Below are 81,307 nucleotides of genomic sequence, written 5' to 3' on the forward strand. Positions count from 1 at the left end.
CTCTGCAATCGCGCTCGCCGCACTCGTTATCTTTTGGCTATGAGTCCTGAGCCTAGAAGCAGTGATGCTAGCTTTGCTGAGCAACTGCTTGGAAATGAAGGTCGAATTCTGCGCAACCTTTGTCTAAGGTAAACCCTGCTGCGAACAACAAGAATTTATAAAGTAGGGACTTACCATCTGATCGACTGATCCAAGTGTGTTCTGAGTTCCACACTATACGCTATCTGCTGTAGCAAAGAGCATTTGTAAAAGATGATCACTACCGCCTTGCCGGTCAGTGGCTACGTCGATGCTCGGGTTTAGCTCGGCGGCCGAAAAACCTTGGATTGGTTTCTCTACGATTGCGAGTATGACGTCGGCTGATTTCGAGACGCGCATCTCCGGTCGAAAATAACGCAAGACGCCGGACAAATATGGTGAGCTTAAATGCAGGTGGCGACCTTCTTTGGCCGCAGTTTCACGATCCGTCTCGCAACCATCATCTACTGGTGGTGATTTCTTTGCTCAATCATCTTGCGTGTTTATTGCAGAGCATTCTGATTTCCGTGATTATTGCTTTCTATCGCCCAATCGAAACTAACTATTGGACTAATTCGACTTAAAGCAGTCAATTGGTTTGGCGACGATTGGTCTTGGTGTTCGACTTTACTCCGAACTGTCTTAAGTGATCGCCGGCATTCGGTGCAATTCATTGTTTTTATTATATAATAAATCTTTTCCGAGATTCTTGCAGCAGCGGCACTCAGGCCAACTGGACGTGTTTTCGTGACACGTTTCATCTAAAAACTTGGAGGTGCAAACCATGTCCAGATTTCCGTCTTCATATGCGCAACGTTCGACGATGTCCGGCGTGGAACGGCCTGAAATGTATATACCCGGCTGGGATGCCTGGCCGTCTTATCTGCGATTTGTGCGGGACGGTTCGGGCCTATTTTTCCAAAGGTCAATCCAACCGGTTGAAGCGGAGCCCGAAGTTGTGCAGAGCAACCTGTCGCAAGAGTTTGCGATGATCTCGACGCAATCATCTGAAATTGACCCTGAAATCGGGCCAGTACCCGGCGAAGCCCCGACGGCATCCGGACATCTCTATATGCATGCCACCAAGAGTGGCGGACTTTTCAACGCCTTTGACAATGAGTTTTACGTTTATTCGTCAGGCAGCCACCAGATGTCTGAAGGTAGGCTTGAGTTCACCAATTCTGACATCAGTAGCAAAGACACAAACCTGGGGATGACCGAAGAAGTCACTATCCGTGTCGCCTCACAGATTATTGGCAATGACTTGGGGAACACCATTCATGGTTTCGGTACCGCCTCGTTCAACGGCAATGTCTACGATCATAATGATCAGATATTTGGTATGGGCGGCGATGACGTCATCTATGGGCATGCTGGCGATGATATGCTGGTAGGGGGATCAGGTGATGATCGCTTGTACGGGGGCCACGACAACGATGAACTCTGGGGCGGCATTGGGAATGACCTACTAGACGGAGGCGAGGGTTCGGATACACTGTATGGCGGTGTCGGAGATGACTGGCTAATTGGTGGTGGATCAGCAGGCACGGACGGCGACGTGTTCTATGGAGGAAGCGGGTCGGATTATTTTGTGCTCAATGATCCAGACGTCCCTTCACAGCATTTCCAAGAACCCGAGAATTCGTGGCCCATCTCGATGATCAACGAGACACTTTGGAGTGTTGGTCTTTATAGCGTTGGGGGGGTTGTTAAGTATTTCAAAGTCGGCGTGAATATTCTCAACCACTTTATTTCAAATGTAAATAACGGGGGTGAGGATCAGGGCAACGTTGATCCGGCGCGGGTCAGCAAAATTATGGATTTCAACCCGTTTGAAGACACCATTATTGTCGAGGCAAATGCCAACAAGGACCTGCAGCCAATAATCGAATGGGTCGGCCAAAATGACATCATGTTCCGCATAAAGGACGGGACGAACAAATACCTTGCAGAAGTGCGCTACAGCGACGTTCCGCAATTCAGCGACCCAAAGATGCGCTTGGGTTACAGTGAATTCGAGAACGATTTGGAGCAGTACGTCAAAAACACCATGCTGGTTGTCACCATCAAGGATGGCGTAGTGACGCTGGTTGATGGTTTTGGCAGGGTTATCGACCCCGGCACACAAGACTTAAACAACTTTGAACAGCTCGGGAACGGACGTTTCATTATCCTGGGGGGATACCAAGGGGTCCACAATGTCGGAGGGATAGCCAACGACTTTGTATTCGGGACCAACCATAATGATATTTTGCTGGGCCATACCGGCGAAAACGAGGCGGCGGGATCTGGTAATGATGTTCTCTGGGGTTTCGGGGGCGACGACTTTTTTGATGCGGGTGCCGGTCACAATAAAGTTTACGGTGGTACAGGCAGCGATACCTACAGCTTTTACAGTGCCGTCGGCGGTGTGGAGAGTGATATCTCTGGCGTTCGTATTGATATGGCTGAGACATATTCAGATGAATCGCCCGACGACGATCGCAGCTATTTTCTGGGTAAGGCGCGCTACAAAGACAACCTGGTAGAGGGCGAGTCTCATTCCGAACTCTATAGTATAGAAAACATCATTGGTACCAAGCTTGACGACATCATCTTTGGCGACGAGTTCAACAATCACTTTCAGGGCGCTGAAGGCAGTGATCGGCTGTATGGTCGAGGCGGGAACGATGTCCTAGTCGGAGGCGCAGGAAACGATTTCCTTGATGGGGGTAGCGGAAACGATGTGCTCGAAGGAGGCGCGGGGAACGACACGCTAAAAGGCGGTGCCGGCAACGATATTTTGGCCGGAGGATTGGGAAAGGACACTCTTGAGGGTGGGAGTGGTGGGGATCAATTTATTCTGGACGGCGGTTGCGATGTAATACTGGATCTCAACATCGGAGACGGAGATACTATCAATATCCTGAGCAATGCTCACGCGTTCAACACCCATGAAGATTTGGTGATCGAGCAGCACAGCGGCCATCATTTCAGCTTGCGCTTGCCAAATGGCAACTTGGTGGCCGATATCCACATTGATGGGCCGGAAATCAGTATTCTTCAGCTGAGAGACCATATTGCGGTAGACGGTGAATTTTACCCGTCGGCCTGGACAGACTATTTCATCTTCGAAGACACGATCGCAGGCTATGATGATAGTCAGAAACCGGGTTCAGCTGCAGCGATGGAAAACTGGCTCAACAACTTTGTGTCCGAACTTATGGGGTCAAACAAGAATGAGCTCTTCAAACCTGGATACGGAGACGTCTTAGTTGACGGCAACGGCGGCATAGACACTGTTTCATACGAAGACGCCTCTTGCGGGGTCTTCATTTACAATGGTGCGAGCACAAACTTCCTGAATGGCTCTTCAAATGAACATGATCTGATCGACATCGAAAATTTTATCGGTAGTAACTTCGATGATTATATAGTGGGCAACTCAGCAGACAACGTGATCGTTTCGGGCGGTGGAAATGACACTTTGAGGGGAGGCGCTGGCGATGATGTGTTCATCCTAAACGGAGGTAGAAATTCTATCAGCGACTTCTGTATCGTTGACGGAGAGAAGATTTACATCTCTAGGGAAGAGTACGGCGTTTCGAGTTATGACGATCTCGCCATCGTCGATAAAGGTGGTTATTTCCACATTGTTATTGAGGAAAGTTCCTTCGTGATCGCTGAGGTGACCGAGGTAGGCTCGGGAAACTGGTACCTACCTGACTTCGTTGATTTTATCTAGGCGGCGTTTACAAAAAATGTTTCACATAAGTGAGGTATGATTCAGGCTATTTTTCATAATGAGACCAGCATCCCACGAGGCTGTATTTTGGATTGGGAATGCCTGATCTTAGGACGTTTTTTATTTGTCGCACGCGCTGCATAGTAGGTGCAAATCCGTCAACCACCATCTTGTTCAGGATGGGTTTCTGGATCGCCCAAACCAAGGCCTTCTGGTGCGATCTGCCGGAAGCGCTTGTGTTGTGGTCGATAATCTATTGCCAGTTCAGGCGCTGGACACCGGCCGGGGCTTTGGGAACAGCCTCGCGGATGATCTGAAGCAGAGCGGGGCAGGGCCACGTACTCTTCAAAAAGATCGACGACACAGTGACACCATTTGCCCTGATACCTTCTGGTTCCATTCTCTAATCTGCTCTGCGATTTCGGTCGAGATGTCTTGGCGCATCATTTCGACATGCGGAACGGCCACACTGGTCGCCTCGATATCATGACAGAACGGTTGCCGGTTCTGTCGCAGACTTTGTTCCCTCCTGTCAGGTAGAGCGTAGTTTTCGTCGCGCACGCTCGAATTTCATCGGAGCAGATCCCAAACTAAATCGTGATTGATAAGAACAGTGCAAATGCAGCCAGCATTCGAGAAGTGAACAAGATTCCGAGGCGGTTCGATTGCCCCGCGAAAGTACAAACGACCAGGTCCAAATATCTCAATAACCTGATCCAGCAAGATCACAGATTCATTGACCGACGCGTGGGATACATATGTGGGTTCAAGTCATTCAGATCGGCTTGCGCCGCACTGGATGGCATTGAGGTGGCGAACATGATCCGCAAAAAGCAATTCTCTAGCGATACGACTTTCGGCTGTCGGCTGTCGGATGTCGGATGTCGGATGTCGGATGTCGGATGTTTGTCAAGATCGCGGGATAGCTGCAACTGGCAAAACGCTGACTTTGGTTGTTCAAAAAGTTTACGACACAACCCAGTTTTAAACTTGTTTCCTGTGACCCAAATATCTCTACGATCATAATGAGTGCTTTTTGCACATTACATATGCCACCGTCAGAATTCACTGTTAAACATGATAAGTATCCCTTATCATGACTGATTGATTTCGCCAGAAAATGCGCGCAGAATGTGCCTCATGAAGCCTCTTGCGCCTTATCTCCCCAGCCCCTCCCCTGCCCTCTCGGACACAGATCAGGAGGCGCTCACCGATCTCTATGTGCGCGGCACGCCGGCCAATACGCTGCGGGCCTATGAGCGCGACCTGCTTTATGTCACCGCCTGGAAGTCCGCGCGGTTCGCAGCGACGCTGGACTGGCCGGAATCTGAGGCCACCGCCCTCGCCTTCATTCTCGATCACGCCCGCGATCTGAATGACGCACCAGAAACGGATGTGGCGCGCGAAACCGCAGAAGCGCTGATTGCCCAGGGGCTGCGCAAGTCCCTCGCCTGCCCTGCCCCTTCGACGCTGGACCGGCGCATCGCCTCCTGGCTTGCCTTTCATCGAATGAAGAACCTGACCAGCCCTTTCGGTGCGCCGCAGGTGAAGCAGGCCCGCGCCAAGGCGCGCCGAGCTGCAGCCCGGCCCCCTGCCCCAAAATCGCAGCATCCGATCACCCGCGATGTGCTCGAGCAGCTGTTGGCCACCTGTCGGGGGTCCCGGCGGGATTGCCGCGACCGCGCCATCTTGATGCTGGGTTGGGCTTCTGGTGGTCGACGGCGCTCGGAGATCACCGGGTTGATGTTTGAAGACGTCTCGCTGAAGGAATTCGACGAGAAAAGCCTAGTTTGGATTTCACTGCTGGAGACCAAGACGACAATCAAAGGTGAAACGCCGCGGCTGGTGCTGAAAGGCCGCGCAGCCCAGGCGCTGGTCCATTGGATCGAGGTTGGACAGATTAAGAACGGGCCACTGTTCAGACCAGTCTCAAAATCGGATCGTGTGCTGAAACGTCGGCTTTCGCCGGACGCTATCTATCAGATCGTCAAACATCGCCTCCAGTTGGCCGGGTTGCCGGAGGACTTCGCCTCGCCGCACGGTCTGCGTTCTGGGTTCCTAACCCAAGCCGCACTGGACGGCGCCCCGATCCAGGCTGCGATGCGCCTGTCTTTGCACCGCTCCATGGCCCAGGCGCAGAAGTACTATGACGACGTCGATATCGCCGAAAACCCGGCGACGGACTTATTGGGGTAACCGTTCGCCAAAAACCAACTCGCACCATAAGGACGCCCTACTCCCAGCCAACAGCTCCGAACCCGAATATTCGCTGGCAAGAATTCGATTGCGCATTAGTTGGATTCGTTTCTGAAGCGTGATCGCTCATCTGGATTCCATTCAAGTTACGCAGATCAAATTCCAATCTTCAGCTATTGGACTTGTCGCGGATGAAAGCCTCTTCAATGGCTGAAGTAAATGTTTCGGTTGCGCCGGCAGATATGCAGCCAGTTCGGGTGGTTAAAACGACCTCTGAGTGAGGGGATTACCAAAATTGCCAATTGGCAATTTTTTCGAAAGACCGACATTGCAGGGAAATTGCCAATTGGCAATTTCCAGCTTCGCTTCAGTAGATCAGTCTCGATCTGTGTCGAAATGCCTGTCCAAGAAGATCGAAAAGACCTCTTGCAGTTCATCTTTGCGTACGTCGGTCGGAAACTCCAACACGATCTTTTTGCCTTTGCGCTTGTATGTCATCGCAGGCTTTTCGGGTGACGATTGAAGAGTCACTGGATCTGCTTTTATCGAAGCAGGAGGTTTCAACGCTGCCTTGAAGACATTCATGACCTGCACGCCGTCACGGCTGACCCCATCCGTTGCCATCTGCCTCGCAGTTTCTAACAGTTTCTCACGATCCTCGGGCCGACCCAGAAACGGCTTTAGCGTACGGGCGTGCAGTTCTTTGATCTCTCGGATCGAAGGGAATGCCTCAACGATCTCGTTCGGCAACTTGGCGAGTTGCAGGTAACGTGAAAGCCAAGCCTCACTGACCTCTAGCCGTACGGCCATCGCCTTTTGCTTACCACCGTAGTAACGAGTCACAGCGTCTGCATAGTCACGAGCACGCTCATAGTCGGAGATATCTTCTCTGTCGCGGTTCTCGATATCGCCCAATCGAAAAGCTTCTTCATCGGTCAACTCTCGAACATCCACCAAGTAGCGAAACTGTGGATAGTTATTTGCGCGTAGCCAGTTGATTGCAAAATGCCGCCGTGCACCGCAAATCACTTCATACGGCTGCTTTGGATCGCTTGTCTTGCGCACGATAGCTGGAAACTCTTGCCGACCCTGACTGCGGATTCCGTCAATCAAATCTCGACAGTTGTCCTCCGATAGTAGGTCATACGCCCGGTTATGTCGCTCCCACATACGGCATTCTCCGGGATCAACCCACCTCAGGGACTTCTCCTCGATATCCCCCGACATCCGTTCCGCAACTCTGTTAGAGCGGTTTAGAAAGCGAGCGCCAGCGCGTTCGGCTTTGGGGGCAGGGCCGCTATCGAGACCGCTTAGTACGTCATCGAAAATTGCGTCGTGTTTCTTGCTCATAACACTCCCTCCTTGCGCAATGCAGTATGGTGACTGGGCCAGGTTTTGCGCATCAAAACTTCAACCTCGCGTCCCACCGCGTCCAGATATGCCCGACAGCGTTTGTGGGTTTCTGTACGAGCTGCTGGTCCCGTAATCTCGTACACCGTGCCCAAGTTCGCTGTGGCGTTATCAATCTCGGCGCTGTCTTTCAGAACACTGGCCAACATGTCTTGGGGAAAAACCGCGTCCATCATTCGTTTGATGGCTGCATGCGCAGATTTGTTGTCGTTCATCTTGGTGGCCAGAATCTTGACGAATGAATAATCACGAGCTCCGCCATGTTGAGCTAGTTCATTCAACGTTGCGCCCATCATCTTCAAAAAATGGGCAGTAGATCCAAAGTCGATATTATTCGGCGGGGCAGGGATCACCATCGCGTTTGCTGCTCGAAGCACTGAAAGAGAAATCATTCCCAGCGCAGGCGGCGGGTCTAGAAGGATTACGTCGAATTGATCGGCTATGGTGCTGATCCCATCCCGCAAACGGTCCAACACAAAAACTTGATCCCTGGCCATCCGAGCTGCGAATTCATACTCAGCGTCATAGAGACCGAGGTTTGCAGGGATGAGCGCAATGCCAGGCCAATACGTAGCGCGTAAAGCATAATGAAGCGTCTGCGGCCCACCATGCTGAAAGAATGGGTAAAGCGTATCTTCAGTCTCATCCACATCAATGTCAGGATTCAGGCCAAAGATCGAAGTCGTTGAAGCTTGGCTGTCGCAATCGATAACGCAAACTCTATAGCCTTTAAGCGCGAGGAACTGGGCAAGATGGGTCGTTACTGTCGACTTTCCAACGCCACCTTTGAATGACTGAACTGACAAAACCAGTGTTGGATCATCTGTTGCACGATGAGGTAGTGTACCGAACACTTCCCGCATCCGGTTTATGTCAGACAGTGAGTACCCGGTCCTTCTTCCAGTGACTGGGTCTTTTTCCGGCTCAGGCAAGCGGCCGTCCGCTTCAGCATCACGGATTAACTTCTCTGATCGACCTACCATCTCGGCAGCGGAGCGAACATTAAAATTTAGGTTTAGCGTTTTCTCAGTGTCGGGGGAGAATACTCGATCGCGCAATCGCTCCATCACGGTACTTGCACGATCAGATAGTTGCTCAATCTCATCCAGCCCAACAGGAGGCAAGGGGGAGGTGGTCATAGGTTTTGTCCTGTAGAAATCTGCCTTTCGTGAATCATGCCCGGAATGGTGAATCGGCTCAAGTGTGGTTTTTGAGGCAGATCACGTAAAAAATGGGAAATTCGAAGGCAAAGGCCACAGGAGCGGAAATTGGGGGTAACCGGAGGTCATTAGTAACAACATTCTAACTCAGAATATCTAATACGGGTGAAGTTGATGTCTGACGATGTTGCCTGGTACCAATCACCAAAAAACAAAATATAAAAAACAATCTTGTTCAAGATTCTTGGATTCAAATGTTCATACGATTGTTATTGCTTTAAAATCAATGCTTTGTCGTATGTTTCCCTTACATATCGGGCGCAAATCCTTACAGATTGGGGTGCTTTGCCTTACGTTTCGGATGGTTAAAGCTTACATTTCGGGACGGGCGTAAATCCTACTTTTGGGGACGGATCAGGTGATTCGAAAAACCCTTGTTTTATTGGGTTTTGTGAGCCTTCCTTCGAATCACACGAGCCTCGATGTTGATTCGAAAAATTACAGATTGGGTGCTGGACCGAGACAACGGTGATGGCTATGCTTACATCATACGCCATACAAAAGTAATAATTAGGTGTTGGGCAGTACATGTCAAAAAAACCATACCGCACTTTGGACGCACGGCCAAATTCTGAAAGCTTGGTCAAGCCTGGTGAGCTTGTAGACGTGATTGAGGTCACACCGCTGACGCTTAATGATCGGCGGATCTACAATCAGCTTTTGGAAAACGCTTGGGATGCCATCGACAAGCCTGTCAGCCATGTTATCCAAAAATCCATGCTGCGTGGGTCGCATAACTCGAACGACAGGGTAGGGGAGTCTATTGAGCGATTGATGTCCGCCATTGTGAAAGTGGAAGTTGTATGGGATGGCGAACCTGCGGTCGAACGGGTCCAGTTGTTGGGTGGTAACGTGGAAACAGTGCGAAGCGATGGGCTAATTGAATACGAGATCCCGGCGCGGTTGCGCAAAATTATTTCCAATTCGACAGTTTTTGCCCGATTGCAGCGCGAGATCATGTTCGCACTGAGTTCGAAATATGCGCTGACGTTGTATGAGATCGTACAGAAGCGCGGCAATCTGCGCTGGCGCTCATCCGAGAAGTTTTCCGTCGATGATCTGCGCGGCATTCTAGGTGTACCAAAGGGGAAGCTAACCAACTGGAGCAACTTGAAACTACGCGCGATCGAACCTGCAATTGCTGAAGTCAATGCGCTGTCGGATTACATGGTGGCGATCGATCCAATAAAGACCGGGCGCCGTGTGACTCACGTCGAATTGCGCTGGTGGAAAAAGGACGGAGAAGGGCAGGGGGCTGCGGAGCGCGCGCTTAAGTTTTCGTCCGTTGGACGTAAGGCAAAAGCTCAAGAACAGGAAGAAAACGTTCAAATGCCCGTTGCTCCAAGCATCAAACCGCGTCCGGCCTGGCTAGAAAAAAGAGGTGACGCCTTAAAGACCGAAACCTACGAAACTGCTCGTCTGCGGCATCCAGGGTATGACATCTACTACATTGAGGGCCAATGGCGTGATTGGTCAGCAGGAATGGAACCACCCAAAGACCCTGACCGTGCATTTCTTGCGTACATTCGGAAATTCGCTGAAGCCAACCCAATCTGACTTCCTTACGGCTTACTTAACGATTGACGATTCTTGACATGATGGCAGGTGGCTCCCATGACGGAGAAAAATGCGCCCCTGAATCGTAAGCGGATGTACGATTTTCTCGGCACTGTACGCAGTGACAATAAGCGGCGCGGAAATGTGCCTGCACTTTCAATAGGTCGGACCCTGAATTTCAATCAGTCGAAGAGGTGACCTAGGAGTTTTTCGAGTTCTTCCCTCTGCTCGGCGTGCTTTTTCGGGTTGTCCCGGATTAGGCGCTCCAGATTGAGAAGCTTCCAACGCACGGCGGGAAGATTGGCGGCCTGCGGTCGATCTATTACGGCGAAATCCGGCGCGCCATCCTGCAGACTGAGCAAGAATTGTCTGGTGGGTTTGTCGAAGCGAGATTGGATATCCGCAATCAGTTGGTTGCGCGTCGTCAGTAGGTCATCCAGGCCGACGACTGACTTAGTCATGCCCTCGAACTCACGCACATAAGGTTGATCTAGGGCAATCAGGTTGGGATTCAGCAATTCGTGTGCCGGACGTGCCGAACAGGCGATGTAGATCAGGAAAGTCCGGAACAGATCATCCGTCAGTCCTTCGTGTTCATAGAGAAGCTTTACATCATAGAGATCGCGTGGATGCTGGCGATCCACGGCTGCGTGGAGCTTACCGCCGAACAAATCTTCGAATGAGACGATCTGAATTTCTGCATAGCCAAACGCGTCTGCTACAGCGTCGGAGACCGCCCGGGTTTCGGGGTCGTGAACAACGCCGCGCGTGACTGGCGAGGTTTCGATTTTGACTTCTGCACCTTCCAGACGCGCAAGCACGCGGGTGGCGCCGCCCCCACCTCCTTTTATTCTTTGAGCCTTGGCCCCGTTGATGCCCCTTTCGATCGACTTAGCGATACGATCCATGGCTTCGTTGATCTCGGCGAGGCTCTGTTCGCGCTCTTTTATCGGCAGATATGTCAGGTCGATATCAACCGAGAGCCGCGGTAGATCGCGATAGAAGAGGTTGATTGCTGTCCCGCCCTTGAGCGCGAATATCTCTTCCTTCGCTACGTAAGGCAATACACGCACGAGAAGGGCGACCTGGGATTCATAGTTCCTACGCGCCATTTTCTGCCTCTGTCGTGGCGAACTCTTCCGGTACCATGATACGATATCGCGGATGTATCCGGCCACCTTTGACCAATGCTCGATCCCCCGTCCCGAGGTTGAAGGCGTCAGCATCAAGTCGTTTGCGCCAGGGGTGATTGTGGCGATCCGCAAAAACGAAGAAGAGGCGCCTGATTTTTATTTTCTTGCAGCTCAACAAGAGCGCCGAGAGCAACTTAGGTCGTAGCGTCGTCAAGCCCTCGAACACCATGTCGAGGTTGTGAAAACTCTCATGGTCCGGCAATTCGTCCATAGCTTCCATGACCGCCCGTTCGGGGGCCGACATGCGCAGTTGCCAGTCCCACGGGAGGGAGTTTTCAGATTTTAGGTCGTCATTTGTAACGCCAAGTGCCTGGTCAGTGAACAACGACGTATTGCGCGTTTCTATAGGTGCATTGAGTGGCAGCTTCGTGAGCCAGTTGGGTATTTTGTAGCCATAGATCCAGATAGGGGCGTTGTCTCCCAAATGCAGGTAGTGGTCGTAGCCCTGTTGAGAGAGAGCAGTTTTGCCGCCGACATGAATATCATAGCCCATGATATGGTGCATCGAGATCAGGCAGGCCTTCCAGTCAATGGTGTTTGATGCGGGCGGATTGGGAACAGGTCGGCGGAAAACGCCGCGGTGAACGCGTTCGAGCCAGCCCCGTTTTACATAGTCGCGAAAGGTTTCGTAGGCTATGCCATGGGCGGTGAGCCAGTTGGCATCGACGAGATACCCAGCGGGCACCGAGTCGAGAACTTTCTTCAGATTTTGCGATCTTCCAGCGTTCATGACGCCCTAAATCGTATAATTTCAAAGAAAAGGCAAGAGGATCTCTTTGAAAAGTACATTTTTAAAGCGTCTATAGCGCTGAAAATAGCACATTATTAAAAACACAGCGCCACGCGGAAACCCATCGGAATACCCGGGATAAATGGAAGATTCCGGTGCCAAGGGCGGGAAGCGGACTTTCTCCGCACATGCAAGAGAAACCGGCTAAGACTGTGAAAGCTGCCAGTCAGATTTCGTGTAGCCCGTGTAGAATGCTGCAATGCCGCATGACCGCTTGGAGCCCAATCTGTACCCTGGGTTTTATTGCTGCATGCGCTTGCAGCAGCAAAACGCTGCGATTGCCGAATATCTAGTGCCGCCAAGCAGCGGAAAAACCGGTCACTCATGCAAATTGCAGCGATGCTCGCGGCGGCAGCTCACAGTTCGCCCGACAAAGCCGTCCTTCACTTCATCCGCAACAGCTATCGCCTAGCTGAATTGGTGGACACGGGACCGTGGCATATGAACAGTAAACACAACAGTCGCCTTCCAACGGCTTCAAAATTGTTTTGCACGACTTGCATTCATAGAACCACTGGCAAGCATCCGTTGGCATTTGCTCGGTTTCGCTGTGGCCACACTTCGGGCAAGTCAGGGTGCTTTCTAGGACTACAGTTTGTTTTGTCATAGTCTCACATCTGCATGATCAGGTAATCGTTAATCCGTGCCTCGTTAAACACAACGACCCAAGCCACGCCGTTGATTAGAGTCGTTCCTGCAAGCCGCCATTTCAACGTCGGTAAGGAACCGCGCCGATAAGATACCAGCCACGATATCGCGACGAGCGCCGTTGAAATCGTCAGCACATAGTAACTCGCTGCCGCAACCTTCCCAAAGATTGCCAACCAACTGCCGCCCAGCCCCAGTAACATCATTGTCATGGGCAAAACGCAGCAAGTCGCGACGCCAAGCGCTGATAGCGATCCCAAATAGTTGAGGCTAAGGTATTTCTGCATTCTGTTTCCCTCATGAGCCATGACGCGCGGAGTTGTAGAGACAGCAACTTCTCGTATAACGTCTGTAGCCACTTCAGGATCAAGGCAGGAAATCTCACATGTTTGCGATTGGGGAAGCATCCCGGCGGAGCGGAGTCGGAATTGAAACTATCCGCTATTACGAACGCGAAGGGATCGTGCCGAAACCAGAAAGGGCATCGAATAATCGACGCATGTACTCCGCGCACGATGTTGGACGGCTTCGTTTTCTAAGGAAGTGCCGAGACTTGGGTTTTTCGCTTGCCGATGCAAAGGTGCTTCTCAACCTGTCCGAAGGCGATAGCGAGGATTGCCAATCCGTTAAGGAACTGGCCGAGCTTCATATCTCCAATGTGCGTATGAAGATAATCGAACTTAAGCGATTGGAGGCCGCCCTGAATGAACTTACGGCCAACTGTAACATCGGGAACGTTTTTTGCCCGATGCTTGCGCAGATACGGACCTACTAATGGCACTTTGAGGCTCGCAGTCGCCCTATGCCAACGCAGCATGACCCAAGATTCGGGCCGCGCAGAATCTACCGTTCGTTAGAGAAGTCAACTTGTTGATTTAGCAATGTTTCCATCAATCAATGAACATTTTTGCCTCGCCGCGGTGTTCTTGAAGCACACTGCGATTTCGGACAGTGAGCCCTACCTACCGTGCCTGAGCAATCAATTTGCTGCATACGCACTCGGCAGGTTTTTATCATGAAGCCGACCTCTGATTTCCGAATCGCAGAGCAATGGTTCTGCTTATCCTTGTCCTAAATTGGGCTAGGCAGACTCAGATCTTCTGTTGCTTTCTATTGTATCAAGGCTTGTATCGTGCGTACTCGAAGTCCATATACACAAGGCTAACGTTTTTCTTTTTCGACCTGCTGTCTCCCAAATTCGGCGCTCAGTCTTTCGATTCAGACCGACCACGCCGAGTCGCCGCAATAATGCGGGCGGCAAGTATTAGGAGACTTCGACCATGGCAAATGGCACAGTAAAATGGTTCAACTCGACCAAAGGTTTTGGCTTTATCGAACCTGAAGATGGCAAGCGCGACGTGTTCGTGCATATTTCAGCACTCGAACGTTCCGGCATTAGCGAATTGAAGGACGGCCAGAAGGTTACCTTCGACGTCGAGGCTGGCCGTGACGGACGCGACAGCGCCGCCAACCTGGCACTTGCATAGCCTGCTAGGGGCACCCTTCTGGGGTGCCCGTTTGCTCAGAGGGCTCCTAAGAGCCGTTGGAGAACAAGTCAGTTGCAACAGCAGGAATTGACCCGGGCGCTCGCGCAATACCGTGTGCCCGATACGAAGCGTAGCGTTTTTGAACTGACAATCACTGTCATCCCCTTTTTCGCGCTATGGGGCGCAGCGTGGTTTGCACTATCCCTTAGTATCTGGGTCGCTGTTCTACTGGCCATCCTGAACGCCGCATTTCTGGTGCGTATCTTCATCATCATGCATGATTGTGGTCACGGATCATTCTTTAGAAACCGTACCGTTTGCAATTGGACAGGCCGGGTCCTGGGTGTTCTCGCCCTCACACCTTATGACGTCTGGCGGCAAAGCCATGCGATTCACCACGCCTCAACCGGCAACCTTGATCGGCGCGGGATGGGCGATATCCCTACGTTGACTGTAGAGGAATACCTGAAGCGCAAGTGGGCCAGTCGTGCCGCTTACAGGTTAATCCGGAACCCCTTCTTCCTGTTCTGTATCGTACCGGTCTACACGTTCTTTCTTCAAAATCGCTTGCCTTTTGGGTTCATGCGGTCAGGCTGGCTGTATTGGGCAAGTGCAATGGGAACAAACGCCGCGATTGCGGTGGTCCTGGCTCTGATTTTTTGGATCGGAGGCCTGGATGTATTGGTTTATGTATTCCTGCCAACCATGATCGTCGCCGCGTCGATTGGTATTTGGCTTTTCTATATTCAGCACCAGTTTGAACACACGACCTGGGAACGGGAAGAGGGGTGGAATCTTCAGAACGCCGCTTTCTTTGGAAGTTCTCACTATGCCCTACCAGGCATCCTGCGTTGGTTCTCTGCCAATATTGGTGTGCACCATGTTCACCACCTTGCCAGCCGCATACCGTTTTATCGGTTAAACGAGGTTTTGCGTGACCATTCCGAGTTGGAAGATTGCCAGCGTATTACTTTATATGAGAGCTTTCATTGTGCGCGATTGCACCTTTGGGACGAAAAAAGTCAGCGCTTGCTGACATTTTCCGAGGCTTTGTCGAACACCAATAACAACTCAGTGTAGTCTGGCGCGCACCAGATATGCCTCGACAGTGTCACCGCCTAGGGCGCGAATGGCCTCCAGTCGGTGAAGGCCTTCGATCAGCACGAACCTCTTGTTGTCCGCGCGTATCTGGATCGGGGTCTTCTGGCCGTTCTTCAGGATATCTTCGGCCAGCGTCAGAACTTTTTGTTGATCAAGCGTTTTCGCCCGTTTCACAGGTACATAGATCAGGTCGAGCGGATATGGTCTTTTCTCCAACATAAGCTACGTGAGCAACCTTTCGTGCAATTGTTCCGGTTCAGAGTTCGTTGCAAAAGCTGGGGCTGGAACGTGCGTCATAGAACCGAACGAACAGCATCGCGCAGTTCCTGATGCATGATCCAAGTCGCTGGTTCATCGTCACTTTTGATGTGAGAAAATGCCAGAACCTGTGCGGCGCCATCATTCTGTGCCGATCCGGCTTCGGGAAGCTCGAGTTCCAGATATTCTGCGATCAATAGCCCGATTTTCTTGAAGACCTTGACGGACGCTTCGCGCGATTTGTAACCAGCCGCCTGAGACAAGTGACCAATGGTCAGACCCTCCTTGCCTGCGATTGTAAGTGTTTTGAGCATTGTAACCTGTGCAGGGGTCAGCCTGATCTGGCGCAATGCCTCGGCATATTCTCTTTCGCTGGGAACAAGGGTACCGGAGTTTCCCTCCAATCGGCGTTGACCGCTACGCTTCCTGTCTCGTGCTTTGAGAATTTCTTTTAAGGCTTCAATGGCCAATGCCGGTGTTTCGCCAACTGCATCGGCAATCATTGCCTGCGTTTGAGCTGGTGGCTTGGGGAATGCGCGCGCAACGCTGTTGCCGCTCAGAATACCAGCCTTAATCAAGTACTTTCCGAACTCTTCTTCAATCACGCCTGATACGTCGGCGTTCCGCGACTTACGAACACTGCGGTCCTGAAATGCTCTTTGTTCCAGACCACGAACTGATATCTTTGAACCGTGAAGGGTTACTTGAGGGGCATTTTTGCGCATCAGAGAAACACGACCACAATTATGGCCGCAACAAACACCGCTAACGCGATAAACATCTTCACTCTGTAGGACCAGCGATGCGCCCTTTCGGCTTTGAGCATTTTGCCCAGGTTTTCGTCAATCGAGTTATGGTTCACGGCTTGGTCCTTCCGGATATGTCAGGCGATATTGATTTCCCCAACCTATTTTCGCGGCATATTTTCGGTGCACTTATCGTTCTGTCTTGTGAACGGCCGATTACATTCCCAACCATCACCTCTCCGATTCAAATGAGCGTTTGAAGGGACAAGGATCGCAACGCACCTGTCCTGGTTTGCGCGAAAGCCACGTTCGCATTTCCATCCAGAGTAGGTTTCAGGCGCAAGGTATGCATGCAGTGGAACGGCCACAGGCTCACAGCCGCTCTCCGCTGCCCTGTAACCTCTGAGGCATACCCAACCATCCGCGCTGTTTTTGTCAGTCAGACGGCCGTTGCTTGGGACACTAATCGCAACACAATCCTGGCTTTCCTTACGAAATCCCCAGTTGCAAAGTATTTCCTGTGCGCCAAACCGGGTTTCAACGTACCCATTTTGCGGCGCAGTCATTTCTTCGCATTTTTCTCCGACTTGCCGGAAGAGCCGATTGCACACCCATCGATCTCCAGTCGATGCAAGGTAGGCATTCTCAGGAACATTGATTTCCTCGCAAAACTCCCCGACATGCTGGAAACCATGTTTGCATTCCCAGCCACTGCCATAGGAGCTACCCGTCAAATATGCGTTTTCTGGTAAGTCTGTTTTTTGGCAGGATCCGTTTTTGTTTTCGAAACCTTCCTCACAAACCATTCCGTCGGCATTGCCTGTGACTTGGGCAGGAAGCTGCGTCCCTGTGAGCAACAACAAGAGTGTCGGGATCAAACACAGAACGCGGTTCGAAAACACGATGAATGACAGATTGAGGCGAAGCCTGGGGCCTGATCTATCGGGCATCAAGCACGCTAATTATTAGCCATGTGTTGTTCATACGGCGCCTTCTTTCATGAGTCACGCGACGACTGGGACTTGTCAGGTGACAGTTGTGTATGCTTGCGAGGAACTAGCTCATCACGAAGACCCCAGCGAAACCCGTTCCTATGCTGGGGCACATGCTACAGTTATTCTGAAGGCCATTGGATCATCGAAGACGGCAGCATCGCGGCGACGAGTAATTTTCACCAATGCACTTTTGTGGTCCTTAGCCAGAATAGAGTCAAGGAAGTTTCCCTTGTCGCAATGCAAGTACCGCCAGGGCAGGTAGTTTTTGAAACTGCCGGTGACCAAGATCCTTAGTAAACTACCGAAAGAAATTGTCTGGCCTGAGTGCGGCGAAAGAGGAGTATGTGATCAAGGCTTCCCCGTGACTATGAATGACTGGCCTGATGACATTGGCTGCAACGCAGCGATTTTCGCGCCGCTTCTGCACAAGTACCCGCGGTGCGATCAAATGGCCGCTCCGTCCCGTACCCTGTAAATTGCGCCTGAGCCGAGAAAACTGTGCTGCGAGCGTACGCAACAAGATTTTGACACTTCCGCTCAGGGCACGCTACGTCCCCCCCTGCGTAAAAGAACTAGAACCACTATGGGTGTTGTCACGTTAACTTCCGACCCACCAAGGAATGCTGATGCCCGGACTTCAAGCAGCTCGAGTGGCGGCATTCCAGGCGTCAAATGCTTCGAGGCGGTGATATCGAATTGTTAAGGCTGAGCGACGGCGTGCGGGGGCACAGAAGCAATTCCGAACGGCTGAATGGGTTGTCACGAACCTCTGCAAACCTCCTGGGGACCGAAACCCCTGCATCGTTCGTTCCCGCTTACGGAATGGCAGGTGGCTGTTTTCGGCTCGATTGTTCAAACCCTTGTGTGACCAATGATCCAACCCCGGCGCGACTTCTCGCTTGGCGGCGCCATATGAGCGCAGTTTGTCCGTGATGATCCGCTTGGGAAGAATACCAAAACGCTTTACCAGGCGGCGTAACAGCCGTTTTGCAGCCCGTTTGTCCCGTTTCGGTTGGAGTATTTCGTCCAGCACGATGCCATGTTGATCGACCGCGCGCCAAAGCCAATACTTGCGACCTGAGATTCTCACGGCAACTTCATCCAGATGCCAGACATCACCTGGGCAGCCCTGTCTCTGCCGCAAGTTTTGAGCTATCGCCGGCCCGAATTTGAAGACCCAACGGCGGACGGTCTCGTAAGAAACATCGATCCCACGTTGTAGAAGCATCTCTTCAACTTCCCGTAGGCTCAAATTGAAGCGAACATAAAGCCACACCGCGTGAGCGATGATCTGAGGAGGAAATCGGTGGTGCTTGTAGCTGATCGACGATGAATTCATCGATGTCACCTATGTCCAAATCCAAGCATGAGCAACCGAACGACGGTTAACGTGACAACACCGTTTGACGTTCACAGAAGATGGAAAACAAAAGGAAGTTAAACATCCCGAAGGGATCGCTCTCGATGAGACCAGAGGGCTTCTCTACATCCTGACAGACGACGCCAAGAAATCGCGGCTCTATGTTTTTAATATCCCCAAATTTTGATCGCTAGGGAATGAAGCTCACATCGCCACAATAGCTTCCGCAAGTTGTTGCTGCTAGCTTACCACTCCTCTTCGTTGGTCCGCCCTAATCAGAACCGAACACTTAAGTTTGCACCGAGGCCGTGCTCTTGGCCGTTGGAGCGAACTGAATAACCATATCCTGCCGTCAGTCTGGCCAGATCAGAAATCTGATACCCTAGCCCCAGACCAAGAACGAAACCATTTGCACCTCGGTTTTGTCCGACTTGTGTGAACGTGCCAAATATCGGGCTCGTGACAGTGATTTCGTGCTCACTATCCTTGTTGGCAAAGAAGTCATACTCGTAACGAGCAAAGGCGATTGGGGTTAGCAAACCATTCTCTGTCAAGAAGTCCCGTTGGTAGTCAAACCCAATGGAAGCGACCAGAGACTCTGCATTCGCTTTTTCAATCGAGTAGTTGAAGTCACCACCGCCAGTCTCTGTGCCTGAACCTTGTTGAATACGCCCGTAGTTCAATCCAAAAACCGTAGAAACCCTTGCACCGCTGTCCAGGTTAAACAACTTCCGTGCCTGGATACCGGCGTGGATTCCCTCTTGGTCCAATTCCGATTTAGCCTCGCCTCCTGTAAAGCCATCAACAGAAGGGTTAGTCCGTTTGGCGTCAGTTTCACCGAACATGTAACCGATCAGCCCGGAAAACTCCCAGGTTCCTGTTGTTGTACGCCCATAGACGCCCACATGATAGCTGTCGGTCGAAAAGTCCTGATCGACTTGATCGTGTTCATCCATGGAGGATGTCCCAAAACCTGCGTACACGCCGACCACACCTCTATCGGTGCTTGCGACATCCGCTCCGACCAGAATGGTGCCCAGCGAATAGTCGAATGTCCCAAGGCCGTTGCTTCCATCAACGTCCCCGCTCACATAGGCCGTGTCGATCCACCAGCGCCGATCAGAGCAGTCTATTGCGCCACTAGGGCTCTGGGCCGAGTCGATGTCTCCCGATGCAATAGGTTGATCCTCATTGCTGAAGCCGACCGCTTGATACTTGCGGCAGTCAGCGTGGCTCAGCACGGTGTTGGTTATCAGGTCAAGTTGCTCCAGACCAACGGTCAAATTGGAGGAATATGGTTCTGCGTGCACACTATTAAACCCAGCCAAACCTGAATTGGTAAGCGTGTTAACGGCATTGCCCAAGGTTGTGCCGTTGGTCAGGTTGGTTCCTGGAGACGTGTTTGTGGTGTTGGCCACCGCACCAGCAAGGTTGCTTGCATTGGGAGATCCAACAACTGATGGATGTTGCGGTAAACTCGAAACGGGGAGGGTCGAAAACGCAATATCAATTCTACCGTCTGCGGTTGGCGTGTTTGAGATACTCAGACTGGATAGGGCGGGCAGAGATCCTCCGGCAACAAGAGTTGGGGAGTTTCCATCGAAACGCGAGGCTTGAAAAACCGTGTAGTCGTTGCCAGCAGCATAGTCCTGCGCAGTCAAGCCTGGACGAGCGGCTTCGACTTGTATGGTGGCGTTGTTGATACCAGTGACTGCGTCTGTTGACGAAACCAGATCCGCTTTTTGTGCCGCTGCGGGGTCGACTTCCGACAAAATCGTCGACCCCGCAGCGAAGGAAATTGCACTATTAATATTCAACGTCCCAATCGAGGAGCCCGGTGAAAGAACAGCGCCATTTCTCACGTTGAAATTGAATGCGTTCACGGTGCCGTTGCCGGCCAGAGTACCAAAGTTATCAAAATCGACCGTGGTTAAGCTGCTGGACGCGTCAAGCCGAAGTGTTGAACCAGCACCGATCACCATATTGCTGGTGGCCGACATTGAACTGTTGGTCAGTGTAAAATCAGACGCTTGAGCACTTCTTGTCTGAATGTTGATCACACCAAACGCGATTTCCGTCGCGTTTGTTACTGTCAAATTATCGTAAGTTAACGGCGTGTCTGATTGGAAAAATACCTCGGTTGGGTCAACATCACTCCCATTTGCGGGCGCAAATGTCATGGACCGTCCTGATCCTATCGAAGTCCCTACAATATTGACTCGTAGTCTGCCGTTGATTTGCGTCGTCAGGGCCTCCCGTGAAACAAAGTCGCCGCTCCCTGCCGCGACATCGACGTTCAACAAAGTCAGTACCGATGCTCTGTCTGGATTTTGACTCTGCCCCGGGACATACAGCTCAATTTCCCCAGAAGGCGTTATGGTGGAATTACCAATCAGAAGCGCCGTGATGGGCCCGTTTGGAATTGGCAGGCAGGTTTTAACAGTAGAAGATATCGTCTGCCCGCTAAGAATGGTCTCTGTTCCAGCAGTGTATTCTTGACGCGGAGCACCAACTTCAGCGCAAGATTGCGAACTTTGGGCCTGGGCAATGCCGGGCAGTAAGAAGTACGCCAAGGCTCCGAGTGTGAGCTTAGTGAAAAGTGCGCGATCAACGTACGGCGCTACGCTTGCCTGAACTCGATCCTTTGTTTCCATAAGCTCTCCCCACTAACTTCACAAACGCGGCCACAACCTTTTGCGATCATCCGGAGAATATTTGAGCACAAAAAAATATTCGAATGAAAGACCGCTATGGCAAATGGTTTTTGATGGGGGGCCGCGGTGCAACAGTGCCGCTTGAAGATTATTCGCCTCGCGATAGAATTTACTCACGAAACTGCAAGAACTCTGCCCGGAGTATTCGCGCATGCAGAAAGCACACCAGTTACGTCCGTCTGCTGCGACGAAGCGCTTAAAGCGGCCGTTCAAGCAAAGTGCAGCGAGTTGTCGAATGCCAGTGTTCGAATTATGGATTGCGCGGATGATGTTTGCTCCCAACTGTCACGCGTCGCGGCGAACTGCAGATGTACTCTTCTGCAGGGAAAGGAGCCCCAAGGTGGAAGTGCGGAAAGTTGGACTGGATATCGGTTTCGCCACGCTCAAAGGCTCGTCCACGGCGGTCAATTCCCAGCGCTTAGCCTGCAACTCCGGCGTGTCGAAATCTCGGATCATGGAAGCGTCTGAAGGCATAGTCTGCTGCGGAAATGGTGCCGCAGAGAAGGTCATCGACAACGCTTTCGTGAGAGAGCCAGACGACCCTTGGAGTGTAAGCGTTGCTTTTGATGGCGATACCATTCGCGCGATGACGTCGCACAGCTTTTTCGATCACAGCCGCCGACAGGGTTCCAGTTCGGGCTGTTTGGCGAAGAACGGTCGAAATTCCTTGTCTTCAGTGATGGTGACGAAACTAAATCGAATTCGGTGACAACACCGGCGAACCATGCAGCGGAACCTTAGGTACATGATGGAGAATCGAAAATGGAGACTAAGATAGCCAGAAAGAGCAACCGCGACGATGCCCGGAAATGGGCGTTCTTTCTCTGTGCAATCTTGACGGCATTCAACACTGGTCCAGCAATTGCACAAGATTGGTCTGCGCTGCCGGCGCGGTTGGCCGAAAAGGTCGAAGCCGCCCAAAGGGCTTGTTCTGAATTCGAGAACGGACAGTTCGCCCTGGAGTTCGGTGCGGTTCGCCGCGTGGATCTGGACGGAGACCTCCAGCGGGACTGGGGGCTGGACGAAAGTGGATTCTCGTGTTCGACCGCTGCATCACTCTATTGTGGTACAGGCGGTTGCATGTCCCATTTCCTGATCGAGGATCGTGCGTTTTCGCTTCTCAATCAGGGTTGGGAGATGGCTAACATCGGCCCGTTCCGGGTGCTTCTGGCGGATGTGCATGGCTCGCAGTGTGAAGGTATCAACCCAACGCCCTGCATCGTAGCCAGCGTATGGGATGCAGAAGAAAAGGTGTGGCGCAGCACGCGCGCAGAGTGGGAGTAGCGTATTTGAAACGACACCTCGAAATGATTATGCTCAATATCGGCACTATCGCATCGGTGCTGGCTGTTTCGGGGTGCATTGAAACTACTCCTGAGGTTGCCATAAGCGAACCTGATCCGGAATTGATCTTCGTCCGCGGCTACAGAAGCGCTGCTGATGATTGCCGCCTCGTTGGCGAAAGCGCTTTTACCCTCGATTTCCTAGACGACGCTGCCGATCTTGTAGCGTGTTCAACCGGTTCGACGGATATGGATGAACTCATGGCACAGACTGGTGTGCCAATCCTGACCCAGACGAACAGCTACACATTTTTCAGCGTACCGCGAAGGTAAGAAACATCCATGTCCGCGTCCCAATTCATTTTTTCTTGCGTCCCCACAACAATGGCAACCATTACAAGAATCACGGCCACTGCGAGGAGTGCAACGAAATCTTTCAGAGAAAAGTTGTCAACATCGTTTGCCATCTCACTATTGGCTGCAGCTGTGATCGGGAACAACGCTGCGGGGGATCCTATACCCGAGGGTCCACCTGGCGACATTGGCACCTTGACCGAGGAAGACTTCATTGTCGATGGATCTGCAGGTGGCGCAAAACGCTTTACCTTCACCAATGGCGAGCGAAGCCTGTATTTCATCCCCATGATCCATATCGCCGAGCAGCCTTTCTATGATCGTATTGCCGCTGAGGTCGAACGCCTCAAGCTAAATGGAGCGGACCTCTATTACGAGTTTATCGACTTCGACACGGCCAGCGTCGCCGACAAACTAAGGATACGCGCAATGCTGGGCATGCTTCCCTCGCCGGCCTTCTATGCCGAGAACGTGTCGGACGGTCTTGTTGCACAGGACAACGAGGCTTTCCTTGGCTTCCCCGGTGGTCAGGATGTGAACGTGGATCTGACACCAGCACAAATCGCAGACGCCTATGAAATGCTGATTGGACCACTCGAAATCAGCGAAGAGAACCTGTCGACGCCCATGAGAGACTTCGTTCTGCCGACTGCGGACCCCGCGCGGGTCACGCAGATCACAATTGACGCACGTAACAGGCACTTGGCAGCCGTGATCGATGCCGCTCCGGGTAACGTCGTTGTCCTCTATGGCGCAGCGCATGGCGCGGGGACCCTGCAAGAGTTGCGGGCTCTCGATCCCGAATGGCGGCGCGCGCCCACATTTTGACCGGCCGACCCCACCTGACAGTTTAGTATCGACGCCCGAGAAAGAGTGCGTGCGTCTTCGCGTCTGGTTTACCCCAGAAGCGTGCTTCACTCAAAAAGCATGATGAGGTGACACGGAGGCCACGATATGGGTCGGGATTACCAAGTGTATTTTGTACTACCGCAGCAGGGAAACCGAGCGCTGCTTCAGAGAAGATTCTAAGGTGGCGAATTTGGACACTCACCGGTTTTGAGGGAGCAGTGCCAAGGCGATTGACTAAGCCGTGGAGTAGGGTCCATGATTTCAGAGAGATCGGGCCGCCGCTCTAAGGAGTTCGGAAATATGGGATTTGTTCAAGCAACCAAAACGTGCTTTGGAAAGTACTTTGTTTTTTCCGGGCGTGCAGTGAGGTCTGAGTACTGGTGGTTTGTGCTGTTTGTTGTTCTCGTAAGCCTCGTCTTTGCAATCGTCGACGCATCAATCTTTGGGACGGATCCCGAAACCGGACAAGGCATCCAAGTCCTGACCCCAATTTTTCAGCTTGCCGTTCTAATACCCATGCTGGCTGCTGGATGGCGTCGACTGCACGACACAGGACGACCGGGCTGGTATTTGCTTTTGCCTGCAGCACTAAGCATCGCGACTGTGCTCATGCTGTTCAGTGGCATCGCAGTGTTCTCTGCGCTCGAGCAAGGCGCGAATGATCCTGAAACTCTGAGGGGCCCAGCGGCTTTCCTCGGTGTCACCGGGTTGATGGTTGTCGGTATTCTGCAACTCATACTCTCAGTGCTCATGATCTGGTGGCTGAGTCGACCGTCACAAGAAGGCGATAATGCATACGGTCCCGCTCCAGTTTGACGCTATGACGCAGACTTGGTCAGAGGTTTTGCGGGGACGTAGTAAAGTTGTTTGGGAGAATACTAAGGAAGAATCTACGGTTTGCCTGCACGGGTCTCGCTATTCCGACTGTCAACAACCAACAGAATCAAATTGGGGGGGAATAAGTGTCTAACTATTCAAAAATTGGCCTTGCAGTCTTCGTTGCAACGGCTGTCGCAGGCTGTGTCGAGACGACGCAACCCGGCTCTGGTGACGGTGAGGCCGTCGCGCGCGCCAATTGCGTCGCAGATGTCAACTCTACCGTCGGTGTCACCGGTTCGTCAGTGAACGACGTTACTCGCCTTGACGATGGCTTTAGCCTGCTCATGAACGTACCCGGCGCGCAAAATTTCTGGGTCTGCGAGACGACTCCGTCCGGCGCTGTCACGTCCGTGTTCTTCATGGGTGAGGGATAAGCTCTTTGAAGCGGGCGGTTTAAAGAGCCGCCTATTCCAAGAGGAAAAAAGATGTGAAGCGGGTGTGGCTTTGGGCACTAGGTTGATGAGTCAACCGGCTCTCACGAATTTGAACACCGGCAGCCGCCGGTTTCGCTCTCTACAATAATGAGGTCATAAATGAACTGGCTTTCCACATTATTTACGTCCTTTTTGCTCGCTGCTCCATTGTCGGCAATGGCAGATTGGCAGTTTAGTTCAGGCCCAAGCCCTAATGCATTCATTCAGGCGAACAATATCACTTTAGAACTGCAATGCGACCGCATACGGTTTGCTCCAGCAGGCTATGAAGACAGCCAAGACATCGTGAACAAGCAGGGGCTTTCGTTTCGATTCATGAGCAACGGCACAGCTGAAGTCGGTGCGTTTCAGGCCGGGCGGGCCAACAGTTCCTTCCGGGTTGTGGACAATTACCCCGTCGAAATTGAGTTCAATGACGCCAATGACTACGTGTTTGTTCTGGATCAGATTGCCGCTAACGCGACGCTCAATCTCTCTATGACCGATCAGGACATTTCGTATGCGATCCTCGAATTGAAGGGGTCTTCGGCGGCCATCCGTTCGTTGAAACGCAGTTGTAGTAACCTCGCCTCGTCGGGTTCAGGTTCCCGTCCGGAAGCACCTGAAGGCGTAGTCTACTGCGGCGGGGGCGGCACTCAGCGACAGATCGAATATGCCATTGTCGACACCGGCAGCGACTGGGACGCGCGTGTTACGGTCAACGGTGAAACGATGGACGCAATGACGTCCTACAGCTACTTCGGCAATGCAGAGCCGCCGCGTGGCTTTATCGTCGCTCTCTTGGGCCAGGACCGTTCCGAGTTTCTCGTTTTTGAAGATGGTTCAGAGCGTTGGATCGAATACGGAGACTATCGATATGATCAGTGCAACTAGGCGCGCCGCGAAAGTGACCCTGATCTCGGCGCTGTTCTCTTTGACCATTGGTGCGGTTTTATGGGTCCTCTATTGGGTGCAAGGTGTGCAGATTGACGAGGACGGAGTGCTGCGCGAAGCGTTTTTCCTTCTCGGCCTTGGATGGACATTCACCTTAGGTGCAGTGGCGATGCTTCTGACGTCGCTGTTTCTCTATTTTTGGAACCGTTAATGCGGCTCTTCGCCTTAGTCGCGGCGATGGTAGTGCTGGTGACTGCCGCGTTCTGGGCGGGCGCGCGTGTACAGCTGGCCGTACAGGAGGACAACTGCCTGGACCTCGGCGGTGGAAGACATCCAGGGGACTACCCGGTATGCGTGGTAGAGCGATTTCCTGACTGGATTTCCATCGGCCCGATTGCTCTAATGCCTGCTGCTGTCCGCGAAATGAGCACCGAAGAGACCGGCAATGAGCAAGTGATCCTTCGGCTCGAGCTAAACAAAGACGCTGCTTTCGCCGTGGCGGGCCTGACAAGAGCGAAGATCGGAAAGGACCTTGAGCTGCGAGTTGGGAACAGGATGGTTAGCGCCGTGACGGTCAGAGAGGAGATCGCGAACAGGCGATGGAACCTCATCCTTCCCAAGGAGGCCGCCGATCTCGCGGTGCGTGAATACCAATGACTCAGCTAGCGCAGCTTCCTGCATCGAAATAGAACAATTGTGCGGGTCTGCTAGAGGAAAATCTATGGTCGAAAAACTTAGATAGCACTCTCTGCCGCAGCCTTGATCTTCAGCTTTCTGCTTCTGGCGGGATGTGCAGATTCCGTCCGGCAAGGCGGCGCGTGACAAGACACCCTGTCGGTGGTTTTGGATCAGGGTCCGCCCAGCAATATCGAGCGGCTCAACGATGGTCGGCGAGCATACTAGTGGATTGTCGAATTCACAGGCACGCAACCGATTGTAACCAACGCAACGACGAATGTAGAAAACGACATTTTATGTTCTACCCTAGCGAATACGTCATCTACTACGTTCGAGCCCTATTAGTATCGTTGCCCTTATTCTTTGATTGCGACGCCGCAGGGATATAAGTGGGCCATAGAGGGGCTTTTCAACGGGCGACCCAGATGTAACTAACCTTGCACCGATTTAGGTTATGCAGAATACGGCCCGGAGATCATCTTAGCCATGGAAATAACGGGAATCTGCACTCATCATTGAGATTTATGGAATCATCAAATGACGGAAAACCTATGAACTATGATGTCGCGCACGCGCTTGCTTCTGGTGCCTTACTTTACGCCACCTATTGGTTAATGCAGCTTACCGGTGTCCTTGACGGAAAGAGCAAGGGAAGACAGCGGCTGACACTTGCGGTCGCCTTTGCAGTCGTTATTCTTTTGCTAAATCTAGTGTGGCCAACCGCCTGATGAGTTTCCTTTAAGACTAGTTCACGAAGTCGCCGGGAGAGCGCTACCGCATTCAGCTCTCAGGAACCCATCCGCATAAAGTGTAGATCTGGTAAGTGGAGGTTTCTTCGTCTGGTGAGTTTACAACCAGCAGCCTATTTTTCTCAAGCGGGGTTAAGAGCTGGCGGTAAGAATAGGTTGCACCGTCAAATGAGCAGGCCAGATCAACGATTTGCACCGCGGTTCCGCGAAGAGCCTGAACTTGAGCGTAAGCACAAGACCCGTCGTCCGATTTGCGCCCCTCGTCGTCATAGATGACGTATCCGGCACGAAGGTCCCCATATTCCTCCGAAATCCGCGCGCCTTCCGCGCACGAAAGACCTTCCGGGACATAGAGTCCAGAAAAATGAACCTTTTCGGCCACTACAATCGATGAACTCAAGCCATACAAGATAGCGGCAAGATGTACCGTAGATTTGGAAACCATGCGGTTATATCGCGCGCGAGGTCAGTGTGGGTCAAGGCGATTCCGTGTAACGCACAACTCAATCGCGCGCGTTGTTAGCACTTCCCTAAAGGCTATCGTTTGGGCCACGACCATGGTATGGGTTCCGCCGCTTCGACAAAGGTTTCCCCAGTGGCTTTGCCGAGGTGATGCGTGAGCGCATTACCCTTGCTCAAAGCTTTGGCTAACGCTCGGTTGTGAGAAACGACGATGATCTGACTTCGCGCGGAGGCTTCTTTGATCAACCGAGCTAGAGGTGGGATTAAGTCAGGATGCAGGCTTGTTTCGGGCTCATTTAGGACCATCAGGCTAGGAGGTCGTGGCGTCAGTAAGGCCGCCACGAGGAGCAGGTATCGCAGGGTCCCATCCGACAATTCCGCAGTGCTGAGCGGGCGCAGCAACCCGTGCTGTTTCATTGTGAGGCTGAATAACCCATCTTTCGCATAAACCTCAATTGAACTTCCCGGAAATGCGTCCATGATGGTCTTTTCAAGTGTTGCCACATCGCCGATTTCCCGAATTGTCTCAATAGCTGCCGCCAGGTCCGAGCCGTCACTCGCAAGAATTGGAGTTCGGGTGCCGACCTGTTGCCTTCTGGCCGGGGCCTCACGATCAGTCCGAAGTTGATCATAGAACCGCCAATTCCGCATACGGTCTCGTAAATGCAGCAGCTCTAATGCGTTATTCGGATCGGCTGCGTGGGTCATCATACTGTCAAACGGTGGAAGGGTAGTGGCCGCCTGGTTCCAAGAACCGTACTCCGACCGTACCCGTACACACGGGCCACGGCGCTCTGCAAGCGCGTTGTGTCGGCTCAATGTCTCGCCGATCCACAATGCTTCGGACTTGATCTCAGGATCATTAGAAAAGGCTGAGGTTTCTGCTGGCAATCCAAGCTCGACTGCGTACCCGTAGTCTTCGGACGCAAAGCCAAGCTTTAGGCCGACTGGTTTGCTCCGAGTCGTTCCGGTGATGGGTACTTCACCCGTTTTCATCCCTCGAGACAGCACTTCAGGCCCCGCCCACATTGTGGAGCCCAACCCTACTTCAGACGCGAGTGTAGAGATGACACTACCTTGTGACACCTCGCTCAACATTCGAAGCGCGCGATACAGCGACGACTTTCCGACCCCATTGCCACCGGTAATTACCGTCAGGGGAGCAAGTGGCAGAACCAGATTTCGGAGAGATCGATAACCGGCGACAGCAACTGTAACAAGCATTTCAGTCTTTCCGGCTCCGGCGATCACACATCAACAGACGATCTATCAGACTAAACACAGGATGTCCGCAACAGGTTTTGATTAAGGCTTTCATGTAGCCGCTGCGAATGAGAGCTTTGTCTGTGGCTGACACAGTTGCATGGAACAAACTTCCTTGCTGTTATTTCTGTCCAAATGAGCTAGACGCACTAGAAAAAGGGAAGTGGGTAGTAGTTGTAAAGCCGCTTTTTATGAGGTTGGTATCCCTGAGCGAACTCCATGTTTGGCGCTCGCTGCCTGATGATGAGTGTCTGAGCATTTCTAAACGCTTCCGGCTGAACGCGAAGTGACTCCGGTTTAGCCGACCCAGAATACCCCATCAAGGAGGCGGCGGTCGTTGGCGATTTTGCGCCCAATCCTTATTTGTTGATTGTCAGCTCTCGTGCTGAGTTGGTCTGCATCGAAGACAACAACTTGCCTCAAGCCAATTACCTGATACGCATCATCATCGTAACAAACTAGACCCCAGCCGGGTTCTCCACATCCCTTCCCAAGGCAGCGAGGTCTGAGTATCGGTCGCCGATCCGGTGGTGCGGGCGACCACGGGTTGATGCCCCCAGAGCCACAACAAGTTCATCCACATCCGGCGCGTCGTAGATTGAAAACTGGACGGTCAGGTAGTGCGACCGCCGCCCGGTATCATGTTTGTCCATCAGCGGGATCTGAATTTGGGTGTTCGCGGGCCCTCGCGTGTTTGTGAAACCGAGATAGCTTTTTGCACCCACTGCCTCACGATAATAATTTCCGTACTGCAGGGTGTGAATAAGCGCGGAGGCATGTTCAATCTCACAACTTGTCCCGGCGATACAGGCTTTTCCGTAGGCTTCTATCGCATCGCCTGACCCCGCCAGAGCGATCAGTCTGTTGGTGAGCATCTCTCCCAGAACTGGCGCCATGCGCTGAATCTCTGGTGAAAGATCATCGACAAAGCCACGTCCTGCCCAAGGGTTTCTGACCACCGCTGCCACGCCGATCATGCGCAACACGGGTTCCGAAGGTCGGCCTCCTTCTGTGTGAATATCCTCATCAAAGGTGACTACCTTGCGCAATTCGGGGATCATATTGCTTCTCCTGTCAAACGTGATAGCTGTGGTGCCCGGTCGGTGTGTGTACGACGCCTTCGACTTCAGTTCCGTGGTAGAAACCAAATGTACCGTGGCTGTTTTCCTTTGCGTACCGGCGCAACATCGAATTTTCAGCCCCGTCGCGTACGCGTTCCAGCGGCAAGTCGCCGAGATCAAAGTACTGCATGCCGTCAGGGGGCTGCCCATGAACGCTTCCGTGGTAGATGATCCGCTGCGTCCCGCTTTTGGATATTCGATAAACCGCATAAGGATGCGCCAGCTCTACAATCAAATCTCGGTTTGACAGATCAGTGATCAGCCCATCTGCAGAATTGTTATTTGCAGGAGCAACCGGCACTGAAATGTGCCCGCTTTTGTCAACGGAGAGTAGGACCCGATCTTCGTTGGCCAGTACCGCTCCGACGGTCACACCACCTGCAGTGGCGGCCTCTGTCAGGGCACTGTTGAGCCCCAAATCGAAATAGGCACCGCGAAAGTAGCCCAGCGGATGTCCCTCGCGCGTTTCGAAATCCTCCACGCGGCCGATCAGGATCAGATGGTCACCAGCATCGACCAAACGGTGTCGGGCACAGCTGAACCGGGCGAGCGCGCCGTCTATCGTGGGCATGTTCCGCGCGTCAGGTTGCCAGGCTGCAATGTCGAATTTTTTGGCTGATTGAGACGCGAAAAGGCCCGAGATTTCTTTTTGGTCGTCCGACAAGACGTTGACCGTGAAATAATCCGCCTGCAGGAAGGTTTCAAAGGACAAGGCCTGCTTACCGACACAAACCAAGAGTAGAGGTGGGTCGAGAGAAACGGAGGTAAATGAGTTCGCCGTGAACCCGCGCGGGGTCCCGTCCGGCTGCCGGGTAGTTACCACTGTCACACCGGTGGCAAAGCGCCCGAAGGCGTCGCGCAGCGCCTTCCCGGCTAAGGGTTCCGTCGACTCCGGTGGGGGCAATCCTTCCAGAATGCTATTGTGCTCACCTAGCGCAGGAGGGGTCGTCAGTGCACCTTGGCGGTGCCGACCGAACCGCAACGGGTTTGCTGCCACGATCCAAGGTTCATGTCCCGCATCCGGATGCGGGACCTTCGCCAGCATGCCGCGGCTGGCTACATGAGGGTCGGCCGCGATGTCCGAGATAGTGTTCATCGGGCCGAACGGGACCTGGCCACCCAGTGTTGCCGTCAATTGCTCCTTAGTCCGTTGTCGGGTCCAATCGCTTACAATTTGGTTGACTTCGGAAGCATGGTTGCCCCGGGCCGACCTTGTGGAGAAGCGGTCATCTTGTCCAAGTGACGGTTGCCCCATCAGCCGTGTCAAAAGCTGCCAAAACGCATCATCGACAATACCAAGCGCGATGTGGCCATCGGCTGCCGGGTAGAGGCCAAACGGGGAAAGGAATGGATGCCCGTTGCCTTCCGGTCCGGGCACCTCTCCTGTCACGTCATGCAAGTAAACCATTCTTTCGCAGAGCGAGATCATGGCATCATACATGGCCACATCCACAAACTGCCCTTTGCCCGTCGCTTCGGCCTCGCGCAGGGCCGCCATGATACCGAAAGCCATCATCATGCCGGTGAATATGTCACCCACCCCGGGTCCGGTCTTGGTGGGTGTGTCAGCATTCGGTCCGGTGACGGACATCAGACCGCCCATGGCCTGCGCAACCACATCGTACGAAGGCCAGTTGGCATAGGGGCTTTGGCCTGTGCGCGGGTCGCCAAAGCCACGGATCGCGGCATAGACGAGCCGGGGGTTGTCGGCAGCAAGGCTTTCATAAGACAGGCCAAGGCGATCCATTACGCCCGGGCGGAAATTCTCGACGATGACATCCGCCGTTGCCGCAAGTTCTCGAAAAGTCGCGCAGCCCTCCGGCGATTTCAGATCAAGCTGCACGCTTTTCTTGCCGCGGTTCAGACTTACAAAGTAGCCGGCCCAGGCATGATCCGGATCGTCTTGACGGAACGGTCCGTTGCCGCGGCTGGTGTCGCCATGCTTGCTTTCGATCTTGATCACCTCGGCCCCGTGATCCGCCAAATGCATTGTACAATAGGGACCTGAAAGCATCCGGCTCAAATCCAACACACGCAGGCCTTTGAGGATTTGGGTGCTCATGGCTTCAGATCCAGATTGTTGAGAAAGCTGCGGAGTGGCTTGTTCACAGCGTCCGGGTCTTCGGCAAGTGCCATATGCCGCAGTCCCGGGAGGATAAGTGCACTGCCCCCCGCAATCTCGCTTGCGATGGCATTCGCCATCTCTGGCCCGTTGCCGAAATCCTCATCACCCGTAATCACCAGCGCAGGGCAAGAAATTGGCGGGCTTGGCGCAACAATTTCGTCGATACCATCGGCCAGCACGCGATAGATGGTGTGGTAAGTTGCTTTGTCATTGGCCATGACCCAGTCACGAACCGTGTTCATCATACGAGGGTTGGACTGACGAAGCGCCTCGGTGAACCATCGGTCCAGCGCGGCTTCGACCGTTGCTTTTGGTCCGTCCAGCCGTGCCTGTTCTACCCGTTTCAAAATTGCCTCTTGTGCAGCATCGGTCCGTTTATGTGGGGAATGCAGGATCACCAGAGCTGAAACCCGTTGTGGCACATCCTGGGCAAATCGACGCGCGATCATGCCACCCAACGAGAACCCTGCGATAACCGCGCTTTGGATGGCGCAGTGGTCCAGCAAGCTCTCTAGCTGGCGTGAAAACATTGAAAGGCTGGGGCGTTCGGGTGGCGGGGCACTTTGCCCATGACCATATAGATCATAGGTGAGAACGCGAAAGCGATCAGACAGTGCAGGGATCGTCCATTGCCAGCAATCCTGGTTCAGGCCCAGCCCATGGATCATTACCACAACAGGCGCACCTTCTGGTCCTGTCATTTTTAAATGGGTTCCGTCTGGTGCTATGCCCATCAGGATTGGTCCTTGAGGGGGCGATAGGCTACGACTTCGACCTCAACGCGGGCATCCACCAGAAGATCGCTGACCACAGCCGACCGGGTTGGAGGCTCAACTGGAAAATAGTCGGCGTAGACGGCGTTAAATCCAGGGAAATCGTCGCGCTCCCGCAGCCAGACCATGGCCTTGATGACATCGTCGCGGGTGCAGCCTGCCTTGGCTAGTGTCTTGGTGATGTCGTCCAAAACTGCGCGGGTCTGCTCTTCGACGGTGCCATCGGTCATAGGCACGCCGTCTCGCATAGGAATTTGCCCTGTCAGAAAAACGAAATCACCTGCCCGAATGGCGCGGGACAGCGACAGAACCCGTCCGCCAATTTCCAGTGGACCTCCGATAACCTGCTTTTTGCTACCCATTTCCAAGCCTCCCTTTGGAACAGCCTGCACCCATGATCGGATGCGAGACCCGGATTTTTCGACAGACTGCGTCGTATTTTCATAACCCTGAGGCGCGAAAGCAGACATGAATAGGGAGGCAACAATCAGGGGGGAGGCACGCCATGGCTGATGTCAAAAACTATCAGATGCTGATTGATGGCGACTGGGTCGACGCTGCGGATGGCGGTACTTTTGACAGCGTCAACCCAGCCAATGGTGAGGTCTGGAGCCGTGTTCCAGAGGCAACTGAGGATGATATCAACCGCGCAGTCACCGCGGCGCACACTGCTTTTAGCAGCGGCCCCTGGGCGCGGATGACACCGACCGAGCGCGGCAAATGCCTGCGCAAGCTGGGCGATCTTCTGGCGGATCATTCCGAAGAGCTGGGACGAACTGAATCCATCGACACCGGCAAGATGCTCAAGGAAACGCGTTGGCAAGCCAAGTACATTGCCGAGTTTTTCCACTTTTTTGCTGGGTGTGCGGATAAGGTAAGCGGCGAGACACTGCCCATCGACAAACCTGACATGTTTGTCTTTACCAAGCGCGAACCTCTGGGCGTGGTTGCTGCCGTGGTGCCCTGGAATTCGCAATTGTTCCTTGTAGCGGTCAAGATCGGCCCGGCATTGGCTGCCGGGAATACGGTTGTTCTAAAAGCATCCGAACATGCCAGCGCGGCCATGCTGGAGTTTGGGCGACTTGTCGAAATGGCCGGTATCCCGCCTGGTGTGGTCAACATCGTAACGGGTCATGGTGAGCCCTGTGGACGGGCTTTGACCGGGCATCCACTGGTGGCGCGCGTCTCTTTTACCGGTGGCCCAAATGCCGCGCGCCATGTGCTGGAAAACGCAAAACGCAACTTTGCCGAGGTCTCATTGGAACTGGGCGGCAAGTCGCCCTTCATTGTTTTTGATGACGCCAATATCGAAAGTGCAGTCAATGCCTCGATTGCCGGTATCTTTGGCGCGACAGGGCAAAGCTGCGTCGCCGGATCGCGGCTCTACTTGCACGAGGACATCGCGGATGAGTTTCTCGACAGGATGGTGGCGCAGGCGCAGCAGATCCTCATTGGCGATCCACTGGCCGAGGAAACTCAGATGGGGCCGCTTTGCACCCCTGGACAGTTGGACCACATCCAACGCGAGGTTGCCTTCGCTCAGGAAGAGGGCGGCACAGTTCTGGTGGGGGGCAAGCAGCCGGAAGGCAAAGCAGGGCTATATTTCGAGCCAACCATCATCGACTGCCCACGGCAGGATCTGCGTATCGTCGATACAGAGCTTTTCGGCCCTGTACTTTGCGTCCAGCGTTTTAAGACCGAATCTGAGGTGCTGGAACTGGCCAACGATACCGAACATGGGCTGGCGGCGGGCATCTTTACCACCGACGGCGCGCGATCCTTGCGCATGGCAAATGCGGTGCGTGCCGGCATCGTCTGGGTGAACACCTACCGTGTTGTGTCGCCGATAGCGGAGTTTGGTGGCGTTAAAGGATCAGGCTATGGCCGCGAAAGCGGGTTCCAGGCGATCTACGATTACACCCGGCCCAAGACGGTCTGGATGAACACATCGGATGAGCCGATGGCGAACCCGTTTGTAATGCGCTGAGGGAGGTGAGCATGAAATTCCAACTTGCCGTAAACATGGAGCGGATCGACAACAGTCTTGATATGAAAGACGTCGCGCGCCACACATTGGAGATGGTGCAAATCGCCGAGGATGGCGGTTTCGATATCGTTTGGGCTGCTGAGCATCACGCGCTGGAAATGACGATTGCGCCCAACCCGTTCCAACTGCTGACTTGGTGGTCATCCGAGACCAGCCGGATCCGGCTTGGTACGGCGGTGGCGACCGCTGCGTACTGGCACCCGATTAACCTGGCCGGTGAAGCCGCGATGCTGGATCTTTTAAGCGGCGGTCGGTTGGAGTTTGGTATCGGGTCAGGTGCCTATCAGCGCGAGTTCGATCGCATGAAGCCGGGCCTCAAGCAATCTGATGCGTGGCGCTATATGCAAGAGATGCTGCCCACGGTGCGCGAGTTGTGGAAGGGCGATTATGCGCATGAAGGCGAATATTGGCAATTCCCGACATCAACCTCGGTGCCCAAACCATTGCAAGCCGAGGTTCCGGTTTGGGTCGCGGCGCGCTCGCCGATCACCTATGACTACGCCATGCGTGAACGCTGCCACGTGAATTGCTGGCCTTTCACCCGCCCGTTCGCTGAGGCCGAGCTGTACAAAAAGCAACTCGATGAGGCGATTGAAAAAGCGGATAATGGCTGGGTGCCACGTTTTGCGCTGATGCGCCATTCCTGCGTTTACGACAATGCGGCCGATGGCGAAAACGCGATGAAGGCGGTGCGACGATTGCTGAGCCAGTTCGAAAACCTCTATCGCAATTTGGGCGATGTCAAAGATGGTTTTCCTGCTTCCATTCCGCTGGATCAGTTGGAGGGCCGGGAACAGTATGATCCCTTGATGCTGGAAGAAAACCTAATGTTCGGTTCACCTGAGTGTGTGATTGGAAAGCTCAAGAAATATCAGGGGCTCGGTGTGAACGAGTTCATCTACTATGCCTCGATGGGGCTTGATCACGCGGCGCAGCAGCGATCCTTGCGCATGTTCTGCGACGAGGTCATGCCGGAATTCAAGGAGGACTGAAGCAATGGCAGAAGGGGTCAAAACACACCGCGACGGCCACGTTCTGGAAATCACACTAGAGCGGGGCAAAGTAAACGCCATCGACGTTCCCACCAGTCAGGCCTTGGCCGCGGCGTTTCAGGAGTTGCACGAGGACAAGGACTTGCGTTGCGCGATTCTGACCGGGGGCGGAGATCGAATTTTCTCGGCCGGTTGGGATTTGAAGGCCCTGAACGAGGGCGAAATGCAGCTCGACAACTGGTGGGAAAGTGATGACTACGGGTTCGGCGGGTTCACGGGTCTGACCGAGAATTGGGCGCTCAATAAGCCGGTTATCGCGGCCATAAACGGTCTGGCAATCGGTGGTGGGTTCGAAATGGCCATGGCCTGTGATCTTCTGATCGCGGCGGACCATGTGGAGTTTGGCCTACCTGAAATGCCTTTGGGCATCGTTCCAGATGCGGGGGCACTGCAACGCCTGCCTCGAAGAATACCGCACAACATCGCGATGGAGATGTTTCTGTTGGGCCGTCGGATGACCGCGACGGAGGCGGCGCATTACGGGTTGGTCAACAAGGTGGTTCCAAAGGATCAATTGATGGCGGCGGCCCGGGAATGGGCGGCCTCGATTGCCTGGTCGGCGCCTCTTGCAATGCAATCTGTCAAGGAAGTGCAGCGCGAGATCGAGTGCGTGCCGCTGGAACAGGCCTTTCACAAGATGCGCACCGATCCGATGCCGATCTACCGCAAGATGCTGAAATCTGATGACGCGGCCGAAGGTGTCGCGGCTTTTGTCGAAAAGCGTGAACCCAAATTCAAGGGTGAGTGATGTATCCTGACCCCTCATCGATCACCCGCATCACCAGCATTGGAGCCGGCCCCATCGGCGGCGGCTGGGCAGCGCATTTTCTTGCGCGTGGTTATGATGTGACCGCCTATTTGCATGACGCGAGCGAATCCGATGCCTTTCACGCAATCTTACGCACTGCTTGGAAGAGCTTGACGGACTTGGGGCTTGCCGCCGGCGCGTCGCTTGACCGCTTGCGCATCGTTACAGATTTGGAGGCTGCGCTGGACGGCGCCGAATTTGTGCAGGAAAGCGCGCCCGAGCGTCTTGAGATCAAGCAGGCACTTTATCAACGACTCGGGCTCATTTTGCCAACAGACGTCGTGATTGGCTCTTCCACGTCCGGCTTGATGATGACCGACATCCAAGCGACTTGCGCGACACCGGAACGCTGTGTGATCGGCCATCCCTTCAATCCACCATATTTGCTACCACTGGTCGAAATCGTGGGCGGCGAACAGACATCACCAGAGGCGGTGGCTTGGGCCGGGGAATTCTACGAAATAGCGGGCAAGGCCCCGTTGATGATGAAAAAAGAGATCCCCGGCTTTGTCGCGACCCGACTGCAAGAGGCGCTTTGGCGAGAGGCCCTGCATATGGTCGCCAATGGAGAGGCAACGCCGGAAGACATCGACATCGCACTCATGAACGGCCCGGCGCCTCGTATGGTCTCGCAGGGTCAGTGTATGGCTTTTCACGTGGCCTGTGGTACCGGAGGCATGGCCACCAACCTGGATCAGTTCGGCCCGGCGCTTAAACTGCCCTGGACCCGGTTGGAGGCACCTGAGCTGACGAAGGAATTGCGCGATCGCATGGTCGATGGCTGCAACGCTGTCGCCGGCGACCGAGATTTCGAGGACATGGCAGCCCAACGAGATCGCGAAATAGTTGCAGTGCTGAATGCTCTGCGTCAGTCCCGCGGGGGATAACCTTGAGCGGGCACGTTGTTCAGAATGGACAAGAAATCCGAGAGAGAGCCGGGCCAGCTGGGTGCCGGCTCGCTTTTCGGCCATGCCTCACGGTATTCGGATGGGCGCCGGCCGAAGAATTTACCGAATGAATAGGCAAAATGTGACAGTGTATTGAATCCTGATGCGGTGGCAATCTCGCGTACACTGAGGTCGGTCGAAATCAACAGTAGGCGAGCATTCTGCAATCGGCGCAATAAGCCGAATTGCACCACGGTACAGCCCACGTGTTTCTTGAATTGGCGTTCCAGTTGACGCTGAGAAACACCCAGAACATCAGCGATTTGGGGCACTTTGAGCGGCTCTTCTATGTTTTCTTCGATCAGGGTCATCGCTTCTCGGATCAACGGAAGCATGGTTTCCGTGCTCCGGCCCATGGTGCTGCGCTGGGGTGAGGCGGCGTCGCGAATGGGGTGATGCAGCATCTGGTCTGCGATCTCCCCCGAAAAGCCGCTGTCGCTGATGGATTCAATCAGCCTTAGCATCAGATCGACCCCAGCCAACCCGCCCGCGCACGTCATTACCTTGCCGTCAATAGTGAACAGACACTCATGGACATCGACCCGATCAAAGGATTCCCGGAACCCGCTCAACCACGACCAGTGAATAGTCGCAGGTTTGCCGTCCAACAGGCCTGCACGTGCGACGATGTAGCTGCCCAATTCAACGCCGCAAACAGTTTCGCCTGCGCGTGCGCGTTTTCGCAACCAGGTGAGTAAAGCGGTGTTTTCGTAGTGTTCAGTACCCCAACTGCCCAACACAAACACAAAACCTGCCGGAGTCAGGCTCCCGTAGTCGGTGTCAACTGCGGTCGTCATGCCATTGCTGGCAACAATCTCAGGACCGTCGAACGAGACGATGTCCCAGGAAAACATCGGTTCTGGCGCCAGGTAATTTGCGATCCGCATGGTTTCGATCATGGTGATCAGCGTGGTCAGGTTGAAACGCGGGACAACGACAAATACGGCATGCCGTTTAGCCCGAGCCATATGCGTTGTGATGTCGACATGCATTGGTTTTACCAAGAAGCTTTAGGTCAGATTTTTCGCCATTCTAACCTAATCTGTGGCGGATAATCGACATCTTTATCCGTCAATCGCGCGGCAATCTAGGTAAAAAGGGGGGCTCGGATATGACCTACGAAGTTGTGCTGACCTGCGCAGTTACCGGTGCGGGAGATACGACCGGCAAGAGCTCTCACGTGCCGGTGACCCCGAAAGAAATTGCTGATGCGGCAATCGAAGCCGCCAGGGCAGGGGCCTCTGCCGCGCATGTGCATGCGCGTGATCCTGAAACGGGGCAGGGCTCGCGCGATCCGGCGCTCTTCAAGGAAATCGTGGATCGAATACGCGAAAGCGATACGGATGTGGTCATCAATGTTACGGCAGGTATGGGGGGCGATTGGATTTCAGACCCGTCCAATCCCGCCATGCCCGGTCCGGGCACCGACATGATCGGACCAGAAGAACGGCTGGCCCATATCAAGGAATGCCTGCCTGAAATCTGCTCTCTCGATTGTGGCACGCTGAATTTTTCCGACACGGACATGATCTATATTTCCACGCCACCTACACTGCGTCGGATGGCGGCACTGGTTCAGGAATGGGGTGTGAAGCCCGAGCTTGAGGTCTTTGATCTCGGCCATATCCGATTTGCCAAGGCGATGGTGGAGGAGGGGCTGATTGATGCTCCGCCGATGTTCCAGTTGTGCCTTGGAATTCCATGGGGGGCCGATCAAACGGTGGAAACCATGGCGGCCATGAAGGCGCAACTGCCCGTAGGCGCCAGCTGGGCCAGTTTTGGGATTGGGCGGGGGCAGATGCCGATGGCAGCCGCAGCTGTCGCGCTTGGCGGGAATGTGCGTGTCGGTCTTGAGGACAACATCTACCTTGATCGCGGGGTTCTGGCGACAAACGGCCAGCTTGTCACCCGCGCCCGAGAGATTATCGAACGGATGGGTGGGCGGATCCTGACACCGCAAGAGTCGCGCAACAAGCTGAACCTGAGGGGGGCGGATGGCTGATCCAACCCAAACCGGTAGCTTGCAAATTCGCAATGTCTCCAAGTTTTTTGGTCAGTTCCGTGCTGTCAACGACATCTGCCTGGATATCCGAAATGGAGAGTTCCTGACGCTGTTGGGCCCGTCGGGATCGGGCAAAACCACCTTGTTGATGATGATCGCCGGGTTTCTCGACATATCGAAAGGAGAGATTGCGCTGGACGGTGCGTCCATCTCGAATGTGCCCGCCGAAAAGCGCAATTTCGGCATGGTGTTTCAAGGATATGCTTTGTTCCCCCATATGACTGTTCGCGACAACGTAGGTTATGCGCTAAGCGTGCGTAAACGCCCCGCCGACGAAATTCGGAACCGTGTCGACGAGATGCTGGAGCTGGTTCAGCTTCAGGAGTTTGCAGATCGCAAACCGGGGCAATTGTCTGGTGGTCAGCAACAGCGTGTGGCCCTTGCACGTGCCTTGTGTTTTGCGCCGCCTGTGCTGTTGCTGGACGAACCGCTGGGAGCGCTGGACAAAAAGCTGCGTGTCGAAGTGCAGGAGCAGCTCAAGGACATTCATCGCCGCGTTGGCACTACCTTCATCTATGTCACGCATGATCAGGAAGAGGCACTGTCGATGTCTGACCGCATCGTGATCATGCGCGACGGCGCGATCGAGCAGGTCGGAACGCCAAAAGAGCTGTACGAGCGCCCGATCAATCAGTTCACCGCCAGTTTCCTCGGGAAATCGAACTTTATTCATCAAAACGGAAAGGTCTTTGCCCTGCGCCCGGAAAAAATTGATCTGATGCCTGGCAACGAAAACACCGAGGCCCGGATGAGGGGCGCCATTCGCAGCATCACCTATTTCGGCTCGATGCAGCGGATCATCGTGGACACCGACGAAGGGGCCGAGATTGAGGTAGATATCGACGTCTGGCGCAACGCCTCTGATCTGACAGAGGGGGTGCGGGTGGATTTGCTTTGGAAGGACTCAGCAGCAGTGGAGCTACAAACGGGCTAGGCACCCCAACACAGAACGCCCAGAGGCGTCATGACCGAAAGCCGGGTCAAATCTCGGATCAAATGGGAGGAAGAAAATGCACGATAAACAATTCAAAAAGGAAATGCTTGCCGAAAGTGCCCAGGCGTTTAGGGCTGGCCGTATGGACCGGCGCACGTTTCTTGCGCTTTGCGGTGCCTCGGGTGTTGCAATGAATGCGGTACTGGCGGGCGACGCCGAAGCGGCGGCAGACCATGTCGTGATGTGGAACTGGGGCGGCCAATCCGAAGAATGCCATGGCTCGGCCATCGGTGAGGCCTTTACCGCCAAAACCGGCAAAGGTTTGAAGTTTGATACCTCTGGTCCGCTGGAAGGCAAGATCAAGGAAATGGTCGACAGTGGCAATGTGACTGCCGATGTGGCGGATGCGGACTTATTCAACGCCGTGTCACTTGGACCAACCGGGCATCTGGAGCCGATTGACTATTCCGTGGTGTCCAAGGATAAAACGCTGCCCGGCTATGCGCTGGAATATGGGGTGTCGATCATCCTCTACGGGTATGCCTTTGTGTATGACACTGAAGCCTATGGCGATAATCCACCGCAAAACTGGGCCGATTTCTTTGATACCGAGAAATTCCCCGGGACCCGTGCGCTTTACAAATGGGCAAATGGGTCGCTCGAGGCCGCATTGATGGCCGATGGCGTCGCTGGCAGCGATCTCTACCCGCTTGATATGGACCGCGCTTTGAACAAAATCCAGTCGATCAAAGATGACAGCCTTTACTGGGGCTCGGGATCGGAAGTTCACTCGATGGTGGTCAACAACGAGGTCTCGATGGCGATCATCTGGCAGAACCGAGGTCGCAACATCGAAAACGACACCGATGGCCAGTACAAGTTGGTGAACAATCAGGCGATGGCGATGCCGGGGGCGTATATCGTGCCCAAGGGCAACCCGGCGGGTGCCGCAGTCATGGATTTCATCGCCACGGCGCAGGACATACCAGCGCAGTTGGCGCTGTTGGATTGCCTTGGCATGACCCCGTCGAATCCCGAGGCCTTTGGCCAGATCCCCGAGGACCAACAGCCTTATGCGATAACCTCGGCCATGAACATCGACAAGATCGTCTACAACGATCCTGAATGGTGGGGTAAAAACGGCGGCGACGCGGTGAATGCCTTCCTCGAAGCGATCAGCTGATCGCTTTAGCTTATGGTCACCCGATCCTAAGGGTCGGGTTGCCAAACCCATGTCGAAAGCTCTGGATGCAAGCCTTAAACCGTCATATCCACCCAGGATGGCTGATTATCGCGCCTTTGCTGCTGATGGTGGTCGCGCTCTATCTGGGGCCGATCCTGAATATCCTTTGGCTGAGCGTGACAGACCCCGAGCCCGGGTTCGGCAACTATGCCAAGCTGACGGAAGGTGACGCCCTGATCCGCATTGTCTGGACCACGGTACGCATCTGCATCATCACGACGGTCTTCAGCGTCATTTTCGGCTATTCCATCGCCTACGCGATGGTGCACTGCCATCAACGCCAGAAGACTTACATGCTGACCCTGCTATTGGTGTCGTTCTGGATCTCCATCCTCGTACGCACCTTCGCCTGGCTCATGTTGCTGGGACGCAAGGGGCTGGTCAATGTCACATTGGAAGACATCGGCCTAGTTGCTGAACCCATCGCCTTCATGCGCAACGAGTTGGGCGTTCTGATTGGAATGGTGCATTACATGATCCCCTATGCGGTGTTGCCATTGCTGGTCTCGATGCAATCCATTGATCAGAGGGTGATGGACGCCTCGCGCAACCTGGGGGCCAGCGGAAGCCAGACCTTCTGGCGGGTCTACCTGCCCATGACCATGCCGGGGCTTGTGGCTTCGACCCTGTTGGTCTTTATCCTCAGCCTCGGGTTTTATGTCACCCCGGCCGTGTTGGGCGGCGGCAAGGTGCTGATGGTGGCAGAATACATCTCGGTTCAATTGCTGGTGACTTTGAAGTGGGGCACGGCGGCGATGCTGGCGGCCATCATGCTGTTTGGCGTTCTGGCGATGCTTTGGATCATGTCGCGGTTCATGAAGCTGAGCACGGTGTTCGGGGGGGCAGCGCGATGAAGCCGGGCCTGTTCTCATTTTTCAACCGCGTGGGGGCATGGGTGCTGCTGTTGTTTCTAGTGACACCGGCCCTGATCGCCATCCCTGTTTCGTTGACGCCGAAACGCTTTTTGTCCATGCCGCAGGGCGAGTATTCTCTGCGTCATTTCGAGAAGCTGTTCACCAGTGAGGAATGGCTGTCGAGTTTTTTCCAAAGTGGCGTGATTGCCCTGTCCTGCTCCGCATTAGCGACGCTTTTAGGCACGCTTTGTGCGATCGGTCTATGGCGGGTGTCATCGCGGTACAGCGAATTGGTTCGCGCCTTTCTGCTGCTGCCTTTGATCATACCGCAGATTATTTCCGCCATGGCGTTCTATCGGTTGTGGATCCCTCTGGGTCTATTGGACAGCTACGCCGGTTTGATCCTTGCGCATACAATCCTGGCAGCCCCAATGGTGCTGATCACGGTCAGCGCGTCTTTGGCAACGTTTGATCCCAAGCTTGAACAAGCCTCCAAGAATCTCGGGGCCTCCAACTGGACCACCATGCGCCGGGTGATCCTGCCTTCGATCAGGCCGGGGGTTTTTGCCGGGGCGCTCTTTGCCTTTATCCTCAGCTGGGATGAAATCGTGGTGACCTTGTTCATCTCGAAATACAGCGTCTACACGCTGCCGCGCCGCATGTGGAACGGCATCCGTGAAAACACCGATCCGACAGTGGCTGCCGCTGCCGTGATCCTGATTGCCATCACCCTGATTGCCTTTGCCGTTTCTGCCGTTCTGTCGCGGCGAAACGCGCGGGCTCAGGCAGAATGAATGAGGTTGCCATGAATCTGGAAACCAGTCACGAAACAGAGCTTCTGGTTAGCACTGTTCGCCGATTTGTCGAAACAGAGATGTATCCGCATGAAGAAGAGGTGGACCGCTTAGGCTATGTGCCCGAGGAGATCGGCCGCCAGATTGAGGCGAGGTCGCATGAATTGGGCCTCTTCGCCTGCAACCTGCCCGAAGAGGTCGGTGGCGGAGGGCTGGGATATGGGCCCATGTCCCTGATCGAGAGGGAATACGGCCGTACAAGCCATGCGCTGCAAAGCTGGGCGGCGCGCCCGACGGAATTGCTGATGGCCTGCGAAGGAGACCAGCGTGAGCGATATTTGCTTCCTGCCGTGCGCGGTGAAAAGCGTGAGCTCTTTGCCTTGACAGAGCCTGACGCAGGTTCGGATGTAATGGGGATGAAGACCAATGCGATACGCGACGGGGATGACTGGATCCTGAATGGATCCAAGCACTTTATCTCCGGTCCCTGCATGCCGGATTTCGCGATTGTATTTGCTGCAACTGGTACAGATGAAACACCACGCGGCCCACGCAAACGGGTGACGGCTTTTCTGGTCGATGTGGGCCTTCCGGGGTTCGACTGCCGCGAAGGGACGCATTGCGTGAGCTATCGCGGTTATAAGACTTTTGAATTGAGTTTCGAAAATGTGCGTCTTGGTCCGGACCAGATCCTGGGCGAAGAGGGTCACGGGCTTGAGCTGTCGGGAAAGTGGCTCGGCATGGGGCGTATCTGGGTCGGCGCGACCTGCTGCGGTAAGGCCGAACGCATCCTTGACCTGGCGACCGAGTGGGCCGCAACGCGCAAGCAATTCGGTAAACCGATCGGTACGTTTCAGGCCACCGGCTTCCGTTTGGCGGACGGTGCGATGACGTTGCGCGCGGCCGATCTGATGGTGCAAGACGCCGTTGCACGTGCCGAAGCGGGTGTCATGGGTGATGCAGATGCGGCAATGGTCAAGGTTTACTGCTCAGAGATGCTCAACAAGATCGCCGATGATGCCGTTCAGATTTTTGGTGGCATGGGATTGATGGAGGAAATGCCGATCCAACGGTTCTGGCGCGATAGCCGATTGGAGCGGATTTGGGACGGCACCAGCGAAATCCAACGCCACATCATCACCAGGTCCATCCTGAGGCCACTTGGCGCATGACGCCGGCGCGGCGCGAAAATCTTGAGCGTCTCTTAAAGCCGCGCCACATCGCGTTTATTGGTGGACGTGATGCGACCATTGCCGTGCGCGAAGCCCGTCGGCGTGGATTTCAAGGGCAAATGTGGGCCGTTAATCCCAAACGCGCCGATCTGGATGGCGTGGGCTGTGTTCCCAGCATCTCGGACCTGCCGGAGCCACCTGATGCCGTCTATCTCGCTATCCCTGCGGCCGGGGTGACTGATGCCCTGAGAGAATTGGAGCAGATGGGTGCAGGTGGCGTCGTTTGTTTTTCCGCGGGCTTCAAGGAAACTGGCGACATACAATCGGAACGAGATCTGATCGAAGTCGCCGGAGATATGGCTCTGATCGGCCCAAACTGCTATGGCATGATCAACTATATCGACAATGCCGCTCTTTGGTCATTTGAACATGGCGGCTGGTCGCCGGGATACGGTGCGGCGATCATTACCCAGTCCGGTATGTTCTCATCCGACATCACCATGAGCGCGCGTTCATTGCCAATGGCCTACATGGTTTCTGCAGGCAATCAGGCGGTCTTGGGGATTGAGGAATTCCTGGATGCCTTTGCTGAAGACCCGGCTGTGCGCGCCATTGGATTGCACATCGAAGGGTTGCGTGACATTGCTGCTTTTGAACGCGCCGCGCTGAAAGCCCTGGATCGGGGGGTTCCGGTTGTCGCACTGAAGACCGGCAATTCCGCCATTGGGGCGACTCTGACGGTCAGTCACACCGGCTCTCTGTCCGGTTCGAGCGAGCTTTATCAGGCACTGTTTGATCGCACCGGGGTGATCGACGTCACCAGCCCTTCGCAGTTTCTGGAAACGCTGAAGTACCTCTGCGTAGCAGGCGCGCCGCAAGGCAGGCGTGTCGCTGGCTTTACCTGTTCTGGGGGCGGGGCGACGATGCTCGCAGATCACTCGGAAAGGATTGGTGTGTGCTTTCCCAAAGTGGGCTCTGCAGGGCAGGAAAGCCTGACCAGTTTGCTGCCTGAGATCGCGACGGTTTCCAACCCGCTGGATTATACGACCCCGATCTGGGGACAGGGCGATAAGACTTACCCGGTTTTTGCCACGGCGCTATCGGCCCTCAACGCGGATCTGGCTGTTCTGGTGCAGGACTACCCGGCAGAAGGGTTGGACGCGTCCAAGATCTACTACCAGAACGATGCTGCAGCTTTTGCGCAGGCCGCTCAGGAACACTCCGTCCCGGCAGCGATCTGCGCGACCCTACCTGAAAATCTTGATCGTGGGACCCGCAGACATCTCATTGAACTGGGGGTTGCGCCTATGCAGGGTATTCACGAGACGTTGAATGCCATGCGTGATGCTATTTGGTGGTCCGAAGCAAGGGCGCGGACAAGGATTGACCGGCCTGCTGCCTTGCGACCCGGTGCAACTATACAGAACCCAATGGTATTGACCGAAGACAAAGGTAAATCCTGGCTCAGGCAAATGGCTGTTGCTGTGCCAAACGGACATGTCTGCAATGCGGCCGAGGCAGCTGGCGTTGCGCAGGATATCGGCTATCCGGTCGCACTGAAAATGATGTCACCAAGCTTGCCTCACAAGACCGAAGCGAGCGCGGTCGCTTTGGGGATCAAGGATGCAGAGGGGCTGTCTTCGGCGATCAAGGCAATGACGGCATCGGTTGCGGCGTATGACCGCGCGGCGGTGACGGATCGCTTCCTGATCGAAGCCATGTCGCCCAAGCCGCTTGCAGAGCTGATCGTCACGCTGCGTGCTGATCCGCAATTTGGTCCCAGTTTGGTCATCGGTAGCGGCGGTGTTTTGACCGAATTGGTCCGAGATGCGCGCACTGTGTTGTTGCCTGCCTCAAAAGACGAGATCGAGCGCGCATTGTGTTCGCTCCGTGTAGCTCGCTTGTTAGAGGGGTACCGGGGCAGTCGACAGGCGGACATTCCACGAATTGCGGATGCGCTACACCGGTTGTGCACTGAATTCCTAAAGGCGCGCGGCGAGGTCGCAGAAATCGAGATCAACCCTATGTTTGTCTACCCAGATCACATCGTCGCCGTTGATGCCCTGATTCAGGTGCCCCGGTCATGAGCAGGAATAGGATCATACCCAATCCCGATCTGGCTGTTGGAGACGACAACAAGCAGCGGTGGAACCAGCCGGAATTTCGCCGGCATGGGTTCCACAATGCATATCGGCTGTTCCGCCGATGTCTCATGGTGCGTTCCAGAGAGGTTTTGCAGCTGGAAGCCGCCGAGCAGAATCTGTGCGCCCGAGTGCCTGAACTGGCACAAATGCTTGCCCATCCGGCTTTCTCTGCGTTCTGCTGTTTAAAGAATGACCAGATCATTCTGGAAAAAGCCGCAGATGATTTTTCGACCTCAGCGCCGCATTCCATCCAGTCAGTGACAAAGCTACACATCCACTTAATCATAGGTCGTCTGCTTGCACAGGGGCTGTTGTCATTGGACGCGCAGGTCCGCGACTATCTGCCGGGTATCGGCAGCGGGTATGCCGAGGCCAGCATTCAATCTCTGCTCGATATGAACGTCGATAACGACTTCACCGAGGATTATGCTGACCCCGATGCCGACTGCTATACTGAAGAGGTCGCCTTGGGTTGGCGCTTGCCCGGCGTGGGTGAAAAGGAAATCACGCTTGCGGAATTTGCGGCCTCGATTACTGGTTTCAGGGCAAACTCGGGGGTGCGACAAGCCGATTATAAATCCGCGAACACGGATGTCCTGACCCTGATAGCGGCCAAGGTTTCGCCCATTCCAATGGCTGAGCAAATCGAAGAGATTGCTGATGCCGCAGGATACGAGGGCGCGTTTCACATCAGCCTCAGCAAGGACGGGCACCCAGCGTTTTCCGGTGGCGGTTGCCTAAGCGTGCGCGACCTCGCGCGGTTCGGGTTGCTACTGGCGCGGGAAGGCCGCGACCTGCACGGTCGACCTATGGCCAACACCGGTTTCCTGCAAAAAACTCTGATCCGCCGCGCGCCAGCGATGACACCACCCAAGAATTGGCTCAAGTACTCAAACCAGACCATGACCGACGGTCGATTAATCGGTCATGCTGGCTATGGAGGGCAGTTCCTCATGGTGGATATGGTCACCGGCACCAGCTGTGCATTCTTAAGTGTGCTGGAGAATGACTCGGGTTACGATGACACCTATATGGGAGAGCTGGCCACAACGCTTCGAGACGTCTGCCTTTCTGTCATTTGACGGGTTTGCAGTTGCCGAGCTAGGTGTCAGCGGGGAAGGCACGGATTGGCCGCTTTGCAGTCCTTGACCTGGGCCGAATCTTTTAGAGTGATCCGACCCACTCTTCGATCATCCAGTTTCGATCACCTAAACTGAACTTCTTCTCAGCGCGGCATTTACGTCTGTCGGGATATCCTGCCGAAGTTGTCAACAAGGCATGTCGCGGGTGTGACTCAACCCGCCTGAAGTCGCTTATCGCGGAGCAATTGTTCCAAACAACAGCGCAGGTTTGTGACCCGTCCGTCCCGACATATTGCACTGCACGCGGAGGCAAAATGATTTTTGGTTGGCCAAAGGGTAAATAGAACTTCGATGTTTAACTTCTGGTTCTGGGTTAAGAAGTTTTGAACAAACGGAGATTATCACGCATGGATATTGAAGGACTATCTGCGATCGTGACCGGGGCAGGATCAGGACTGGGGCTTGCTACTGCACAGGCGCTCAGCAAAGCCGGAGCACGAGTTACCTTGCTGGACCTCGATGAAGTTCGGGTAAAAAACGCGGCAGCGGAAATCGGCGCGCTTGGCATAGGTTGTGATGTTATCAACAGTTCTGCGGTCGAGGCCGCTTTGGATCTGGCCGAAGACCGGAGCGGACCAATTCGCATAGTTGTCAACTGTGCGGGCATCCCCGGCGGTATGCGACTTGTCGGACGGGACGGTCCAGTTGAAATGGAAGCTTTCGCGAGGGTGATCAACGTCAACCTGATGGGAACCGTCAGCGTCATGACGAAATGCGCAGCCCGGATGATGCAGCAGGAGCCGCTCAATCAAGATGGCGAGCGCGGGATTATCATCAACACAGGCTCGATTACTTCAATCGAGGGTCAAATTGGGCAGGGGGCTTATGTGGCTTCAAAGGGCGCGATTGCCAGTCTGACATTGCAGGCCGCCCGTGAATTCATGCCCCGCGGAGTGCGGGTCATGACAATTGCGCCCGGATTATTTCGCACTCCGATCGCTGATCATATTCCGCAGGAGGTAATCGACGGGATGCTAGATGGCCGGATGTTTCCAAACAGGTTTGGCGAGCCCGCGGAATTTGGGCGCCTTGCCGTTAACATCATCCAAACCCCAATGCTGAACGGCGAGACCATTCGTCTTGACGCAGGCGTGCGGCTTCAAGCCGGATAGGTCTCTCGAATGCGCTTGTTTTCGAGGTCGTTTTCTGACGTCTCGATCAGCCACTCGCGAAAATTTTGGGCATCAGGATGGTCGCGATCCGCTTCCGGTGCGATCAAGTAGAAAGCCTCCTGCAGGGGCGCTTCGAGCTCGAAGGGTTCAACAAGTCGTCCGCGCTCGATCTCGACGCCGCACATTGAGGACCGTGCTAAAGCTACACCGCCACCACGAGAGGCAAACTCGAAAGCAAGCAGCGAGGTGTCGAACTGTAACCCCTGTCCCGAGTTGACACCGCTTGCCTTTGCATAACGCAACCAGTCAGCCCAACCCTCCTCGTAACCGAGCACGTGTAGCAGGCGATGGTGGGCAAGATCATCTGGTTTGCGGATCGCTTTGGAACCCTCAAGCAAAATTGGAGAGCAAACCGGTTTGATCACCTCCCAAGTTAACCGGTCGGCTTTGTATCCTGGCCACTTCCCTGTGCCGTATTGGATATCGAGATCAAACCGCTCATTGTCGAACTGATCTCCCCATACACTTGAGACCAGACGCACTTCAGTGTCCGGGTGGCGGTCAAAGAATCCCTGAAGTCGCGGCGCGATCCAGTTAACTGAATACCCGACCGGCGCCCGCACGGTCAGGACTTCGGAGCGCCGCAGGCCAAACACTTCCTCGGTTCCCGCGGCCAGGCGTTCAAAGCCGTCTCTGACCTTCGGTAGATAGGCGGCGCCCACTTTGGTCAGGACCAGACTTCTGGGTTTGCGCTCAAAGAGCGGCTCGCGCAAGTAATGCTCCAGCAATTTCACTTGTTTGCTGATCGCTGCTTGTGTCAGGTTCAGTTCCTGCGCCGCATGGGTAAAGCTCAGATGCCTGGCCGACGCTTCGAATGCGCGCAGCCAGGTCAGGTGGGGAAGTCGCCGTGTGCTCATGGCCAACTCAAGCATAATTTCAGTTAGGTTATAGATAGATTATCCATCGCTTGAACGCCAAGAGAATCTCGGTGCAGATTGACGTTGAGACAATATGGAGCTGACGACTTGCAACCAGAAGATACCTTGGGATTAGACCCGATTAAGCTGTCGCGCATCACCAATTGGATGAACGCCCATGTGCATGACGGACGCCTTTCTGGTCTGGCTGTGCAAATATCTCGCCGGGGAAAGATATGTTTTTCGGAGCGTGCGGGATTTGCCGATGCAAAGTCGAAGCGGCCTGTATTACCTGATACTATTTGGCGCATTTATTCGATGACCAAACCTGTGACCTCGCTCGCCCTGCTTATGCTCTACGAAGAAGGGGCGTTTCAACTGGATCAGCCCGTTTGCGACTTTCTCCCAGGTTTCTCAAACCCGCAGGTCTGGAAGGGTCCTGGTCACGCTCTGAACGAGACCGAGCCAGCTGACCGGGGTATTACAATCCATGATCTTCTCACACACCAGGCGGGGATCGTCTATGGTGATCCGCAGGGAAACGAGCTGGAGCGTGCCCTTTCGGATAGCGGTCTCGATTTTGACAGAGGTCTTACGACGATGGCGGAAGCTGTTGAAGTGCTAGCCAGTTTTCCCTTGGCCTTTCAGCCGGGTGACCGTTGGTTTTATGGCCTTTCGACGGATGTTCTCGGCCATTTGATCGAGGTTATCAGTGGTCAGACTCTCGGCGAATTTCTTAAGACACGGATCTTTGATCCGCTCGGAATGGTGGACACAGGCTTCGCCGTATCGGCCGATAAGTCTGGCCGCTTGGCCACGCTCTATGACCGCGCGCCAGGCGGCTTTGTTGCTTCTGATGATCAGCAAGGTTTCATTGCGCCGGTTACCTTGGAAAGCGGGGGCGGTGGGCTGCTCTCCACAATGGACGACTACCAGCGTTTTGCAACGATGCTTCTTCGGCGCGGCAGATGTGACGGAGGCAGGTTATTGGGGCGCAAGGCTTTTGATCTAATGGTATGCAATCACATGGGCGGCGATTTGGCGAGCCGGGGACAGGCTCATTTCAGCGAAACTACCTTTGAGGGGGTTGGCTTCGGACTCGGTGTGTCGGTGATGTTAGACCCGGCGCGGGCCAAGATCATCGGCTCACCCGGTGAATTTGCCTGGGGCGGTATGGCCTCGACCGCCTTTTGGGTGGACCCGATCGAGGAGATGACTGTGATACTTATGACGCAGCTAATTCCTTCGAGCGCCTATACTCTGCGCCGTGAGCTGAGAGTTCTGAGTTACCAGGCGCTGGTGGACTGAGGCGACGTCAGCCTAGGGGCAGGTTCGTCTGGGTCAAATGGCAAGCGATGCTCAATCCACCGGGTAGGTCATGCAAAGGTGGAGTCCGAGTATCACATGTTCCCGCAATGATATGGGTGCAGCGGTTGGCGAAGGGGCAGCCCCGCGCACCGATTTCGACGCTGCCAGCACTAGCCGCCTTTGCCTCGCTTGTATCTGCCACGCCTTCCAGCCAGCCTTGGCGCATCTCGGGCACCGAAGATAGCAACAGCTTTGTGTAGGGGTGAAAAGGCGGGCGAAAAACCGCTTTTGATGGTCCCTTTTCGACGACACGTCCGGCATACAGTACAACCACCTCATCGGCGAAAGAAGCTACGGTGGAAAGATCGTGACTGATGAACATGTAGGCGACGCCCAGTTTGTCCTTCAGCGATTTCAGGAGTTCGATCACACCTGCGGCCACCACGGTGTCCAGCGCCGAAGTCACCTCGTCACAAAGGATCACCTTGGGCTCGGCGGCAAGCGCGCGAGCGAGATTAATGCGTTGCTTTTGCCCACCAGACAGCTCTCCGGGATATCGGAAGGCGAAATCGCGAGGAAGATCGACCAGTTCCAAGAGGTCGCCGACCTTCTGCGCGCGTGCGCGCCCCTTGAGGTTCAGATAGAATTCCAGCGGACGGCCCAGGATATCGCTGATCCGTTGCCGAGGATTTAGCGCCGTGTCAGCCATTTGAAAGACGATCTGGCAATCCTTGAGCGTTTCAATCGACCGATCCTTCACTGCTGGAGCGGCGGTATTGCCATCGAGTTGGACTTCTCCGCCCTTTAACGGTGTGAGGCCCGCAACAACTCGGGCAAGTGTGCTTTTTCCACAACCACTTTCGCCAATTACGCCCACGACCGAAGCGGCAGGTACATCGACGGATACATCAGAGAGAATGGTCAGAGCGCCATAACCCGCAGTCACGTTCCGTGCCGAAATCACCGGCCTCTGAGCCAGATCTGTCTCCACGTGATCCACCAAGTGTGGAGCAGGACGGACAGCCTCCATCAGTGTGCGAGTGTACTCGTGCTGTGGGTGATGCAAGATCTGATCCGTTGTGCCTTCCTCGACCATCTCGCCGTTTTTTAGCACTAGAATTCGGTCAGCCACCTGCGAGACTACGGCGAGATCATGTGTGACATAAATCGCGGCGGTACCCTGATTGCGGATAATGTCCTTAAAGGCTTTCAGCACCTCGATCTGGGTCGTTACGTCAAGCGCAGTGGTGGGTTCGTCGAGTATCAGAAGGTCGGGTCCACAGGACATGGCCATTGCAGCCATCAAGCGCTGCAACTGACCGCCCGAAACCTGATGTGGAAACTTGTCGCCGACGGTTTCCGCGGCGGGCAAGTCAAGTTTGCGGTAAAGCTCTATTGCATTCGCGGTCAGAGTTTCGGCATCTCCGGTGCCATGCCAAAGAGGTGCCTCGATAACTTGCTTGCCGATCCTAAGCGCAGGGTTGAAGCTGGCTGCCGCCGATTGTGCCACGTAAGACACTTCGTCCCCGCGCAAGCTGTGGCGGTCGCGTGGGGGCAATTTCATAATGTCCCGTCCGTTCAGCCAGACTTCACCCCCTGAGATGCGACATCCGGGGCGGGCAAAACCCATTGATGCCAGAGAGATTGTAGATTTGCCCGAGCCGCTTTCGCCAATGAGTGCCAACACTTCGCCCTCGGCGACGCTCATGGACACGCCCTTGACAATTGGCACATAGTTACCGCCTGGGGGGCGTCCCTCGACGCGCAGGTCCTTGATGGTCAGAATGTCGGTCATTGGTCGATCTTCTCCAGAACAGTTTCGCCTTGCTGGCGCTGTTGGAACCAGTCAACAAGCAGGTTCATGGAAACGGTCAAGGAGGCAATGCATGCAGCTGGTATAAGCGCTGCGGACGAACCGAGGAACAGCCCCCCCACGTTTTCCTGCACCATGAGCCCCCAGTCGGCCGCAGGTTCTTGCACTCCTAGGCCAAGAAACGACAGGCCCGAAAGGAACAGGATCGAAAAGGTGAATCGAAGGCCAAACTCGGCAATCAAGGGGGCCATGGAATTGGGTAAGATCTCACGTGTCAGAATCCACCAGGTGCCTTCGCCCCGCGCACGGGCAGCCTCGACAAAATCCATAACGCCGATGTCATAGCCAAGTGCTCGAGAGACACGGAATACGCTGGTCGAGAGGACCAACCCAACAGTCAGAACAAGCACTGTGATAGAAGTACCGAAGGCGCCTATGACAACCAAAGCCAATAGGGTGGAGGGGAAAGCCATGAATGCCTCGACAACGCGGCTTACTACGATATCGAACCAGCCTCTCAGAATCGCGGCGGCAAAACCGAGTGCGACGCCGAATAAAAAAGAGATCATGGTGGTGACAAGTGCCAGCAACAGCGTTGTACGTACTCCATAGATCAGGCGGGACAATACATCTCGTCCCAGCTTGTCAGTACCCAGCAAACCGCCTTCGCCTATCGGTGCAAAGGTCTGGCCTGAGATGATTTCGGCTTCACCATGGGGTGCGATCCATGGCCCAAAAAACGCAAGGATGAGCCAGAACAGCAGCACCGCGCCGGCAATACCTGCAGTCCAGGTCAGGCGCAGGCCCGCAAAGACGGAGGCCCGGGGAGTGGGGATATCGGTTGCTTCGCTCATTTTGGGTACCTTAAGCGCGGGTTCGCCATGATGGACAGGACGTCGGCCAGTAGGTTCAGAAGGATATAGACAGTGCCAAAAATCATTGCACAGGCCTGGATGAGTGGAATGTCCCTCAGAGTGACACCGTCGACCAGAAGCCGCGTTAAGCCGGGTACGCCAAACACGGTTTCAACGATAATGACACCGGACACCATGTAACTCAGATTAAGTGCAATAACCGTGAAGATCGGCGACAGCGCGTTAGGCAGCGCGTGGCGCAAAACCAGCCTACGCTTGGGCAAGCCCTTGAGTGCTGCCATCTCCAAGTATGGGGAGGTGAAGATGTTGATGACGGACGAACGTGTCATCCGCATCATGTGCGCCAGAACGGCAAAACTGAGGGTGGCTACGGGGAGAGCCAAGGCCCGGAAATTCTGCCAGAAATCAAAGTAGGGCCGCGTGTTGGCTGACGCGGAGAGCCACTTTAGTTCGACTGCAAAAACTTTCATCAGAATGAGACCAATGAAGAATTCAGGCACTGCAATCAACGCAAGTGTGGTCATGGCAAGAGTTTTGTCGATCCGGCCACCGGCGCGCATCGCGGACCAAAGGCCAAGAGCCAAAGACATCGGAACCGAGATTGCCGCTGCCAAAAGCGCAAGCCGCAGAGTGTTCCACATACGGCTTTCTATCATGTCAGCCACAGGTCGCTTGGTGGCCAATGATGTCCCCAGATCCCCTTGAATCATACCGCCCAGCCAATCGAGATAACGCACTACTGCAGGGCGGTTGAGTCCCATCTCTTCGCGAAGCGCGGTAAGCGATTCTTCGGTGCGGCTTTGTCCTAGAATGGCTTCAGCAACGTCGCCCGGAAGGATTTCCGTCGCGCCGAAGATAATGATGGAAGCAAGGAGCAAGGTTAGTAAACCCTGAGCCAGGCGGGTCAGAATAATTCGGTACACCTTGGTCCTCCCTTCAAGGCTTCCGGCATATTCGGCGCAAGCTTGAAGCGAGACAAACAACCATAGCGACCAGATTGGGGTCGTTTTGGTTATAGCAAAGGCATGTGTATTCTTTTGTTTGGGCAAAGACCGAGATTTTGTTGTTTGTTCCGCAGGGCTGGAGAACGCAAAGACTGGGGCGATCGGAGATGCCCATGACTGCCTATTCCTACCCATTGTTGATCAAGCAAATCCTCGCCACGCCGCTGGCAAACACGCCAGATCAGGAGATCGTACACGCCGATACGAAGCGGTATGACTACCGCACTTTTGCCAGGCGCGTCGGCCAGGCTGCAGGGGCGTTGCGCTCACTTGGCGTGGGTGTGGGTAGCGTTGTGGCCGTTCTGGATTGGGACAGCCATCGGTATCTCGAGTGTTTCTTTGCTATTCCGATGATCGGGGCCACGCTGCATACCGTGAACATCCGATTGTCGCCGGATCAGATCCTCTACACGATCAACCATGCAGAGGACGACGTAATCCTATGCCACGTCGACTTTTTGCCACTTCTACTCGAGATCTCTGAGCGGATCGAGCGGCCTTGGCGGTTGGTAATCCTCAGCGACGATGGGGTGTTCCCCGAGGTGGAGTCCTCGGAAGGCGAGTACGAGGCCCTGCTGCAGCAGTGCGAACCGGAGCAAGAATTCCCGGATTTTGACGAGAATATCCGAGCGACGCTTTTCTACACGACCGGTACCACAGGTGATCCCAAGGGGGTCAGCTACTCCCAGCGCCAACTGGTTTTGCACACAATGGCGGTCGCGGCCGGATTAGGCCCGGTACCAGGCGGCGGGCTGAACCGAAGCGATGTCTACATGCCGATAACCCCGCTGTTTCATGTGCATGGTTGGGGCATACCCTATGTCGCCACATTGATGGGCCTTAAACAAGTCTATCCTGGTCGTTACGATCCCGCCCGCCTGTTGGGGCTAATCGAAAAGCACGGTGTTACGTTCTCGCATTGTGTACCGACGATACTTGCGATGCTTCTGAATGCACCTGAAGTCGCGCAAACAGATCTCAGCAACTGGAAGGTCATCATAGGCGGTTCTGCTCTGTCCGAAGGTCTGGCAAGGCAGGCATTAGAGCACGGAGTTGACGTGCACGCTGCCTATGGCATGTCAGAGACCTGTCCGTTCCTGACAGTGGCGGACATGATGGCCACGCGGGACCCGCAAACACCGCTGAGTGCTCGGATTGCAACAGGAAAACCCGCGCCATTTGTGCAAATCCGTGTGGTTGATGGGGATATGAACGATGCCCCTCGCGATGGAAGGACGACGGGAGAAATTGTGGCGCGCGCGCCCTGGCTAACTCAAGGTTATCTGAAAAACGAGGCCGGGACGGGGGCACTTTGGCAAGGCGGCTGGCTGCATACTGGAGATGTCGGGTTCATCGACGAAACGGGCACGTTGCGGATCACCGACCGGGTTAAAGATGTGATCAAGACCGGAGGCGAATGGGTGTCTTCGCTTGAACTGGAAAACCTCGCGAGCACCGTTGAAGGTGTGAGTGAAGCGGCCGCCATTGGCGTTCCAGACACGAAATGGGGGGAACGCCCTATGCTGATTGTTACCTGCTGTGATGAAACCGAAAAAACCTACGACCGTCTTCGTATGGCGTTCGATGTGGCGGTAGACCAAGGGGCGATTTCGAAATGGGCGATCCCAGACCGGATTGAGTTTACCGACAGCTTGCCAAGAACGTCGGTTGGCAAGCTGGACAAGAAGGCCCTTAGGGCCCGGTTCATCTAATAGGAAGGTTCGTGATATGAAAGATGTCGTTGTCGTATCAACCGCTCGAACACCCATAGGGTCGGCATTCAAGGGTGCCTTCAATAACTCGAAGTCGCCGACACTCGCTGGATACGCCATACGAGCCGCCGTCAGTCGGGCCGGTATCGATCCAGCAGATGTAGAAGATGTGGTGCTGGGATCGGTCCTGACCGCTGGGACTGCCGGCCTGAACATCGCCCGCCTGGCAGCGCTTGCAGGTGGTCTCCCGGCAACGGCGGCAGCCCAGACTCTCGATCGTCAATGTGCCTCGGGCCTGATGGCCATTGCCACAGCGGCAAAACAGATTTCGGTCGACGGAATGGGCATTGTCGTGGCGGGAGGACAAGAGAATATTTCCGCGGTGCAGGCCAGGTATTTCGACTGGGTCATGGACGAAAAAGACCCAGCCGTAGTCCAAGCCTCAGAGCACGCGTATATGCCGATGCTTGTAACCGCCGAAAATGTAGCGCGACTGCACGGGGTAACTCGTGAGGCACAGGATGAATTCGCGGCACTGTCGCAAACGCGCACTGTCGCCGCCCAGGCTGCAGGGGCATTCGACGATGAAATCGTACCTGTAACAGCGACCAAGCTGGTCAAAAACCGCGAATCTGGCGAAATTACCGAAGAAACCGTTACGATTAGGCAAGACGAAGGCAACCGGCCGGGAACGACAATCGAAACGCTTGCGGGGCTGAAGCCGGTTGTTGAAGCCGGTGTCGTGACCGCAGGAAACGCGAGCCAATTGTCCGACGGGGCATCGGCCTGTGTGCTGATGTCGGCCCGTATGGCCGAACGGCGCGGCTTCGCTCCACTAGGCGTATACCGGGGCCTTGCTGTGGCAGGTTGCGCTCCGGAGGAGATGGGCATGGGACCAGTTTATGCTGTTCCGAAGCTACTGGAGCGTGCCGGATTGAAAGTGGATGACGTTGGTCTTTGGGAATTGAACGAGGCATTCGCAGCCCAGGCCATTCCCTGCCGGGATCAGCTGGGTATTGACCCCGAAAGGCTAAACGTGAATGGCGGCGCGATTTCCGTCGGTCACCCCTATGGAATGACTGGCTCCCGGTTGGTTGGCCACGCGTTGATTGAGGCGAAGCGGCGCGGGGTTCGGTATGTTGTCGTCACCATGTGCGTCGGCGGTGGTATGGGTGCAGCCGGGCTTTTCGAAGTCTGCTGACATTTCCATAACCTCAGTTATGGCAATGTCATGGAATCGGTTGTTTGTGTACCGGGTGCCGTCCGCTCAAACTTCGATGAACAGCGGGTGCAACCCGCATCGGTCATCTGGGAGGAAAAAATGTCCGACATCGATAGCTTGGTACGCCAATATAAGGCGGGATCGCTCAGTCGTCGCGGTTTTTTCAAACGCGCAGGCGCTTTTGGTTTATTGGTGCCCACAGCCAGCGGCATTCTTGCCCAGGCAGGTCCCGCATACGCTCAGTCGCCAACACGCGGTGGTTGGCTGCGGATCGCGCAGGGCAACACCGATGATACCCTAGAGCCCGTCAGGATGACGGATACTTCGGATGCAGTCTACGGCAATTGCGTCTACCAGCGATTGACTCGTTTGCTACCCTCGCTTGAGGTCGAAGGCGACGCTGCAGAGGAATGGAGTGTCAACGATGCAGCTACCGAATGGACATTCAAGTTGCGCGATGGCCTAGTTTTCCACAACGGTCAGAACGTCACCTCAGCCGATGTAGTCGAAAGCCTGTCGCGCCACATTGCCGAGGGTTCGGAATCGCCTGCCAAGGCTCTGCTTTCGACAGTCACTGCAATCGATGCACCCGATGCTATGACCGTAAAGATCACCTTGTCCTCGGGCAATGCAGACCTGCCGGTGATCATGTCAGACTACCATCTGTCCATCCATCCAGCCGGGCACAGCGATTTCACGAATGCAATTGGCTCCGGCCCGTTCAAGGTGATGGAATTCATTCCCGGCGAGCGAGTGGTTTTCGAACGTTTCGAAAACTACTATGAGGACGGTAAGCCTTACTTAGATGGCTTGGATTTCATCCCTGTTCCGGACGCAAACGCAATGTTGAGCGCGTTGTTAGCGGGGGATGTAGACTCCGTATACGACGTTCCGGCCTTCGCTGTTGATCAGCTCAACTCCAACGACGCTGTGACGCTTCACAATACACCGACTGGTTCGTTTACCAACATGGTGATGATGGTGGACCGCGCTCCGACAAATGACGCGAATTTCCGTAAAGGTGTCAAACACGCGTTGGACCGTGAACTTGTTTTGAACCAGGTGTTCAAGGGAATAGGTACTATTTCAGCAGACACACCGATTGGCCCGACCTACAAGTACTGGTGCCCGGACGTAAAGCCTGCCGAATACGATCCCGACAAGGCAAAGTTCTACTTCGACAAGGCAGGGGTTTCGGGCTTCGACCTCCATACGTCCGAGACTGCTGGGAATTCGGCAAACGACATTGCTTTGACTTTCCAGCAATCTGCAAAGGGAGCGGTAGATGTAAATGTGATAAAAACCCCATCGGACGGGTACTGGACCCACACCTGGATGCAGAAACCAATGACCATGTCGGGTTGGAACGCTCGACCTACTGTCGATGCCTTCCTGACCATCGCTCACATGAAAGGTGGCAGTTGGAACGAAACCATGTGGGGTTCTGACGAATTCGATTCCATGATCCTGGCGGCCCGCGCCGAATTGGATGAGGCAAAACGCGCGCAGATGTATTGCGACATGTTGCATATGATGAACGACGATGGCGGCTTTGTGAACGCCGTGTTCCAGAACCAACTTGAGGCAACAGCACAAAACGTCATGGGGTACACACCCCATCCGGTTGGAACTCTTGGTGGGTTTGGTCAGACTCTACGCAATATCTGGCTTACCTAAGGCTGCTTTCTCCCCGTCAGTGGCACCAGTCAACTGACCTTTGGTCGCCGGTTCCACCCGGACCGGCGGCCTTCTCTTGTCTCCCTTAAATCGCGATCAAGCCATGTTCTCTATTTCTCCGTCCACGCGTCTGCGCACATCACCCTTCTATGAGGCCACCTTGGCCGATGGTGTGTGTGCCATGACAACTTACAATCACATGTTGATGCCGACCTCCTATGGCAGCCCAGAGGAGGAGTACTGGCGCATCATCAACGATGTCTCGATGTGGGATGTTGCGGTAGAGCGGCAAGTGCAGCTAAAGGGCCCAGATGCCGGGCGTCTGGCGCAAATCCTTGCGCCGCGAGACCTTTCAAAATGCAAGATGGGCCAAGGCAAGTATGTTCCACTTTGCAACCACCATGGCGTGCTTATCAACGATCCAATCCTGCTGAAGCTGGACCAAGACCGCTACTGGCTGTCTATCGCGGACAGCAATATCTGGTTCTGGGCCGAAGCCGTCGCACGAGAGCGCGGATTGGATGTGGAAGTCAGTGAGCCTGATGTCTCACCTCTGGCCGTGCAGGGTCCCAAGGCGGAAACTGTGGTTGCCTCGATCTTTGGTGATTGGGTGCGAGACCTGAAATACTTCTGGTTCCGGGAAACCGAAATTGACGGTATTCCGGTCGCCGTCGCCCGGTCGGGCTGGTCCAAACAAGGTGGGTTCGAGATTTACCTGATGGATAGTGCCAAAGGCACTGCACTCTGGAACATCGTCAAAGAGGCCGGCCAGCCACACGGTATTGGTCCAGGGAACCCCAACTGGAGTGAGCGAGTCGAGAGCGGTCTCGTTTCCTATGGAGGCGACACCGATGGACAGACCAATCCCTACGAAGTCCGCATGGGCAAATATGTGGACTTGCATGTGCCTGACGACACGATTGGGATCGATGCGTTGCGCCGTATTGCGGATGAGGGGCCGAAACGGCATCAATTGGGCGTTGTGCTGGACGCTGGCAGTCCTGCAAATCCAGAATTCACTTGGAACGACATAGAGAAAGGGGGGGTAAAAATTGGTGATTTGACGACGTGCGCCTGGTCTTTCCGGATGAAAAAGAATATCGGCTTTGCTTTGGTCTCGGTCGATGCCGAACCCGGCGACAGGGTCACGGTAAAACGTGGCGCTGGACCGGTTGGCGGAACGCTTTGCGAGTTGCCTTTTCTCTGAGAGCACGACGGACCTGGTCACCAAAACGAAAGGGCAAATTCCGATTATTCAATGAACCGATGTGCTTTTCGTCGGGTCGCCCAACCCTTGTTGTCCCACACACTCATGTGGCCGAAGAACTCATCCAGATCTGCTCCATCGCCAGTGGTGCAGATCACCACGTCTAGGTAGAATTTTTCGACCACTAGCAAGTTCAATGGCGCGGAGCGAGAAGCCGACGGGTCGCTAACGGCGCTGACTGACCAGTTTTTAGCCCAGAGACAAAACCAACACCCAGACCGTACGTTACTGCGTCTTTCAGGATCGGGAAACCACCAACCATCGCATGACCAAAGCTCACCAATCGCGCAGATCCAGCTCTGAGTGGACCACTCTCCTCCATGACCCTGATGGCATCCAGACTGAAATCCTTGGCTAGGTCTTAGTTTTGAACCGCAGGAATGCACTCGAGATTCAGCACTGTTCGGCTATTAAAAGGTAGCCGACTTATGAGAACTGCCGGCCGATCGCTCGGCCAATGGATGCGTGGGGTCAGGACAATAGGCGCAGCAGAATGTGCGCATCGTGGTTTTGACCACTATAGAAGACAGCGAGTACGCGTACGATCAGTTTGTCATCGTCGACTTCAAAATAAATGATCGCTTTGATCTTGGTTACGTTCCGAATGTTATTGCCGAGATGTGGTCTTAGGGTGCCTTGATGTGGAACGTTCGCCAGGCTTTCGAGGCTCTCCTGAATCTCTATGACGCGCTTCTCAGCGCGCAGAAAAGCGGTTTCCAGATCTTCGCCAAAGTGCTCAGCGGTTTCAACAAGATAGTCAAAAATGAGATCGAGATCTGAGGTGACTTCTTCGGCGCGAACGACTTTATAGACCACGCGCAGCCCGCTTGCGTGCGATCATGTCTTTGGTACGCTCCTTGCCCTCTTCGAGAGTAGTGAAGGTTCCGTTTCGACGCTGATCCAGCAGCTCTCGCAGTGCGTCAGTGTTTTGCGATTGCTCACGCATCAGTTCAAGCCCATGCTGAAGCACGGCAGACAGGCTGGCGTAATGACCTTGGGCGACAAGATTCCGCGCGTAGGCGTCTTGTGACTCAGTCAGGGATATTGATGCTTTAACGCTCATATCAAGCCTCATGTATACTACTGAGTAGTATAAGCTGCTGCAAACAACAGTCAATATTGGGCGCGAACGAACGTGTTTTATTGCCATTACTATCCAGAAACAAACTTCCCTGCATATCCCGCTACATCGTATTGGCACGCCAACGCCGTTCAAAGGAATCTGATCCCCGCGCATTGATATCGGTTGAGCCCAATTTCTTCGGTTCGAGGATGAGCTTTTGTCCAGCACCCTATCGGAGCAATGCTATCTGACCCAGTCTCGCTTACGTTTGGGTGCGGGCACCCCGCTAGAGCCGTTTGAAAGATATTCCGTTGAAGGTGAACAACAAACGATTGTCCTGACCGTAGAAGTCGAGCCGCGTCTTGACAACAAAGTCGTCTTCCCGCGCAAGGGTAACAGCTTTTCTTACCCTTCGATGATCGCACACCGGCTTCACAATAAAATAAACAAAGAGGCCTCGATGGTCTGGGGATACTGCCGGTACGTATCACCTGGTAAGGCCAAGCGCATGTTCGCCATCTGGGGTACGGACAACTATGGTTATGAAGTCATACTAAAACGCAGAAGTGAAATTATGTAAAACTTGCGCCTGCGGTCTTTTCAAAGACGAAGCAGTGCGTGTTAGCCGAATTCAGAGATACCGGATCCGCAATCTTTGATCACGGTTACACGTAAGTTCCTCGACCACCTCGTTCGCACTCAAGTTAAACTCTCTCGCGAGATCCGTGATCTGGACCGGCTGAAAGCTATCAGCGTTCCGAACCAGCCTGCCGTCTTCAAATGCGATAAACTCGTGAGACCTGCCACTCCAACGGACGATCCCACCGCATAGTCTCTGACTTTCCATATTAACCAGTTCGGCCACAGGGTCGGCAAAGAAATCGCTCCACTTAAGAAATCCAGTACTGACTGCCCGCGCTACTGCCTGTTCAATCGTCCGGCTTTTGAGCTTGGTGGTGATCGAAGCAGTCAGTGCCTCTACCATTCGCGAAGAATGCCCCGTCTGCCGAGCAATGACAGACGGTATCAATCCCGACGCGAGCATCTTCAACACATCCAGCTCGTCGCCGGACAGGGAATCCGAGGGAAAGTTGAATACGGTTTCAATCACATCAAGGGCGAGTAGATGCAGAACCTGTGCTTCATGACGTAGGGCAGGGAGCATTCTCGCGATCAATGCGTCCCACTCGGGGCGAGGCGCATTGGATGTGACGGTGAATACGCCCCGCTCCCCGAAGGGGTTGATAACCGGAATGGAAAGACCGTTGCGTCCAACGCCAAATTCTCGGCCTGCCTCAAAAAGCGCTGCGTAGTCAGCCTGGTTGTCGAACACTGACCAGTCAATCGGTGCGATCATAGTGGCGCCAAACCGAATGAGGGGATCGACCAGAACCAGGTCGTTGTCAACGTAATGCCTGACCCACTCCTCCGGAAACGTTGTGCAGCCGTGGACAACGTTATAATGCTTGTCGATATGGGCGTAGGAGGCATTTTCCAACCCGAACCGGTTACAAATATCCTGGAGGCGCGTTTCGCCTGTTTGCCTGAAGTCCAGCTCAGAACTGCCAATATCCGCAATTTTCATAGTTCGTCTTTCTGTTCCGCGTTGCCGTTGAGGCCGATTAGCAACCTAAAGCTGAACAAACCACTCGGGAATTCCCGTAGCAATCACAGATCTGAATATGGTTCTGTTCTGTAGGCGGAAACAGAGCGAAAAACTGCCGATGAGACACATGAATTGGAAAAGCTGGCGGCGCATAACCCGACACGGCTAAATTCTGTCTTCCTCCTCCCGGGCTCTTCGCGCCAAAAGCCCCATGAAACTGGATATCAGGTTCAACTCCCCGCGCTCATCAGCCTGCACCATACCGCGCAGATATCCGCCCGGGTTGACAACGGGCGGCAGCCGCGGATCACTCAGCCTCGCATCCGTGATCACGCCAGCCAGGATCGCCCCCATGATGGTCAACCGTTCGATAGCCGCATGCCAGGCGCAGATATTGGTGCCGATCTCAGACAGCCGGGACCAAGTGCCGGTCTCGATTGCATAGAGGCTTGGCTTGGAATTCTGATCTCCGCCACCGGCGATATCGATATGCATACGCAGCTCGGGTGAGGCCAGTTCATATAGGATGCGGTTATTCACCTGCGGTAGTTTTTGGGCCTTGCTTGATGCCGTATCTGTCGGATGATTGCTTTCTAAGCAATGCGGAGGGCCGTAAGGCCCGGAGCCAGAACAATCTGGTTCCGAGGCTTCAGCCGAGGGCATTGTAACTTCGCCATCGGCGTTACAAGACAGAATTTCTTCTTCAATTTGGTCTTGTATATGGCACCCGAAACAGGCTTCGGGTTCACCCGAAAATTCACCGGGTTTTTTAACATATATTTCGATCCGCTTCCAAAGATCGTGAGCTGCCTGAACATGTGATCTGAGCCCATCCAGCGACATGTATTTCAGCTTGTCGGCACGCGGCCAGGATCGAAGTTCCCCCATCATGTCTTCCAGGCCTTCAGGACTGCAGGGGAGCGAGGCAAACACTGCCAAGCTGTGTTTCACATGTCGGTAAAGCCGTGATCGATCCCCGCGCAGCTCGTCATGTTCTTTCTTCTCGGCTTTGCTTTGCTCGTCTGCGTCGCGCATCTCTGAAATGAGGTTTAGGGCAGGGGTCAGAAAGAGGCCGAGCCCCTTGCGCTTACAACGCGCCCCATTTGCACCAAGCCTGCGTTCGAGCAGGCCAATCATTTCCAGTTCTCGTTCGTGATTGTGGATTGTCCGATCTGTCACGCCTCGACCGGCAATGAGGGTTTCCTGGCGCGCGTAGCAAAAGGGTTCCTGAGACGGGTCTCGAAAAGCACATGGCGTAATCATATCGATGATGATCTCTAAGGTGCGAATACACTGGGCTGATGCGCCTCTGATCTGCGCATATCCCACGCAGAGCTGCCGAAACCTGTCTCGATTCCAACCCTCGGGAAGGCCGTTGTGGAAGCGTATGTTTTCGTGGTGATGGGTGGATACGATCTGCCGAAAGCTCATTGTATTGGCTTCCCTTGGCAAAGGTCAGTATTGGCATCGCAGCTTCGGGGGCCAGAGTATTTGGATTGGTTCAACGGTTTCATGGTCTGCTTCTCATTGGGGAAGCAAAGCGGGTCGAACCTCAGCGAATTGACACAGAAAAACCGTTCGCACAGATGCGTTTGTCCTTGTCAGTAATCTTGGAGTTTCCTATACATCAGGTGATCAAACGTGAATTAGGAAGATCCCCGCTGAGGCCCCGCCTTGCGGGGGTTTTTTGTTTTGGGATTACGGTGTTCCTCTGGCCAAGAAGGCCTGGTTGCCAATGTGGCTGGCACGTTCACTGACTTCCGAAGGGCAACGCATTCAAGATCGAGCATCTGTTGCACGATGAACGCCTGAGCGAAATTTCTGTAAACCCTGACGGATCTGTCTGGGTCGAAGAAATGGGCACAACCCACATGAGCAAGACAGACATCACACTGAACAGAGACGATGTAGAGAATATCGGGCGTTGTGTGGCCGGTTTCAGCGACGTGACATTCGGAGAAAAGAAACCCATTGCGACGGCCAATGTGCCAACACAGCAGGGCAAAGCGCGGGTGCAGGTCGTGATTCCGCCAGCAACAACCGGCGTGGGGTCCGTGGCGATCCGCCTGCTCCGCGTGAAAACTGTCGATCTAGGCGCGTTCAGCTTCGCCAGCAAAGAGGCCGCATTGGCGGAAAGCAAAGATCACAGTGCGCTCGAAACTGCCCGTGCTGCCCTTGCAGCCGGCACGATGAGCTTTGACGAGCTGGCAGACCTCTCGATGCAAAGTAAGTGGAACGTGATTATTGCCGGGGGCACCTCGTCTGGCAAAACCACTGTTCTCAATGCCATGCTGAAGCGCGTCGATCCGGGCGAACGGATCGTGACGATTGAAGAAGTGGCCGAGTTGGACATCGAGCAACCAAACTCTGTTGATCTGCTTGCCGACCGTTCTGAAGAAGATGGCCCTCGATCACCAACAAAGCTGCTGGAATCGGCGCTGCGGTTACGGCCTGACCGCCTCGTATGCGGTGAAATTCGGGGCGACGACGCGAATATGTTCCTGGAACTGGTGAACACCGGCCACGATGGTTCTGTCTGCACCATGCACGCCAACTCGGCCCTCGATGCCATCGGGCGGATGAGCAAAATGGTGCGACGCGGATCTCCGACCGTCCAAAAGTCAGAGGTGGTCGACGACATCCGGGCCACCATTCACATGATCGTTCACATGAAGAAAATCGGGGACGAACGGAAGGTCAACGGCGTGATTTTCCCGCCCCTGATGACCGCTGAACAACTTATCTGAAGGAGTACAAAGATGAAGAAATTCGAGTACCGAGACGTGCCCTTTTCGGAACGCGACAATGCCAGCGAGAAATTCGCAAATCTGGGCAAGGAAGGTTGGGAAATGGTTGGTGTCGCACGTGCTGAATTTGGCATCGTTTGCTTCTTCAAACGCGAGCTGACCGATGGCTGAGTTTCAGGATCTACCGAAAGGCAAGAAGGTAGCGATAGCCGGTACTATGGGCTTTATCGCGACCTCGGCTTGCGCGGTGTTGGTGGTCGGGCTGGCTCTCGAATACATCAACACTAGGGGCTTTCGCGGGTTGGACATCTGGGCGATCCCAGAGAATTTCATGGCACAGCCTGCAGAAACGCAGCAGATAATGGGTCTGGTGGCGGTGGCCGCGGTGGGGGTTTTGACCTTTGCATTCGTGGCGGCTGCGCTGCGTGGTCCCTCAACGAAATACGGTGATGCGACCTTTGCAAAGGCCCCTCAGCTCGTCCAGGAGGGCTATGCGTCGGTTCTGAAGCTCAAAGACAAACTGGATAGTGAAATCGTGTTTGCCAAATTTGGTGAGCCAAAGGACAAAAACGCAATCTACTATAAGCCCGGCCCCGGCGTTCAGAAGCCACACGCGATGTTCATTGCCCCGTCTGGTTCGGGCAAAACCAGCGGCTTTGTGATCCCGAATGTCCTGCGTTTCAATGGGTCTTGCGTCGTCCTGGACATCAAAGGCGAGATTTTCCAGACCACGGGTGCGCGTCGGGCAGCAATGGGCGATGAGGTTTTTGTGTTCGATCCCGAAAACCCCGACAAAAGCCATAGCTATAACCCTCTGCGCCGCGCAGCTCGTGCCGACAATCTGGACCGGCGATGGGAAGAAGTGATTCAGGTTGCAACCCAGATGTTCGACACGCCCAGCTCATCCGCGCAAGGCTTTATGGGTGGCGTCGAAGGCATGTTCTGCGCAATGGCGATGTTGGCAATCAAACGAAAACGGCCATACATTTCCGAAGTCCTGCGCCTGGTCAAAACGACCAAGCAAAAGGACTATGAGAAAATGGCTGAAGAAGTTGGATATGCGCGCGCTGCAGATGAGTTCCTGAATCTTGCAGCCGAAGAATCCAAAATCTTGCGATCAACGATTTCGGTTATGAACAACTCCGGCCTGCAGCTCTGGCGCAACCCCTCTGTGGCAAGAGCCACGCAGGGCAATGACATCAACTTCGAAGATCTGCGTCGGCGCCCCAGCTCGATCTACTTTTCTGTGCCAGGGAAGAAGGTCAAAGAGTTCCGGACACTCATTCGCCTGTTCTTCCTCGATCTGGTGAACACCATCGAAACCGTTGAGCCGGGTGAAGATGAGCCGTTCAAGGTTTTGATGCTGCTCGATGAGTTTCAGCGCCTCGGCCATCTTGAGCGCGTCGTTGAAGCGTATGACACCATGCGATCGTTCGGTGGCCGGATCATCGTAATTTCGCAAACGCTGTCGCGCCTGCAGGACATCTATGGGCATGAAGGTGTGCGGGCGATGCTGGCAAACGCCGGGACGCAAATGTTCGCTGCGTCTGAGGATTCAGAGGTACGCGAGCACGTGTCCAGGTCCATCGGTGATAAAACAGCTATGAGCAAGTCGAAGTCTCGGGCGCTCGGCAAAATGGAAATGGGCAGCATATCGGAACGCGAGGAAGGCATTCGCCTGCTCCGGCCGGAACACGTTGGCCGATTGCCTGAAAATGAGGTTGTGCTGATCCGCGACGGCAAAATGCCGGTAATTGCAAACAAGATCCGATACTTCGAAGATCCTTATTTCATGCAGTTCCTTGGGGGTGAAGCTCCGAGGATCAAAGGGACATATCGGGATCTCGCTGACGAACAGGCAAAGGACACGGCAAAGGCGCTGGCTGAAGCGAAACCGGCCCCTGCCCCGGCGAGAGAGGTTTCAGAAAAAGACCAGGCAGTCAAAGCCGCGTTTGGTTCACATCGGGATGAGGCAAAATCCAAGGCGATGTCGGCGAAGCAGCTGGCGATGGGGAAACTGGCGCAATAAACTGACTACTTCCTTGTGTTTCGGAAGTAGAGAAAACTGGGCATGTCAGCTTCACGGCTTTGACCAGCCGTTTGCACGCGATGCGGCGAAATAGCGTTTCGAGCCCAAACTTGCCGTTGGAGGATAGGTTGCGAACGTCTGCTTTATCCTCTCTTTCACTGAGCTCGAGCTACGATTGTGGTTTTAAGCGCCGGGTTTCGAAAGGAAGCTACGCTACATCCGGCTTTCAACGCGAACCTGTCTGGCTAAAACTGTGACAAGCTTCTCGAAAACGAAGTTTTCAACTTTGCCAGAGAAGCCATCCAATCATCATTAGCCTGTAATTCTACATCGAATTGACGGGCCGGTTAATCAGCGGAGGCCGGCTCTCAGAATACTAAGTGCTAGACAGAAGTTTCGGTTTTTTTCTGTCTCATAAATTGAATCTCAACCTCAGCCCGAACACCAGAGGATCATCATCGGAGAAGCCGGGATTGTTCAAATATTGGACATCTGCCGTGAGCGCGAGGTTGTCGGAGATATCCAGCCGGTAAAACGCTTCGACGGTGGTTTGCGTGTCAAGGCTTTGATCGGTTGGGTCGGCGACCGTCACGCCAAACCCGAACAAGTCGTCATAGAACCCGGGGCGCCACATGACCCCGGCGTTGACCGCACGTCTGGCAATCGGGGCATCGCCGTCGGACCAGCCAAGGCGGCCGAACAGCATAACGCTTTCGTCAAGGGTCACATTGCCCGACAGCATCGCTCCGTGACTGCTGGGCACGCCGGCGTCTTCTCTGTCATCCACATGGAATACACCGAGGTGAACATTGGTGAGGTATCGTTGGTCTCTTGCAGGCGTCCAGCCGATCTCTCCGTAGGTGAAGAACTCCGAACCGCCGGGAAACCAGTCTATATCCGTCAATGATCCATTGGCATCGCTGACCACGCCAAGTGCGTAGATCTGATCTGTAAAGTAACCACCGCCAGCAATGCCAAAGCCGGGATCGGGAATGGGAAGGACTGGACTGAACAGAATTGAAAAATTCGAAAAGGTCGTGCGGGGATTCACATAGCCAAGGATATCGGAATAGTCGCCGGGGTCGATGCGACCTGCAACGAAGCCTCCGTCGATGCCGGACAGCGCCTGCGACCAATAAGCAACCGACAGCGTTGAATCTGTGTCGCTGAAGGTCGTTGCCGTGACACCGAGATATCCGATTTCGCCCGCGAGACCGCCCGGCGCGATATCCGTTCCTAGCCGATGACGGTTTTCGAGGATGAAGACAAAGCTACCCGCATTTTCACTGCCACGATTAAAGAGTGCCCAGTTGCCAATGATCCGCGCCTGCCCGGATGCCGCCTCGTCGGTGCCACTCAGGCTGTCTGAAGACTTCTGGTACAGCGCTTGGAAGTCGAAGGACAAATTCAACCCAGTGCGTTTGGCAAAAGCCTCGCGCGACTGTTCGAAGGGATCGAAAAACCGATCCAGCCCCGGCAATCTGGAATTCTCGAGACGCCGGAGCCTGTCCTGCTCCAATTGCGCCTGAGCCGACGCTGGCCCCCCGAGCGATGCGGTGGCTGCCGCCTCCAGTTGCCGTACCGTGCTGTTCTCTTGGGCTGCCGCCCCGGATGCGATGGCCGCCACTCCTGCGCAAACGCTCATGGTCTGTTTCAACCGCGCCATTGCAACTGTTACATTGAGGTTTGAGCGCATGGTTTTGTTCCTGATACGACTGACACTACTTCAAATCATCCTGCGCCTTGATCTCGGGCACGCGGGACAACGCTTCGGCCATGTCCGCGCTGCTCATCAATTCGATCATCTGGTAGTCGTCCAGCAGTCCATCCCCAAGACGGCTGACGTAAAACGCCTGAATGAAGGTGGGATCGTCAGGTAGCAAAACAGTGATATAGTTTTTCCCGTTTCCGAGCCCCCAATAGTAACTGAGAAGCTCCCCGCCAAGCGCCTCAATTCCACCTTTGACGCTAGCTGCACGATCGCCTGGATTTGCAATCTGCATTTCCCACGCGGCACTGTTGGACGTGCCAATGAACAAAAACGTGCGCATGTTTTGGGTATCTTCTGCAGTTGCCAATGTGGCGTATCCCGCCATAAGAGCCCCTAGGATAAGATGTTTCATCGTACGTCCTTTCGATGAAGAGCCTGACGAGGTTATTGGTTCTCTGTTTGAGATTGACGGTTTTGCTTGAGCTTTTCGGCGAGACCTTCCGCCCAAGCCTTGGTGGCGGCTGATGGATCGGTAGTGCCCACTGACTGGCGGACGTCATTTTTACTGAACGTTTGAACGTCAGTAACATCCATTTCGAAGGTGGCACGCATTGAAACGAAACCGTCGACTACCAACATCCGCTCATCCGACGGCTGGATTTGCAACTGTCCCGTCACAACAATTGGTTCATACATCTCGGTCGACTTCCAGCCATTGGTCAGACGCAAGCGAACCATCTGGTTTGGCGGTGGTGGTGGTACGTGGCTGCACATTCCCCGCTCTGGAACCAGATAGCCCACAGGCGTGCCGTCCTCGGCGGCGGGTGCCGGAATGACAAATCCACCCAGCTTGATGATTTCCCCGTCTTTCGCCGGATTTCCGGCTTCTCCTGCCAGCTTTCTCCGATCCGCAACAACCCACCTTTGCGAAATAAGCCAATTGGCATCAATCCCCTCGGCTTTCAGCTCCGCCTCGACGTCGGCGAGCTGAGCTTCCAGTTGCGATCGGTCATCTTCCGCAGTGTCTCCGGATGTCAGGCTCTCCTGAGCATTCACAAAGGTGCGCAGTGCGACAAGCTGATCGAAGGTCAGATCACGGAAGGGATCCTCGAAGTTCTGAGCCGCCTCATCAACGAGATCGGGCCAGTCAGTTACCAAAGGTTCGGCAACTGCGGCCTGCCAACAGGCTGAGAAGACAAAGGAGGCGAGGACCGACCGGAAAGCCCTCATTGCTCCGGGCTCCCGGGTATCGTGGTTTCGAGCGCTGCCGGCCGATCAGGGAACTCCGAGTGTTCATCCTCTGGCGTTTCGATATCCGCATGCCACGAGAATGCCTTGTCGCCCAGATCGAGCTCGATTTCACCGTCTGTGATGCGCGCGTACCGGATCGGCTTTCCGGGCCGCAGATCGGTGTTTGCAACGCCGCCGTCGATGATGATCTGACCGCTCACCAGAACGTAGGGAATCCCCTTGGTGAATGATCCGTTCATGCCCTTTTTCATCGATGATGTCTCAGTGATCGTCTCGGGGTTGAAAATTGTGATATCTGCGATCATGCCTTCCTGCATCCGGCCGCGCTCTTGCATCGCCTGAAGACCGACGCGGGAGAAGTACTTGGCGGGGATGTAAGAGGCGTTGTTGACGATCTCCATGAGCGGGATACCCTGCTCGCGGGCTTCGCGGAACACGATGCCATAAGTGCCGGCATTGCGCGGGTGGCCGCCGTACTCTCTGAAATCGGCCTCAACTGGCAGCGGTTCGCCATCGACGAGATAGCCGACGATATCATTGGCGATCGCAATGTCCTTCATGTGGATCCAGCGCTTCAGATCGGCTTCCGGGCGCACAGTGATGAAGATTGGCTTGGACGGGTCCTCTGCCTGTTGACGGAAGAATTCTTCGTCCGTTTCATAGAGCTCCCCGGTGGAGGTATCGAAGATATCCCGCGTCGGAACGATATTGTTCGACTCGATCTTGTCGGGCAGCAGTTGTGGGGTTGCGATGTTGGGATTTCCGGTGATCGCCGGATAGTACTCGGCGAAGATGTCCATGTCGCGCTGCTGCAGGCGGCGGGCGAGTTCGTAAATCTCTTCCCAGCCCTGATTCTGAATGTGCGACAGGATCAGCGCGCCATCCAGGGCCACGGCATTTGCGATCACCTCGTTTGCACCCAGCGAGTAGTAGAGCGGCAGGCTCTCGGTCGGCCCGAACCGTGTATGTGCGCCAAAGTACCGGTCATATTCCTTGGCAAGCTTCTGGAGTGCGAAGATCTCTTTCGGGAAGGTGTTGTACCCCATGTAGCCGACCGTCGTATTAACGGTGATCGCGCCGGCGCGCAGACCCTTGACGTACATGGTCATGACTTCTTCGAGTTGTTCCTTGGACGGGACATCGAGGGCCCAACTGGCATGGCCGTCTTCTTCCTCGGCCGCCCCGCGCGATTTGAGGATGTATGTCGGATCGGATGCCAGTTCGACCGGTACGCCGTCCATAACCACACGCCGGATCTCTTCATGTCCCATCCCGGTGCCGTAATTGAGAAAGGAGTTGCCCTCATACTTGTCATAGAACAGGTCGGCATCGGCCACACCGCTTTCCGTGTCGAGGATCGTGGTGGTCCCGTCGTGGGCCATCATCTTCTGATCAAACCCCCCGAAGGAGTGCGAGTGGGTATTGATGAAGCCGGGCGCGACCACGTGGCCTGCAACGTCGATCTCGTGTTCACCCGAAATTGCATCTTCGGTAATCGACGTGATCCTATCGCCCTTGATGCAGACGTTACGAACGGCGTCGAAATTGTTTTCCGGGTCCATGAGCCGCCCGTTGAGCAGTGCAACATCGCAATCTGCGGCAAACGCCGGGGTTGCGAAACCTGAGAGTGCGACCAGAATGGCTATCGCGGATGTTTTCATTTCTAAGACTCCAAAAGTTGTTGGCGGACAGAGACCGATGACCCCGCCGTAATGGAGAGGTCAGTTCAGCGTGTTCTTGTAGATCACGCCGTCCTTCATGATCATTCGAATGCTTGGGACATCCTGTCCGCGCGGCGGCGCATCAAACCATGTATCCACCGCGCCGATGGCCGAGATGTCTTCAAGTGGGTTCCCGTCTACGATCAGAATGTCGGCGTAGGCGCCTTCTTCGATCACACCAAGCTTGCCTTCAGGGTAAGGGTTTCCTCGTCCGGTCAGAGCCGCCAATTCGCCACCATTCGAGGTCATCATCTGCAATGCCCAGAGGTTGCCAAACTCACGCGCGACAAACGCCTTCGTAAAATCCATTGACTGGCGATAAGGGACACCCGTGAGAAGCACGTAATCGGAATCGAACACCATCTTCGGCTTGTATTTTTTCACAAGATCCATGAGCTGCTTGCTGTTTTCCCGCAACCACAGAAACTTCGCCGTCGGCGGGAAAGTCGGGTCCTGATGCATCGGGTGTTCCAGAGCTTCGGGCGCAAGCGCAGTCAGGTTGGGCGAAAAGAACGCCTCTTTTTCGACCAGCTTCTGCATCGTCGGTTCGGTAATAGTCAGGCCGTGGTCTACCACTTTGACACCAAGATCGAGAGCACGGGACAGGTCGCTGTCCATAAATACGTGCATAGCGACGTATGAGTCCATATCGCCTGCAACCTCTACTGCAGCAGAAATCTCTTCGTTTGTGAAAGCAGACTGATAGATCGGGTCCTTGATCGATGTCACGCCACCGCTGACCATGATCTTTAGATAGTTTGCCCCTAAAGCAAAATTCCTCCTCGCACCCTGAAGCACCTCGGCGGGCCCGTCCACCAATCTGGTTATCTCCAGTCGCTCAAGATTGCTCTCGTTCTTGCGCTGACCAGCGATACCCCAGTCGCCGTGTCCGCCCGTTTGGCTAAGGCATGCGCCGGAGGAATAAATTCTTGGGCCGGGAAGTGATCCTTCATCAATAACCGCTCTAAGCCCACCATGAGCGCCGCACATATCGCGAACCGTTGTAAAGCCCATCGCCAACATTTCCTGCGCGAATGCGGCAGCACGTGCGCCAATCTCTTCCCATGTGGTGTCCTGAAGCCCCGGGATAGTCCCGTTCTTGTACATGTTCACATGCACATGGCTGTCGATAAGCCCGGGCATGAGCGTACGACCGTCTCCGTCAATGACGGTCACATCCACTTCTTTGGTCTCGATGCCGCGTTCCGTTTGAACGGTGAAGGAGTAGCCGTCGATGCCGCCGACTGGATCAGGCAACCGCTTGGATCCCCCGGTGCGCACATCGACTTCCCACTTCCCGCCCTCAGGAATGTCAGCGTCAATCTTGTGAATCTTGTTGCCTACGACGAGAACGTCGACGTCCTTGAGCCCGTCACTCACTCCATCAAAAACCATCACATTCTTAAAGAGTGTAACAGGGGGGATGTCACCTGCGGCCTCCTGTGCAAAAGCCGCGCTTGTTGTGAGAGCGACTGCGCTCGCCATCATTGTAGATTTGCCGAGGTATTTCATAGGCTTCCTTTCCCTTCCGCTATCGGGGTACGCGGGGTGCCGAGGTTAATTCACCCCGCGCGACACTCAATCGAGTGTATTCTTGTAGATCACGCCGTCTTTCATGATGATTTTCAGATTGGCGTCCGGCTCGGCCAACAGAAGGATGTCCTCCAGCGGGTTGCCATCGACGAGTAGAAGATCTGCATAGGCACCTTCCTCGACCACGCCGAGGGGGCCGTCTTGATACGGGTTGTTCAAGCCGGTCAGTTGGTTCATGCGGGCGCCGTTCGACGTAGCGATGCGCAGAATGTCATATGCGCTGAAACCCGCTTCGTGCAGATACCCGATTTCGTCGTTCATCTTCTTGTCTTGCTCAAGCGTCTGATCCCAGTTGTTCACAAGGTCTGTGCCCAGTGTGTAGAGATCGATCATGCCCGGCGTCGTCTGGATCACTTCGATCATATTGGCCGCAGCATCCCGCACACTTTTCCATTTCACGAAGGACGCTGGCGTGTAAAAGGCTTCCGCTTGTTCGGTGGTCACCGAGTAGACCGGGGCCACCGCCGTCGCGAACATGATCTGCTTTTCGACCATGATCTCGGCAGCCTCCTTGGTTAGGAACGGGATGTGTTCAATCGTCTTGGCGCCATTGTCGATGCAGTTGCGGATCGCCTGTTCGGTGAACACATGGCAGGTGACATAGGTGCCCCACTGCGCGGCCGTTTTGACCGCCATCTGAATCTCGTCAGCCTGATACTGAAGTGAGTGCAGCGGATCGAACTCTGACGTAACCCCGCCGCTGACCATGATCTTGATCTGGGTTGCCCCGCGACGCAGGTTTTCACGCACCGCCATTCGGATTTGCTCAGGTCCGTCGGCGATAAAGCTCATGTCCGTCTCGACCCAATGCGAAGGACCCTGTCCGGAGAGTGTCGGATGCCGGTCGTTCAGTTTGCGGAAATCGGCATGACCGGATGTCTGAGTGATAAACGCTTCCGAGGAATAGATACGCGGGCCGGGAAACATTCCGGTGTCAATGATGCGGGCGATGGATTTGGCCGGACCACCAAGGTCGCGCACGGTTGTGAATCCGTTCATCAGGATGCGTTCGGACCGGATCGTGGCGACGCCGCCAAGGTGAAAGGGAGTGATGTTCTGGCGTAACCCGTCGCTGAGCGGATTGAATACCGTAAGATGCACGTGCTGGTCATGCATCCCCGGCATCAGCGTGCGCCCGCCGCCGTCGATGATCTGGGCGTTGGCGACGGCCAGAGGTTCGGTCGAGACATCGGCGATCAAGTTGTCGACCACCAGCACATTGGCATTCTCGATCCGCTCTTCGTTCACCCCGTCAAAGACATGCACATTGGTGAAGAGGATCGGAAAGCTCTCCTCTTGAGCAAATGAATATGTTGCGACCGCTGAAAGAACAGTGGCGACTATAAATCTTTTGAACATTTTGGAGTTTCCTTCTTGGCAATGCACTGCTCTGCACGATTGTATCTTTGCGTGTGGCGCTCAGACTGTCATTAGCAATATGGTTGAATTGTCCAAAAAAATGCTCGAAAATGCGAATAAAAAATTAAATCGCGATAGTTCAGGTCGGCAAATGAAACTCCCAACTGTTGAATGCTCGATGGCGCAACCTTTTGTGTCCCTTGCCCTCAGCCATGGCCTTGAAGTTGAAAAATTTCTTGAGCCATCCGGCCTCTGTCTGAAGGACGTGCAGCGCGGCGAAGCGTTCATGGCAGGGCAGCATTGGTACGATCTGATCGACAATCTCGCGAAGGCATTGAGTAACCCGCATTTAGGGTTTGACGTCGGTGCTAATGCGGCTCTCAATACATTGCCCAACCTGTCGATCCTTGAAACTCAAAGCGCGACGCTCGGTGATCTTTTAATATCGCTTGTTGTGGACGTCGGCAGGATTTCGTCCATGGCGAACTACAATCTCGAGACCAACGGTCATGTCGCTAGGTTGGTTGCAAAACGCACATTCAAGCCATCTTCTCCACCTGGCCAAGTCGACGGCTATTATCTGGGATTTATGGTTCGACTAGTTCGATCCGTCTGCGATCCCGACTGGGACTCCAAGAAACTACAATTCTGGGTTTGCAAACCTGATTGTATCCCTGATTGGCAGAAAAAGGAAATTTCGGTACGCAGGACCAACCGCATGGGGGCGCACATCGAGTTTCCAGCAAACTGGTTGTTGCTTCGGTCCGGAGGTGGGCAAAGCCAGAATCTCCCGGAGAACTTCACAGGCGCCGACGACTTTCTTCAGCAAACCCGCGATTTGCTTGAACTGCATCTCGACAAGCAACCTGCCACCCTGAACTGGTTTGCAGAGTTGTATTCGCAAAGCCCCGACCGTTTGAAACGCACCTTCCGAGCCAATGGTACAAGCTTCAAAGCAGAACTGGAAAAATGTCGGGCGAAGCGAGCGAAGACTTTGCTTGTAAACAGCCAACTTTCGATAAAAGAAATTGGTGAAAGTGTTGGGCTTCTGGACCAACCCAGTTTTCACAGGAGTTTCAAGCGATGGACCGGGATGACTCCGAATGAATTCAAAAAACGCAATCAGATATGCAACTCCGACTGATCGTTAAGCTAAAGATTACCGCTCCAAGATTCAGAAGCGACGACGCAAGTCCCAACTTACTGCAGGCGTTGGCTCGCTTCGGATATCCGGCGTTTTTCCGTGGGACTTCAACGCCGCGAAAAGCGTAAAGACTAGGCCATACCGACTCAACAGGCTTCTCACGGGCGTTTCGGATATGGGCTGATAAGGCCCCCGCAGCTTTCAAACGATCCAACAAATACGCTTACCCCGCGAACGAAGCCCACTTCTGGAAAGCGGTCATTGACCAAATGGTGGCTTTGTCCCGCTTCTTGCCTATTCAAACGTGGTGCAGCGAAAGCCCGGAATGTCCAACGATAAGAGTCCGTCCCAATCGGAACAGACCCCACATTACTCCAACCCGGTGGTCTCGCTGTTCCCGGCAACACATTCACCAGCGCGAACAATAATCTATAATGTCTTCCGTCGTTAAAGGCTGTGACCATCATCTTCATGAACGTGGGTGGCCTGTTCGCGGGTATGGGCAATCTCCTGCACCACAGCGGCAATCTTGCTGGATGAAACTTGGTGCAGCTCACCGACAACGGCCTCGGCGCGCTCGTAGCTGTCCGGAACGCCTTGGCTGTTGAAGTGGGCAGCAGCGGTGGAAATATCCGCGTCTTTCCAAGTCGCCGTGGTGCCGACTGAAACGCTGTCATGATCGTTGTAGCGGGCCAGGAACTTGTTTCCGTCGAGACCGAAGCTGTTGGCGGTAGCAACAATGTCGTCACGCACTGCTAGCCATTTTTCGGCCTCGGACGGGTCCAGGTTGTCCAGCTCGGCTGCATTCATGGAAGTGGAGTAACTGTCGTCCGCAATAGTGTACGCCTGCAGGTCGGTGTCGTATGGGCGTAGCTCGGCAACATCGCCCTTCAGCTCTCCGATCTGCACGTCCATAGCGGCGCGCAAGTGCGGATCTTCGACCTCTCGTGCAAGAGCCTCCATGTTCTCGATGGAGTTCACAATGTCCTTGGTCTGCTGTTCGTAATTCTCGAAACCGGCCTGCCCCAGAGCAGATTGCATATACTGAACATAGCGATCACCGGGCGACTGGTAATCGTCGGAATCCTGAAAACCTTTGTCGCCGGACAGATCCGCAAGGGACGAATAGTAGGGATGATACAGGTCGTATTCCTGAGCATCGGTCATGTGCTGAGAAACCAAAGCCTGCATATCGTTCAGATCAACCGGCTCCCCCGACCGCTCCGCAGCCTCCAATTCGATTTTCAGTTCTCCGACCAGATCTTGTTGCGCGGAATGTTCGTCAACACGGCGGTTGGCCTGGTCCTCGATGTCGAAGCTCTTTGAAGCGATGGCGGCACGATCATAGCCCATCGCCTGCTGCTCTTTTATGATGATGTCGATCTGCTCTGAAACGCGATCCTCGCGCGGGGCGGATTGATCGAATTGGGAATAGGGTGCGAAGTGTTCGACTTCGTTCAAAAGATAGTCTGTACGCGAAACCATAGTTTTTCCTTTGCGAGTTGATGGAAAACTCTGTGATGGATCTGCCTGGGGCGTTGGCGCGCTCATCAGGCAGACCGGGCTATGTCCTTACAAGCTGTGTCCGTCATCGTCGCCGCGCCCTTGCAAGAGCGGGTGCGTGGCATGGGCGTGAACATCCGAGAGTTCTTCTGAGATTGCGATGATCCTGGAAGAAGCAAGCTGGTGCAGCTCGTCAACAACGGCCTCAGCGCGGTCGTGGCTGTCCGACAATCCCTGAGCCTGGAAGTGGGCCGCTGCGGTCGAAATGTCGTCGCTGCGCCATGTCATTGTTGTGCCCAAAGTGACGTTCTGATGGTCGCCAAAGCGGGCAACAAACGCCTCGCCATCGAGGCCGTAGCTGCTGGCCGTGTCGGTGACTTCCTTGCGGATCGCGGCCCACTTGTCGGCCTCTGGATAATCCAAGACATCCATTTCGGCGGTGCCCATTCCCATCATCGTTGAATAGCGGCGGTCCTCGATGATGAAGGCTTGAAGGTCCGGATCGTTGGCGCGCAGATCCGCAACGTCGCCCTTCAGCTCGCCAATTTGAATGTCCATAGCGACACGCAGATGAGGGTCATCAACCTCTCGGGCAAGCCCTTCCATCTTGTCGATTGATTGCAGCAAATCTTTCGTCTGAGCCTGGAAGTCTTCATAGACCCCCTCGCCCAAGGTGTCCTGCATATAGACCTCGTAGCGGCGTGATGCCGGGGCGTAGTCTTCGGACGCCTGGAACGCCTTGTCATCGACAATATCAGCAAGGGCAGACAGATACGGATGGCTCTGTTCGTTGTCCCGAACGTCGCTGATATGGGCAACAACCTGAGCCTTCAGCTCGGGCGTAATTGTTTCCTCAGAACCGCCTAATTCGATGTGTCGCCGCAAGTTGCTCATGACTTCGGGCGACACATAAGACGGGTCTTCCGGCTCGCCATAGTCATCAAAATGATGGGCCTGATCCAGTAGATGTTCCATTCTCGATACCATAGGTTCCTCTCCTTCAACGAGCATGATGGCGTACTCTTCGATCCGGTCTTTGACGGCGTTGGCGCGCTCATCAAACAGATCCGACATTCTTGCGATGGATAGGGTCATCACATCACCGGCCATGTCGCGGGCCGTTGCTTCGACTTCCGGGGTGCTTTCAACAACCGACATTCCGGCCTGAACTTTCCACGTGTCGGTCTCGACTTCCTGCCGCAAACCGCGCTCAAGGCGGGTCGTTGCGGTCAGCTCAATTCCGTATTCCTCAGCAACCTCGACCTGGATAGAGCGCTGAACGTCGATGTTCATTTCGCTGCTCATACCCATAGCCAACCACTGCCCATGTTCGACTCCTCGATTGTTCACAACGATGTGGACATGGGGGTTGTCAGTGTCGTTGTGGAACACCGTCAGGGGTGTTGTCACGTTAACCGTCGTTCGGTTGCTCATGCTTGGATTTGGACATAGGTGACATCGATGAATTCATCGTCGATCAGCTACAAGCACCACCGATTTCCTCCTCAGATCATCGCTCACGCGGTGTGGCTTTATGTTCGCTTCAATTTGAGCCTACGGGAAGTTGAAGAGATGCTTCTACAACGTGGGATCGATGTTTCTTACGAGACCGTCCGCCGTTGGGTCTTCAAATTCGGGCCGGCGATAGCTCAAAACTTGCGGCAGAGACAGGGCTGCCCAGGTGATGTCTGGCATCTGGATGAAGTTGCCGTGAGAATCTCAGGTCGCAAGTATTGGCTTTGGCGCGCGGTCGATCAACATGGCATCGTGCTGGACGAAATACTCCAACCGAAACGGGACAAACGGGCTGCAAAACGGCTGTTACGCCGCCTGGTAAAGCGTTTTGGTATTCTTCCCAAGCGGATCATCACGGACAAACTGCGCTCATATGGCGCCGCCAAGCGAGAAGTCGCGCCGGGGTTGGATCATTGGTCACACAAGGGTTTGAACAATCGAGCCGAAAACAGCCACCTGCCATTCCGTAAGCGGGAACGAACGATGCAGGGGTTTCGGTCCCCAGGAGGTTTGCAGAGGTTCGTGACAACCCATTCAGCCGTTCGGAATTGCTTCTGTGCCCCCGCACGCCGTCGCTCAGCCTTAACAATTCGATATCACCGCCTCGAAGCATTTGACGCCTGGAATGCCGCCACTCGAGCTGCTTGAAGTCCGGGCATCAGCATTCCTTGGTGGGTCGGAAGTTAACGTGACAACACC

General features: G+C 54.5%; 74 protein-coding genes and 1 pseudogene. 41 read left to right on the forward strand and 34 right to left on the reverse strand.

Features of this window, described 5'->3' with window-relative positions:
- Positions 1-802 precede the first annotated feature (802 nt).
- The 3 genes and pseudogenes from GOV89_RS19925 to GOV89_RS19935 all read left to right on the forward strand — a co-directional run bounded on the left by GOV89_RS19925 (position 803) and on the right by GOV89_RS19935 (position 5,938).
- Positions 803-3,742, forward strand: a complete 2,940-nt coding sequence (locus GOV89_RS19925; RefSeq protein WP_171238894.1) for a calcium-binding protein — start codon at positions 803-805, stop codon at positions 3,740-3,742.
- 597 nt (positions 3,743-4,339) lie between these two features.
- Positions 4,340-4,582 (forward strand): annotated as a pseudogene (locus tag GOV89_RS23125) (DDE-type integrase/transposase/recombinase); the annotation flags it as partial.
- Positions 4,583-4,882: 300 nt separating this feature from the next.
- On the forward strand, positions 4,883-5,938 hold the full coding sequence (locus GOV89_RS19935; protein ID WP_171238896.1) for a tyrosine-type recombinase/integrase: 1,056 nt from the start codon (positions 4,883-4,885) through the stop codon (positions 5,936-5,938).
- 375 nt (positions 5,939-6,313) lie between these two features.
- Here GOV89_RS19935 and GOV89_RS19940 read toward each other — a convergent pair whose 3' ends face one another.
- Both GOV89_RS19940 and GOV89_RS19945 read right to left on the reverse strand, forming a co-directional pair.
- On the reverse strand, positions 6,314-7,288 hold the full coding sequence (locus GOV89_RS19940) for a ParB/RepB/Spo0J family partition protein (RefSeq protein ID WP_171238897.1): 975 nt from the start codon (positions 7,286-7,288) through the stop codon (positions 6,314-6,316).
- Positions 7,285-8,487, reverse strand: coding sequence for an AAA family ATPase (locus GOV89_RS19945; RefSeq protein ID WP_171238898.1), 1,203 nt, complete (start codon positions 8,485-8,487; stop codon positions 7,285-7,287). Before GOV89_RS19945 ends, GOV89_RS19940 begins: the two co-directional genes overlap by 4 nt.
- 609 nt (positions 8,488-9,096) lie before the next feature.
- On the opposite strand from GOV89_RS19945, the gene GOV89_RS19950 reads away from it, so the two are divergent.
- The gene (locus GOV89_RS19950; RefSeq protein ID WP_170481392.1) at positions 9,097-10,125 is read left to right on the forward strand and encodes a replication initiation protein; all 1,029 of its coding nucleotides are present in this window, start codon (positions 9,097-9,099) and stop codon (positions 10,123-10,125) included.
- A 182-nt stretch (positions 10,126-10,307) separates the two neighbouring features.
- Here the strand turns inward: GOV89_RS19950 and GOV89_RS19955 are convergent, their stop codons facing one another.
- The 4 genes from GOV89_RS19955 to GOV89_RS19965 all read right to left on the reverse strand — a co-directional run bounded on the left by GOV89_RS19955 (position 10,308) and on the right by GOV89_RS19965 (position 13,043).
- The gene (locus GOV89_RS19955) at positions 10,308-11,237 is read right to left on the reverse strand and encodes a nucleotidyl transferase AbiEii/AbiGii toxin family protein (RefSeq protein WP_171238899.1); all 930 of its coding nucleotides are present in this window, start codon (positions 11,235-11,237) and stop codon (positions 10,308-10,310) included.
- Positions 11,227-12,048 carry a type IV toxin-antitoxin system AbiEi family antitoxin gene (locus GOV89_RS19960; protein WP_171238900.1) on the reverse strand — a complete coding sequence of 274 codons (822 nt, stop codon included), beginning with the start codon at positions 12,046-12,048 and terminating at the stop codon, positions 11,227-11,229. The genes GOV89_RS19955 and GOV89_RS19960 overlap by 11 nt, the downstream gene beginning before the upstream one ends.
- A gap of 448 nt (positions 12,049-12,496) precedes the next feature.
- The gene (locus GOV89_RS22925; RefSeq protein WP_253284533.1) at positions 12,497-12,715 is read right to left on the reverse strand and encodes a GDCCVxC domain-containing (seleno)protein; all 219 of its coding nucleotides are present in this window, start codon (positions 12,713-12,715) and stop codon (positions 12,497-12,499) included.
- 4 nt (positions 12,716-12,719) lie between these two features.
- Entirely contained in the window at positions 12,720-13,043 is a 324-nt protein-coding gene (locus GOV89_RS19965) for a hypothetical protein (protein WP_171238901.1), read from the reverse strand.
- Between the two features lie 98 nt (positions 13,044-13,141).
- Between GOV89_RS19965 and GOV89_RS19970 the strand changes: the two genes are divergently transcribed.
- The 3 genes from GOV89_RS19970 to GOV89_RS19980 all read left to right on the forward strand — a co-directional run bounded on the left by GOV89_RS19970 (position 13,142) and on the right by GOV89_RS19980 (position 15,323).
- Positions 13,142-13,531, forward strand: a complete 390-nt coding sequence (locus tag GOV89_RS19970) for a MerR family transcriptional regulator (RefSeq protein WP_171238902.1) — start codon at positions 13,142-13,144, stop codon at positions 13,529-13,531.
- Positions 13,532-14,036: 505 nt separating this feature from the next.
- Positions 14,037-14,243 carry a cold-shock protein gene (locus GOV89_RS19975; RefSeq protein WP_170430361.1) on the forward strand — a complete coding sequence of 69 codons (207 nt, stop codon included), beginning with the start codon at positions 14,037-14,039 and terminating at the stop codon, positions 14,241-14,243.
- 72 nt (positions 14,244-14,315) lie between these two features.
- Positions 14,316-15,323, forward strand: coding sequence for a fatty acid desaturase (locus GOV89_RS19980; RefSeq protein WP_171238903.1), 1,008 nt, complete (start codon positions 14,316-14,318; stop codon positions 15,321-15,323).
- Here GOV89_RS19980 and GOV89_RS19985 read toward each other — a convergent pair.
- From GOV89_RS19985 to GOV89_RS20000, 4 genes are all read right to left on the reverse strand, one after another.
- Positions 15,315-15,563, reverse strand: coding sequence for a ParB N-terminal domain-containing protein (locus GOV89_RS19985; RefSeq protein WP_170357377.1), 249 nt, complete (start codon positions 15,561-15,563; stop codon positions 15,315-15,317). The genes GOV89_RS19980 and GOV89_RS19985 overlap by 9 nt on opposite strands.
- Before the next feature lie 74 nt (positions 15,564-15,637).
- Positions 15,638-16,327 carry a hypothetical protein gene (locus GOV89_RS19990; RefSeq protein ID WP_171238904.1) on the reverse strand — a complete coding sequence of 230 codons (690 nt, stop codon included), beginning with the start codon at positions 16,325-16,327 and terminating at the stop codon, positions 15,638-15,640.
- A 1,653-nt stretch (positions 16,328-17,980) separates the two neighbouring features.
- A complete protein-coding gene (locus tag GOV89_RS19995) occupies positions 17,981-18,682 on the reverse strand; it encodes an IS6 family transposase (RefSeq protein WP_170389003.1) in 702 nt (233 codons plus the stop codon).
- Positions 18,683-18,978: 296 nt separating this feature from the next.
- Positions 18,979-21,357: an autotransporter outer membrane beta-barrel domain-containing protein gene (locus tag GOV89_RS20000; RefSeq protein ID WP_253284527.1), complete on the reverse strand. Its 2,379-nt coding sequence runs from the start codon at positions 21,355-21,357 to the stop codon at positions 18,979-18,981.
- Positions 21,358-21,568: 211 nt separating this feature from the next.
- Between GOV89_RS20000 and GOV89_RS20005 the strand changes: the two genes are divergently transcribed.
- From GOV89_RS20005 to GOV89_RS20050, 10 genes are all read left to right on the forward strand, one after another.
- The gene (locus tag GOV89_RS20005) at positions 21,569-22,126 is read left to right on the forward strand and encodes a hypothetical protein (RefSeq protein WP_010443781.1); all 558 of its coding nucleotides are present in this window, start codon (positions 21,569-21,571) and stop codon (positions 22,124-22,126) included.
- Positions 22,127-22,179: 53 nt separating this feature from the next.
- Complete coding sequence (locus GOV89_RS20010) at positions 22,180-22,701, forward strand: hypothetical protein (RefSeq protein WP_010443783.1); 522 nt, start codon at positions 22,180-22,182, stop codon at positions 22,699-22,701.
- 5 nt (positions 22,702-22,706) lie between these two features.
- On the forward strand, positions 22,707-23,033 hold the full coding sequence (locus tag GOV89_RS20015) for a hypothetical protein (RefSeq protein ID WP_170418283.1): 327 nt from the start codon (positions 22,707-22,709) through the stop codon (positions 23,031-23,033).
- 114 nt (positions 23,034-23,147) lie between these two features.
- Complete coding sequence (locus GOV89_RS20020; RefSeq protein WP_010443788.1) at positions 23,148-23,882, forward strand: hypothetical protein; 735 nt, start codon at positions 23,148-23,150, stop codon at positions 23,880-23,882.
- A 321-nt stretch (positions 23,883-24,203) separates the two neighbouring features.
- Entirely contained in the window at positions 24,204-24,719 is a 516-nt protein-coding gene (locus tag GOV89_RS20025; protein ID WP_029622284.1) for a DUF805 domain-containing protein, read from the forward strand.
- Between the two features lie 146 nt (positions 24,720-24,865).
- A complete protein-coding gene (locus GOV89_RS20030) occupies positions 24,866-25,156 on the forward strand; it encodes a hypothetical protein (protein ID WP_170418286.1) in 291 nt (96 codons plus the stop codon).
- 159 nt (positions 25,157-25,315) lie between these two features.
- Positions 25,316-26,089 carry a hypothetical protein gene (locus GOV89_RS20035; protein ID WP_170418289.1) on the forward strand — a complete coding sequence of 258 codons (774 nt, stop codon included), beginning with the start codon at positions 25,316-25,318 and terminating at the stop codon, positions 26,087-26,089.
- The gene (locus GOV89_RS20040) at positions 26,073-26,300 is read left to right on the forward strand and encodes a DUF3955 domain-containing protein (RefSeq protein ID WP_170418292.1); all 228 of its coding nucleotides are present in this window, start codon (positions 26,073-26,075) and stop codon (positions 26,298-26,300) included. Before GOV89_RS20035 ends, GOV89_RS20040 begins: the two co-directional genes overlap by 17 nt.
- Positions 26,300-26,746 (forward strand): hypothetical protein, encoded by a 447-nt coding sequence (locus GOV89_RS20045; RefSeq protein WP_010443799.1) that lies wholly within the window; start codon positions 26,300-26,302, stop codon positions 26,744-26,746. The genes GOV89_RS20040 and GOV89_RS20045 overlap by 1 nt, the downstream gene beginning before the upstream one ends.
- Before the next feature lie 572 nt (positions 26,747-27,318).
- A complete protein-coding gene (locus tag GOV89_RS20050; RefSeq protein WP_157769979.1) occupies positions 27,319-27,495 on the forward strand; it encodes a hypothetical protein in 177 nt (58 codons plus the stop codon).
- Positions 27,496-27,547: 52 nt separating this feature from the next.
- Here the strand turns inward: GOV89_RS20050 and GOV89_RS20055 are convergent, their stop codons facing one another.
- The 6 genes from GOV89_RS20055 to GOV89_RS20080 all read right to left on the reverse strand — a co-directional run bounded on the left by GOV89_RS20055 (position 27,548) and on the right by GOV89_RS20080 (position 33,622).
- Entirely contained in the window at positions 27,548-27,961 is a 414-nt protein-coding gene (locus GOV89_RS20055) for a hypothetical protein (RefSeq protein WP_068337444.1), read from the reverse strand.
- Positions 27,962-28,053: 92 nt separating this feature from the next.
- Positions 28,054-29,202: an AAA family ATPase gene (locus GOV89_RS20060; RefSeq protein ID WP_171238905.1), complete on the reverse strand. Its 1,149-nt coding sequence runs from the start codon at positions 29,200-29,202 to the stop codon at positions 28,054-28,056.
- Between the two features lie 497 nt (positions 29,203-29,699).
- Complete coding sequence (locus tag GOV89_RS20065; protein WP_010443804.1) at positions 29,700-30,302, reverse strand: amino acid synthesis family protein; 603 nt, start codon at positions 30,300-30,302, stop codon at positions 29,700-29,702.
- Positions 30,303-30,315: 13 nt separating this feature from the next.
- Positions 30,316-32,424 (reverse strand): CoA transferase, encoded by a 2,109-nt coding sequence (locus GOV89_RS20070; RefSeq protein WP_170418298.1) that lies wholly within the window; start codon positions 32,422-32,424, stop codon positions 30,316-30,318.
- Positions 32,421-33,221 carry an alpha/beta fold hydrolase gene (locus tag GOV89_RS20075; protein ID WP_170418301.1) on the reverse strand — a complete coding sequence of 267 codons (801 nt, stop codon included), beginning with the start codon at positions 33,219-33,221 and terminating at the stop codon, positions 32,421-32,423. The genes GOV89_RS20070 and GOV89_RS20075 overlap by 4 nt, the downstream gene beginning before the upstream one ends.
- Positions 33,221-33,622: a RidA family protein gene (locus tag GOV89_RS20080; RefSeq protein ID WP_170418304.1), complete on the reverse strand. Its 402-nt coding sequence runs from the start codon at positions 33,620-33,622 to the stop codon at positions 33,221-33,223. The genes GOV89_RS20075 and GOV89_RS20080 overlap by 1 nt, the downstream gene beginning before the upstream one ends.
- Positions 33,623-33,765: 143 nt before the next feature.
- Here GOV89_RS20080 and GOV89_RS20085 point away from each other — a divergent pair, with 143 nt between their 5' ends.
- Genes GOV89_RS20085 through GOV89_RS20100 form a run of 4 tightly spaced genes read left to right on the forward strand, consistent with a single transcriptional unit; the run spans position 33,766 to position 38,054 of the window.
- The gene (locus GOV89_RS20085) at positions 33,766-35,247 is read left to right on the forward strand and encodes an aldehyde dehydrogenase (RefSeq protein ID WP_170568169.1); all 1,482 of its coding nucleotides are present in this window, start codon (positions 33,766-33,768) and stop codon (positions 35,245-35,247) included.
- An 11-nt stretch (positions 35,248-35,258) separates the two neighbouring features.
- A complete protein-coding gene (locus tag GOV89_RS20090; RefSeq protein ID WP_170418310.1) occupies positions 35,259-36,299 on the forward strand; it encodes an LLM class flavin-dependent oxidoreductase in 1,041 nt (346 codons plus the stop codon).
- Positions 36,300-36,303: 4 nt separating this feature from the next.
- Positions 36,304-37,107, forward strand: a complete 804-nt coding sequence (locus GOV89_RS20095; protein WP_170418313.1) for a carnitinyl-CoA dehydratase — start codon at positions 36,304-36,306, stop codon at positions 37,105-37,107.
- Complete coding sequence (locus GOV89_RS20100) at positions 37,107-38,054, forward strand: 3-hydroxyacyl-CoA dehydrogenase NAD-binding domain-containing protein (protein WP_170418315.1); 948 nt, start codon at positions 37,107-37,109, stop codon at positions 38,052-38,054. Before GOV89_RS20095 ends, GOV89_RS20100 begins: the two co-directional genes overlap by 1 nt.
- Here GOV89_RS20100 and GOV89_RS20105 read toward each other — a convergent pair.
- Positions 38,036-39,106 (reverse strand): GlxA family transcriptional regulator, encoded by a 1,071-nt coding sequence (locus tag GOV89_RS20105; RefSeq protein WP_170418318.1) that lies wholly within the window; start codon positions 39,104-39,106, stop codon positions 38,036-38,038. The two genes, GOV89_RS20100 and GOV89_RS20105, sit on opposite strands and share 19 nt — an antisense overlap.
- A 119-nt stretch (positions 39,107-39,225) precedes the next feature.
- On the opposite strand from GOV89_RS20105, the gene GOV89_RS20110 reads away from it, so the two are divergent.
- From GOV89_RS20110 to GOV89_RS20150, 9 genes are all read left to right on the forward strand, one after another.
- Positions 39,226-40,116, forward strand: coding sequence for a 3-keto-5-aminohexanoate cleavage protein (locus tag GOV89_RS20110; RefSeq protein WP_120981302.1), 891 nt, complete (start codon positions 39,226-39,228; stop codon positions 40,114-40,116).
- Positions 40,109-41,110: an ABC transporter ATP-binding protein gene (locus GOV89_RS20115; RefSeq protein ID WP_029622289.1), complete on the forward strand. Its 1,002-nt coding sequence runs from the start codon at positions 40,109-40,111 to the stop codon at positions 41,108-41,110. The genes GOV89_RS20110 and GOV89_RS20115 overlap by 8 nt, the downstream gene beginning before the upstream one ends.
- A 76-nt stretch (positions 41,111-41,186) precedes the next feature.
- Positions 41,187-42,293 (forward strand): extracellular solute-binding protein, encoded by a 1,107-nt coding sequence (locus tag GOV89_RS20120; RefSeq protein ID WP_170418321.1) that lies wholly within the window; start codon positions 41,187-41,189, stop codon positions 42,291-42,293.
- Between the two features lie 65 nt (positions 42,294-42,358).
- Entirely contained in the window at positions 42,359-43,207 is an 849-nt protein-coding gene (locus GOV89_RS20125; RefSeq protein WP_010443824.1) for an ABC transporter permease, read from the forward strand.
- On the forward strand, positions 43,204-44,001 hold the full coding sequence (locus GOV89_RS20130; RefSeq protein WP_170418324.1) for an ABC transporter permease: 798 nt from the start codon (positions 43,204-43,206) through the stop codon (positions 43,999-44,001). Before GOV89_RS20125 ends, GOV89_RS20130 begins: the two co-directional genes overlap by 4 nt.
- An 11-nt stretch (positions 44,002-44,012) precedes the next feature.
- Positions 44,013-45,173, forward strand: coding sequence for an acyl-CoA dehydrogenase family protein (locus GOV89_RS20135; RefSeq protein ID WP_029622287.1), 1,161 nt, complete (start codon positions 44,013-44,015; stop codon positions 45,171-45,173).
- The gene (locus tag GOV89_RS20140; protein WP_170418327.1) at positions 45,170-47,260 is read left to right on the forward strand and encodes an acetate--CoA ligase family protein; all 2,091 of its coding nucleotides are present in this window, start codon (positions 45,170-45,172) and stop codon (positions 47,258-47,260) included. Before GOV89_RS20135 ends, GOV89_RS20140 begins: the two co-directional genes overlap by 4 nt.
- Positions 47,257-48,399, forward strand: a complete 1,143-nt coding sequence (locus tag GOV89_RS20145; RefSeq protein WP_010443828.1) for a serine hydrolase — start codon at positions 47,257-47,259, stop codon at positions 48,397-48,399. Before GOV89_RS20140 ends, GOV89_RS20145 begins: the two co-directional genes overlap by 4 nt.
- Before the next feature lie 407 nt (positions 48,400-48,806).
- Positions 48,807-49,571, forward strand: coding sequence for an SDR family NAD(P)-dependent oxidoreductase (locus GOV89_RS20150; RefSeq protein WP_170796548.1), 765 nt, complete (start codon positions 48,807-48,809; stop codon positions 49,569-49,571).
- Here the strand turns inward: GOV89_RS20150 and gcvA are convergent.
- Entirely contained in the window at positions 49,559-50,488 is a 930-nt protein-coding gene (gene gcvA / locus GOV89_RS20155) for a transcriptional regulator GcvA (RefSeq protein WP_170570577.1), read from the reverse strand. The genes GOV89_RS20150 and gcvA overlap by 13 nt on opposite strands.
- Positions 50,489-50,596: 108 nt before the next feature.
- Between gcvA and GOV89_RS20160 the strand changes: the two genes are divergently transcribed.
- The gene (locus GOV89_RS20160) at positions 50,597-51,796 is read left to right on the forward strand and encodes a serine hydrolase (protein ID WP_254451556.1); all 1,200 of its coding nucleotides are present in this window, start codon (positions 50,597-50,599) and stop codon (positions 51,794-51,796) included.
- A gap of 7 nt (positions 51,797-51,803) precedes the next feature.
- Here GOV89_RS20160 and GOV89_RS20165 read toward each other — a convergent pair whose 3' ends face one another.
- Genes GOV89_RS20165 through GOV89_RS20175 form a run of 3 tightly spaced genes read right to left on the reverse strand, consistent with a single transcriptional unit; the run spans position 51,804 to position 55,407 of the window.
- Positions 51,804-53,591 (reverse strand): ABC transporter ATP-binding protein, encoded by a 1,788-nt coding sequence (locus tag GOV89_RS20165; RefSeq protein WP_170560184.1) that lies wholly within the window; start codon positions 53,589-53,591, stop codon positions 51,804-51,806.
- A complete protein-coding gene (locus GOV89_RS20170; RefSeq protein ID WP_142638852.1) occupies positions 53,588-54,463 on the reverse strand; it encodes an ABC transporter permease in 876 nt (291 codons plus the stop codon). The genes GOV89_RS20165 and GOV89_RS20170 overlap by 4 nt, the downstream gene beginning before the upstream one ends.
- The gene (locus tag GOV89_RS20175; protein ID WP_170418369.1) at positions 54,460-55,407 is read right to left on the reverse strand and encodes an ABC transporter permease; all 948 of its coding nucleotides are present in this window, start codon (positions 55,405-55,407) and stop codon (positions 54,460-54,462) included. Before GOV89_RS20175 ends, GOV89_RS20170 begins: the two co-directional genes overlap by 4 nt.
- Before the next feature lie 194 nt (positions 55,408-55,601).
- On the opposite strand from GOV89_RS20175, the gene GOV89_RS20180 reads away from it, so the two are divergent.
- From GOV89_RS20180 to GOV89_RS20195, 4 genes are all read left to right on the forward strand, one after another.
- Complete coding sequence (locus tag GOV89_RS20180; protein ID WP_254451557.1) at positions 55,602-57,200, forward strand: fatty acid--CoA ligase; 1,599 nt, start codon at positions 55,602-55,604, stop codon at positions 57,198-57,200.
- Between the two features lie 16 nt (positions 57,201-57,216).
- Positions 57,217-58,401 (forward strand): acetyl-CoA C-acyltransferase, encoded by a 1,185-nt coding sequence (locus tag GOV89_RS20185; RefSeq protein ID WP_171238907.1) that lies wholly within the window; start codon positions 57,217-57,219, stop codon positions 58,399-58,401.
- A 120-nt stretch (positions 58,402-58,521) separates the two neighbouring features.
- On the forward strand, positions 58,522-60,099 hold the full coding sequence (locus tag GOV89_RS20190; RefSeq protein ID WP_170418346.1) for an ABC transporter substrate-binding protein: 1,578 nt from the start codon (positions 58,522-58,524) through the stop codon (positions 60,097-60,099).
- A 103-nt stretch (positions 60,100-60,202) separates the two neighbouring features.
- Complete coding sequence (locus tag GOV89_RS20195) at positions 60,203-61,306, forward strand: glycine cleavage T C-terminal barrel domain-containing protein (protein WP_170418349.1); 1,104 nt, start codon at positions 60,203-60,205, stop codon at positions 61,304-61,306.
- Between the two features lie 44 nt (positions 61,307-61,350).
- Here GOV89_RS20195 and GOV89_RS20200 read toward each other — a convergent pair whose 3' ends face one another.
- From GOV89_RS20200 to GOV89_RS20210, 3 genes are all read right to left on the reverse strand, one after another.
- On the reverse strand, positions 61,351-61,491 hold the full coding sequence (locus GOV89_RS20200) for a hypothetical protein (protein ID WP_170418352.1): 141 nt from the start codon (positions 61,489-61,491) through the stop codon (positions 61,351-61,353).
- A 346-nt stretch (positions 61,492-61,837) separates the two neighbouring features.
- Positions 61,838-62,182 (reverse strand): type II toxin-antitoxin system RelE/ParE family toxin, encoded by a 345-nt coding sequence (locus tag GOV89_RS22930; protein WP_170418355.1) that lies wholly within the window; start codon positions 62,180-62,182, stop codon positions 61,838-61,840.
- On the reverse strand, positions 62,172-62,429 hold the full coding sequence (locus GOV89_RS20210; RefSeq protein WP_170418358.1) for a type II toxin-antitoxin system ParD family antitoxin: 258 nt from the start codon (positions 62,427-62,429) through the stop codon (positions 62,172-62,174). The genes GOV89_RS22930 and GOV89_RS20210 overlap by 11 nt, the downstream gene beginning before the upstream one ends.
- 217 nt (positions 62,430-62,646) lie before the next feature.
- On the opposite strand from GOV89_RS20210, the gene GOV89_RS20215 reads away from it, so the two are divergent.
- On the forward strand, positions 62,647-63,009 hold the full coding sequence (locus GOV89_RS20215) for a hypothetical protein (protein WP_171238908.1): 363 nt from the start codon (positions 62,647-62,649) through the stop codon (positions 63,007-63,009).
- Between the two features lie 51 nt (positions 63,010-63,060).
- Here GOV89_RS20215 and GOV89_RS20220 read toward each other — a convergent pair whose 3' ends face one another.
- Entirely contained in the window at positions 63,061-64,014 is a 954-nt protein-coding gene (locus GOV89_RS20220; RefSeq protein WP_171238909.1) for an autoinducer binding domain-containing protein, read from the reverse strand.
- Between the two features lie 186 nt (positions 64,015-64,200).
- Positions 64,201-65,466, reverse strand: coding sequence for a helix-turn-helix domain-containing protein (locus GOV89_RS20225; protein WP_171238910.1), 1,266 nt, complete (start codon positions 65,464-65,466; stop codon positions 64,201-64,203).
- Between the two features lie 362 nt (positions 65,467-65,828).
- On the opposite strand from GOV89_RS20225, the gene GOV89_RS20230 reads away from it, so the two are divergent.
- Genes GOV89_RS20230 through GOV89_RS20240 form a run of 3 tightly spaced genes read left to right on the forward strand, consistent with a single transcriptional unit; the run spans position 65,829 to position 68,811 of the window.
- Entirely contained in the window at positions 65,829-66,782 is a 954-nt protein-coding gene (locus tag GOV89_RS20230; RefSeq protein WP_171238911.1) for an ATPase, T2SS/T4P/T4SS family, read from the forward strand.
- Positions 66,783-66,794: 12 nt separating this feature from the next.
- The gene (locus tag GOV89_RS20235) at positions 66,795-66,953 is read left to right on the forward strand and encodes a hypothetical protein (RefSeq protein ID WP_171238912.1); all 159 of its coding nucleotides are present in this window, start codon (positions 66,795-66,797) and stop codon (positions 66,951-66,953) included.
- A complete protein-coding gene (locus GOV89_RS20240) occupies positions 66,946-68,811 on the forward strand; it encodes a type IV secretory system conjugative DNA transfer family protein (RefSeq protein WP_171238913.1) in 1,866 nt (621 codons plus the stop codon). The genes GOV89_RS20235 and GOV89_RS20240 overlap by 8 nt, the downstream gene beginning before the upstream one ends.
- Before the next feature lie 412 nt (positions 68,812-69,223).
- Here GOV89_RS20240 and GOV89_RS23130 read toward each other — a convergent pair whose 3' ends face one another.
- The 6 genes from GOV89_RS23130 to GOV89_RS20270 all read right to left on the reverse strand — a co-directional run bounded on the left by GOV89_RS23130 (position 69,224) and on the right by GOV89_RS20270 (position 76,446).
- Positions 69,224-70,438 (reverse strand): carbohydrate porin, encoded by a 1,215-nt coding sequence (locus GOV89_RS23130; RefSeq protein WP_170554979.1) that lies wholly within the window; start codon positions 70,436-70,438, stop codon positions 69,224-69,226.
- Positions 70,439-70,532: 94 nt separating this feature from the next.
- On the reverse strand, positions 70,533-70,934 hold the full coding sequence (locus GOV89_RS20250) for a hypothetical protein (RefSeq protein ID WP_170482510.1): 402 nt from the start codon (positions 70,932-70,934) through the stop codon (positions 70,533-70,535).
- 32 nt (positions 70,935-70,966) lie between these two features.
- On the reverse strand, positions 70,967-71,752 hold the full coding sequence (locus GOV89_RS20255; RefSeq protein ID WP_170482507.1) for a DUF3299 domain-containing protein: 786 nt from the start codon (positions 71,750-71,752) through the stop codon (positions 70,967-70,969).
- Positions 71,749-73,434, reverse strand: coding sequence for a hypothetical protein (locus GOV89_RS20260; protein ID WP_171238914.1), 1,686 nt, complete (start codon positions 73,432-73,434; stop codon positions 71,749-71,751). The genes GOV89_RS20255 and GOV89_RS20260 overlap by 4 nt, the downstream gene beginning before the upstream one ends.
- Positions 73,435-73,494: 60 nt before the next feature.
- A complete protein-coding gene (locus tag GOV89_RS20265) occupies positions 73,495-75,006 on the reverse strand; it encodes an amidohydrolase family protein (protein ID WP_170542485.1) in 1,512 nt (503 codons plus the stop codon).
- A 66-nt stretch (positions 75,007-75,072) separates the two neighbouring features.
- A complete protein-coding gene (locus tag GOV89_RS20270) occupies positions 75,073-76,446 on the reverse strand; it encodes an amidohydrolase family protein (RefSeq protein ID WP_171238915.1) in 1,374 nt (457 codons plus the stop codon).
- Between the two features lie 79 nt (positions 76,447-76,525).
- Between GOV89_RS20270 and GOV89_RS20275 the strand changes: the two genes are divergently transcribed.
- Positions 76,526-77,590: an AraC family transcriptional regulator gene (locus tag GOV89_RS20275; RefSeq protein WP_170542489.1), complete on the forward strand. Its 1,065-nt coding sequence runs from the start codon at positions 76,526-76,528 to the stop codon at positions 77,588-77,590.
- A 447-nt stretch (positions 77,591-78,037) separates the two neighbouring features.
- On the opposite strand, the gene GOV89_RS20280 is transcribed toward GOV89_RS20275, so the two are convergent.
- Together GOV89_RS20280 and GOV89_RS20285 are read right to left on the reverse strand one after the other, a co-directional pair.
- A complete protein-coding gene (locus tag GOV89_RS20280; protein ID WP_171238916.1) occupies positions 78,038-79,075 on the reverse strand; it encodes a hypothetical protein in 1,038 nt (345 codons plus the stop codon).
- Positions 79,076-79,162: 87 nt separating this feature from the next.
- Positions 79,163-80,503: a relaxase/mobilization nuclease domain-containing protein gene (locus GOV89_RS20285; RefSeq protein WP_171238917.1), complete on the reverse strand. Its 1,341-nt coding sequence runs from the start codon at positions 80,501-80,503 to the stop codon at positions 79,163-79,165.
- A gap of 51 nt (positions 80,504-80,554) precedes the next feature.
- Between GOV89_RS20285 and GOV89_RS20290 the strand changes: the two genes are divergently transcribed.
- The gene (locus tag GOV89_RS20290) at positions 80,555-81,256 is read left to right on the forward strand and encodes an IS6 family transposase (RefSeq protein WP_170389003.1); all 702 of its coding nucleotides are present in this window, start codon (positions 80,555-80,557) and stop codon (positions 81,254-81,256) included.
- The last annotated feature ends 51 nt before the right edge of the window (positions 81,257-81,307 follow it).

It is taken from the genome of Ruegeria sp. HKCCA5763, from assembly GCF_013034545.1.
Classification (GTDB): domain Bacteria; phylum Pseudomonadota; class Alphaproteobacteria; order Rhodobacterales; family Rhodobacteraceae; genus Ruegeria.

Bases quoted from the DNA above. Each gene is read 5' to 3' on its own strand.
- GOV89_RS20195 (WP_170418349.1), top strand. From the start codon at position 60,203: ATGTTCTCTATTTCTCCGTCCACGCGTCTGCGCACATCACCCTTCTAT.
- GOV89_RS19995 (WP_170389003.1), bottom strand. From the start codon at position 18,682: ATGAATTCATCGTCGATCAGCTACAAGCACCACCGATTTCCTCCTCAG.
- GOV89_RS20260 (WP_171238914.1), bottom strand. From the start codon at position 73,434: ATGAAAACATCCGCGATAGCCATTCTGGTCGCACTCTCAGGTTTCGCA.
- GOV89_RS20220 (WP_171238909.1), bottom strand. From the start codon at position 64,014: ATGAAAATTGCGGATATTGGCAGTTCTGAGCTGGACTTCAGGCAAACA.
- GOV89_RS20085 (WP_170568169.1), top strand. From the start codon at position 33,766: ATGGCTGATGTCAAAAACTATCAGATGCTGATTGATGGCGACTGGGTC.
- GOV89_RS20050 (WP_157769979.1), top strand. From the start codon at position 27,319: ATGAACTATGATGTCGCGCACGCGCTTGCTTCTGGTGCCTTACTTTAC.
- GOV89_RS20095 (WP_170418313.1), top strand. From the start codon at position 36,304: ATGGCAGAAGGGGTCAAAACACACCGCGACGGCCACGTTCTGGAAATC.
- GOV89_RS20290 (WP_170389003.1), top strand. From the start codon at position 80,555: ATGAATTCATCGTCGATCAGCTACAAGCACCACCGATTTCCTCCTCAG.
- GOV89_RS20105 (WP_170418318.1), bottom strand. From the start codon at position 39,106: ATGCATGTCGACATCACAACGCATATGGCTCGGGCTAAACGGCATGCC.
- GOV89_RS19965 (WP_171238901.1), bottom strand. From the start codon at position 13,043: ATGCAGAAATACCTTAGCCTCAACTATTTGGGATCGCTATCAGCGCTT.
- GOV89_RS19925 (WP_171238894.1), top strand. From the start codon at position 803: ATGTCCAGATTTCCGTCTTCATATGCGCAACGTTCGACGATGTCCGGC.
- GOV89_RS19960 (WP_171238900.1), bottom strand. From the start codon at position 12,048: ATGAACGCTGGAAGATCGCAAAATCTGAAGAAAGTTCTCGACTCGGTG.
- GOV89_RS20270 (WP_171238915.1), bottom strand. From the start codon at position 76,446: ATGTTCAAAAGATTTATAGTCGCCACTGTTCTTTCAGCGGTCGCAACA.
- GOV89_RS20120 (WP_170418321.1), top strand. From the start codon at position 41,187: ATGCACGATAAACAATTCAAAAAGGAAATGCTTGCCGAAAGTGCCCAG.
- GOV89_RS20190 (WP_170418346.1), top strand. From the start codon at position 58,522: ATGTCCGACATCGATAGCTTGGTACGCCAATATAAGGCGGGATCGCTC.
- GOV89_RS20065 (WP_010443804.1), bottom strand. From the start codon at position 30,302: ATGATCCCCGAATTGCGCAAGGTAGTCACCTTTGATGAGGATATTCAC.
- GOV89_RS19970 (WP_171238902.1), top strand. From the start codon at position 13,142: ATGTTTGCGATTGGGGAAGCATCCCGGCGGAGCGGAGTCGGAATTGAA.
- GOV89_RS20100 (WP_170418315.1), top strand. From the start codon at position 37,107: ATGTATCCTGACCCCTCATCGATCACCCGCATCACCAGCATTGGAGCC.
- GOV89_RS20235 (WP_171238912.1), top strand. From the start codon at position 66,795: ATGAAGAAATTCGAGTACCGAGACGTGCCCTTTTCGGAACGCGACAAT.
- GOV89_RS20185 (WP_171238907.1), top strand. From the start codon at position 57,217: ATGAAAGATGTCGTTGTCGTATCAACCGCTCGAACACCCATAGGGTCG.
- GOV89_RS19955 (WP_171238899.1), bottom strand. From the start codon at position 11,237: ATGGCGCGTAGGAACTATGAATCCCAGGTCGCCCTTCTCGTGCGTGTA.
- GOV89_RS20000 (WP_253284527.1), bottom strand. From the start codon at position 21,357: ATGGAAACAAAGGATCGAGTTCAGGCAAGCGTAGCGCCGTACGTTGAT.
- GOV89_RS20145 (WP_010443828.1), top strand. From the start codon at position 47,257: ATGAGCAGGAATAGGATCATACCCAATCCCGATCTGGCTGTTGGAGAC.
- GOV89_RS20280 (WP_171238916.1), bottom strand. From the start codon at position 79,075: ATGGTTTCGCGTACAGACTATCTTTTGAACGAAGTCGAACACTTCGCA.
- GOV89_RS19975 (WP_170430361.1), top strand. From the start codon at position 14,037: ATGGCAAATGGCACAGTAAAATGGTTCAACTCGACCAAAGGTTTTGGC.
- GOV89_RS20035 (WP_170418289.1), top strand. From the start codon at position 25,316: ATGAACTGGCTTTCCACATTATTTACGTCCTTTTTGCTCGCTGCTCCA.
- GOV89_RS19950 (WP_170481392.1), top strand. From the start codon at position 9,097: ATGTCAAAAAAACCATACCGCACTTTGGACGCACGGCCAAATTCTGAA.
- GOV89_RS19945 (WP_171238898.1), bottom strand. From the start codon at position 8,487: ATGACCACCTCCCCCTTGCCTCCTGTTGGGCTGGATGAGATTGAGCAA.
- gcvA (WP_170570577.1), bottom strand. From the start codon at position 50,488: ATGAGCACACGGCGACTTCCCCACCTGACCTGGCTGCGCGCATTCGAA.
- GOV89_RS20225 (WP_171238910.1), bottom strand. From the start codon at position 65,466: ATGAGCTTTCGGCAGATCGTATCCACCCATCACCACGAAAACATACGC.
- GOV89_RS20140 (WP_170418327.1), top strand. From the start codon at position 45,170: ATGACGCCGGCGCGGCGCGAAAATCTTGAGCGTCTCTTAAAGCCGCGC.
- GOV89_RS20130 (WP_170418324.1), top strand. From the start codon at position 43,204: ATGAAGCCGGGCCTGTTCTCATTTTTCAACCGCGTGGGGGCATGGGTG.
- GOV89_RS20025 (WP_029622284.1), top strand. From the start codon at position 24,204: ATGGGATTTGTTCAAGCAACCAAAACGTGCTTTGGAAAGTACTTTGTT.
- GOV89_RS20170 (WP_142638852.1), bottom strand. From the start codon at position 54,463: ATGAGCGAAGCAACCGATATCCCCACTCCCCGGGCCTCCGTCTTTGCG.
- GOV89_RS20135 (WP_029622287.1), top strand. From the start codon at position 44,013: ATGAATCTGGAAACCAGTCACGAAACAGAGCTTCTGGTTAGCACTGTT.
- GOV89_RS20115 (WP_029622289.1), top strand. From the start codon at position 40,109: ATGGCTGATCCAACCCAAACCGGTAGCTTGCAAATTCGCAATGTCTCC.
- GOV89_RS20075 (WP_170418301.1), bottom strand. From the start codon at position 33,221: ATGGGCATAGCACCAGACGGAACCCATTTAAAAATGACAGGACCAGAA.
- GOV89_RS20275 (WP_170542489.1), top strand. From the start codon at position 76,526: ATGGTTGAATTGTCCAAAAAAATGCTCGAAAATGCGAATAAAAAATTA.
- GOV89_RS20110 (WP_120981302.1), top strand. From the start codon at position 39,226: ATGACCTACGAAGTTGTGCTGACCTGCGCAGTTACCGGTGCGGGAGAT.
- GOV89_RS20250 (WP_170482510.1), bottom strand. From the start codon at position 70,934: ATGAAACATCTTATCCTAGGGGCTCTTATGGCGGGATACGCCACATTG.
- GOV89_RS20165 (WP_170560184.1), bottom strand. From the start codon at position 53,591: ATGACCGACATTCTGACCATCAAGGACCTGCGCGTCGAGGGACGCCCC.
- GOV89_RS20150 (WP_170796548.1), top strand. From the start codon at position 48,807: ATGGATATTGAAGGACTATCTGCGATCGTGACCGGGGCAGGATCAGGA.
- GOV89_RS20240 (WP_171238913.1), top strand. From the start codon at position 66,946: ATGGCTGAGTTTCAGGATCTACCGAAAGGCAAGAAGGTAGCGATAGCC.
- GOV89_RS20080 (WP_170418304.1), bottom strand. From the start codon at position 33,622: ATGGGTAGCAAAAAGCAGGTTATCGGAGGTCCACTGGAAATTGGCGGA.
- GOV89_RS20125 (WP_010443824.1), top strand. From the start codon at position 42,359: ATGCAAGCCTTAAACCGTCATATCCACCCAGGATGGCTGATTATCGCG.
- GOV89_RS20045 (WP_010443799.1), top strand. From the start codon at position 26,300: ATGCGGCTCTTCGCCTTAGTCGCGGCGATGGTAGTGCTGGTGACTGCC.
- GOV89_RS19940 (WP_171238897.1), bottom strand. From the start codon at position 7,288: ATGAGCAAGAAACACGACGCAATTTTCGATGACGTACTAAGCGGTCTC.
- GOV89_RS20040 (WP_170418292.1), top strand. From the start codon at position 26,073: ATGATCAGTGCAACTAGGCGCGCCGCGAAAGTGACCCTGATCTCGGCG.
- GOV89_RS20255 (WP_170482507.1), bottom strand. From the start codon at position 71,752: ATGAGGGCTTTCCGGTCGGTCCTCGCCTCCTTTGTCTTCTCAGCCTGT.
- GOV89_RS20060 (WP_171238905.1), bottom strand. From the start codon at position 29,202: ATGCTTGTTACAGTTGCTGTCGCCGGTTATCGATCTCTCCGAAATCTG.
- GOV89_RS20180 (WP_254451557.1), top strand. From the start codon at position 55,602: ATGACTGCCTATTCCTACCCATTGTTGATCAAGCAAATCCTCGCCACG.
- GOV89_RS20005 (WP_010443781.1), top strand. From the start codon at position 21,569: ATGCAGAAAGCACACCAGTTACGTCCGTCTGCTGCGACGAAGCGCTTA.
- GOV89_RS20055 (WP_068337444.1), bottom strand. From the start codon at position 27,961: ATGGTTTCCAAATCTACGGTACATCTTGCCGCTATCTTGTATGGCTTG.
- GOV89_RS20010 (WP_010443783.1), top strand. From the start codon at position 22,180: ATGGAGACTAAGATAGCCAGAAAGAGCAACCGCGACGATGCCCGGAAA.
- GOV89_RS20210 (WP_170418358.1), bottom strand. From the start codon at position 62,429: ATGAGCGTTAAAGCATCAATATCCCTGACTGAGTCACAAGACGCCTAC.
- GOV89_RS19985 (WP_170357377.1), bottom strand. From the start codon at position 15,563: ATGTTGGAGAAAAGACCATATCCGCTCGACCTGATCTATGTACCTGTG.
- GOV89_RS19990 (WP_171238904.1), bottom strand. From the start codon at position 16,327: ATGCGCAAAAATGCCCCTCAAGTAACCCTTCACGGTTCAAAGATATCA.
- GOV89_RS20070 (WP_170418298.1), bottom strand. From the start codon at position 32,424: ATGAGCACCCAAATCCTCAAAGGCCTGCGTGTGTTGGATTTGAGCCGG.
- GOV89_RS20265 (WP_170542485.1), bottom strand. From the start codon at position 75,006: ATGAAATACCTCGGCAAATCTACAATGATGGCGAGCGCAGTCGCTCTC.
- GOV89_RS20090 (WP_170418310.1), top strand. From the start codon at position 35,259: ATGAAATTCCAACTTGCCGTAAACATGGAGCGGATCGACAACAGTCTT.
- GOV89_RS19935 (WP_171238896.1), top strand. From the start codon at position 4,883: ATGAAGCCTCTTGCGCCTTATCTCCCCAGCCCCTCCCCTGCCCTCTCG.
- GOV89_RS22925 (WP_253284533.1), bottom strand. From the start codon at position 12,715: ATGACAAAACAAACTGTAGTCCTAGAAAGCACCCTGACTTGCCCGAAG.